This is a genomic window from Bacillus sp. LB7 (assembly GCF_030449715.1).
GTDB lineage: Bacteria > Bacillota > Bacilli > Bacillales > Bacillaceae > Bacillus > Bacillus paralicheniformis.
The window spans coordinates 55152-170494 of record NZ_JASGCA010000001.1 but is presented as its reverse complement, the minus strand read 5'-3'; the positions used below and the strand labels follow the sequence as shown (position 1 = coordinate 170494).

Below are 115343 nucleotides of genomic sequence, written 5' to 3'. Positions count from 1 at the left end.
TCTCATCTTTGCAAGATCTCCTGTGCGATACATTCTTTCACCCGGTAAAAACGGATTTGGCAGGAATTTTTCAGACGTCAGCTCCGGTTTGTTCAAATAGCCTTTTGCGACTCCGTCTCCGCTGATATACAGCTCTCCGGCAATTCCGACCGGCTGCACTTCCTGACGCTCATCCAAAATATAGAGCTGGACATTGGAGGCCGGCTTGCCGATCGGGACAGAAACTTGGCGGTCCCGTCCGGCATCATATTGATAGATCATGCAGCCAACAACCGTTTCGGTCGGACCGTATTCATTGTAGATTTCAATGTTGTGATGAAATCTCTCCGTGATTTCTTTGGCCAGTTCCGTTTTTAAATCTTCCCCGCCGACGATCAGGCGTTTGATGCTTGATCCGCTGGCATCCATGTCTTTGACAAGGCTTAAATGAGACGGGGTTAATTTGACAATCCCGGCTTTTTGGTCTCTGAATACTTTTCGAATCAGCGGTTCTCCGTCCCCGCTATGCTGATACACAATCACCCGATTGCCTGAGATTAATGGCGTAAATATCGATGTCACCGTTAAATCAAAGGCAATGGATGAGTAGAGGGCAAAATCGAGCTGTTCGCCTTGGACATATACACGGTCAGCCCAGGTAATATAGTTGACCAGCCCTCTTTGCCTGATCATGACCCCTTTCGGTTTGCCTGTAGAACCTGACGTGTAGATGATATATGCAAGGCTGTCGGCGTTACCCGCCGGTTCCAGATTGTCAGCCGGATAACTGCTGAAATCTCCGGTTAATTCGACGGCTTCTTGATGAAGTGTGCTCAAGTCCTGCTTGTGATCCGCAAGGATGATGGCCGCGCCGCTGTCTTCAAGCATATACTTGATCCTTTCTTCCGGATAATCGGGATCAATCGGCAAATAGGCTCCTCCGGCTTTCAAAATCCCCATGATTCCGACCACCATTTCCGGTGAGCGTTCTGCCATGATGGCAACAATCGTATCCGCTTTGACCCCTTTGTCCCTGAGGTATCTGGCAAGCTGATTTGATTTTTCATTGAGCTCACGGTATGTCAGTTTGTCATTTCCTGAGACAACCGCAGCAAGCTCAGGGGTTTTTTCGGCTTGTTCCTCAAACAGCTGGTGAATCGTCTGATTCGGATATTCCGCTTTCGTGTCATTCCATTCGTACAACAGCCTGTTTCTTTCAGCTTCCGAAAGGACTGTGATGTCGTTTAATGACTGATCTTCATTTTGGACGACCTGTTCCATCACTTGTTGAAGGTGTCCTTTGATACCTGCGATGATGTGGTCATGATAGATATTTCCGTCATAAGTCAATTTGATGACCAAACGTTCGCCCGGGACTGCCACAATATTAAATCCGTAATTTGTTTGTTCTTCGGCGTGAATTTCTTCAAACACAAAACCAGCACCGCGTTTGCCGCTTGTCTCAAATGCACTCTGATCAACCGCGTAATTTTCGAAAATCAGGATATGATCCAGCAGCTCTCTTTTTAATTCACTGAGCGACTGTACTTCCGACAAATTCGTGTCATGATATGTCCTGCCTTCCAGAGCCTGTTCCTGAACGCTTTTGATGAGTTCCTTAAAGCTTTGGCTTTTTTCCAGTCTAATTCTCGTCGGTACAGTGTTGATGAATAATCCGACCATTTTTTCAATTCCGGCTACTTGTGCATCCCTTCCGGAAATGACTGTACCGAATACGACATCATCCGTTTGATTGTATCTTGCCAAAAGCATTCCCCAAATGCATTGTAAAACAGTATGGAAGGTGACATTGTTACGGCTGGCAAGCTCTGTGATCCGGCCGGTCAATTGTTCCGGGAATTCGATGACGGCCTCTTTTCGCTTATATTTCGCATGTCCGGAAGAACCCGCCAAAACCGAAATCGGCGATTTTTCGGTAAAGCCTGATAAATAGTTTCTCCAGTACGCTTTTGCAGCTTCTTTATTCTGTTGCTCTAGCCACCCGATATAATCGCTGTACGGTCTTGCCTCTTCAAGCTGGTGTTTTTGCCCGGCTTCTTTCATATGATACATGTGGAACAGCTCTCCCATAATGATTCCCCGGGACCAGCCGTCAAGCAGAATATGGTGGTTTGTCCATATGAACGTATAACTGTCATCCTCGGTTCTCATCAGCGCGGCTCTGATCAATGGTTCGCTGTTTAAGCGAAAACCTTTCTCCCGATCTGCTTTGCGATACGCTTGAATCACTTGCTCCCGTTCCGCCGGGCTCTTCTTTCGCAAGTCATGATAGTCAAGATTGATCTTTCTGTCCTTGATGATCACATTCCTTGGTTCATCCGTTATTTCATACTCGATATAGGCCCTTAGAATCTCGTGTCTTTCCATGATGTCATTGAACGTTTCTGCAAACAGACGCTCATCGATCAATCCTTTCATATTGATGGCCATTTGTTCAAAGTACGCCTGTGATTCCTTGTCTTCGAGTGCGTGGAACAGCATGCCCCTTTGCATGTTGGCAAGCGGATAGATTTTTTCGATTTCCATCCCTTTATATTTCAGTTTGATTTCCTCAAGCTGATCTAAGCTGATGCCTTTGTCTCCGTAATCGGACGGCGTTTTTTCCGTCTCTTCTCGTTCCGCGCAGTGGCGAATGACCGCTTTAAGAGCTTCTTTATAGTTTTGAGCAAAAGCTCTGACGACGTCTTCACTGTATGCTCTTGTGTTATAGGTCGTTTGAATGGCCAGTTTTCCCCTGAAGACCACCGCATTGATTTCGAGCGGATGTTCTCTTGTGATGCCCTTTCCGGCTGCTTCTCCCGGCGGGAGATGTGATGAAGAAAATTCTCCGCTGTTGATGTCTTCATCAAGCTGCCCCAGGTAATTGAACAAGATTGGTGATGCTGCGCCTTTAGCGATCTCACTGTCCCGGATGAGATACTTTAAAATTCCGTAGCCGATGCCTTTGTTCGGCACGTTTCGCAAGTGCTCTTTCACCATTTTAATCGTCCTGGACATGTCTGTTTCTTGTCCCAGATCGATGAATACCGGATATTTCGAGGTAAACCATCCGACCGTTCTGCTGATGTCGATGCCATCAGCCACCTGTTCTCTTCCATGCCCCTCCAGCGTGATTCTTAATTGATTTTGCCCGGTCATATCCCTTGCCGCCACCAGAAGCGCTGTGATCAGAATATCGTTGATTTCGGTATGATAAGCTTGGTTTGTTTCTCTTAAAAGCCGCTTCGTCTCCTCTTTTTCGAGTTCCGTGCTGAATGTCCGGCTATCCTCAACTTTGAAGGCTCCGGTATTTTCATTCATATCCAGGAATTCGACGTCCTCAGCTATAGCCTTCAGCCAATACTGTTTTTCACTAAGCAGTTTGGCGGATTTTGCATATTCCGCTATGTGCCGCGCATATGCTTGGTAGGAAGCCGTTTTCGGATAAAATTCGACTTTTTCTCCATTCGCTAGCTGGCTGTACCCGATCGCTAAATCTTCAAATAATATTCTCCAGGAGATCCCGTCGACCACAAGGTGATGGATGATGATCAGCAGGTGATCCCCATTATTCGTTTTGAAGAGCGCCAGTTTGACCAAAGGGCCGGTTTCAATATCGATGCTTTGCTGAAGCTCCGTGGCCAATTGGTACACTTTCTGAGGCTGGTCGTTTTCGCTCGAGCCATCATAGACAAATAGGTCAAACAGCTGTTTGTCCGGTCCCCGGTTGTACTGAATGATCTTTCCGTCTTCTTCTGTAAACACCGTCCTGAGTGCATCGTGATGTTTGATGATTTCTTTGAACACACGTTTGACGATGCTCTCGTCGAATCCGTTTTTCCGATAAAGCATAACCGCATGGTTGTAATGGTTCCTGTCCGTTTTGTTCAACGAGAAATACTCTTGTTGAATCGGGGTCAAGAGAACCTCGCCCTCTACCGTTTCATATGATGCTGATTTGTCAGATTCGGCTTTGACATATCGGCTCAAAGACTTGATTTGCGGATTTGCAAACAGATCTTTCATTTCTAGTGACAGGCCTTCTCTTGATAATCTTGAGATCATTTGCAGCGCTTTGATGGAATCGCCGCCTGCTGCAAAAAAGTGATGAGTGATCCCGATCTTGTCAATGCCAAGTACTTCTTCCCATATTTGAACAAGCTTTTCTTCCGTCCCGTTCCGCGGCGGTTCGTATTCCGTCTCTTTTCCCGGCTGCGGTTCAGGCAATGCAGCCGTATCGATCTTTCCATTGGCTGAAAGCGGCATCTTCTCAATTTGGACAAAAGAAGACGGAATCATATATTCTGGAAGCTCACGCATCAGATACGTCCTGATGTCCTCGAACGGCAATTCGGCGTCTGCTGTGAAATAGGCGCACAGCTGTTTTGCACCTTTATGGTCTTCCCTTGCAACAATAAAGGCTTCCTTGATATCATCATGAGCCAACAGCCTGTTTTTGATTTCTTCCGGTTCTATTCTGTAGCCCCTTACCTTTACTTGGCTGTCCATCCGGCCTGCAAGTTCGATATTTCCATCGCTCACCCTTCTGGCGAGATCTCCAGTTCTGTACATTTTTGTATGCGGTGCAAACGGATTTTCGACGAATTTTTCTTTCGTGATATCCGGTTTGTTTACATAGCCGCCTGTCACTCCGGCTCCTGCGATGCAAAGCTCTCCGTACACACCTTCCGGAAGCAGTTTCATGTTTTCATCCAGCACATACGCATTCGTATTATGAATTGGAGTGCCGATCACCGGATATTCTTTGAAAGAATCGAGGTGTTCCGGGTCGATCACTTTAAAGACTGAGCCGATTGTCGTTTCCGTCGGGCCATAATGATTCATGACTACATGATCCGGATATTGGTTGTAAAATGTCTCAACATCCCTTGTATTGATCATCTCCCCGCCCAAGACGACCAGCCTGAGAGTAGCGCAAGGTTTTTCGGCGGAAAAGCCCGGATCATTGACAAAAATGTTAAACAGAGACGGCGTCAATTTGATATAGGTGATGCCGTTTTCTTTGATATACTTTAAAGCCCGGTGCGCATTTGTATAACATTCTTTTCGTGCGATATGCAGTTCGCTTCCGCTTAACAATGCCGAAAAGATGCTAGTATACCCCAAATCGAACGCATATGAGGACACAAGCATGGCTTTGTCGTTTTCTGTAAGACCCGCTTCCTTCATAAACCATGTTGTATAATTCACCACATTCCCGTGTCTGACAAATACGCCTTTCGGCTTTCCGGTGGAGCCTGAAGTGTATATAATATATGCATTCTGATCGGCTGAACCCGATGCAGACAGGTTTGACGCGGCCTTCGCATCAATCAAACCGTCGGCAACATTGACGATTTCTCCAGCGAACGCGACGTTTTCTTTGACAGAGCCTTTGACAAGCAATATTGCGGCTCTGCTGTCACTTAAAATCTCATTCGTCCGTTTGGCCAATTGCTCCGGCTCGATCGGCACGTAAGCCGCTCCGGCTTTCAGTACCGCCAGCATGGAAATGATCATCTCAAGCGATGGTTCAATCATGATCGCCACAGGCTGATCGGCGTCTGCTCCTTTGTCTCTCAAAAGCCGCGCCAATTGGTTTGCTCTTTCGTTCAGTTCCCTGTACGTCAGCTTTTCATCCGCAAAGACCACCGCTGTTTGCTCCGGCGTTTTGCCAGCCTGCTGCTCAAACAGCCGATGAACCGTTTGATCTTGAGGATAATCAGCTTGTTTTCCTTGATTTTGATTCAAGAGCACGTTCATTTCTTCATCTGACAGCATGTTGACGTCGCTCAACGGCATTTGCGGATCGTTTGCCGCTTCCTTTAAAATATTGATCAAATGGCCCGCCATTCTTTCAATCGTGGTCCGCTTAAACAATTTTGTACTGTAGTTGAAAACACATTGAATGCCTTCATTTGTCTCAGCGGCTGTCAGCGTCAAATCAAATTTTGAGATGTTCACCTCGGTTTGGAGCGGCTGGAATGTCAAGCCGTCGATGTCCGCTTCATCGCCGTCGAAGTTTTGCAGAACAAGCATAGTATCAAACAGCGGGTGTCTGCTCATATCCCGTTTGACATCAAGTTTTTCAACCAGTTCATCAAATGGATAGTCTTGATTTTCATAAGCTTTCAGCGCTGTTTCTTTCACTTCTTTTAAATAGTCGGCAAATGGCATGTCTCCTTTTGGATAGTTCCTCATAGCCAGCGTATTGATAAACAGTCCGATGACATGTTTCAAATCGCTGTGATGCCTTCCCGCAATCGGTGAGCCGACAACGATATCCTCCTGACCCGTATACTTTGCCAAAAGCGTTGTGTACCCCGCCAAAAGCAGCATATACATCGTCGCGCCGTTCTCTTTCGCCAGTTTGTTCAGCATGGCGGACGTTTCGCCGTCTATTTCAAACTGAACGATATCTCCTTCAATCGAACGCTTTTGCGGACGTTTTTCATCCGCCGGCAAATTCAGCACCGGCACTTCACCTTGAAAAACGTTGAGCCAGTAGTCTTCCTGGCGTTTAATCTCATCTTTTTGATAAAAAAGTTTTTGCCATTCTGAAAAGTCTTTGTACTGAATCGTTAACGGCGGCAATGTTTTCCCCTCATACAACTCGGCCAGCTCTTTTGTGAAAATGGCCATGGACACCCCGTCTGAAATGATATGGTGCATATCGAGCATCAGCACATGTTCATCACCATCCGCTTTTAATACTTCCGCTCTTAAAAGCGGCGCTTTTTCCAAAGCAAACGGCTTGATGAACGCTTTGATTTTTTCTTCTAGCCGGTCCTGTCCGAGTCGCCCGTACTTCACTTTAAAATCGACTTCTTTTTCGATTTTCTGTACAGGTTTGCCGTCAACCATCACAAAGGCCGTCCTCAAGGCTTCATGCCTTTCTATCAATTGCCGAAAAGCATCCTCGAACCGGTCGACATGAAAATCTCCTGCAATTTTCATGGCGAAAGGCATGTTGTAAGAGAGGCCGCCTGGTTCGATTTGGTTAAGGATATACAGCCTTCTTTGTGCGGATGACAATGCGTAATACTCTTTCTCTTCCGCTTGTGTGATGGACGCATAAGGGCTTTCTTTCATGGATTCGATAAAATCACCGATGTCTTTGATTGTCGGTGTTTCGAATATTTGTCTTAAAGGGACTTCAATCTTCATTTCTTTATGCAATTTTGCAGTCAATGCCGCAGCTTTTAAGGAATGGCCGCCAAGTTCAAAGAAATTGTGGCTGATTCCGATGTTTTCGATCCCTAAAACGTCCTCCCAGATTGAGACAAGCTTTTCCTCTGTGCGGTTCCTCGGTGCTTCGTACGTCGCTTCACTGATTGTGCCGCTTGGTTCAGGGAGCGCTTTTCTGTCGATTTTGCCGTTTGCCGTAAGCGGCAATTGATCAAGCTTGACAAAGTATGACGGCACCATGTAATCCGGCAGTTCCTTTAACAAGCATTTTCTGACGTCTGCAACGCCGGCCGTTTTGTCCGCGACGATATATGCGCATAGGTATTTTCCGCCGGCTTGATCTTCCCGCGCCATGACTGCCGCCGCGTCAATGCCTTCTATTTTCAGCAATTGGTTTTCAATTTCGCCCAGTTCGATTCTGAATCCGCGGATTTTGACTTGGTGGTCGATTCTTCCTAAATATTCAATTTGACCATCAGGCAAAAATCTTGCGAGATCCCCCGTCCGGTACATGTTTTCTCCTGGAACAAACGGATTTGGAACAAATTTCCCAAGCGTGAGGTCAGGTCTGTTTAAGTATCCGCGGGCAAGGCCTTCCCCGCCGATGTACAGCTCACCGGGCGCGCCGATCGGCACCGGTTTCCGCCGGCTGTCTAAAACATAGCAGGTCAGCGTCGGAATTGGCGACCCGATATTGCTCACACTCGTTTCAATGTCTTGTTTTGTGATTTCTTTATATGTGGCGTGCACGGTCGTCTCAGTAATGCCATACATATTGATCAACTTTGTCTGCGGATACTTTTTGCGCCACTGCTTCAGCATCGAAGGATTCAGGGCTTCTCCCCCAAAAATGACGTAGCGGAGGTTTAAGTGCGCCTCAGAATGTTTACATTCTTCGTTCATCAGCTTAGAAAAAGCTGTCGGCGTCTGGTTAAGCACCGTCACCGATCTGTCCCGCAAAAGCTTCAAGAATGCCCTGCTGTCTTTTGCAGTATATTTAGGCACAATGACAACTTTTCCACCATAAAGCAATGCCCCATACATTTCCCATACTGAGAAATCGAAACAGTACGAATGGAACATTGTCCATACATCATGATCATTGAAATCAAATTTCTGTTTTTCGTTCATCATCAAGCGCACCACGTTCTGGTGCTTAATCATACAGCCTTTCGGTTTGCCCGTCGTTCCCGACGTATAAATGATATACGCAAGGTCGTCCGGACGGTTGATCAGTTTTGGATTCCCCGCATTCTCTGCATTGTCATTGTATAAATCATCCGTGTTTAAGATAAGTCCGGTGAATGATTTCGGGCAGGACGTTTCGGAATCAATTAGCAAAATACCCGTTCCGCTGTCTTCAAGCATATACTTGATTCTTTCTTGCGGGTAATCCGGATCGATCGGAAGGTACGCGCCTCCTGCTTTTAAAATTCCGAGCATAGCAACGATCATACCGGCAGACCGCTCCATCATCACTCCCACAATAGTATCTGGGCGGACGCCTTTTTCCCGCAGGACATGTGCCAGCTGATTGGCTCTGGCATTCAACTCACTGTACGAGAGCTGCTCTTCTTCGAACACAACCGCAATATGCCCAGGCGTCCGTTCCGCCTGTTCTTCAAATAATTGATGGATCGTTTGATTCCTTGGATAATCTGCGTTTGTCCGGTTGAACTCATATAGAAGCGTCTTTCTTTCTTCCTCCGCCAGCATGTCAATCTCAGCGATTTTCCGGTTCTCATTTGCCGTCACTTGCTCAGCGACCCTTTTGATATGACCTTCGATATTGTTGATGATATCCCTGTCATAGCCATTGCCGTCATATGTCAAAACAAGTGTGAGCTCTTCGCCTGGAGTCACCGACATGCTAAAGCTGTAATTGCTTTGTTCCGCAGCGCTGATCTCATTCATCTTAAAGCCTGTCTTCATCTGACTCTCTTCAAAGTCCTGTTCATCAGCTTCATAGTTTTCAAATACGAGAATATGATCGATCAGATCTTTCTTTAAGCTGCTCAATGCCTGGACTTCAGCGAGATTCATATAGTTGTAGCGGTTGCTTTGAATCGCATCTTCCTGAACCTTTTGCAAACATTCGTTAAAACGCGCCTGCTCATTGAATCTGATTCTTGTCGGGATGGTGTTGATAAACAGACCGATCATGTCTTCGATTCCGTCCACGTTTGCTTCCCTGCCCGATACGACCGTTCCAAACACGACATCATCGATCTTATTATATTTCGTAAGCATCAGGCCCCAAATCGTTTGAATCACCGTATGAAGCGTAACGCTGTTTTTGGCAGCGAGCTCCTTCAATTGTTTTGTCAATTGTTTTGACAAATGGATGACCTTCTCCCGGCGGTCATAGCGGCTGCTTTTTTTGCGTTTTGTTAATGTAGGCAGCTGGGCCTGTTCCTCATACCCTTTCAAATATTCGCGCCAATATTGACGGGCCTCTTCCTGATCCTGTCTTTCAAGCCACTTGATATAATCGCTGTACGGCTTCGTCTCCTTTAATGGACTGGCTTTGCCGTTCATCCGGTTTTCATAGATGACAAACAGCTCACGCATGATGATGCCAAGGCACCAGCCATCGAGTAAAATATGGTGATGGCTCCAGACAAGCCGGTACGAGCGCTCCGCCGTTTTCAGCAAATAAACCCTCATCAGTACATCTCTGCTTAAATCAAAGCCTTTTTTTCGATCTTCATTGAGCAATCTTTCAATGAACATTTCCTGTTGCTGTGCGGAGCTTTTCGCGATATTGAAATAGGTGAAATCGATGCTGCGGTTTTCGATGATGATCTGCCTCGGTTCTTCAACGATTTCATATTCATAAGAGGCCCTTAAGATTTCATGCCGTTTCATGATGTCATTAAAGCTTGCCTCAAGAATCGCCGGATCGACATATCCTTCAATATCCATGACCGTCTGCTGAAAATATGCATTTGAGGTATGATCCTCGATGGCATGGAACAGCATACCTTTTTGCATGTTGGCAAGCGGATAGATTTTTTCAATGGCGCTTCTGTATTTTCCTTTGATTTCTTCAAGTTCGGCTAAACTGATATTTGTATCTCCATAATCGGACGGCGTTCTTTCGCTTTCCGTCTGTTGCGTGCAGTGCTTAATGATTTGTTCCAGGCGTTCTTTTAATTGATGATTCAGCTGGCTGATCGTATCTTTTTCGTATTCCATTTGATTAAAGGTTGTATGAATCACCAGCTCATGATTCATCACGATGGCGTTGATTTCGATAGAATGACTTCTCGCAATTTTTCCGCCGATGCTTTCCCCTTCGGAGAAGCTGGAGCCGGAAAATTCGCCGCGGTTCATGTCGGCATCGATCTCACCTAAATAGTTAAATGAAATCCGGGCTTTTTCTTCGTTGATGAAATCCGGGTCTTCAGCCATATACTTTAATAGCCCATAGCCGATTCCTTTATTCGGTATTTTTCTCAACGTTTCTTTGACCATTTTGATCTGTTGGGAGAGGGCTTTTTCTTCTCCTGCATCAAGAAGCACCGGATACATCGTCGTAAACCAGCCGATTGTTCTCGTGATGTCAACGCCTTCTAAAATATCTTCCCTGCCGTGGCCTTCCATCATAACCTTCAGTTTGTTTTCCCCTGTGATGTCCCTTGCTCCGGTCAGTAATGCCGTTAACAAAATATCGTTGATTTCGGTGTTGTAGGCTCTGTTCGTGTTTCGCAAAAGGTCCGCTGTTGCCTCTTTGCCGAGCTTGATGCTCAACGTCGTGCTGTTTTCGTATACATCTTCCTTTAATACGTTCTTTGGCGGAATAAACCGGACACGAGCCTTGGCAATGTTCCGCCAATACTCGGCTTCCTTCGATAATGTTCGGCTGTGGGCATATGCTTTTAACCTGCGGGCGAATTCTTGATAGGAATCCGTTTTGTAGCCAATCTCGAGCGTTTGCCCCTTTAATGCCTGACTGTACAATGTTTCGAAGTCCTCAAACAGAATTCTCCACGATACACCATCAACGACAAGATGATGGATCACAATGAGCAGGTGGTCGCCCTCATCAGCCCGGAAGATGCCGAGATGAACAAGTTTTCCTTTTCTAATCGATGATTGTTTTTGAATGCTTGTCGCCAGCTCATATACCTTTTCCGCTTGACGATCAAGACCTCTTACATCATAAACATCCAGGTCGAACAGATCTTCCCGAAAGCTTCTGTTGTACTGAATGAAGTCCCCGCCTTTTTCTTCATAGATCATCCTTAACGCGTCGTGCTGCTCCATTAATTTATTGAAAGCCTTTTTGACACAGCTTTCGTCAAATCCGCCCTTTCTGAAGAGCACAAATGACTGGTTAAAGTGATCCAGTTCTTCTTTGTTATGAGCAAAATACCATTTTTGGATCGGAGCGAGTTCTGCATGTCCTGTGACGATTGTATTGCCATTTTGCCTCTGTGATTGTTTTTTGACATATTTGGCAAGATCCTTGATTCTCGGATTTGCGAACAAATCCTTCATTTCAAGCTTCAGGCCAAGCCTGGACAGCCTTGAGACAATTTGCAGCGCCTTGATCGAATCTCCTCCTGCTGCAAAGAAGTGATGGCTGATACCGATGTCTCCGGCACCGAGAACATCCCTCCAGATGTCAACGAGCTTAGCTTCTGTGTCATTTCGCGGTGCTTCATATTCCGCTCCTGTTGCGACATGTCTGTCAGGTGCAGGAAGCGCTTTTCGATCGACTTTATCGTTTGCGGTGAGCGGCAGCTTATCAAGTCTGACAAAATAAGCCGGTATCATATAGTGTGGCAGCTCTTTCTCGAGCCATTCACTGAGCTCGGTTGACGTCCAGTCTTCTTTGGAAACGATATAAGCGCACAAATAATCGCTGTTGTCGTCATCTTTCCTGGCTATAACGGCCGCTTCATCGATTTTGTCTAGCTTGAGCAATTGATTCTCAATTTCCCCCAGTTCAATCCGGTATCCGCGAATTTTCACCTGATGGTCTATTCTTCCTAAAAACTCGAGATGTCCATCGGGCAGCCACCTGGCCAGATCACCCGTCCGGTACAATCTTTCCCCTGATTCAAACGGATGTGAAATAAACTTTTCAGCTGTCAGTTCCGGCCGGTTTAAATATCCCCGTGCAAGGCTGATTCCGCCGACGCACAGCTCTCCAACAACGCCTGTCGGCACAGGCTTCTGGTTTTGATCCAATACATATACGTTTGTATTGGCAATCGGACTGCCGATATGAGGACGCCCGGATCCTCCGTAAACCCCCGCCGTTGCACAGACCGTCGTTTCCGTAGGTCCGTAGGCATTGATAAACAGCCGATTTCCGGACCATCTTTTTGCGAGTTCTTCGTTGCAGGCAGAACCCGCGGAAACGATTACTTTGAGGTTTTCCAATCCGGATTCATCCAACACATTCAGTACGGTCGGCGGCAAGGTCGCATGAGTGATTTCATGCTGCCTTAGAAAGCTTGTTAACGGCTGCCCCGGCATCATTTCCTCCTGCCGCCCTAGAACCAAAGCCGCCCCGGATGCCAGCGCCGGAAAGATTTCAAATGCTGACGCATCAAATGATAGTGAAGCAAATTGAATCACTCTGCTCTCCGTGTTTAAATGCATCAATTTGACAACCGCTGAAACGAGATTGCTCAGCCCTTTTTGTTCGATTAAAACGCCCTTCGGTTTTCCTGTGGACCCTGAAGTATAGATGATGTAAGCCAAATCCCCGCTGTGGCTGACAGGCTCCAATCGAGCCGCATCCTGTGCAGCAATTTGTTTGTCGTGAATATCAATGTTGATCATGCCGGCCTCTTTGATAAAGGCCCGTTTTTTGATGAGCGCCTCTTCTGACAGAAGAAACTTTGTTTGACTGTCGCCCAGGATGTATTTGATCCTGTCTTCAGGATATGCCGGATCAAGCGGCAGGTACGCGCCTCCGGCCTTCAAAATTCCCAGAAGGCCGATGATCATCTCGGGAGAGCGGTCCACCATAATGCCGACGGCTGTGTCCGGTTGAACCCCTTTTTCTCTTAAAAACCGGGCCAGCTGATTTGACCTCTCATGCAATTGTCGATATGTCAGCTTTTGATCTTCAAACACGACTGCGGTTTTGTCAGGCGATGTCTCCGCCCGCTCCGCAAACAGCTGACAAATGGTTTTGGCTGTTGGAGCATCCGTTTTTGTATCATTAAACCGATATAACAATGCGTTTTTTTCGTCTTCTGACATGGCCTCTATTTGATCCAGCCGCTTGTCCGTCTGTTTGGAAATGTCTTCTAAAACACGGACGAAATGCGCCGCCATCCTTTCGACCGTTTCTCTTTTAAACAGCTTTGTACAGTATTCCAAATCAAATTCTATCTTCGAGCCTTTTTCGATTGCCGATAACGTGAGGTCAAATTTTGAAATGTGGATGTCGCTTTCAAACGGTTCAAATGTCAGCCCTTCTATTTCAGCATCCGCTGTTTCCAGGTTTTGCAGGACAAACATCGTATCAAACAGCGGATTTCTGCTCATGTCGCGTTCAAGGTCAAGCTGTTCGACAAGATCGTCAAATTGATAATCTTGGTTTTCATACGCCTTCAGCGCCGTCTCTTTTACATCTTGCAAATATTCAGCGAATGTCTTGTCGCCCTTCGGATGATTTCTCATCGCCAGCGTATTGACAAACATCCCGATCACATGTTTTAGCTCGTGATGTTTTCTTCCTTGAATCGGCGTTCCGATAATCACATCTTCCTGCCCGCTATATGTTCGAAGCAAAACCGTATACGCCGCCAGAAGAAGCATATACATGGTGGCTCCGTTGTCTTTGGCGATCCGCTTGAGCTTCTTCGTCAATTCGCTGTCGATTGCAAAACCGAGTCTATCGCCTTCAACACTGTGCATTTGCGGCCTCGGGTAATCCGTCGGCATGTTGAGGACTGGAATCTCGCCTTTGAAAATATTGAGCCAGTACTCTTTTTGCCTTTTCATCTCATCTTTTTGATAAAAATCCCTTTGCCATTCTGAATAGTCTTTATATTGGAGGCTGAGCGGCTCCAGATCTTTTCCGCAGTACAAATCGCAAATTTCTTTTGTCAAAACCCCCATCGATGCGCCGTCTGAAATGATATGGTGCATATCAAACAGAATGATATGTTCCTCGTCATCAACCTTGACCACCTCTGTTCTAAAAAGCGGGGCCTTTTTTAAATCAAACGGTCTGACAAATTGTTTGATGATCTCCTGAATCGATAGAGACTCTATTTCACTGCATTTGATGCTGAAATCTACTTCTTTTTCAATCTTTTGAACAGGCTCTCCATCCGCCATCAAGAAGGACGTTCTAAGCGCTTCATGCCTTTGGATGATGGTTTTCAATGCGTTCTCAAACCTGCGGATATCGAAGCGGCCCTTGACTTTCATAGTAAATGGTATGTTATAGGACAATCCGCTCCCTTCGATATGACCTAGAATGTATAGTCTTTTTTGTGCGGATGAAAGACGATAGTATTCTTTTTCTTCCACTTTTTGAATAGATGAATAGACACTATCTTTTGTCGATCTGATATATTCTCTCAATCCTTTGATTGTCGGCGTATTAAAGATTTGCCCAAGAGGGATTTCCGCTTTCAGCTCCTTTCGGATTCTTGCCGCCATTGCAGCCGCTTTGAGAGAATGTCCCCCCATCTCAAAGAAATGATCGTTGATACCGGCCTTTTCCACCTTTAAAATATCACGCCATATCGCTGCCAGCTTTTCTTCCGTTTCATTTCGCGGCGCTTCATATTCGTTTTCCGCCCCCGCCGTTCTGTCCGGCTCCGGCAGTGCTTTTCTGTCGACTTTCCCGTTTTTGGTGAGCGGCAGCTTGTCCATGTTCACGAAATAGGCGGGGATCATGTATTTCGGAAGCTTTTCACCTAAAAATCCTTTCAGCTCATCAAGGGAAATCTCGCGATTTGCCGTGATATAAGCGCAAATGTACGGGCGGCTCTCTTCGTCTTCCCTGACGGTGACGATCGTCTCATTGATGTCTTCATGCATCTCCAGCCGGCTTTCGATTTCGCCGAGTTCGATCCTGAAACCGCGGATTTTCACCTGGTGGTCGATTCGGCCGATGAATTCGATGTTGCCGTCAGGCAGCCATTTCGCTAAATCACCCGTCTTGTACAGCCTTTCTCCCGAAATGAACGGATGCGGGATGAATTTTTCCGCCGTCAGTTCCTCGCGGTTTAAATATCCTTTGCTTAAACCGTCGCCTGCGATGCACAGCTCTCCGGGAACCCCGATCGGCAGGAGCTTGCCGGCTTCATCCATGATCAAGACCGACGTATTCGCCAGCGGGCTGCCGATCGGAATTGTTTCCGCTTCATCGTCTATCTCGTTGATGAAGTAATACGTCGCATACACCGTGCTTTCCGTCGGGCCGTAAACATGAATCAATTTATCCCGGCCGACATGATTCAACACTTTTCTCACATGCGGTATCGACGCTCTTTCCCCGCCGAAGAGGATTTTCCGCAGCTTGGCAAGACAGCCGATATTGATGTCGGCAAGTGTATTGAACAGCGCCGTCGTAATGAACATCACGCTGACTTGTTCTTTTTTTATCACTTCGGCCAGCTCATGTGTATTCAAGACCGTCTCTTTTTCGATCAGGACGAGTGAGGCTCCGTTTAAGAGCGCTCCGAAGATGTCGAACACCGATCCGTCAAACGAATAGTTGGACAGCTGGAGGATGGCGTCATCTTCTGTGATGTCGATATAATTGGTTCCGCGAACGACCCGTACCGCACTGTAGTGAGGAGTCACAACGCCTTTTGGCATTCCCGTAGATCCTGATGTATAAATGATATAGGCGGGATCGCCGGAATCATTGACTAGGTTGAGCGGTTCTTTACTGAATCCGTCTGCTGCCCCTTTGTCCAGATATAAAATGTCAGCCTCACAATCGATTCCAGCTGCCGCTTTTCCTTGCGTAAGCAGCACCGCGACTTTCGTGTCGCTGAGCATGAAGGCCATTCTGTCTTTCGGCGTTTCAGGGTCAATCGGCAGATACGCACCTCCCGCTTTTAAAATCCCGATGATGCCGATGATCATTTCAAAGGAGCGGTCCGCGATGATCGCCGCAACCGAGCCTGTGCCGATCCCTTTTTCCCTGAGGAGTCTCGCGGTTTGGTTTGCTTTTTCATTCAGCTCTCTGTAGGTCATACGCCGGGTGCCGAACACAAGCGCCGTCTGGTCGGGCGTCTTCATGGCCTGTTCCTCAAAAAGCTCATGAAGCGGCTTGTCTTTCGGGTAATCCGTTTTTGTATCGTTGAATGTGTGTAAAATCCTGTGTTGTTCTTCTTTTGACACAAGGTTGATGTCTCGTAATGTTTGTGTCTCATCTTCCGCCACTTGTTCTGCGACGGTGATGATATGCTTTTCTAATGTTTCGATGATGGTGTTGTCATATACATGTTCATCATAGATGAAGAGCAGTTTTAATTGATCATCAAGAGCCGCGGAAATGCTGAAATGATAATTGGTCTGTTCTTCCCCGCTGACATTCACCATTTCAAAGCCTACATCATTTTTTTCTTCAAACGCTTTTTGGTCAACAGCATAGTTTTCAAAAACCATAACATGGTCGATCAAATCGTTTTTCAACTCGCTTTGCGCTTGAACCTCCGCTAAATTCATGTAATTGTAGCGGCTGCTTTCCAAAGCGTCCGCTTGGGTTTGGCGCAGAACATCTTTAAAAAGCTTATCTTTGTCCAGCCTGATTCTGGTCGGGATGGTGTTGATGAAGACGCCGACCATTGTTTCTATACCTTCCACTTCGTCATCTCTGCCGGAAACAACGGTTCCGAACACCACATCCTCGCTGTTGTTGTATTTCGCCAAAATCACGCCCCAAATGCTTTGCAGCACGGTATTGATCGTCACATGATTCCGGTTGGCCAATTTAATCAGACGATTTGTCAATTCTTTGGAACATTCAATCGTTTTCTCTCTTCTTTTAAAACCCTTCTCAGAAGATATGCGGAGCTTTGGAAGCGAATTTTTTTGATCATAGCCGCTCAAATAGCTCTCCCAATAGCTCTGAGCTTCTTCTTTATCCTGATCCTCCAGCCATTTGATGTAATCGCTGTACGGCCTTGGGTCTTCCAATTGATGATTTTGGCCTTTCCGCTTCATTTCATATATCGTCAACAGCTCATCCAGGATGATGCCAAGGCACCATCCGTCAAGCAATATGTGATGATACGTCCAGACAAATTGATACGAATCATCAGACGTTCTGATGAGACAGGCTCTCATCAACGTATCTTTGGCTAGGTCAAAACCCTTTTGTCTATCTTCTGCCAAATATCTCTCGAAAACGCCGTCTTGATCATGCCGGCCTCGTATATCAAGATAGTCAAACTTCATGTGCCGATCTTTGATAATGACGTGCAGCGGCTCATCCAATCTGTGATGAAATGATGCTCTTAGGATCTCATGCCTTTTCATGACTTCATTTAGGCTTTCTTCAAACATCCGCTCATCCACATCACCTTTTAATTCAATGATGAACTGCTCAAAATATGCGTGTGACGCTTCGTCTTTCATGGCATGAAACAGCATTCCTTTTTGCATGTTTGATAACGGATATATTTTCTCAACTTTTGTTTTCATATCGTCATCTCATCTCCTAGAATTCCTTTTGTTTTCAGATCCACATGGGCCGCCCATTTTTTAAGCAGCAGGTTAACCACTTTTCAGCTCTTTTGTCAGGATTTCTAGCTGTCGACAGATTCATATTCATTTAATAATTCTTCAAGATCTTCCAATGAGAGTTTGTCATAACCGTAGTCAGAGGACGTTTTTTCGGTTTCATGTTTGCCCGTGCAATGGCTGATGACCATTTGCAAACTTTCTTTGAATGCTTGATTCAATTCGCTGATCGTATCTGGAGAATACTCGTATTCGTTAAATGTCGTACTGATCATCAATTGCCGGTCTGCCACGACTGAATCGATTTCAACAGAAGCATCTCTTGCACTTTTTTCTCCGATGCTTTGACCTGCCGAAAGCTTTGACGATGAAAATTGTTCGGTCGTCAGATCATGATCGAGCTCACCAAGATAATTGAATAAGATCGGAGGCTTTTCATCCTTTAAAAGCCCTTCGTCTTTTCTCAAATACTTAAGGATGCCGTATCCAATTCCGTTATTCGGTATTTTCCGCAAAGTTTCTTTCACGATCTTAATCATCACAGACAAGTCTGCCTCATCTTCTAAGTCGATGAATACCGGATACATTGCGGTGAACCAGCCGACCGTTCTCGTGATATCCACATCTTGCAAAATATCATCTCTTCCATGACCTTCCATAAGAATTTTCAGCCTGTTTTCCCCCGTCAGCCGCCTTGAGGCGATCAACAAAGCCGTTAACAGGAGATCATTGATCTGCGTATTGTATGCTTTATGCGCCTCTTTCAGCAGCTGCTCCGTTTCCGTTTGACTAAGGGATGTTCTGAGTGTTCTGCTATTTTCATAGGTATCATGTGCCGCTTGGCGATGTTTAGGGAGGAATGCCATCTTTCCTTTGGATATCTCCCGCCAATATTCTTGTTCTTTCAGGAGCTTTTTGCTGCTTGCGTACTCAGCCAGTTTTTCGGAAAACGTTTTGTACGAATCCGTTTTATAACCGAGCTCTATCGGTTTGCCTTGCAGGGCTTGACCGTATGCCGCTTCAAAATCCTCGAACAATATTCTCCAGGAAACACCGTCTACCAAAAGGTGATGGACCGCAATCAGCAGATGGTCTCCCTCCGTTGTTTTGAACACGCAGAGCTTGATCATTTTGCCCTCGCTGATGGATATGTCTTTTTGAATATTCGTCGCTATCTGATAAGCGGTTTCCTCGAGATTTTTTTCCGTTTTCAAATCATAGACATACAGATCGAAGACGCTGTCTTCCAAGCCGCGGTTATGCTGAATGATGTCACCGTTTTTCTCCCGATAGACCATCCGTAATGCATCATGGTGTTCTGTGAGTTTACGGAAAACCTTTTCGACGATCTTTTCAGCAAAACCGTTTTCCCTATAGAGCATAAATGCTTGATTATAATGGTTTTGCTCCCTTTGATTTGCTTCAAAAAACGACCTTTGCACAGGGGTCAGCGGCACTTGCCCTTGCACGATTTCGCTGGTGCGTGCTTTCGTTTCTTTTTTGACATATTTACTGAGGTGTCTAATGGACGGATTGGTAAACAGATCTTTAACCTGAAGCTTGAGATCGGCTCTTGATAATTTTGAAACGATTTGCAGGGCCTTAATTGAATCTCCCCCGATTTCGAAAAAATTATCGTTGATTCCGATGTTGTCCCTGCCCAGCACTTCCTGCCAAACAGCGGCCAGCTTTTCTTCCGTTTCATTACGCGGGGCTTCATATTCGCTCGCTGCTGTCGCGTCTCCGGCAGGTTCAGGAAGCGCTTTTCGATCGATCTTTCCGTTTGGTGTGAGAGGCATCTTGTTGATTTGAATAAAATAGGACGGGAGCATATAGTCCGGTAAGTGATCGGACAAATATTCCCTCAGTTCATTTGCGTTTATTTTCGCTCGCGCGACAATATAGGCGCACAAGTACTTATGTCCTTTCTTGTCTTCCCGGTCTATAACGACAGCTTCGCTGATGTTTTGATTTCCCAAAAGCTTCGTTTCAATTTCGCCTGTTTCGATTCTGAAACCGCGAATCTTGACTTGGTGATCGATTCTCCCGAGGAATTCGACATTTCCATCAGGCAGCCATCTTGCCAAGTCTCCCGTTTTATACATGTTCCCCCCGGCGGCAAAAAGATTTGGAACAAACCTTTCCTTCGTGAGTTCCGGTTTGTTTAAGTATCCCCTCGCGATCCCTTCACCGCCGATGTACAACTCGCCATAAACGCCGACCGGCTGCGGGTTTAATGAGGGATCCAATATATAAAATGCTGTATTGTCCAGCGGCTTTCCTATCGGCGTATTCGCAATCTCTGGAATCCGATCTAAAGCTTCCTCATAATAGCCGGAATCGACAGAAGCTTCTGTGACGCCATAGCTGTTGATGATTCTCATCCTTTGTCCGAACCGTTCAACGAGCCATTTATAATCTTTGATCGTGCAAGTGTCAGAACCCATGATCAACAGCTTCATGCTTGAAAGATCAAGCTTATGATGATCGATATATTTCATCAAAGGAATGATCAGGCTTGGCGTCGATTCCAACATATGAATGCTGTGTTTTTTGATCATGTCATACAGCAAATTCATTTCCAGTTTGACATCATCCGGGACTATATACATTGTTCCGCCGTTGAGAAGACTACGGCATAAATCACCCGCGAATACATCAAACGACATGCTGGCAAGCTGTAGCAGGTTAACTGAAAATGATGCCAATTCATAGTGCTTTCTCCAAGTATAGTGGGCATGAATGATATTCATGTGCTCGACCATCACGCCTTTTGGGTTTCCCGTCGTACCCGAGGTATAGATGACGTATGCCAAATCACCGGGGGAATTAAGATGCTCCAGATTGCTTCCATCGGGGTCGTAAGCATCGGCCTGATCGATTTGGATGATCTCTCCGGCAAAGCTGATGCTCTTGACAAGCTGGTGCTGTGTCAGCAAAAGGTCGGCTCCGCTGTCCGTGAGAAGATATTGGATACGCTCTTTTGGAAGTCCCGGATCGATTGGCAGGTATGCCCCTCCGGCTTTTAGAATCGCCAATACCCCGGTCACCATCTCCAATGACCGTTCCGTCATGATTCCGACTACAGACTCCCGCTGAACCCCTTTTTGCCGCAATGTTCTGGCCAATTGATTCGCTTTTTCATTTAATTCACGGTATGTCAATATTTGGTCTTCGAAGACCACCGCCGGATGATCCGGTGATTTTCCGGCCTGCTCTTCAAACAGCTCAGAAAAAATCCCTGACGGGTGTTCGGCCTTCGTATCATTAAATTGATACAGCACTGTGTGTCTTTCTTCTTCTGAAAGCATGCTGATGTCGTTTAATGTCTTCTGCGGGCGATCGGAAATATCTCTTAGGATATTCACGAAATGCTGCGCCAGCGTTTCGGCGGTTTCTTTTTTATACAGCCTTGTGCAGAATTCCATATGAAACGTAATGACGCCTGCGGACTCTGCTGCTGCCAGCGACAAATCGAATTTTGAAATCTGAAACTCCAAATCGACGGGTTCAACATGCAATCCCTCTATATCAGGCTCTGCATCATCCAGCGCCTGCATATCAAACATTGTGCCGAATAAGGCATTTCTGCTGATGTCCCGTTCCAAATCTAATTTGTCAACGAGCTCATCGAAAGGATAATCTTGATTTTCATAGGCATTTAACGTATTTTCTTTTACATCTTGCAAATACTCAATGAATGTCCTGCCGCCTTTTGGATGGTTCCTCATCGCAAGGGTGCCTACGAACATCCCGACCGTCTGTTCCAACTCCTCCCGGGTTCGCCCCGCAATCGGTGAACCGACAATGATATCTTCCTGTCCGGTGTATTTCGAAAGGAGTATTGTATACCCGGCCAACAGCAGCATATACATCGTGACTCCGTTTTCTTTCGCTGTTTTTTTGAGCTTATCCGTCAGCTCTCTTTCGATTGCAAATGCGATTCGATCTCCTTCATAGCTTTGCATTTGCGGCCTTGGAAAGTCTGTCGGCATGTTCAGAACAGGGATGTCGTTTTGAAAAACGGATAGCCAGTATTCTTCCTGTTTTTTCAACCGGTCTTTTTGCCAGGACTCTCGCTGCCACTCGGAATAGTCTTTATACTGGATCTTTAACGGTGCAAGTTCCTTTTCTTCATATAAAGCCGCCCATTCTTTCAGCAAGATCCCGATTGACACGCCATCGGAAATGATATGGTGCATATCAAGCAGGAGAATGTGTTCGGCTGCGTTCACCCTCACCAGCTCGGCTCTCAGAAGAGGGGCTTTTTCCAGGTCAAACGGTCTGATAAAGTGATTCATCCGTTCCCGAAGGCTGCAATTGTCGGCTTCACTGTATTTGATTGCAAATGGGACATCCTCGTTGATCTTCTGAACGGGTTCACCATTGATGGTGGTAAAGGATGTTCTTAAGCTCTCATGTCTTTTGATTAGCGTTCTGAAGGCCTTCTCCGCCTTTTCCGTTTGGAGCCCACCTCTTATTTTCATCGCAAAAGGCATATTGTAGGCGGTTTGGCCTTCTTCGATCTGATTGAGGATGTACAGCCTTTTTTGAGCGGAAGAAAGCGGGTAGTATTCTTTCTTTTCCGCTTTTTGAATGTCTGATTGAACTTGTTTTTGTTTTTGTTCGATATAAGCTGCGATGTCTTTAATCGTCGGATGGCTGAAGATTTCCTTTAGTGTCACTTCGACTTTTAATGCCGATTGAATTTTCGCGGCCATTGAAAAAGCTTTTAACGAGTGTCCGCCGATGTCAAAGAAATGGTCGTTAATCCCGATTTTTTCCGCTTGCAAGATATCCTGCCAGATCGATAAAAGTAAGGCTTCCGTTTGATTGCGCGGGGCTTCGTAGCGGGCTTGGGCAAATGCCCTTCGATCAGGCTCCGGCAATACCTTAAGATCAGCCTTTCCATTGATCGTGCGGGGAATTTGATCAAGCTTGATAAAGCATGACGGAATCATGTACTCCGGAAGCTCCTTTGCCAAACGTTCTCGAATCTGCTCCATGTCTGCGTCTTTGTTTTTGCATGTAATGTAGGCGCATAAATATTTGCTGTTTTCCTGATCTTCCTTCGCCACCACGATGGCTTCGTTAATATCACCGTTTTTTAACAGCTTGTGTTCGATTTCTTCCAGTTCGATCCGATAGCCGCGAATTTTGACTTGGTTGTCGATTCTGCCTAAAAATTCGATGTTTCCGTCAGGCAGCCATCTTGCTAAATCGCCTGTTCGATATACTTTCTCGCCTGCTTCGTCCAGCACAAAGGCCGCTTCCGTCAATGTTTCATGATTCAAATATCCCCTTGCGATCCCTTCGCCGCCGATCAGCAGTTCGCCCGGTACTCCAATCGGCTGCGGCCGGCCGTATTGATCTGCAATGTATACTTTATAATTGCTTAAAGGCTTGCCGATAGGAATGCTCGTTTTTTTGCGGTCTGCGCTGCTTAGTTGATAATAGGTAGCGCAAACTGTCGCTTCCGTTGGACCGTAGGAATTGTAAACGTCAGCGCCTTTGATGATATTTTCGACGTACTCGAATTTTAATACGTCGCCCCCACTGATAAATTTTATCTGCGGATGAAAGGTTAAGTGCTGATTTTTATCGATTTCATTTAATAGAAGCGGGGAGCAGCTGACAAGTGTGACACGATGCTTATTGATCGTTTTCACCAGTTCATCAATGTTCAGATCGCTTACTTTTCTGCTGATCACCAAGCGCCCTGAGCGGGATAAAATAGGGTAGACTTCTTCAGAAAATGCATCAAATGAAAAGGATACGACTTGCAGGACTGTATCATGTTCGCTTAAAGGAATCCTTTTCGTAAAAGCATCAACATAGTTGACGACATTGCGGTGAGTCGTCATGACACCTTTCGGCCTGCCTGTAGAGCCCGATGTATAAATCACATATGCTAAATCAGAAGCATTGTTGACATCTGGAGGATTTTCTTTGCCGAAAGATCGGATGTCTTCGATGGTTATCATTTGATGGCCGTCTATTTTCGTCTTTAAGTGCTCCTGGATGACGACCGTATCAGCTCCGCTGTCTTCCAGCATATATTTGACTCTGTCCTCGGGATAATCCGGATCGATCGGCAAATAGGCTCCGCCGGCTTTTAAAATTCCGATAATTCCGATGATCATCTCGAGTGATCGGTCTGTCACGATCGCGACAATTGTATCCGGCTTTACACCCTTCTCTCTTAAAAGCCAGGCCAATTGGTTGGCTTTTTCGTTCAGCTCTCGATATGTCAATTGCTGATCTTCGAATATAACAGCGGGGTGATCGGGTGTTTTTTCAGCCCGCTCTTCAAACAGCCGGCTGAGTGTCTTGTTTTTCGGACAGTCTGTTTTCTCATGATTGAATGTATGTAAGATGATGTCTTTCTCCTCTTCCGACATCATCCTAATCTCGCTTAACGCCAGTTCAGGGTGATGAGCAGCGTCTTTTAAAACATTCAAAAAATGTCCGGCCATTCTTTCAACCGTTTCTTTTTTATACAGATCAGTGCAATATTGGAAATCGAATTTCAGGTTGTCTCCATGCAAAAATACCGTCAGGCTTACATCGAATTTCGCGACATGAAATGGAATATCATACGTTTCAAAATGCCCCCCGCCGGCTTCAGATGCGAAATCATCCGCATGCTGCAGATCAAACATCGTGTCAAACAGCGGGTTTCTGCTCATGTCCTGTGTCAAGCCCAGATGTTCGATCAATGCATCAAATTGATAATCTTGATTTTCATAGGCGTTCAGCGTATTGTTTTTAACCGTTTGGACATATTCGCTAAATGTCATGTTCCCTTTTGGCCGGTTTCTCAGTGCAAGGGTGCCGACAAACATCCCGATTGTCCCGTTTAAATCGGCATGCGGTCTTCCGGCAATCGGCGAGCCGACAATGATATCCTCCTGTCCGGTGTATTTTGACAGCAGAATGGTGTAGCCTGCCAAAAGAAGCATGTACATTGTGACGCCGTTTTTGGCGGCGATCGTCTTCAGTTTTTTTGTGGTGCCCTGATCCAATTCAACAACTGTTCTGTTTCCTTGAAAGCTTCGGATTTTCGGTCTCGGAAAATCGAGCGGCATATTCAATACCGGAATGTCTCCCCGGAAGGTATTGAGCCAATACGCTTCCTGCTTCTTCAACCGGCTCTGCTGCTCGATGTCTCTCTGCCACTCTGAATAATCTTTATACTGAACCGCCGGCGGAGACAATTCTTTGCCTTCACAGCAGGCGGCGAATTCTTTCATTAATATTCCGATAGAGACACCGTCTGAAATGATATGATGCATATCAACCATCATCATATGCTCAGCTTCATCCACTTTTACGATTTCCGCTCTTAAAAGCGGGGCTTTTTCTAATTGAAAAGGTTTGATGAAACGGCTGATTTTCTCCTGAATGCTTTGATCCCCCAACTCGCTGTATTCAAGTCGGAACTCGGCTTCCTGTTCGATTTTCTGCACCGGTTCGCCATCGAGCATAACAAAAGAAGTTCTTAACGATTCATGCCGTTTGATGAGCGCTTTCCATGCCTGTTCAAGTCGGCTGATTTGAACTTCACCGCTTATTTTTACCGCCAGCGGCATGTTATAGGCCGTTTTGCTGTCATCAAGCTGATTTAAAATGAACATCCTTTTTTGTTCCCTTGACAACGGGTAGGTTCCGCTTTTAGACGGCGCCGCTTTCGGAAAGCTTCGCTCAATGTCTGTTTCGCCCGCTTCCAGCGCTGCGATGATGTCTTCTTTATACCGCTTGATTTGCTGTTTTAAGTCAGCTGTCAATAATTCTTGAGGACCGATGATTTTGATTTTTCCCTTGTTATGGTATAAGGTGATATTTTTCTTTTTCAAATCATTTATGAAGTCCATTATGCTCATACTCATCTCACTCCATTCGTCAGACTTGCTGCCAATATCAGAATCGGTTTTTTGCAGAAAATGGGGCAGCTGTACAATCTATCATTTCAAATGATAGATTGTACAGTGCAATTCCATTACACTTCCTCTTCCGCGTACTCCTCACTAACGGCCGATTCGGCTTCAGCGGTTAATACAAAACGCGCTAATGATTTGGCAGTCGGATGTTTAAAGAACGTGCTGATCCTCATATCAATGCCAAACGTTTTGTTAATGGAATGGACAGCTTGCATCGCTTTCAGCGAATTCCCCCCCTTGTCGAAGAAATGGCAGGAAATACCCATCCGCTCTGTTCCGAGTACGTCCTCCAAGATGGAAATGATGCGCTGTTCAACATAGTTTCTTGGCGCTTCGTACTCTGCTTCAGTTACTGCGCTTCCGTCCGGCTCAGGCAGGGCTTTTCTGTCGACTTTCCCGTTTTTGGTGAGCGGCAGCTTGTCCATTTTCACAAAATAGGCGGGGATCATGTAATCCGGAAGCTTTTCACCTAAAAATCCTTTCAGCTCATCAAGGGAAATCTCGCGATTTGCCGTAATATAGGCGCAAATGTACGGGCGGCTCTCTTCGTCTTCCCTGACGATGACGATCGTCTCATTGATGTCTTCATGCAGCTCCAGCCGGCTTTCGATTTCGCCGAGTTCGATCCTGAAGCCGCGGATTTTCACCTGATGGTCGATCCGGCCGATGAATTCGATGTTGCCGTCAGGCAGCCATTTCGCTAAATCGCCCGTCTTGTACAATCTTTCTCCCGGCATAAACGGATGCGGGATGAATTTTTCCGCCGTCAGTTCCTCGCGGTTTAAATATCCTTTGCTTAAACCATCTCCTGCGATGCACAGCTCTCCGGGAACCCCGATCGGCAGGAGCTTGCCGGCTTCATCCATGATCAAGACTGACGTATTCGCCAGCGGGCTGCCGATCGGAATCGTTTCCGCCTCATCGTCTATCTCGTTGATGAAATAATATGTCGCATATACCGTGCTTTCCGTTGGGCCGTAAACATGAATCAATTTATCCCGGCCGACATGATCCAGCACTTTTCTTACATGCGGAATCGACGCTCTTTCCCCGCCGAAGAGGATTTTCCGCAGCTTGGCAAGGGAGCCGATATTGATGTCGGCGAGCGTATTGAACAGCGCCGTCGTAATGAACATCACACTGACTTGTTCTTTTTTTATCACTTCGGCCAGCTCATGTGTATTCAAGACCGTCTCTTTTTCGATCAGGACGAGTGAGGCTCCGTTTAAGAGCGCTCCGAAGATGTCGAACACCGATCCGTCAAACGAATAGTTGGACAGCTGGAGGATGGCGTCATCTTCTGTGATGTCGATATAATTGGTATTTTTAACGACTCTTACCGCACTGTAATGCTGGATGACCACTCCTTTTGGCGTTCCGGTTGAGCCGGACGTGTAGACGATGTACGCTGTATCGCTTGAGCGATTCACACGCGGAAGATTCTCTTCGCTTAGTAAGTGCAACTCGCCCGAACACAAATCAACGGTTTTGATATCAAAAGGTTGAAGAAGCGAATCTGTTGTTACTAACAATGCCGCACCGCTATTTTTCAACATATAATCGATTCTGTCCCTAGGCGTTTCAGGATCGATCGGCAAATACGTGCCTCCCGCTTTTAAAATCCCGATGATGCCGATGATCATTTCAAAGGAGCGGTCCGCGATGAGCGCGGCAATCGAGCCTCTACCGATCCCTTTTTCTCTGAGGAGTCTCGCGGTTTGGTTTGCTTTCTCATTCAGCTCTCTGTAGGTCATGCGCTGAGCACCGAACACAAGAGCCGTATGGTCAGGCGTCTTCATGGCCTGTTCCTCAAAAAGCTCATGAAGCGGCTTGTCTTTCGGGTAATCCGTTTTTGTATCGTTGAATGTGTGTAAAATCCTGTGTTGTTCTTCTTTTGACACAAGGTTGATGTCTCGTAATGTTTGTGTCTCATCTTCCGCCACTTGTTCTGCGACGGTGATGATATGCTTTTCTAATGTTTCGATGATGGTGTTGTCATACACATTTTCGTTAAATGTCAATTTGAGTTTCAGCTGCTCATCTTCTAAAACGCCGGTCAGATTAAAATCATAGTTGGTCCGCTCTTTTCCATGAACACCTTCCAGTTCAAAACCGGTTTCCCCGGATTGGCTTCTGAACAGCTCTTCATCAAACGCATAATTTTGAAAGGCCATGACATGAGTGATCAGCTCTCTTTTCATTTCACTCAGATCCTGAATTTCCGATAAATTCATATAGCTGTATCGATTGCTTTCGATAGACTCGGCTTGTGTTTTCTTTAACACCTCTTTAAAGCTTCTTGCGCCTTCAAAGCTGATCCGGGTCGGTATTGTATGAATAAACAAGCCGACCATCTCTTCGATGCCGTCAACAGGAGCCTCCCGTCCCGAAACGACGGTTCCGAATACAACTTCATCGGTATTGTTGTATTTGGCGAGAATCATGCTCCAAATTCCTTGAAGAACCGTATTGATGGTGACATGATGCGTCTTGGCGATCCGTGCGATTTTTGCTGTCAGTTCTTTTGAAAACGATATGACTTTTTCTTTGCCGCCATATTCTTCTGACGTTGCGCCGCGATTGAACACCGGAAGTTCCGCCCGCGTCTCATATCCTTTCAGATATTCCTTCCAGTATGCCGCAGCTTCTTCTTGATCTTGTTTTTCCAGCCATTTGATATAGTCTCCATATGGCTTTGGCTCTTTTAATTGGCGGGATTCACCTTTCATTATTTTTCCATATAGGCTGAACAGCTCGCTCATAACAATACCCAGACACCAGCCGTCCAGCAGGATGTGGTGATGACTCCAAATCAGCCGATACGATTCATCATTCATTTTGATCAAACAAATCCTCATGAGGGCTTCACTGCTCAGATCAAAGCCTTTTTCTTGATCTTCTTTTAAATATGTTTCTATGAACCTATGCTGGTGAGTCCGATTTTCTCCTGTCAGATCTATTGATGTCAAAGGCGTTTTCCGTTCTCTAGCTATGATTTGTCTCGGTTCGGCTGTGATTTCATATTCAAAAGACGCCCTTAAGATTTCATGCCTTTTCACGATCTCGTGAAAGCTTTCTTCTAAAATGTCCGGATAGACACGTCCTTTTAATTCGATGACCATTTGCTGGAGGTATGCCCCTGATGTCTGATCCATAGCGTTATGAAATAGCATTCCTTTTTGCATGTTGGCCAGCGGATAGATCTTTTCGATTTGAAAAGCGCTGTACTTATCTTTAATTCGCTCCAGCTCTTCAAGACTAAGCGAGACATCGCCATAATCGGAAGGCGTCATGTCCGATCCTTCTTTATCAACGCAATGATCGACGATCTTTTCCAGGTTTTCTTTGAATGATTGATTGAGTTGTTCGATTGTGTTTGTTTGGTATTGGTCCTGGTTGAACGTCGTATAGATTATCAATTCGCCGTTTAAAGAGATCGCATTCATGTCGATGGCGCAGTGTCTTACGATTTTTCCGCCGATACTTTCTCCCGGTGAAAATGGCGACTGGGAAAATACTTTTCTATTCATGTCATTTTTCATTTCTCCAAAATAGTTAAAAGAAAGCGGAGCCTGTGTTTGTATTTTCTGAAGCTCTTCTGTCATGTATTTTAAAACACCGTAGCCGATCCCTTTATTCGGTATTTTTCTCAACGTTTCTTTGACCATTTTGATATTTTGCGATATTTCTTTTTCTTCTCCCAAATCGATAAAGACCGGATAAACCGTCGTAAACCAGCCGATCGTTCTCGTGATGTCAACGCCGTCTAAGATATCCTCCCTGCCGTGCCCTTCCATCATGACCTTCAATTTGTTTTCTCCGGTGATATCCCTGACTGCGGCGATTAATGCCGTCAGCAAAAGATCGTTGATTTCCGTGTTGTAGGCTTTGTTTGCGTTTCGCAAAAGTTTCGCTGTCACGTCTGGGCCGATTCTGATGCTCAAAGTGGTGCTGTGTTCAAACGTGTCTCGCTCAAGCTTTTCAGCAGGAATGAATGGAACATCAGCTGCCAGAGCCTTTTGCCAATACTCCCTTTCCTTTAACAGCCTGCGGCTTTGGGCATACTTCTTCAATTGTCGGGCGAACTCTTGGTATGAATCCGTTTTATATCCGATGTCGAGAGGTTCGCCTTTCAATGCCTGAAGGTACAATGTTTCAAAATCCTCGAACAAAATTCTCCACGATACGCCGTCAACGACAAGATGATGGATCGCAATGAGCAGGTGATCGCCCTCATCAGCCCGGAAGATGCCGAGATGAACGAGTTTTCCTTTTCTAATCGATGATCTTTTTTGAATGCCTGTCGCCAGCTCGAACACCTTTTCCGCTTGATTGTCAAGGCCTCTTACATCATAAACATCCAGGTCGAACAAGTTTTCACGATAGCCTCTGTTGTATTGAATGAAGTCCCCACCTTTTTCTTCATAGATCATCCTTAACGCGTCATGCTGCTCCAGTATTTTATTGAAGGCTGTTCTGACGATGTTTTCGTCATAGCCGTCTTTTCTAAAGAGCATAAATGACTGGTTGAAGTGGTCAAGCTCCTCTTTGTTGTTCGTAAAATATCTCTTTTGGATAGGAAGCAGTTCCGTCTCACCTGTAACGGGTTTGTTATGTTTGCGATGTCTTGTTTCTTCTGTGATCAATCGGCTGAGATCTTTTATTTTCGGATTGGCGAACAGCGCCTTCATCTCAAGTTTCAGGTTCATTTTTGCCAGCCTGGATACGATCTGGAGCGCCTTGATCGAGTCTCCCCCTGCCGCAAAGAAATGGTGGCTGATCCCGATGTCCTCGGCACCGAGAATCTCTCCCCAGACTTGCACGAGTTTTCGTTCGATTTCATTGCGGGGCGGCTCGTACCGAGTTCCTTCTATTGAATTGCCGTCCGCCTCAGGCAGTGCGCTTCTGTCCACTTTACCGCTTGGTGTGCGCGGGAGCCGGTCAAGCTTCACAAAATAGGACGGAATCATATAATCAGGCATTTCCCTTTCAAGAAATTGTCGTACATCAGCTGCAGGCAATTCCTTGTCAGAGGCGATATAGGCGCATAAATAGCTGTTGCCGTTTTGATCCTTTTCGGCGATCACCGCCGCTTCTTTGATTTTCTCATGTGTCAAGAGCTGCTGTTCCACTTCGCCGAGCTCTATGCGATAGCCGCGGATTTTCACTTGATGATCGGCCCGTCCTAAAAACTCAATCTGTCCATCCGGAAGCCACATCGCCAAATCTCCGGTTTTGTACATTTTTTTGCCTGGCTCAAATGGATGGTCGACAAACTTTTCCGCCGTAAGCTCAGGTCTGTTTACATACCCCCTGGCAACCCCTTCACCTGCTATGCATAGTTCTCCGGCAATCCCGACCGGCAGAGGGCGGAGTTCTTTGTCCACAATATAGATGCTTGTATTGAGAAGCGGTCTGCCGATCGGAATGGACGGTGTTTGCGGCACTTTTCCATATTCTATTTTGTATGAAGCAGCATCCACACAGCACTCTGTCGGACCGTATACATTCGTGATATTGCATGACAGATTCGGGAATTTATGAAATAGGCCGCCTATGACATCAGGTGTTAATGCATCTCCGCCGACAATCAATTCCTTCAGATCGAATTCGTGCTCCGATTTGTCCAAATAAGCCAGCATGTTTAAATGAGCAGGCGTCATGTCAGATACATGGATGTTGTTTTGCGAATAGTACTCAATTAAACTCATGGCGTCCCAGGCTGTCTCGCGCGGGACGATGCAAAGTGTATGCCCGAAGAGAAGCGCTGCGAATATTTGTTTGACAGAGGCATCAAATATATAAGGTGCAACCAGTGCTACATTTAAATGGGAATCGAGATGCTGATAAATTCTTTCATTTAATCCATGAACAAGATTGTTCACACTGTGATGCTCGATCATGACGCCTTTCGGTTTTCCAGTGGATCCTGATGTATAGATGACATATGCCAAATGCTGCGGCTTGATGTCATGTTTAAGGTTTTCCACGTGGTCATTTTGCCCGGTTTGCTCAATCCGGATGATGTCTCCGGCATATGCTTCAACCGGGTCCACATTGCCTGCCGCGCATAATACGCTGACATTGCTGTCTTTTAACATGTAGCTTATTCTTTCCTGCGGATACGCCGGATCGATTGGCAGATAGGCGCCGCCAGCTTTCAAAATACCCATCATACCGACGATCATTTCGATTGACCGTTCTGTGAGAATCCCTGCTATCACATCAGGGCCTACTCCTTTTTGACGCAAGGTGAAAGCCAGGCTGTTCGCCCTTTCATTCAGCTCCCTGTAAGAAATCGTTTCATCCCCGAAGGCAACCGCCGGATAATCAGGCGTTTTTTCCGCCTGCTTTTCAAACAGTTCCGGTATCGTCATCTCTTTGCAGAACACACCGTCTGTTCGGTTAAAATCATACAGAACCCGATGTCTTTCATCCTTTGTCAGGACATCTATCTGATTGATGGCAACGTCCGGATGATCCGCCGCTTGTTCCAACAGACTGATCAGGTGTTCAGATAGTCTTTCCATTCTTTCCTTGTTGAATAGCGTCGTTGAATACTCAACTTCCAATCTTAATCCGTCTGCCGCTTCACTCGCAGTCACTGTGATGTCAAACTTGGAAATGCCGCGCTTGATCTCCACCAGCCTGCTTCTCAGCCCTTTTGCTTCAAACGGCTTTACGTCTGTGTTATGGTACACGAGCATCGTATCAAAGAGCGGGTTTCGTGCCATGTCGCGTTTGATGTTTACTTTTTCGACAAGCTCTTCAAACGGATAATCCTGGTTTTCATAAGCTTGAAGCGTGTTTTCTTTTACCTCTTGCAAATAATGTCTGAACGTCTTTTTCCCTTCCGGATGGTTTCTGATCGCCAAGGTATTGACAAACATGCCGATGAGATGTTGAATATCCTCATGATTTCTCCCTGCAGCCGGGGTCCCGACGATGATATCTTCCTGACCTGTATATTTGGAAAGCAGTGCTGTATAACCGGCCAACAGAAGCATGTACATCGTAACGCCGTTTTCTTTCGCCATATGCTGAAGCTTGCGGAATGTTTCACTTTCGATTGCTGCAGTGACGGTGTCACCTTCAGAGCTTTTCGTCAGCGGCCTTTTATGATCTGTCGGGAGATCAAGGACCCGGATATCGCCTTTATACGTCTTCAGCCAGTATGCTTCCTGTCTTTTCAGCTCATCGCTGCGGGCATGGCTATTTTCCCATTCTGCGTAATCTTTATATTGAATATCGAACGGCTCCAGTGATTTCCCTTCATACAGCGCTCCCAGCTCTTGAACGAAGATGTCGGTGGACACGCCATCGGAAATGATATGGTGCATATCGAACATCAGCAAGTGCTCACGTTCATTCACTTTGACGACCTCCGCCCTTAAAAGCGGTGCTTTTTCCAAATGAAACGGCCTGATGAAGCTTTTGATTTTTTCTTCGGCGCTTTCTTTGCCGATGTCACTGTATGCGACTTGAAAATCGATCTCGTTTTCAATCTGCTGCATCACCTCACCGTCGATCATGACAAATGAAGTTCGAAATGATTCATGTCTTTTGATCATGTTTTTTAATGTATTCTCAAATCGGCGGATATCAAAATCGCCTTCGAGCGTCATGGCAAAAGGCATGTTATATGCAACATGACTGCCTGCTTGAGAAAGGATATAGAGCCTTTTTTGCGCTGAAGACAATCGGTAATATGGTTTTTCTTCCGTTTTTCCTATCGATGTAAAAACACTTTCCTTCGCCGCACCGATATATTCCCTCAGCCCTTTAATCGTCGGGGTTTCGAATATTTGTCTTAAAGGCAGCTTGACATTCAGTTCTTTATGAATGGTTGATACTAAAGCGGCGGCTTTAAGCGAATGCCCGCCGGCTTCAAAGAAATGGCTGTTGATCCCGATTTTATTGATTCCTAAAGCCTCTTCCCATATGGAAACAAGTTTTTCTTCCACCTGATCCCGCGGCGCTTCATAGCGGCGATCCATTGCGGCGCTCCGTTCAGGAACCGGAAGGCTTTTCTTATCCACTTTTCCATTCACGGTAAGCGGCAGCCCGTCAAGCTGGACAAAGTGCTGGGGAATCATATAATCCGGAAGGCTTTTCTTTAAAAACGTTCTGATCTTCTCCGGTTCAACTTCCTTTTTAACCGTTACATATGCGCAAAGATACGGGTCATGATCTCCGTCTTCTCTTGCGATGACCGCCGCTTCTTCAATCTTTTCATATTTAAGCAGCCGGTTCTCGATCTCGCCGGGTTCGATCCGATAGCCGCGAATCTTAACCTGCTGGTCAATCCGTCCCAAAAACTGAATGTTTCCATCCGGCAGCATTTTGGCAAGATCACCTGTGCGATACATTCTTTCCCCGGGTACAAACGGATTTTCGATGAATTTTTCCCGAGTCAATTCCGGTCTGTTGACATACCCTCGGGCCAGCCCTTCCCCGGCGATGCAGAGCTCGCCGCTGGCTCCGAGCGGACAAAGCTGCAGGTCTTTGTTCAATATATACACTTTGACGTTATCGATCGGTTTTCCGATTGGAATATTTTGATGCGATTTATCTATTGAAAAACTTGTAGCGACGACTGTATTCTCCGTCGGTCCGTAATTGTTAACGATTTGATAGCTTTTTTCTTTAAAGACGTTTAATTTATCTCCGCCCGTTAACAGCGTTCTTAACGAATGATTGTCAAGCGCTGTAAATTGTTCGCAGACTGGTGTCGGCAAAAAGCTGATCGTAATATGATGATCATGAAAATACCGGTTCAGCTTTTCAATATCCAGCCTTGTCTCCTGATTGAGGACATGAACGGTGGCTCCCGCTGTTATATAAGGGAACAGCTCCCAGACAAAAGCGTCGAAACTGATGCTCGCATAAATCGAGCTGTTGTCGTTTTGTCCGACTTCAAAACAGGATTGATGCCAGCTGCACAAGTTGATCAATGATTGATGTTCGATCATCACGCCTTTTGGCTTTCCCGTTGAACCCGACGTATAGATGACATATGCAAGGTCGCCGCTTTGATTGACATTGTCAATGTCTGACCGATCCTGCCTGGCAATCCTCTCATCATCCATATGAATCAACTCGATCGATTCCGCCGTAAGCTCCTCGGCAAGCGGAACGTCAGAGATGATGACTTTGACTTCACTGTCAAAAGCCATGTATCTCATCCGCTCCAGAGGATACTCAGGATCAATCGGCAAATAGGCGCCGCCTGCTTTCAGCACACCGAGAATCGCTGCGATCATATCGGACGAACGCTCCATCATGATCCCGACGAACGTATCCGGCTTGACACCTTTTTCTCGCAACAGCCTTGCCGCTTGATTTGCTTTTTCATTCAACTGTCGGTACGTCAGTTTTTGATTTTCAAAAACAACTGCAGTGTGATCTGGTATTCGTTTTGCCTGTTCCTCAAACAGCTGGTGGATTGCTTTTCCTTTTGGATATGCCGTCTTTGTATCGTTAAAGGACTCTAAAAGTATCCGTTTTTCTTGACGGGATATCATGTCAATTTGATGTAAAGCAACATCAAGGTTTTCTGAAACTTCCTCTAAAATCCTGAAATAATCTTCCGCTATCTTTTGAATCGTCTCTTCCTTGAAGAGACTTGTCGAATATTCAATATTCAATACGATCTTTTCTTCAAAATCCAACACATTAAAGATCATGTCAAATTTTGCATTGTCCAGTTCAAAGATGATCGGACTCAGCTTGACATCGCCTTTCTGTTTGGTAAACATCCTGGCATCTTCCAGAACAAACATCGTGTCGAACAAAGGATTGCGGTTAGACTCCCGTACACCATTGAGTTTGCGGATCAAATCATCAAACGGATACTCGGAATTGTCAAAGGCCGCTATCGTACGCTCTTTCGTCTGCTGCAAAAATTCTTTAAAACTGTTGGAAGTATCAACCTCGTTCCGCAAAGCAAGTGTATTAACAAAAACGCCGAATACATCTTGCAGATCAGGATGCAGCCTTCCCGCAGCAGCGGTTCCGACAACGATATCTGTTTGATTTGTATATTTATTTAAAAGCACATAATATGCGCTCAGCATCACCGTATAAAGAGTTGTTCCGGTATGTTTCGCCAGCTTCCTTATATGATCTGACAGTTCCCGCTCCATGTCCAAAAACACGCTGCTTCCTTCAAACGTGTCAATATGATGACGTTTATAGTCATAAGGAAAGTCCAGCTTTGACGGTATATCGCGATAAACGTCAAGCCAATAGGCTTCCTGCTTTTTCATCGCGTCTGATTGATTAAATGTATGATTCCATTCCACATAATCTTTATATTGCACATTTACTTCCGGCAATGGCACATTGCTGTAAAGTTCCAATATTTCATTCATCAGGATGCCTTGAGAAACCCCGTCACTGATGATGTGGTGGAAATTTATGACCAGTATATGCCTCATATCTTCGATTTTGATCAGCTTGGCCCTCATAAGAGGCGGCCGGCTTAAATCAAAAGGTTTGATAGATTCTTTACAGTACGTGCTTGTGATCTCCATTAAAGCATGCTGATCTGTAATCGAAGCGTCTAAGCACTCGTATTCCAGGCGGAAGTCGACATTCTCATAAATTTTTTGGATGAGTTCATTGTTTTGGATTTCAAACCCGGTTCGCAACATTTCATGTCTTTGCAAAAATGTCTTCAATGCGTTTTCGAGCTGTATGGCGTTGATCCGGCCTTCGACAAGAAGGGCCATCGGAATATGGTAAGCTCCCCTTTCATTTTCCAGCATCGACAGCATATACATTCTTTGTTGGGCAGGGGATGTCGGATAATACTCTTTTTCGCGAGCCTTTTGAATCGGATGTTCCATATCGCTTTCTTCTCTGTTTTTCAAATAGTGGTCCAAAGCGATGATTGTATCATTTTTAAAGATTTCGCTGATCGGCATCTCAACATTCATTCGTTTGTTGATTTCCGTAATGATGGATATCGCTTTGAGTGAATCTCCGCCGATTTCATAATAGCTGACATCGAGATTGATGCTGTCCAGGCCAAATATATCTTTCCAAATCTCCAGAAGCATGGCTTGTGTTTCATTTTCCGGCAGCATTGATCCGCCTCGTTGACCTTCATCTGCGGTATACTGTTCAGCCAAGTCATGGAGCGTGCGCTTATCGACTTTTCCGTTTACAGTTAACGGGATTTCGTCAATTTGCACGAATTTCGCAGGAATCATATAGTCAGGCAGCGTTTTTTGCAAAAATCCCTTTACATCTAATTGGCTGATCGCGTTCTCGGCTACAACAAAAGCGTATAAGTTTTTGATTCCGTCCGGACTTGTATAATCTATAACCGATGCCTTCGTAATCTCCTGATGGCTTAAGAGCGTATTTTCAATTTCCCCCATTTCCACTCTGTAGCCTCTGATCTTCACCTGGCTGTCTTTTCTTCCGAGAAACTCTACATAACCGTCCTCTTTCAAGACGCCATAGTCACCCGTTTTATAGATGTAACCTAATTCCTGATGCTGGATAAATGAATGATCCGTTTTTTCTTGATCATGAATATACCCGCTTGCTACCCCAGCTCCGCCTATGTACAGCTCTCCTTCGACTCCGACGGGGCATAATTGTTTATTCTGGTTCAATACGTATATTTTTTGATTGGCCAGCGGTTTTCCATAAGGAATGCTTTTCCAGTCTTCCTCTACTTTTTGAATCGGATAGTAGATCGACCAGATGGACCCTTCTGTTGCGCCTCCCAAGCTAATCACTTCTGCGTTTTTAAACGTTTTCTTTATGGTTGCAGGCAACTGAAGCGGTATCCAGTCTCCGCTTAGCAGGACGAGTCTGAGTTGATGATTGAGCTCGCTATCCTTGTATAAATCAGCCGTCATTCCCATAATCGCCGGAACAGAATTCCAAATCGTAATCCGTTCTTTTTCGACTGTCTCTTTCAGACTGAATACATCCCTTTGGTCATCAATGATGACAAGTGAGGCCCCGCTGTTTAAAGCGCCAAACACGTCATACACAGATAAATCAAAGCACAAGGAGGAAATGCCCATTATGTTATCTTGTTCTGTGACATTGAATTTTTCATTGATATCGAGAATGGTATTCGCTGCGGCACCATGCGTAATCTGAACGCCTTTTGGCTTGCCTGTGCTTCCTGACGTAAAGATGACATATGCCATGTCATCCAAATCGACTTTTCGGTCAACCGGCGCTTTTGAGAAGCGCTCGATATGTTCTTTGTCATACACGTCATGGCTGATGAAGAATTTGCAGTTGCTTTTTGATTGGATATACGCCTTTCTTTCTTCCGGATAATCCGGATCGAGAGGGATATAAGCTGCTCCAGTCTTCAATACAGCCAATAAATTGACAATCGTCCCCAGGCTTCTTTTGCCGATGACACCGATATAGTCGCCCTTTTCAACCCCTTTTCCGATGAGAAATCTTGCGACCTGGTTGGATTTTTCGTCAAGCTCCTGATAGGTCATCACCTCATCATGATGCTTGAGGGCCATTCTGTCAGGTCCATCTTTAACCTGGCCGGTAAACAATTCGTGCAAGGGCTCGGTATCGAAAGATTGATCTGTGTCATTATAGGCGCTGATCATTTGGCGGCTTTTTTCATTCATTTGGATGGTTGAAACGTCCTCGCCGGATACGGCTTTCTGGATGACAGCGATATACTGGTCAAACATCGATTCAATTACTTCATGTTCAAAAATTTGCTCCACATAGTCCCATGTAATATAAAGGCCGCCGTTTATTTCATAAACTTGGTTGTCAATATATACTTGCGACGTTCTCGTGCTAAAGAAATGAATGTTGTCAAAATCGACAAGACTGTCAAATGAATCGTCGGGATTTTCACTCAGCACGCTTGTGAATACGATCGGCATAACCGCTTTTTTATTCATGCCATTCTTTTTGGCGATGTTTCTGATCACATCAACCCCGTCATAATGTCTGTGTTCCAGTGCTTCCAAAAGCGTGTCCTGAACATTTAAAGCAAATCTCCAGAAAGAGGTCATGTTTTCTTCGGCATGGATATCCAGCAACATTAAAGAGGTAAAATCTCCGATCATGTTCTTGACATCCGGATGAAACGGGATTCTGTTAAATACGGTTAAATTAATAGCAAAATGATTTTGCCGGCTCCAATAAGCTAATATATAGGCATATGCAGCACAAAGGACGGAAGTCGGCGTGAGATGATGATGCCGGGCTTTCTTTTTTAATTCATTCCATGTATGTCCATCCAAAAACGTTGAAAACTTCTTGAACGAAGGTTTCGCTACATGGGCTGGATCAGATTTAAGAGGCAGCTCAGGCGCACTTGGAAAATGATCCAGTTTATCCAGCCAATATTGTTGATCTTTTTGATATCTGCTTGTTTGCTTAAAATCGATTGAGGCCAAAACATAATCTCTGAAGCTGTATTCTAGTGAAGGCAGTTTGAGGCCGGGGTTTTCATATAGTTGTTTAAACTCTCTGATTAATCGTTTCATACTGCTGTCATCACAAATGAGCGGGTCCACATTGAGGAAAAAATATTTTTTCTCTCCAGGCAACATAAACGTTTTGAGTTCAAACAAAGGCCATACACTTGGATCAATGATTTTTGATGTCATCTTCTCCCGCTGTTCTAAAATTCTGGCGTTGATTTCTTCTTCTGTGAAACCTCTTAAATCCTGAGTTTCGATCGTATAACGTTGTGTTGCTTCGAGAATTTTTTGCGTTCCGTTTTCAAATACGATCGTGCGGAGAATCGGATGCCTGTCAATCAGTTTTTGCAGTGTCAGCTGAAATCGATTCAAATCGACATCAGCTTCAAATTCGACAGTTAAATTCGTAGCGACTCCGCCGATTTCGAACGTCTCATCCCTGCCAACCAAATAAGCCAGCTGAATGCCTGTAAGCGGGAATGTTTCATGGATATTTTCCGGATCGGCAGCCCTTGTCACGAAGCCGTCTCCCTTGTCTTCTTGTTGATTAGCTTCGATAAAAGCGCTCAATTCCTTTATGGTCGCAAGCTTAAATAGCTGATGCAGCGGAATTTCAACATTCATTTTTTCCTTTATTTTTGCGATGAGCTCCATCGCATGCAATGAATGTCCGCCCATTTGTGCAAAATGATCATGAATGCCTGCTTTTTCAATATGCAAAACATCGCACCAAATGGCAGCTAATTTTTCTTCCGTTTCATTTTGCGGCGCTTCATATTCGCTTTCCGCCCCCGCCGTTCTGTCCGGCTCCGGCAGTGCTTTTCTGTCGACTTTCCCGTTTTTGGTGAGCGGCAGCTTGTCCAATTTGACAAAATATGCGGGAATCATGTATTTCGGAAGCTTTTCACCTAAAAATCCTTTCAGCTCATCAAGGGAAATCTCGCGATTCGCCGTGATATAGGCGCAAATGTACGGGCGGCTTTCTTCGTCTTCCCTGACGATGACGATCGTCTCATTGATGTCTTCATGCATCTCCAGCCGGCTTTCGATTTCGCCAAGTTCGATCCTGAAACCGCGGATTTTCACCTGGTGGTCGATTCGGCCGATGAATTCGATGTTGCCGTCAGGCAGCCATTTCGCTAAATCGCCCGTCTTGTACAGCCTTTCTCCCGGAATGAACGGATGCGGGATGAATTTTTCCGCCGTCAGTTCCTCCTGGTTTAAATATCCTTTGCTTAAACCGTCGCCTGCGATGCACAGCTCTCCGGGAACCCCAATCGGAAGGAGCTTGCCGGCTTCGTCCATGATCAAAACCGACGTATTCGCCAGCGGGCTGCCAATCGGGATTGTTTCCGCTTCATCGTCTATCTCGTTAATGAAGTAATACGTCGCATACACCGTGCTTTCCGTCGGGCCGTAAACATGAATCAATTTATCCCGGCCGACATGATTCAGCACTTTTCTCACATGCGGAATCGACGCTCTTTCCCCGCCGAAAAGGATTTTTCGCAAATTCGACAGACAGTCGACATGAATGTCGGCAATCATGTTGAACAATGCCGTCGTAATGAACATCACGCTGACCTTCTCCTTATTGATAGCGCTTCCAAGTCTATTGATGTTCAATAACGCTTCCTTCTCAATCAGGACCAGCGACGCTCCGTTTAATAAGGCACCGAAGATGTCGAACACCGATCCGTCAAACGAATAATTGGACAGTTGGAGGATCACGTCGTCTTCTGTGATATCGATATAATTGGTATTTTGAACGACCCTTATGACACTGTAGTGCGGGGTGACGACGCCTTTTGGCGTTCCTGTAGAACCTGATGTGTAGATGATATAGGCGGTATCGCCGGAATCATTGACAGAACTGAGTGGTTCTTTACTGAATCCGTCTGAAGCCTCTTTGTCCAGCTGAACGATGTCGGCCTCACAATCGATTCCGTCTGCCGCTTTTCCTTGCGTTAGCAGCACCGCGGCTTTCGTGTCGCTGAGCATGAAGGCCATTCTGTCTTTCGGCGTTTCAGGGTCAATCGGCAGATACGCACCTCCCGCTTTTAAAATCCCGATGATGCCGATGATCATTTCAAAGGAGCGGTCCGCGATGATCGCGGCAATCGAGCCTTTGCCGATCCCTTTTTCCCTGAGAAGTCTCGCGGTTTGGTTTGCTTTCTCATTCAGCTCTCTGTAGGTCATGCGCTGAGCACCGAACACAAGAGCCGTATGGTCAGGCGTCTTCATGGCCTGTTCTTCAAAAAGCTCATGAAGCGTCTTGTTTTTTGGATAATCGGTTTTTGTGTTGTTAAAATGTAGGATCAGTTCTTTTTCATTCTCTGTCATTTTGTGAAATACCCCATTTTCTAATGAATGTTTAGCAACCATATAAAAATTCTCCTTTTTGATAAAATATTCACCATAATATTGGTCTGTAGTTGCTCTTTTACCGATTTTTTATTGAACCTCCGTCTTGTGAAAACAGATTATCAAAAATAATCATTATTTTCCATGGGAATATTGTTTAATAATGGTTAATTTTTTATGAATTGGATATTTTATATTTTACATTGTTTAAACATGTATTTATGAGACAAGATAAACACCAGCTAGATCAAAAGACCTAAAAAACACTGTTCCGATTATAAGGAATAAGAGATTAGACCCGGTCTTGAATCTCGCCGAAATCGTAGGTTAAAACGTCCGGCTGGCTGTCAGTGAATGATTGATGATGTCGGTGATCTTTTCAACGTGATGGTGCAAAAAGAAATGATTCCCGTCAAAGTAATAGGCTGTAAAGTTTCCTGAAGTATGATGTTTCCAATCGGATACATCTTCCTTGGTCATGGCGTCTTCTTTTCCGTTGAGAACGGTGATGTCGCAATCTATTTTGCTGTTTCTTTTTTGATAGATATAGTTTTCTACCATTTTGAAGTCGCTTTTGAGAATGGGGATAAACAATTCAAATAGCTCTTCATGATTGATGAGCTCCTCAGGTGTTCCCCCGAGCTCGACAATTTTTTTCTTAAAAATAGGATTGGGCAAAGTATGGAGTTTTTCTTTCTTTCTGATCCTGTTTGGCGCTTTATAGCCTGAGAAAAAAATGTGAACCGGTTTTTCAGCTCCCGCCCCGCTCATTTGATAGTAAAGTTCATATGCCAAAAGGCTTCCCATACTGTGCCCGAAAAGAGCGTAGTCGTCACCTTTTCGTTCAGCTTGAACCTGCTCAAAAATGTCATGAACCGCTTCTTCAAGGCTTTCGTAACAAGGCTCATTGAAACGCCGACCCCTTCCCTTCAGCTGAATCGGACAAATCTCAATGTCGGGCTGCATATGGCCTTTCCAGGAATAAAATGCGGATTCGGATCCGCCGGCGTAAGGCAGGCAAAATAATTTCATTTCTATCATTCCCTTTCGTTGCAGATATTTTTGGTGAATAAGCCGTTAATCGACAGATACGTCAGCCGTCCGGTTCAGTGCTAAAAACTTCGGAAGGATGATCATGTAGAAAACGCCAACAGCAATCAGGCTTCCCCCGACTAGCCAATACAGGCTTTCAAGCGCGATCCATGCCGGGTAAAGCCACGCAATAAACAGAAGGGTTAGCGACTGTGAGAGCATCATAAGCGGGTGAACCCACCCCTGCACCCTTCCCATCATTTTCGGATTGACGATGTTTGGTATCCATCCTCCGATGGCAACGTTGATGCTTGGAAGCGAAACCGCGATAAAGCAGGAGCAGGCCATATACAGCCACAAACTTTTAACCAGGGAGCCGGAAATCGTGGCACATCCGCAAACAATCAGCGCCAGGATCAAAAGTTGATAAAGCTTCAATTTTTGAGAAAGCAAAGATGCGGCGATGCTTCCCGCCAAAAACCCCGCACCGAAAACAATGCCGAGTACAATCGACATCTCTTCATAGTTTCCAGGTGCAAGCTTGTATTTTAGTATAAACACCTGCATGACCGAGAGCCCCCCATTGACAACTCCGAAAAGGACGAATCCGGACACGAGGGCAAGCAGCAATTTATGGTTGAGAATATAAGTGAAACCAAGTGTGAAATCTTTCCATATACCAGCGATATTCAACTGTCTAATGGAATGTTTTCCATTTGGCATGCGGACGGCATCGGAGATCCGGCAGGCTTGAATCAAAAGCCCGCTCAGTGCGAAGCTGGCTGCATCAACCATAACAGCTCCTTCAACTCCAAGCGTCCAATAACAAAATACGCCAAGCCCGTTTCCGAACAGCATAAATAAGCTGGCTACCATTTGATTCAATCCGACGGCCAGAGAATATTCGTTTTCAGATAATATTCCTTGAATAAGAGAAGTTTGGGCAGGGGTGAAAAAACTTTTAACGGCGTTTCTTAAAAAAAGAACGGCAAATGTAAACGGCATCCATTCAAGATAGAGAGACAGCAGTAATACAATGGATAGTCCCATACAAATCCAGTCGCAGTTTTTGGCGATTTTCTGCCGGTCAAACTTATCTGCGAAAACACCGACGAGAAAAAATACAGCCAATGTAGGCAATGACAGCATCAGCTCGGTCATTGTGGCATATGCAGGCTGATTGGAAAAACGGTCTAGCAGGTAAAACAAGAGGGCAGTGAGTCCGATGATCCCTCCCATTTGTGAGGTAAAGGATGCGAAGAACAGCAGCGCATAATTTTTATTTTGAAAAATAGAAAACATTTTTTTCATAGGCGCCTCCTAATTTGAATTGAGACAGACGGCTCATTCGTTATTCTAAAAAAATAACATCATTCTAATTTTCCGTCTCTTATCACGTTGATTCTCATTTTTAAAACTACACTTCTATCATTTAAAGTGTCGCAGATTGAATTTCCCAATATAAAATCGCTGCTTCTCATAACGATTGCAGCCGTCTTTTTAACCCCCCGTTTCTTCTTTCAGATAGTATTCTCTAGTAAAGTGGAAGGGAAATCCCCGATCCCTCCCCTTCAAATTTACAAAGAAGTAAATTTATGAAAAGTAATTCTAAGGTTATAGATTCGTCCTATTTCAACAATATCCTCTATCTTATATTCAATTTTTTAGAAAATGTCCTTTTCAAAAAGCAATTACTATATCAAGAAAATAAAAAACACTTCCGACATGGAAGCCGAAAGACTCAGCATACCGGAAGCTGTTTAGATGTTCATTTTTTTATGAAATTGTTATCCAGCACTTCGATCACCGAAGAAGTCGTTTTTGAACGGTCTTTTGTTTGCTGTACCAGTTTGATGATGTCTCGGTATGCCTGCTGCGCTCCGAGCACCAGCAAAGGAACCCCGATCGGATCGATTTTCAGCCTCCTTGAAAATAAACCGCCGAATGTCATCGCAATAGGCACAGTCGGAGACGTGTTCGAAAAAATGACTTTTTCCTGCAGTTTTCCGTTTTTTTCAAACAGCTCGAAAACGCCAAGCATGGCTGGAATAACCGCTTTTGATGACCCTCGGCCGATCGTGTACACCTGGTGGCCTTCTTCATCAAGACCGTGAAAAATTAATTTTCCCATTTCCTTCGGACTTAATTGATTAAAACAGTCGGTACTTAAAATTTCATTTTTCGTCGGTTTTCTGCTGAATGGGAGCTTTTTCAGATGATAAGCGGCGGCAAGCGCAGATGAATGAGTACCGCCGTAACAGTTGTATATATAGATCAACATACTCACCCTCTTAAATGTCTTTAGTTTTAATGTGACCCAAATAGACAATCTTATTTATACCGTGTTTCCAAAACTTCTTTAACAGCTGAGACATACGCTTGGAACGTCTCATTTTTAGAACTTGCCCGCGTCCACAGGCCGAACTCCGAAAAAAAAGCCTCTCGTTGAGGCGTGCTGATTTCCAATTGAATGCTTTGACCTGTTTTGCATTGATTATTGATATTTTCGGGATTTCCCCCTGCAAGCCGGTGGCTTGAGCTGACCAGCTCCGCTGAAAAACCTTTGGTCTGCAGCGCTCTGACAATCGCTTTCGCCCCTCCGGTATCCGTTCCCCCCACAAGCGTATGTTCAACGATGTCATGATATCCATGAAAAGCCAGCGTATAGTTGTGCTCATTGACCGCTTTGACGGCCTGCGGTTCATCAAAATTGTTGCTTGTGATGTGAAGATCCCAGTTTTGCGAGGGTTTGATTCCTTCGAATAAGTAAGTGGAATAATCGGCGCTGAAGGCGCGGACAAGTTCACTGACACCTCCTTCGATTCCTCCGCCGTGCGGCGAAAGAATCAATAGTTCGGTGCCCATGTCTGTATATTCGATTTGATAATCTTCTCCTTCTGTTTCATGTTCGGCAAGCTCGGCAAAATTGGCGTATTTGTCTGCGGATGAAGCGACGCTTTGCAGCGGAAATTGAAAGATGACCGTTAAGCAAATTCCCGTGACTAACCAGATGATGCAACGATTTTTCATCAATGGGTTCCATTCTTCCTGCACCGTTAAGAAACTCCTTTTATCGTGTATTTTGTTGCGAATATCACGTGATATCATGTTTCGGCCGGGATGAGAGAATTTCAATAAATGGTAAAATATTACTTCTTTTCGTCACCCAGTTGCCATTTTATATAAGAAGAACAGCATAACGAAAGCGACCTTTACCTTATTTTTCATCAGCGGCCGGCACGTGTTCCCGGAAGCACGGAATCTTTCGGCATACAGTATTTTTATATCGATTGCCTCAGACGGGACAGGTGCCTTCAGATCAAGCAAAGCCTATAGAAGGAAGCACAGGTTCGGTGCAGCGGTTTGAAGAGGGACAAAGTCTCCCTGTCTTTATATGATATTTTGAGCCTCTCTGACAGGAAATTCTCTAAAAAAATGCAAATAAAAAAGAAACGGACGATTCCGTTCCTTTCTTCGAGAGACGATCATTTTTTATAGAAAGCGCTCCGGCCTGCTCGTTCAACCAGGGAAGGGAAGAGCTGGTAGAGTTTGCTGACGCCGTTCATCCAGCCTGGAAGATTGATTTCGCGCTTGTTCGTCATCATTGCCGAGACGACTTTCTTAGCAACCTGATCCGGATCAAGCATCCATCTCTCGACGTTTTTGACATAATCCCCTTTTTTATCGGCCGTCTTGAAAAAGTCGGTTTGAATCGGTCCAGGATTGACCGTTGTCACGTTGACCCCTGTCTCGGCAAGCTCCATTCTCAAGCTGTTTGAATACCCGAGCACCGCATGCTTTGTTGCCGCATAAAGGCTTGACTTGGGCGTCGCTAACTTGCCCGCTTGTGAGGCGATGTTGATAATATGGCCTTTGTCTTGCCTGATCATATGCGGGAGTGCCATTTTCGTGCAGGCGATCAGACCGAATACGTTGACCTCAAACATCGCTTTCATATCTTCAAGGGAAGCGTCAAGCGCATTTTCGAAAATACCGAATCCCGCGTTATTGACAAGAATATCAACCGGACCGGCCTCTTGGAACGCCGCTTCAATGTCATCCGTCCGGCTGACGTCCAATGCGATGATGCGGCATTTTGCACCGGTTTCATCGGCGATGTTTTGCTTCAAAGCCATGAGACGGTCTCTTCTGCGCGCAGCCAGAATGATCTCGGCTCCTTCCTTGGCGGCATGGTATGCGATCCGTTCGCCAAGCCCTCCTGAAGCCCCTGTAATCATCACGTTTTGCTCTTTCAATTTTTGCTGCATGTTCGTCACCTACTTTGCATAATAGTAATCGATTCCATCGGCCGTTTCTGCTCCGATCCTCCCTTGGGATTCCAAATCGTCAAGCTGTCCAATCGTTTCTGACATCGTTAAGAACAACTCTTTTTCATAGACTGCAGGGAACAGTTTTTGACATATCTGATAAGGTGAATGCGGTTTTTCAGTAAGGATGCGGTACACCTCTTCGGCTCTGTTTCGCTGCTTTTCCAGCCTTTTGGCGACAAGCTCATTCACTTTTGTGATGTCCTCCCCGTGGCCGGGATAAATAATGTTGAGCGGAAGCTCCCGGAGCCTGCCGAGCGATTTCAAATAGTCCAGCAGCGGAGTCGGGCGTTTTTTCCCTTTTTGCGGCACTTCCAGAAGCGGATTTGAAGAAGACGGCTTTAACAGCAAGTCTCCCCCTAGCATGCTTCCAAGCTCTTCATGATAAAGGACAATATGTGAAGCGGCGTGTCCGGGCGTCTCAAGAACCCGCCACCCTTCAAGCCCGTCAATTTGCGCGCCTTCTGAAACGGTCTCTGTCAATGTCCGATGACACGAAAACCGGTACGACGCTTTTACTGTAAGGCCCGGTGGCTTCATATCGCCGGGAACGCCGAATCGCTGAAACAGGTATGTAAAAAAGGCCTTTTGTTTTTCAATAAAATCGGGATTTTGGCTGATATACGGTTCATTGAACGGATGGCCGATGATGTTGATCCCTGCGGGGAATTCGTCCAGCAGTCCGGCGTGATCAGCGTGATGATGGGTCAGAACGACCTGGTCGATATCGTTTAATGACAGTCCCTGGCCGGCCAGCTCTTTCTTCAAAACGGCAGCCGCCTCCTTTGTGTTGGGCCCGGCATCGATCAGAGTGAGCGCCTCGCCTCTGACCAAATAAATGTTGACGTCTCCGACTGCAAACGGAGTCGGCAATGATATAGGAATGATGCTTGCGTCTTTCATCTTTTGATTCTCCTCATCCTGCGAATTGATGTTGATCATATTTTACCTTTTTCTCCCGCGCATGTCATTTTTGCTTCAAATGCCTGTTGACATTTCATCATTCCTCATAGCATAATGAACAACAAATATATGCAGGTAAATGAACGAAGACGCAATGAAGAGGAATAGTAAACGAGCAATGGCGAAAGAGAGTGAAATCCACGGCTGAAAGATTTCACAGCCCGCTTGCCTGTTGAACCTGCCCTCAGAGCGCTTAGGCAAACCTAAACGTATCCCGCGTTACGGGGCAAGAGCTGAGCATGTATATGCTAATGAAGGTGGTACCGCGAAACCTTTTCGTCCTTTGTGAAGACGGAAAGGTTTTTTTATTTTTTTAGAAGGAGGAATTCATAATGAAACGAATGGGATTTATCGGAGCCGGTTCGATGGCTGAAGCGATGATTAAGGGGCTTGTCAAAAGCGGTGCGATGGAGCCGGAAGCGATATTCGTTACGAATCAGTCGAATACGGCCAGACTTCGTGAATTAAGCGAGACATACGGGGTATGCGGAGAAGCCGATACGGCAAAAGTCGCCGCCCGTTCGGATACACTCGTTTTGGCAATGAAGCCGAAGGACGCGGCGGACGGAATGGCCGCACTCCGCCCCTATTTGCGAAAAGATCAGCTGCTGATTTCAGTCCTTGCAGGCATTCCGATTCACACGATCCAGCACTATGCCGGGCTTGAGCTGCCAGTTGTAAGGGCCATGCCGAATACATCGGCCGCCATTCAAAAATCAGCCACAGCCTTTGCGGCAAGCCCGCTCGTGACGAAAGAGCAGATGCGGGAAGCGGCTGACCTCTTTGCGACAGTCGGAAGCGTTGCAATCGTTGAGGAATCTGCCCTTGATGCGGTGACAGCCGTAGCCGGAAGCGGGCCCGCTTTTGTTTATCGATTTGTCGAAGCCCTGCAGGCGTCGGCTGCGGAATTGGGGCTTCCTGAAGAAACGGCGAAACAGCTGATTATCGATATGATGTCAGGTGCGGCTCAAATGCTTGAAACCGGCAGGAATCCTTCTGTCATGAGAAAAGAGATCACAAGCGCCGGAGGCACAACGGAAGCAGGCCTTCGGGTGCTTGACGGCCATCAGTTTGAACAGATTGTCATATCCTGTGTCAAAGAAGCGGCGAATCGTTCTGCGGAAATCAGGGATATGTTCGCGGCCAAAATTTAAAAAACCGGGAGACAGCGTTTCGCTTGTTCCCGGTTTTTCCCCAAGCGGTCCCGTCCGTATATTTAGAGAAGCTTGTGTATCGCCAGCCGGAGAATATCGGGCAGCTTTCCGAATGAAAACGGCACATGGAGGCGTTCAGTCCATTTATGAGGGTCTTTCCCGGCCGGCCCGATATTGATGACCGGCACAAACAGTGCGTTTTCTCGTCCTTTAGGCAGTGAATAGCCGTTTTGAAACAGCGGCATATTGGATGTGAACGCATCGACAGACTGCTTTTGCAGCTGAAGGTAGCTTAAATCGGACAGGCCGGGAAAATATTGGACTTCTGTAAATTCAATACAGTACCTGTCGGACGCATACTGCTTCACTTCTTTCATCACCTTGCGGATCAAAGGATCGTCCTTTGAAGAAACAGCCGGATAAAACGGCGGACTGTAAAACAGAACGATCATCGGAGCATCTTCTTTACAGAGTGAAGCCAATTCAGAGACGATTTTCGTTGAAAAATCGCGGTCTCCAAGCTCGCCCCTGTTGGCAAATGCAAAGTTAAGTATGCTTTCCGCCTCGGGCTTCCCGGCCTTTTCCTTTGCTTTGTTCCACAGCTCCTCAAACGTCAGCACGGAAACGGTCGGGTTCATTGGCGTGAATGCTTCAAACCGCTGATATTCGGCCGTTTTACGCTCAATATTTGTTTGAATATTGGCGGCCGCTTCCTTGGCTGTGTCGAGCAGCATGTGATGGAGCTCGGCGGCGGAACGTTGCATCATCAGCACATTAAAGAGCGACACCGCTGCGTGAGGAGTCTGAACCGAGTACGCCTCCTTCAAATCTTTTTGCATCAGATTGGCCGGGGGAGGCGTCACCTCTCCGTCCGCTTCTTCGCAATAGTCGACGTTTAATTCGAGCAGCCTGTTGATTTCGGACACCATTAAATTCGCATTCACCCCTGCAAACGGCTCGCCGACATGCGTCTCAACCCCTTTGCAGAAAAATCCGGCAAGCGCTTTGCCGATGCTGCCTGAATAGACGTACTGCTTCTGATCTCCCGGATGTTTTTCAAACATCGGCTCACAATTTAAGCACGATGTATAATGAAGGCCAAATTCCTCTTCCAAAGCTTTCAGTGCGGGTACTGCTTCAAGCATCCCCTGTGAATTGACTTCTTCGTCCGGAACCGTAATTAATAGAAGGTTTCCGTCAAATTCTCCGTTCATCGCCCGTTCCAGCATCGAAAATTGAACAGCAAGGCCCGCCTTCATGTCCATGCTTCCCCTTCCAAACAGCCATTCACCGCTTTCCAAGTCTCTTCTGACCCGTTCGGGCAAAAGTTCTTTTTTATCATTTAATACATCCATGAGTTCCGGGACTTTACATGCCATATGTTTGAATTCTCCGTAGTCTGCCGTATCGACCACGTCAAAATGGCTCAAGAGGAGCACCGTATTTGATTTTTCTTCCTTTTTAACGAGGGCGGTTAGAAAATAACGCCCGTCTTCCATCGGGTGAAGCTTTAAATATTCAGGATTCTTTTGAAAGTACGAACGGTCCTTTAATATATCATGCATATACTTCGCAAGCGCCACTTCTCCGGCCGTGCATGAGATGCTTTCGTATTGAACTAGAGAAATGAGCAGCTGTTTCAGTTCTTCCACTGTCTGCCACTTCATAAAGCAACCCCCCTCTTTCGCTGTTTTCCGCAGGTGTATGCGATATCGTATTTAGTAAAAAATAGAATGTGAACAACTTTATTGTACTGAACATTCTTATATATGGAAATGACTTGAGCAGTTTATATGACGAGGATGGACAGAATTGGTATAATCGAGGCGAAAACTTACGGGAGGCGAAAAAATTTGAGTAATCGAAAACTGTTCACACCATGGAGTTTAAAAGGAGTTACACTAAAAAACCGGATTGTCATGTCGCCGATGTGCATGTATTCCTCCCATGAAAAGGATGGAAAAGTGCAGCCGTTCCACATGACCCATTACATCTCCCGCGCCGTCGGACAAGTCGGACTGATCATGGTAGAAGCTACCGCCGTCACCCCAGAGGGAAGAATTTCCGATCAGGATCTCGGGATATGGGATGACGCGCATATTGACGGACTTGCCGCATTAACGTCACAAATCAAGCCGTACGGCAGCAAAACGGCGATTCAGCTGGCGCACGCCGGAAGAAAAGCCGAGGTCGAAGGCACAATCTACGGGCCTTCAGCTCTTCCTTTCGACGAAAATTCGCGAATACCTGTTGAAATGACAAAAGAAGACATAAAAGAAACCGTTCAGGCTTTCAAAAAAGGAGCTGAACGCGCGAAAGCCGCCGGCTTTGACATCATTGAGATTCATGGAGCCCACGGATATTTGATCAACGAATTTTTATCACCGCTTTCCAACAAACGTGAGGATGAATACGGAGGATCACCGGAAAACCGCTACAGGCTGCTTCGCGAAGTCATCGACGCTGTAAAAGAAGTCTGGGACGGACCATTGTTCGTACGCGTTTCAGCTTCAGACTACAAAACAAAAGGCCTTGATGTCGCCGATTATGTCGGTTTCGCCAAATGGATGAAAGAACAGGGCGTTGATTTGATCGATGTCAGCTCCGGTGCCGTCGTACCTGCCGACATTAACGTCTTCCCGGGCTACCAAGTCGGCTTCGCCGATACAATTCGCGCCCAAGCCGAAATCCAGACAGGTGCAGTCGGGTTGATCACAAGCGGCCTTCAAGCTGAGGAAATCCTCCAAAATGGACGCGCAGATCTCATTTTCGTTGCGCGAGAGCTGCTGAGAGATCCATACTGGCCGAAAACCGCTGCCAAACAGCTGAACACAAAAATTGAAGGACCTGTTCAGTACGACAGAGCCTGGTAAGTTGCTGATATCCCGCCTCAAGGCGGGATATTTCTTTTTTTCAAACTCGTGAGAAACGAACATCCTTGTTCGTGCGTCTTTCCTAATAGAACACCATATACAGAGAGAGGATGACCTCTATGACCATAACGGAAAGAATATATACAGTTGAAGGATGCATGTTTTACACAAAGCAGAGAAAAGGAAAAAAGAACGCAACCATTATTTTTGAAGCGGGCTACGGTTCTTCTTCAAAAACTTGGCAGCCCATTTTACCCGATATAGACGAAGATCTCGGCTTGTTTGCATACGATCGTGCAGGCCTTGGCAACAGCGGGCAGGCAAGCAGCAAAAGAACAGCGGATCAGATGGTGAAGGAACTGAAAGCGCTGCTTGCAGCAGCAGGCGTCAAACCGCCCTACCTGTTTGTCGCCCATTCGTTCGGCGCCGTCATTGCAAGGTTGTTTGCAAGCCGGTACAGCGATGAAGTCATCGGCATGGTGCTGCTTGATCCCGCTTGTGAAGATCAGGAGGAAAAAGTGCTACCACTTCTTCCGGAAGCATTAAAAGAAGACTACAGCAAACAGTTTTCGATCGAAGGGTCCCATGAGGACTTTCAACATAGCCTGGACATTCTAAAGCAGGAAAAGAAACACCTCGGTTCGGTCCCTTTGCTCGTCCTTTCGGCGGGAAAAAGAACGGAGGCGGCGAAACAAGCTCATCACGAGTGGCTGAAGCTTCACAGCAGACTGCTGTCTCTTTCCCATCAAAGCGGCTGGATTCAAGCGAAAAACAGCTCGCACTTAATCCATCATGATGAGCCCCACATCGTCCAGCTTGCGATCTATGATGTGTGGTATGCCGCACAACAGCAAACATACGCTTATCAAGCCGCCAATTAAATCAAAAACCAGCAGACATTCTGCTGGTTTTTGGTTATTTTGTTTCACGGTGAATCGTGTGTCTTTTCAGACGCGGAGAATATTTTTTCAATTCCAGGCGATCCGGATTTGTACGTTTGTTTTTTGTCGTAATATAATTGCGGTCCCCTGTTTCAGTACACGCCAATGTAATTTTGACTCTCATGTTGTCCTCCTTATCAAAACGTAATGATTACGCTTTATTATACATCATTTTAGAACCGTGTCAACAAAAAAAGCTTCCCGTCCCGCATTGTCGGAACAAAGAAGCTTCGAATGCCAATTAAGTTCTTTTAATCTCATGCTCATAAAAATCAAAAGCTGCCACGGTATCAGGAAAGATCGCTTTCGCTTCATTGACCAGTTCAAGCACGTTTTCCCCCTGGTATCTTGCACTGATATGGGTTAAAATCAGTTCTTTTGCGCTGGCCTCCCGCGCTGTTTCCGCCGCTTGTTCTGAAGTGCTGTGATAATAGTCTCCGGCAAGCTCCCTGTCACCTTTCGCAAATGTTGCTTCATGGATGAGGACATCGGCTTTTTCGGCAAGCTTCTTCACATTCTCGCATGGTCTCGTATCTCCGGAAAAAGCGACAATCCGCCCTTTTTTCGGCGGTCCGATAAAGTCTGCACCGCGAATCTTCCGGCCGTCTTCCAATGTGACCGTCTCCCCGTTTTTCAGCTTTTGATAAACAGGGCCAGGCGAGACTCCGGTCTCTTTCAGCGCTTCGGCGTCAAGTGCGCCTGGAACATCTTTTTCCTGCACGCGGTATCCAAAAGCGGGGATGCCGTGAGATACGCTTCTCGCCGTCACGATAAACTGGTCATCTTCAAAGACTGTCCCTTCTTCAATCTCCTTAATCACAAGCGGGTATGTGACATTCGTCCCCGATACGTCAAGCGCCGTTTCAAGAAACGTTTTGATTCCTTGCGGTCCGTACACGGTCAGCGGACCTTCCCCTCCCTGGAAAGAGCGGCTGCTGACAAGACCCGGAAGCCCGTATACATGATCGCCGTGAAGATGGGTAATAAAAATCTTTTCAATTTTTCTGGGCTTGATCGATGTATGTAAAATTTGATGCTGTGTGGCCTCCCCGCAGTCAAACAGCCAAACAGACCGCCTTTCTTCTAAAAGCTTCAATGCAACGGATGTGACATTCCTCGTTTTTGCTGGGATGCCTGCTCCCGTTCCTAAAAATAATAACTCCAATATCCTTTCCTCCTGCTAAAAACTTCATCTATCACAAGCATACAGGAAGTCTGACAAAAAAGAAACGCCGGCTTCACGCCAGGCAATGCAACTAAATACCCTGCCCGTTTTCAGTAAACTTTTCATACGATTCGATCTCAAATGTTTGCTTTAAGGGATTATTAGCTTTAAAATGAAGAAAATAAACTTAGCTTCGAATAAAGTGAGGTACGTTTAATTGAAAAAAGATCAAATGGAACCAAAAGCAGTTATCGTAATATTTGGCGCAACAGGGGATTTGGCAAAACGAAAACTATATCCTTCTATCCACAGGCTCTACGAAAACGGACAAATCGGGAATGAATTCGCGGTTGTCGGAGTCGGCAGACGCCCTTGGACAAATGAAGACTTTCGCAGTACCGTACAGCAATCGGTTTCGAAGTTTCCATTAAACGAAAAGGATGTGGATGAGTTTACATCTCACTTCTACTATCATCCTTTTGATGTTACAAATTCCGGCTCATACCGGGAATTGAACGAACTTTTAGAGAAGCTGGAAAGTACATATGATATTCCGAATAACCGGATGTTTTACTTGGCGATGGCTCCTGAATTCTTCGGAACGATTGCAAAGTTCCTAAAATCAGAGGGTGTCACTTCAACAACAGGCTGGTCAAGGCTCGTTATCGAGAAGCCTTTCGGGCATGATCTGCCGAGCGCAAAAGCCTTGAATCAGGAAATCCGTGAAGCCTTTACAGAAGATCAAATCTATCGGATTGACCACTATCTAGGAAAGCAAATGGTACAGAACATCGAAGTCATCCGCTTTGCCAACGCGATTTTTGAGCCGCTTTGGACAAACAGATACATCTCGAACATTCAAATCACGTCAAGTGAAGATTTGGGTGTGGAAGACAGAGCGAGATATTATGAAAAATCTGGTGCGCTTCGAGACATGGTTCAAAACCACATTCTTCAAATGGTGGCGCTGCTTGCGATGGAACCGCCGATCAAGCTGAACACGGAAGAGATCCGCAGCGAAAAAGTGAAGGTGCTCCGAGCTCTTCGTCCGATTCGAAAAGACGAAGTCGATCAATTTTTTGTGCGCGGCCAGTATGACGCGGGCGTCGTTGACGAAAAACAGGTTCCGGCTTATCGCGATGAGCAAAATGTAGCAAAAGAGTCGAATACGGAAACGTTCGTTGCCGGCAAACTGCTGATCGACAACTTCAGATGGGCCGGTGTGCCGTTCTACATCCGGACAGGCAAACGGATGCAGAAAAAATCGACGCAGATTGTCGTCCAATTTAAAGACATTCCGATGAATCTTTATTACGGAAACGGCAACACGATGCATCCTAACCTGCTGGTGATCCATATTCAGCCGGATGAAGGCATCACCCTTCATCTAAACGCAAGGAAGCTTGGAGGCGGCACTTTTGCCCAGCCGATCAAGCTCGACTACTGCCATAACTGCGGGGACGGCATCAACACTCCTGAAGCTTATGAAAAGCTGATTTTGGATTGTTTGCACGGAGACGCGACAAACTTTGCCCACTGGGATGAAGTTGCGCTTTCCTGGAGTTTTGTTGATGCGATTTCTCAAAACTGGGAGGAAAACAAAACCCTTTCCCCTAACTATGAGGCGGGCTCTATGGGGCCGAAAGCTTCTGATGACCTGCTCGCAAAAGACGGCTTTCATTGGTGGCCGCTTTAATAAAAAACAGCCTTCGCATTGAAGGCTGTTTTTTATTTATGCTTTTAAGGCCTGCATTTCTTCCGGATGGCTTTTGTCCCGCTTCCACATCAGCTGAAGGACGAACAGCAGAAGGAATATGCCGAGACCGATTATGTCGGAATAGCCCTCCGGATAAATCAGCAGGAGACCGCTCGCAGCCGCCAGTATTCTTTCAAACCAGAACACTTTTCTCATCCAGAATCCGATCATGCCCGCACCGATGGCTATCATTCCGGACAATGCGGTAAAGATCACCCAGAGAATTTCATACCAATGCGCGTCAATCATGAGTAGCTCCGGAGACAGGACGAATATATACGGGATGATAAAAGCGGCAATCGCAAGCTTTGCTGAATTGATCCCCGTTCTGATCGGCTCTCCTCCCGCAACACCGGCGGCGGCAAATGCTGCCAACGCAACGGGCGGCGTAATGTCAGCTACGATACCGAAATAAAACACGAACAAGTGGGCCGACAGATCAGGAACATTCAGCAAAATCAAGGCTGGTGCGGCAATCGTCGACGTAATCACATAGTTTGCCGTCGTCGGCGACCCCATTCCGAGAACGAGAGCGGCAATCATTGTCAAAAAGAGCGAAGGCAGCAATGCGCCTCCTGCCAAATCGAGCAGACCGTTTGCAAGTTTAAGGCCGAGGCCCGTCTTTGTGACGACTCCGACGATGATGCCGGCGGCAGCCGTTGCCGCCGCAACGGAAAGCGCCATTCTCGCTCCTTCCGCGAGAGCCAGCACAATCCCTTTAAGGCCCATTCGCGTTTCCCTGTTGAACAAACCGACCAGAATCGCCAGAACGATCGAATACAAAGCGGCATGCATGACCGTAATACCCGACATTAACAAAACGACAACCGAAACGATCGGAAGCAGCAAATAAATCTTTTTGAATACTTCCTTGCGGTTCGGCATTTCTTCTTTCGTTAAACCGCGCAAGCCGAGGCGCTTCGCTTCAAAGTGCGTCATAATCCAGATGCCCGTAAAGTACAAAACAGCCGGGATCATCGCGGCTTTCGCGATATCCCAGTACGTAATGCCTCCGCCGATGAACTCAACCATTAAAAAGGCGGCGGCTCCCATGATCGGAGGCATCAGCTGTCCGCCGGTAGATGCGGAAGCTTCGACTGCACCGGCAAATTCTTTTTTATAGCCCAGTTTTTTCATCATCGGAATCGTAAACGATCCGGAAGTGACGACATTGGCAACAGAGCTTCCGCTGATCGTTCCCTGAAGCGCGCTTGAAAAAATCGCGACTTTTGCCGGTCCGCCCGTGCTTCGTCCGGCGATCGCCACAGCAAGATCATTAAAATACTGTCCCACACCTGTCCTGACAAGAAATGAACCGAAAAGGATGAACAGGAAGATGAATGTCGAGGACACAGCAAGCGGCGTGCCCAAAATTCCTTCCGTCGTAAAATACATCGTCTGAACGAGCCTTTCCAGCGTCAGGCCGTTGTGAGACAAAAAGCCCGGCAGATACGAGCCGTAAAGGCCGTACAAAAGAAACAGGGCAGCGATGATCGTAATCGGCAGTCCGACAGCACGTCTCGTCGCTTCCAATACGAGCAGGACGGCCAACAGCCCGACATAAAAATCAGTTTCCGTGATCAATCCGATCCCGCCTACAATCGTTTCATAATTGGCGACCCAATAAGCGCCGACACCCGCTCCTAATACGGCTAAGATTGCGTCATACCAGGCGACTTTGAATTTGCCGGTCTTCCGTAAACCTTTTGTCGCCGGAAACAATAAAAAAATCAGACCGAGCGCAAACCCTAAATGAACCGACCTTTGAATTTGAGCCGGAAAAACGCCAAAAATGGCTGTGTATAATTGAAACAAAGAAAAAGCGAGCAGGCCGGCAAATGCAATAATCCCCGTCAACCCTTTGAGCTTTCTCGTGCCCGCTTCAGGATCGTATTTCTCCAGCAGTTTCTGCTGATCTTTTTCCGAAAGCTGCTCAGTCATTGATCTTCACTCCCCTCAGTTGTTGCAAGACATTTAGTTTTCGGACACTCATCCTTGTCCATGTGCCGGGGCTGATGTACCGCTTTAACTCATGTTCAGCGCCTGAATACTTGATCCTGTGATTCGCCCTCACCCTTCCGATCCGCATATCAATGAACGGAAAGGTCCTCTTCATGTCCGAAATGGTGTAGACACCGTTATTGATGACGAGCCTTTCACCTTGCTCCGCGTTTGCGGGCATTCCGACGGCCGGATCATGATAGGTCAGAGCGGTCTGCCGAATCATTCCTTTTTCCCACACATACGATTCGATCACTTCTGTCCGATGGATGGAATGCGTATAAATCACATCAAAGCTTTTCTTCTTTTGGAGGGGAAGAAAAGCGATGATCTCGCCGCTGTCCTCTTTCTCGAACACGACAGCGGTCTGATAAGGAATCAGGCATGCCGCTGCAAAAGCGGCAATGATCAGCGCCGGCACAAGCCGTTTTACCATTTTAAATTTCCCCATTTTTCCAAATCCCCTGCCGAATAGAAAAACGATAGACCGATGTTTCATTGCAACGGTCTATCGATTGTCCGGACTTGTTCATTGTTTATCTGCCTGCGGCTTTACGATTTTTCTATCCCTTTTTCTTTGAAATATTTAGCCGCTCCCGGATGAATTTCAATATCGCCCAATCCTTCAAGCGCGGTTTCAGGCTTGATAAACTCGCCTTTGGCATGATTGATTTTATCGGCTTCAAACAGCGCTTTCGTCATTTTATAGACGGTGTCCTCATCCATCTTGTCGGATGCGACGAGCATCGCTTTGACAGCGACCGTGTTCACATCGCTGCCGATGCCGTAGGTGCCTTTTTTGATCGTATCCTCCGCATAGAACGGATACTTTTCCATCAGCTTTTCCTGCTTGTCTTTTTCAATATTTAAAATTTTGATTTTATTTTGCGCAGAAAGCCCTTCGACAGCGCCGGTAGGCGTTCCAGCCGTGATAAAGGCGGCATCGATCGCGCCTGACTGAATGCCGTCGGTCGACTCTTCAAAAGACAAGTTTTGCGGTTTGATGTCGTCAAAAGACATCCCGTGAACCTCCAAAATCTGCTTGGCATTAATATTGACCCCTGCACCCGCAGCGCCCACGGAAACCGTTTTGCCTTTTAAATCTTCAATCGAATTGATTCCGCTTTTTTCCGTTGTCACAATCTGTACAGTTTCAGGATACAGGGCGGCAATCGCCTTGATTCCGTCAATTTTTTCTTTAAACATTTCTTTGCCTTCTATGGCATAAGTGGCAATGTCCGTCTGAGAAAAAGCGACCTCAGCTTCCCCTTTTTGCAGAGTTGCCATGTTTTCAGCAGAAGCCCCTGTAGTCTGCGTCGTAAATTTGTCTCCTGTTGCATCCTCCCAAAGGTTTGCAAATTGACCGCCGAGCGGATAATATGTACCGCCGGTTCCCCCTGTCAGCAGACTGTAGCTTTCTGATCCTTTTGACGCAGATCCGCCGTTCTTATTTCCTGATGCATTGCCGCTTCCGCACGCTGCCAATCCCATGACAAGCGTCAGCAGCAGTACAATCCATGAAAAGCTTTTCCACTTTTTCATTCATTCTCCCCCTTTGCTTGTTGGACAAATAACAATCCTATCGTACCACGAAAAATGTATTAGTTGTCAATATATTGTTTTATTTCTAATTATTTAGTTAATTTTATGAGCAGCTGGTTCTGAATATGCGTACGGCCCCGGAAATTCCCGTCCGCTAAAGCGATGGTAGCCCACGATCCCCTCGGAGGACAAGCATGCCGGAAGATTGCATGACAAAACAAAAAACCCGCGGTTATGCAGGTTTTTCATTTCCGAACATGGACGCTGGAAAACACAAACTTGTCGTAGCGATGCCTTGCAAAAGAATATTCAAACGGTTCCCCTGTATTTAAAAAAGCGACCTGTTCAACTTCAAGAACCGGATCGTCAGGGGCACATTCCAAGTGCTCTCGGTCGAGCGCATTCGACTTATCCGCCCTGATCTTCCGGTGCGAGCCGGCGATTGTCAGTTTCAGCGTCTCGGTGATGTGCCGGTAAACGGAGCCGTGAAGGACGTCTTCATTTAATTCAGAGATGACATTCGAAGGCATGTACGTTTCTTCAATGACATACGGTTCGCCTTCAACCTTTCTGAGCCTGATGATATGATACACCGGAACGGTCTTTTCGATTGACAATTGCTTAGCCACTTCATCTGAAGGGAATTCAACATCAAATTGAATGATGCGGCTTTCGATTTGTTTATTGGCGAGAAGCTTGGTCAGCCCGAGGTTTTCGCGGTCTGTCACACTGACGGGAAGCTGCTGAATCGATGATTTTACAATGAAGGTGCCGTGTCCGCGCTTGCGGTACAGCATGCCTTCTGACACGAGAATATCGAGGGCTCTTTTCATCGTCATTCTGCTGCAGGAAAATTCTTTGGCGAGAGAAAGCTCATCAGGTATGGGCTGATCAATCGGATAGTATTCTTCCTGAATCCGCCTCCTCATTTCGTTTGAAATATATTCGTATTTTCTCATGTTTTAACCACCATTACTAAGGATTCTGTATGCTTGTAACACCTTCCTTATCATTATATCGGTTTTGAAGCGGAAATAAAAAGATGGCCAAGCAGACCATCTTTTAGACCGAGTCCTTTTTAAAAACCGTTGTTCTCGGCAAGTTTCTTAAACCAGTATCCGCTTTTTTTAATCGTTCGTTCGCCGTTTTGGTCAAGGTTGACAGATACAAATCCGTAGCGGTTTTTATAGGCGTTTGTCCATGACCAGTTGTCCATGAATGTCCAAAGGTGATAGCCTTTGACATTCGCTCCTTCCTGAATCGCTCTGTGCACCCATTTTAAGTGTTCTTCGATAAACGCAATTCGGTAGTCATCGCGGATTATGCCGTCTTCGCCGCGGAAACGCTCTTCTCCTTCAACACCCATTCCGTTCTCAGAAATAAAGCATTCAATATTTCCATAGTTTTCTTTGACATTCATTAAAATATCATAGATTCCTTTTTCGTATATTTCCCAGCCGCGGTGGCGGTTCATTTTTCGTCCGGGCATTTCATAATGGTCAAAAAAATGCTCCGGCATAAAAGGCGCGTCCGGATGAGGCATGTGCTCCTTCGCTTTCACCCGTCTCGGCTGATAATAATTGATGCCGAGCAGATCGACAGTGTGATTTTTGATCAGCTCCAAGTCTCCTTCTTCCATGACAGGCAAATAGCCTTTTTCTTTTAAAATATCTGTTAAAAGCTGCGGAAACTCACCCTTGACGGCAGGATCAAGAAACGACCGGTTAAAGAAAGCGTCGGCTATTTCAGAAGCTCTCACATCTGCCGGGTGCCGGCTTCGCGGATAGGATGGCGTTAAATTTAAAATGATGCCGATTTTGCCATCGCCTCCGAGTCTGCGGTAGGCTTCAACCGCCTTTGCGTTTGAAAGAATTTCATGGTATGCGACCTGGACGGCCTTTTCAAAGTCGATAATGTTCGGATAGTGAAAATCGTATAAATAGCCGCCTTCAGCGGGAACGATCGGCTCATTGTGGGTAAACCATTTTTTCACGCGATCCCCGTACAGCCGAAAGCAAGTTTCCGCGTATGAAACAAAGTGATCGACGACTTGCCTGTTTTCCCACCCGCCGATATGCTGGAGCGCAAGCGGCATATCAAAATGATAAAGGTTGACAAAAGGCTCGATCCCAGCCGCCAGCAGCTCATCGATGACTTGGTTATAAAAGGAAGCTCCTTCCTCGTTCAGCCTGCCTTTTCCTTCAGGAAACAGACGGGCCCACGAAATGGAGAAACGAAAAGAGTTGTGGCCGAGCTCCTTCATCAGCTGAATATCATCTCTGTAAGTCTCGTAAAAACGCGAAGTCTTCTCAGGGCCTACTCCGTCAAAAAATCGGGATGGCTCTTTTTCGTACCAGTGATCCCAAATGTTCTTTCCTTTGCCTCCTTCAGCCGCCGCTCCTTCAGTCTGGGTCGCGGACGCCGCCGACCCCCACCAGAAGCCTTTTGGAAAACGGTATTGAATTTGTTCTAGCTGCAGTTCTGTTTTTGACATGTCATCAATCTCCTTTTAAAGTCCTAGCGTTGTCTGATCTTGTTCCGCTGCATTGATTTCCTGCTCTTTTTTCATATTCATCCGGTCGATGAATGTCAAAAACGGGAACCAGATCATAAAGACAACGGCTAAATTCACAATCTGAAGAATGCCGCCGGCAAGCGAATTGGTCGCCATCATTCCGCTGATAAAAATCGGCACAGTCCAAGGAATCGTGACCCCGGTCGGCGGCGGCACAAGCCCGGACGCCATCGCGAAATACGTAATCAAAGTGACGATCATTGGCGAGATCACCCACGGAATAAAAATGAGCGGGTTCATGACGATCGGCAGACCGAAAATGATCGGTTCATTTACGTTGAAAATCCCCGGCGCCGCTCCGAGTTTTGCGACCTGCTTCATCTGCTTGCTCTTCATAAACAGCAGGATGGCAATAATCACGGCCAATGTCATGCCGGTTCCGCCCATTCCGACGGTGTACACTTCCATAAACTGCTTATTGATAATATGCGGAACTTCCCCTGTTGAGGTATAGCTATTCAAATTTTCGATCGAAAGCGTATTCCAGATCGGATCCATTACAGAGTTGATGATAATTTGCCCGTGGAGTCCGAAAAACCAGAGCAGCTGAGTAAAAAATATAGCAATCAAGGTCGGAATGATACCGCTTCCAAGGCCGACAAGCGGAGCCTGTACCAGGTTGTAAATTAAATCGTGCATATTCGTATTGAACGCTTGGGTTACAAGGATATTGATGACCAAGTAGACGGACAAGGTCATCACCGCAGGAATCAGCGCGGCAAAAGATTTTGCTACAGCAGGCGGAACGCCGGCGGGCATTTTGATCGTATAGTTTTTCTGGACAAAAAATCTGAAAATCTCCGCGGATGTAAAGGCGGTAATCATTCCGAGGAACATCCCTTTCGCACCGAGCCTGTCAATCGGGATGACGTCCGGAATCACTTCCCCGCCTTCGCCGTTTAATACAAACGGCGTCAGCAGAAGGAACGATGCCAAAGCGACGACTCCTCCAAAAACCGCTTCGACTTCATAAGTTTTGGACAAATAATACCCGATCCCGAACACGACGAAAACGGACATAATGCTGATCGTTGCGCTCGGCGCTATGCTTAAAGCCGACTGGAACGTTTCAAGCGCCGATTTGCTCATCATTTTATTGAGAAACGGCAAATTGGTTAAAACGACAATGATCGATCCGAAAATGGTGAGCGGAAAAGCCAGCATAAACGCATCCCTCAGCACGCCTAAATACCGGTTGTTATTCAGCTTCCCGGCAATCGGCACCAAGAGGTTGCTCAATTTTTCAAACATGGTCTCTTATCCCCCTTCGATTTTGCCATGCAGTGCGAATCATAGATTTTTCTCTTTGAACAATTCCAATAATTCGGACACAAGTTCCTTCATCGTCAGCGTCGACATCAAATGATCCTCCGCATGCAAGAGCAGCAAAGAGAACTCACTTTTTCCCCCGCCCGCTTCTTTTTGGATCATTTGAAAATGAATATCATGGGACTGCTGCAAATCGTCTTCAGCCAGGTGCAGCAGCTCCTCTGCTTTCTGAACGCTGCCGGCACGGTATGCCCTGATAGACTGAATGACTTTGCTGCGGGCGTTTCCGCTGTGAAGAATGAGCTGAAAGCAAATTTGTTCGCCTGTTAATTCATCAAGTTTTAATTTTTCCATCATCATCAATCTCCGATCAAGCTGAGCGCCTGTTCATAAGCTTTCTTTCCGTCTGCCATTCCGTAAGCCATCATATCAATCACATCAACCTTAGTACCGTACTGTTCTGCTTCCTTCTGCAGCTCGCCTTTTAAAAAGCTCATTTGCGGGCCGATGAGAACGACGTTTGCCTCTGCCATCTCTTTTTTCGCCTGGTCCTGTCCGACCGCCCAAATTTTTGCCTCGTCACCGATTGAATGCGCGTATTCCTCCATCTTGGTGACAAGGAGACTTGTCGACATACCCGAACTGCATGCAAGTAAAATCTTCTTCATCGTCATCTCCTCCTTTATTAAAACGCTTTCACACAACTATTATTATATCTTTTTATTTTTAAATGTCTAGACATTTAAAAATAAATGCATGTATTTATTTTGAATAATAAAAACCCCCTCTTCTTTCAAGAGGGGGGTTCAAACAAATTATCGGGCGTATTTTTTGAACAGCTGAACGGCTTCTTTAGGCACGTAGAAGGATCCATTGCTTTCAACAATCACGCTGTCTAATTCATATTCCTTTCCGTTGATTTTGATGAGGTTTTTGTTCACCGGCATTTCGGCTTTCGCTTTTTTGCGCGATGCGACAAGAACTGGATTAGCCGGATCTTTCTGATCGATCGTTACGCTGGCTCCGGCTTTTTTAAATGCCTGTTTTGCTTCGATAAATAATTCGTTTGTTAATTTGTCTAAGTTGAAGCCCATTGCTTTTGCCATCGTTTTGGCGATGTCGGTGTTATCGACGAGCCCCTGCGGCTTTTCGGGACCGTACGAATACAGGAAGACGTCTTCACCCGTATGACCGCCTGTTGTGAATCCGATATTGGCTCGGTTGCTGAGCAGCTTGGTGAATAATGAAGCCGCTTCTTTTTTGTTTTTCACGCTTTTCAGCTGTTCCTTCTCTGCCGGCGTTAAATTGTCAAGTCCGTAAAGCTTTGCCGCTTCTTCGATATTCGATAAGTCGTCTTTTAATTTGCCTGTAGCGCCTTCCACCGTCATTTTAGCCTTTTTCAGCGGATCGATATAAGCTGATACCGGCGTTGTGTCATAGCCTTTCGTCGTGTTGCTGTTGCCGATGGAGATGCCGCTGTTGCCGTGGTCGGAGACGGCAATAACCATTGTATGTTTGTCTTTTTTAGCGAATTCAAGCGCTTCTTTCACCGCGTTATCAAATGCCAATACATCGCTGATCATGCCTATCGGATCGTTTTGATGCGCTGCCCAGTCAGGCTTGCTTCCTTCCACGAATAAAAAGAAACCGTCCTTGTCTTTAGAAAGCGTCTGAATCGATTTTTTCGTCATCTCTGCAATCGTCGGCTGCTCTGGATGTGTTGCGCGGCGGTCCATGTCATACGCGAGATCGCGCTGTGAGAATGCGCCCCAAATTTTTTTCGATCTTGACTTGAGGAGCTGATCTTTCGTTTCTACGAAATCGTACTTTTTGTCTTTGAGCACTTTGACAAGATCTTCACCGTCTTTGCGGCTTTTATCATTTGTACCCGGTTGTAGCGATTCTTTTCCTCCGCCAAGGACAACGTCCATGTTTTGATAAACCTGCTGTTCACCGAGCACTTCAAAATTATTGCGGTCCTTATGATGGCCGGAATATCCGGCAGGCGTGGCATGCTGAATTTCAGAGGTTGCAATGATGCCGGTTGCTTTTCCCTTCTGTTTTGCGCCTTCCAGCACGTTAGCCACAGGCCGGTATTGATCTTTTTTACCGACCTTCTCGACACCTGGTGTATTCACCTTTGAAGGCAGCACTCCGATATAGGCAGAATTTGATTTTCGTCCCGTTGCCATTGCAGTTGCTGCAGGTGCAGAATCAGTGATCGCCGATTCTGCCGAATGCGTCCGGACACCGCCGCTGACAAGCTGGTCCATTGCGAGCGGTTCGCCTTTATACCAGCGTGCCAACGTTGTTGCAGAAGAGCTTGTTCCATCCATGACCATCATGATGACGTTTTTGACTTTCGGTTCTTCCTTTTTTTTCGCTGTTTCCATTGCCGCACTGCCTGTTCCCGCCGATCCTAAAGCGACTGCGCCTGCCAGTGTAATGCCGACGATTCTGTTGCGTAAGAAACCCATTCTTATTGTACTCCCTCCATAACCGCTTTTTGTTGACAAACCTACACTATCATTGCTATGTAAACAGCACTTTTGCTTTCTATTAATCTTATGTGAATTTTTTGGGGCTTATGATGAAAAGAAGGCATCCCGCCTTCTTTTCATCCTTTTCCCGCTTGGAATCCCGGGTATTTCGTCATCCCGCCATCCACATACAGCGTCAGGCCCGTCACATAGCTCGCTTCTTCGGATGCAAGCCAGGCTGCGCAAGCTGCAACTTCCTCCGGCTTTCCGATATACCCGATCGGAATCAATTCAACAACACCTTTTTTCAATTCGGGATCAGCGAATTTTTCGGCATTAATCGGCGTATCGATCGCACCAGGTCCGATCGCGTTTACCCGAATTCCTTTTGGGGCATATTCAAGGGCAAGAGTTTCTGTCAGCAGTTTTGCCCCGCCCTTACTTGCCGCATAATGGACAAAATGCGGCCACGGGATTTGCTGATGGACGCTCGACATATTGATGACCGAGCCTTTAATATGGTGGTCGAGCATATAGGCGATCGCTTCCCGGCATCCTAAAAACATCCCCGTCAAATTGGTTGATATGACGCGATTCCAGTCTTCCAGAGACAAATCCTCGGAAGGTACTTCATTTTCCACCCCGGCGTTGTTCACCATCACATCAACGGAACCGAATGAATCAACAGCCTGACTGATCAGCGCTTTTACATCGTCTTCTTTTGAGACATCCCCTTGAACAGCAATCGCGCGCGCTCCGCTGCTTTCTATTTTCTTCACCGTCTCTTCGGGATTTTCTTCTTCCTTGAAGTAATTGATCACTACATTGGCTTTTTCAGTACCGAAGCGAAGTGCCATCGCTTTTCCAAGACCTGTACCCGCCCCTGTGATTACGACCGTTTTTCCCTCTAAACTAGGATACATGGGTTGATTCCTCCTTTTGAAACTCTCTTTTGAGTAGGTTTCCACAGAACCGCTTAAACATGCATCCTTCTGAAAGCAAAAAAACCGCAAGCTTTTCAGCTTGCGGTTTTACATCTTATTTCATCCACTCAGTGTGGAAAATGCCTTCTTTATCTGTACGCTCATACGTATGGGCGCCAAAGTAGTCGCGCTGCGCCTGAATCAGGTTGGCCGGCAATGTAGCAGTGCGATAGCTGTCAAAATAAGCGAGAGCGCTTGAGAAGCAAGGTACAGGAATTCCTTGTTCAACCGCAAGGGAAATCGTTTTGCGGAGAGCTCCCTGATAGCCTTCAACGATATTTTTGAAGTACGGGTCAAGAAGCAGGTTGTCAAGCCCCGGATCGCGGTCATACGCTTCTTTGATTTTTTGCAGGAACGCCGCGCGGATGATGCATCCTCCGCGGAAGATCATCGCGATATCGCCGTATTTCAAATCCCATCCGTATTCTTCTGATGCGGCTTTCATTTGAGCGAAGCCTTGTGCGTAAGAACAGATTTTGCTCATGAAGAGCGCTTTTCTGACCGCTTCGATCAGCTCTTCTTTGTTCTCGGCGGCCGGTTTCGCTTCAGGACCTGTCAAAAGCTTGCTCGCTTTAACGCGCTCTTCTTTCATGGAAGAGATGAAGCGGGCGAAAACAGATTCCGTAATGATCGGAAGCGGAACGCCCAGGTCAAGAGCGCTTTGGCTCGTCCATTTCCCTGTGCCTTTTTGACCTGCTTTATCGAGGATGACATCAACAAGCGGCTTGCCCGTTTCCTCGTCTTTTTTCGTGAAAATATCAGCCGTGATTTCGATCAGATAGCTGTCAAGCTCTCCTTTATTCCACTCGGAGAAGACTTCGTGAAGCTCATCTGAAGACAGACCGACAATGTGTTTCAAAATAAAGTAGGATTCTGAGATCAGCTGCATGTCGCCGTATTCGATGCCGTTATGAACCATTTTTACATAATGGCCGGCGCCGTCAGGACCGATGTATGTCGTACACGGTTCGCCGTCCACTTTTGCAGAAATGGCTTCAAGAATCGGCTTGACAAGCTCATGGGCTTCTTTTTGTCCGCCTGGCATGATAGAAGGACCTTTCAAAGCGCCTTCCTCACCGCCGGAAACACCGGTGCCGATGAAGTGAATGCCGCTTTCGGCCAGCTCCCTGTTTCTTCTCTGCGTATCTTTATAATATGTATTTCCGCCGTCAATCAAAATGTCGCCTTTTTCAAGATGAGGCAGGAGCGATTGAATCGTTGCGTCTGTCGGTGTTCCAGCTTTGACCATCAACAGAATTTTGCGCGGTTTTTCAAGAGATTGAACGAACTCTTCAATGCTGTATGTACCGACAACGTTTTTGCCTTCGGCTTCTTTCAGAAACTCTTCTGTTTTCTCGCTTGATCTGTTGTAAACAGAAACCGTAAACCCGCGGCTTTCAATGTTTAAAGCCAAGTTTTTTCCCATTACTGCTAAACCAACTACACCTATTTGTTGTTTTGCCATGTCTAACGTCCCTTCTAAAGCGTTTAGCATTTTAGTTTAATTTTTATTTAAATTGAAATTACCACACTTTGACCTACATTTTCAAGCTATTGATCTTGTCTCTCGTCCTGGAAAAAATCTTTGTTAAAGCTTGTTCCGCTCGTCTTGCTTTCTTTTTTCACGATCCTGATCCCTCTTTTGATGAGGTCTGTTCCATATTTTTCATTCAATTCGGCCATCACTTTTTGGATCGGCTCATCTTTGGCATCCTCATGAAACGAAAATAAATCAAGCTGTTTGACGGCTTCCTTCCGATTGACGAGGTCTGTTCCCGTCACGCCTAAAAGTCTGACAGGGCTTCCGTGCCAATGCTGCCTGAAAAGGGCTTTCGCTTCCTTCGCAATGTCTTCTCTTGAATCGGTCGGATTCTGAAGGGTCTTGCTTCTTGTTATGTTCGTCCAATCCGCAAAGCGGATCATGATGAAAACTTTTGCTGCCATGACCTCTTTTCGCTTCAGCCTGTCGCTTACTGAGACGGAAAGCTTGTCAATCAGGCCGCACAATTCCTTCTCATCTGTGCTGTCATACGGGAGAGTCGAAGAATTGCCGACGCTTTTGAATTCGTATATCCTGTCGGGATTCACCTCTCCTGCGTCGATGCCGTTTGCCCTTCTTTTTAAACGGGGGCCGTTGATACCAAGGAGGCGCTTTAAGGCATACTCATCTGCAGCAGCCAAATCGCCGATTTTTTCGATATCAAGCGTCTTGAGCTTTTCGGCGGTTTTCCGGCCGACTCCGTACATCTCGCTGATGTCCATGGGCCAAAGAATCCGGGGCACTTCGCGCTTTCTCAATATCGTAATGCCGAGCGGTTTTTTCATATCCGAAGCCATTTTGGCCAGGAATTTATTCGGAGCGATCCCGATGCTTGACGGAAGGAGCAGTTCTTCTTGAAGGCGCTCTTGAATTTCCTTCGCTGTTTCATATGCTCGATTTCTGTATGGCGTGTCCGTTAAATCCATGTACCCTTCATCAATGGAAACAGGCTCAACAAGGTCCGTATACTCCCTGAGCACTTGAAACATTTCTCTTGAAGAGCTTCTGTAGCGGTCGAAATTCGGCGGCTTGACGATCAGCTCAGGGCAGAGCCGCTTCGCTTCCCAAAGCGGCATAGGCGGTTTTACCCCGCGTGCTCTCGCCTCGTAGCTACACGTGACGACGATGCCTTTCCGCTCCTTTGCATTTCCCGCGATAGCGAGCGGCCTGCCTTTCAGCGAAGGGTCATACGCCATTTCAACAGACGCGTAAAAGCTGTTCATATCGATATGAAAGATGACTCTCCCCTTTTGTTTATCAGCAGACAAAACGGCTCCCTCCTGGTACTCTGATTAGACATCCCGGCTTTCATATAGTAAGATGTTAAATGAAACGGAAGTGATAATAGATGATTCTTGAATCTTTCAACGATGCTTTTTTACTGTTTGAGTTTTTCACAATCGTCCTTCCCGCACTGACGGCGATCGGTATCGCCCTCATCCTCAAGGACTGCAGTACGGGCGACAGCTGGAAAACGAAACGGTTTGAAGAATATCATGCAATACAGTTTGTTTCCGCAATCGATTTTCTTATCATCCTATATCATCGCATTACGGTATGGATAAGTAAAGTCATTCGCATGAAAGCTTCATCGAACGACGATGAAGACCACCGTTCCCTTCTTCTTTCAATTTAAACGGGAAAAGGCGTCCGGCAGACGGGCCCTTTTATTCAGAAGGAGGAGAACGTGTTGAACACGAAATTAAAACAATTATTTGCGACTGCAATGTTTTTGATCATGACCATGTTTATAGGTGAACAAGCTTCGGCAGCCACCGGCAGTACCGGAGGAAGCGACAACTTCTTCCAACATTATGTCGTGGGGCCTTTTTCAGAGCTGATTAAAGGAATCGCCGGATTTTTCCACGGAAACTACGGACTGTCGATTATTTTTGTGACAATCATCGTCCGGGTTCTCGTCTTTCCGCTGTTTGCCAACCAGTATAAAAAACAGCGGGCCATGCAGGAAAAAATGGCGCTTGTCAAACCTGAGCTGGATGCGATTCAAAGCAAGCTAAAAAAGACGAAAGATCCTGTGAAGCAGAGGGAAATTCAGCAGGAGATGATGCAGCTTTACCAAAAGCACAACATCAATCCGCTGGCGATGGGCTGCCTGCCGATGCTGATTCAGTTTCCGATTCTGATCGGTTTTTATTATGCGATCCGCTCGACGCCCGAAATTGCTTCACACTCTTTTCTCTGGTTTAACCTCGGGCATTCTGATATTATCGTATCTTTATGCGCCGGGTTCATGTATTTTATCCAGTTCTATGTGTCTCAAAAGCTGAACGCACAGAACGCACAATCAAATCCGGCGGCTCAGCAGTCCGCCAAAATCATGGGCTTCTTTTTCCCTGTGATGATGACGATCTTTTCGATCAACGTCCCTGCGGCCCTGCCGCTGTACTGGCTGACAAGCGGACTGCTTCTGACGATTCAATCCGTCGTTCTTCATCAAGTTTACCAAAAAAACAAAAAAGCCATTCAGCCTGCTGAATCGGCTACGAAATAAAAGAGCTTGCGCCTTAAAGGCGCAAGCTTTTTTGTGTTTCCCTTCCATCTTCTCGATCGTGACGCTGATGAGAGGCCAGTTCGTTCGAGAACGCCGCCAAAACTGGCGGGATGGAGCTGAAACGGTGATTTCCCCTGTAAAAACCCGATTTTATGACGGGTTTGCTACTTCCTCAATAATGGCAACGACCATCTCTGCAGTTTTGACAAGTTCCTCAATCGGCATTTTTTCGTTTTTCGTATGGATCTGTTCATATCCGACTGCAAGGTTGACAGTCGGAATGCCGTGGCCTGCGATGACGTTCGCATCGCTTCCTCCGCCGCTCGTCAATAGCTCGTACGGACGGCCGATTTTCCCGGCGGCTTTTTTGGCGATTTCAACGACGAGATCCCCGTCTTTGTATTTAAAGCCCGGGTACATGACTTCGATTTCCACCTCGGCTCTGCCCCCCATTTCAGCGGCTGCTGCTTCAAACGCCTGTTTCATTTTTTCGGTCTGTTTTTCCATTTTTTCCGGAACAAGCGAACGGGCTTCAGCGAGAACGTCGACCTGATCGCAGACGATATTGGTTTGCGTTCCGCCCTCAAAGCGGCCGATATTAGCCGTCGTCTCCTCGTCAATGCGGCCAAGCGGCATTTTGGCAATCGCTTTTGAAGCGATCGTGATCGCGGAGACTCCTTTTTCCGGCTCTACTCCGGCATGAGCCGTTTTTCCGTAGACAGTTGCTCTAATTTTTGCCTGTGTCGGCGCTGCTACGATAATATTGCCGACCTTCCCGTCGGAATCAAGCGCATATCCATAATCGGCTTTTATCAGTGAACGGTCTAAAGCTTTCGCTCCGACAAGCCCCGACTCTTCACCGACCGTAATGATGAACTGGATTGTTCCGTGCGGAATGTTTTTTTCTTTCAGCACTTTTACGGCTTCAAGCATCGCTGCAAGGCCTGTTTTGTCATCAGCTCCCAAAATCGTTGTGCCGTCTGTTTTGACATATCCGTCTTCAATGACCGGCTTCACGCCTTTTCCGGGTACGACCGTATCCATGTGGGATGTAAAGTAAATCGTGTCCGCCTCTTTCGTTCCCGGAAGCGTGCACACGAGGTTTCCCGCTCCGTGCCCCGTTTTTTGCGCTGTGTCATCCTCCACGACATCCATTCCAAGCGCCGCAAATTTTTCTTTCAGCACCTTGCAGATGTCAGCTTCGTGTTTTGTCTCGGAATCAATTTGCACAAGTTCTAAAAACTCTTCTAACAGACGTTTTTCATTCATGCTAGTTTCCCCTCCATTTTTTAAAGCGGTATATTTCCATGCTTTTTGTCCGGCCGGATTTCTTTTTTGCTCTTCAGCATGTCAAACGTTTGGATCAGCTTCTTCCGCGTCTCTTTAGGATCGATGATATCGTCTACCATGCCGTATCTTGCAGCGGTAAAAGGGCTTGAAGCCTGCATGCATTTCCGGATTTTTTCCTCCCGGGCGGCCTGCGGGTCTTCTGACCGTTCGATTTCCTTCGCGAACAGCACATCCGCAGCTTCTCCGGCGCCCATCACTGCAATTTCTGCATTCGGCCATGCAAACACGGCATCCGCTCCAAGCGCCTTGCTGTTTAAAGCGACATATGCTCCGCCGTATGCTTTTCTTAAAATGACCGTCACCTTGCAGACGGCGGCTTCCGCATACGCGTAAAGGATTTTGGCGCCGTGCCTGATCACCCCGCCGTGCTCTTCGCGTATTCCCGGAAGAAAGCCCGGGCAATCCACCAAAGTCAAAATCGGGATCTGAAAGGAATCGCAAAAACGGATAAACCGGGCGATTTTGTCAGCCGCATCCATGCTGAGACTTCCTGCTAAATATTTCGGCTGGTTGGCCACGATCGCCGCCGTTTCCCCCGCTATCCTTGCAAAACCGATCACCGCGTTTTTGGCAAAGTGGCGCTGCACTTCAAAAAATGTTCCGCTGTCTGCGATTTCCGCGATGATCTGTTTGACGTCATACGGCCGCTGACCGTCTTCAGGCAGGATCGTCATTAAAGCAGGCCTTATATCATGATCTTTCGCCTTTATCGCCTTGGCTGGGGGCTTTTCTTCGTGATTTTGGGGGATGTAGGACAAGAGCTTGCGCACCTCACTAAGGACGGCCTCATCGGAATCCCCGGAAAAATGGGCATTCCCGCTGATTGAATTATGTATATAGGCGCCCCCCAATTCTCCGGAGCTGACAGCTTCGCCTGTCGCCGTTTTGATGACTTTCGGACCGGTGATGAACATCTGTCCGGTTTTTTCGTTCATGAAAACGAAGTCGGTCAAAGCTGGAGAATAAACCGCGCCGCCCGCACAAGGGCCGAGTATGACAGAGATTTGCGGAATGATGCCTGAGCAAAGGACATTTCGGTAAAAAATATGACCGTATCCATCTAATGATAGCACACCCTCTTGAATTCTCGCACCACCTGAGTCGTTCAGACCGATAAAAGGGGCCTTATTTTTGAGGGCAAGATCCATGACGGCCGCTATTTTTTTGGCGTGCATTTCTCCGAGCGCTCCACCGGTGACGGTAAAATCCTGGGAAAACAGATAAACGGGCCGCCCGTCGATTTTTCCGAATCCCGTGACAACCCCGTCGCCTAACGGGGCGCCGGACTGCCGGCTTCTGGCAAAGGCATTCAGTTCAGTGAATGTTCCCTCATCAAGCAGAAGATCTATTCTCTCTCTGGCGGTAAGCTTGCCTTTTTGCTTCTGCCTGTCGATCCGTTCCTGCCCGCCCCCAAGCAAAGCTTGTTGGCGGCTGTTGTTTAAATCGTCAACTCTTTCAAACATATTCATCACGTTCTGCCCCTTCTCTATTTGATTCTTACACGAAACTTGTCCGATGAAAAAAAGCAGTATAAAATAATGGGAGATTAAAAAACAGAGGTGAAAAGCTTGTCTCGAAAATTCATCAAATTCATGGTTATTTTAATGATCGGCGTCATGGTGCTGACGACTCTGCTTACCGGACTCAGCATGATTTTTTAATACAAATCATGAAAGCAGGCGGCTCTTTTTGCGGAGAAACGCCTGCTTTTTTTCAAGCCCGGACTTCCGCAAGAATAGAAAAAACCGCACGGGTTTCCCCCTGTTTCATTAGATTGACCAATGAAGGAGAAACTCATGCGGTTATGCCGGAGATTTAATTCCTTTAAAGTAGCTCTTAATCACAAGATACTGTTCCATTTCGCCGAGAAAATTGAAAAGAGCGGCGCGCGCTTCAAATTCTTCGCGCGTCGTCGGCAGCTCCATCTCATCAATTTCCTCTCTCATTTTCACGAGCCGCTTCAAAAACTTATGAGCCGTATTGCCGGGATGGATGGCTCCTCTTAAATCATGAAGAAACGCTGCGATCATATGCCCCTGTTCAACCGTCATCGAAATCGACGTGATTTTCGGCAGCACCCTTTCGATAATTTCAAACTGCTTTTCTCTCATTTTAAAGTAGTGATAATAGAGGTTTTCGTGCCTGAGAAAATGGTTTTCCACATCGCGGTATGCCAGGGTCTTCGCTTCATTGATCAAACGGTGCGTTTCAGGAATCTCTTTTCCCGTCCAATCCTGTTCCCCGGTCAGCAAATAGCGTTCGATTTCTGCAAAAATCTTGGCAAAGTTATCTTCGATTTTCTGCTGATACTGTTTGAGCTCTTTATCGAGGCTCGGCATGTACAAATTCATCAGCAGGGCAACGCCGATTCCCGTGATGATGATGAGGCATTCGTTCCAAATGAGAGAAAGGGTGATCCCTTCTGACATATAAAGGTGAAGGATGATGACCGAACTTGTGACGATTCCTTCTTTTATTTTCAGAAGAACGGTTGTCGGAATAAAGAACAGCAGCATCAGACCGATGACAGCCGGATGATAGCCGATCAGTTCAAAAAACGCGTATGAAAAAACGATCGCAAGAATGCATGCCGCAAACCGGGCCCATGATGCCTGAAGGGACCGCTTTTTCGTCACTTGAATACAGAGGATCGTGATGATCCCTGTCGACACAAAATTATGGAGGCCGAGCAGCTGTGCGATATAGATGGCCAATGCTGTTCCAAGCGCTGTTTTTAATGTGCGATAACCTATTTTAAACATCGTTAACCCCAATCTTTTCTGCTAGTCTTAGTGAATAAAAAAGAAGAAGATCAGCATCTTCTTCAGCTTATTTTATAGTATTTTCTCTAAAAAGTCTTGAGCTCTTTTCGATTTTGGAGAAGAAAAAAACGCTTTAGGATCATCGTCTTCGACAATGGTTCCTTCATCCATGAAAAGCACCCTGTCGGCGACTTCTTTGGCAAAGCCCATTTCGTGCGTCACGATCACCATCGTCATCCCGGTTTTCGCCAAATCCTGCATCACCTGGAGCACTTCTTTGACCATCTCCGGATCAAGGGCCGAAGTCGGCTCATCAAACAGCATGATGTCCGGACTCATCGCCAGCGCCCTCGCAATCGCGACGCGCTGCTTTTGCCCTCCTGATAAACGGTTCGGATAATCATCTTTTTTATCGATAAGCCCCACTTTCTCAAGCAGTTCTTCCGCTTTTTTCGCTGCCGCCTGTTTGCTTTCTTTTTTGACATGGACAGGTGCATACGTAATATTTTCAAGAACCGTTTTATGCGGGAACAAATGAAAATGCTGAAAGACCATGCCGATGTTCTCTCTGATTTTCAGCACATTTGTTTTCGGGCTTGTAATCTCTTGATCCTGAATGAAAATGCTGCCTTCCGTCGGCTTTTCAAGCAGGTTTAAGCAACGCAGAAACGTTGATTTGCCTGAGCCTGACGGGCCGATGACAGCGGCTACTTCGCCTTTTTCAAAGGAAACGGAAATATGTTTAAGCACCTCGTGCTTTCCGAAAGATTTTGAGAGATTGCGAACATTAATCATTGACATTCAGCTTCCTTTCAATCGCTTTGCCGACAAACGTCAGTATCAAAACGAGCACATAGTAGATGAGACCCGCAAACAGCATCGGCTCAAGCGGGCTGTAGATCGCCGCTCCCGCCTGATAGCTTCGTCTCATAATATCGCCGAGTCCGATGACGGTGACAACAGCCGATTCCTTTGTCAGTGTAATCGATTCGTTGATCAGCGCCGGCATGATATTTTTAAAGGCCTGCGGCAGCAAGAGATCCTTCATCATCTTTGCATACGGGACGCCCAGCGCCATCGCCGCTTCTTTTTGCCCTTTGTCGATCGCATTGATTCCGGCTCTGATGATTTCTGACACATAAGCGGCGGAATTTAAGCCGAATGCGATGACAGCCGCCCAGTAAGCATCAATATCGAAGCCCAGCACCTGAGGCAGCCCGTAATAGACGATCATCAGCTGCAGAACGAGCGGTGTTCCCCGGAATATGGAAGTGTAAAAATCGGCAATCCATGCCAGGGGCTTAATCGAACTGATTTTTAAAAGCGTAATCACAACCCCCAGCAAAAATCCAAGCACGGCCGCAGCCGCGACCACTTTTAAGGTAACGCCCAAGCCTTCCAAAATGAAAGGCATCTCGGGTATTGTAGTTGAAAAATCAAGAAAATTCATGTGACTCTCCCTCTCCCGCCTCATCATCAAAGAGGCGCACATCGCTTTAGAAAAAAAAGTTCAACAAAGAGTTGAACTTTTCACGCTTACTTTTTCGTTTCTCCGCCGAACCATTTTTCTTTCAGCTTTTCAAGTTCTCCGCTTTTCTCCATTTCTTCAAGCGCTTTGTTGAACTTCTCGGTCAAATCGCTTCCCTTTTTGAAGGCGATCGCGGAGCCGGCTTTTTCATCCGGTTCTTTCGGCAGATTGTAGCCAACCAGTTCTTCATTTTTATCAATATATTTTTCAGCAACGATATCCTCTATGATTGCTGCGTCGAAGCGGCCCGCTTTGATTTCTTCGGTTAAATCCGAAATGCGGTTGCGGTTTTCAACTTTTAAATTGTAATCCGGCGTAAGCTCCTTCGCTTTTTCTTCCTGGATGGAGCCAAGCTGTACGCCGACCGTTTTTCCTTTCAAATCGTCAAGCGATTTGATGCCGCTTGATTTTTTTGTAACGATCATGTTGTGAGCCGTATAATAGACGTTTGAAAAATCGACCTGCTTTTTGCGTTTAGGTGTCGGCGTCATTCCTGAAAGCACGATGTCGACTTTGTTTGTTTTAAGAGCGGTCACCAGTCCGTTGAAGTCCATGTCTTTCACTTCGATTTCATGGCCCGTTTTTTTAGCCAGTGCATTTGCCAGATCAACATCAAAACCGACAATTTTATCTCCGTCTTTCGATTCAAAAGGCGGGTAATCGGCTGAAGTTCCCATCACCAATGTTTTTTTATCAGCAGAACCGCTGCTCGTCCCGCAAGCAGTCAATGCAAATGTGAGACATGCTGTCACTACCAGTAACATCCATTTTTTCATGTTGTGTATCCCCCTGAACCATTTTGAATATTTATTCGTTGATATGTATTTTAAACATTTTCTAGGCCAGATGCAATACCATTTTGAAAAATAACTGAAAAACCTTCAAATAAGCCTTTAAATACCAATTAAAAACCTTCGTTTTTATCTTTCTGATTGCATATAAAAAGAATTTTTATACACAAAAAAAGCCTGCCATATGTTTTGGCAGGCGGTATTTCCTTTCCCTTATACTTCTTCACAGTATTCTTCAAACAATCCTTGAAGCTTAGTGATGACAGCCATCGGCTCATAGCCTTCAATTTCATGGCGTTCGACCATTTTTAAAATTTTCCCGTCTTTTAAAAGAGCGAATGACGGAGAAGAAGGCGGATATCCTTCAAAATATTCCCTTGCTCGAGCCGTCGCTTCTTTGTCTTGTCCGGCAAAAACGGTGACGAGATGATCCGGGCGCTTATCGTAATGAACCGCATGATGTGCGGCAGGTCTTGCAATTCCCCCTGCACAGCCGCAGACGGAGTTGACCATCACAAGTGTAGTGCCTTTTTTCGTGAGCGCTTCATCGACCTCTTCAGGCGTTTTTAGTTCGGTGTAGCCGGCAGCCGTTATTTCCTGTCTGGCTTGGCGCACGACATCGTTCATAAACAGATTAAAATCCATGTTCACTTTAAGATCTCTCCTTTTTAGCCGCTTTCAGCATGATGCTAAAGGCGCTGTTTGCTCATCTGTTCTAATGATACTTTGAAACCGTCCGGACCGCAAATCAGGCGATTCGTGTTTCTTCAGGTTTATGGCGCGGGCAGCCCGGGGAAAAATAAGTAAAGACCCTATCAAATAAAGGAGCACCTTTATGAACCGAAAGAAAGCAATGCTGATTTACAACGGAAATGCAGGACAAAAAAATGTTGAAAAAACACTCGGTGCTGCCGTACCTGTTCTTTCACAGGCTATAGACGAACTCATCGTGATACCGACGAGAAAAAAACATGATGCATTCGAATTTTGCCGGGAGATCGGGGAGGATATCGGGCAATTGTTTATATTAGGCGGTGACGGAACGGTGCACGAATGCATTAACGGCATCAGCCAGCTTCAAACGAAGCCAGATATCGGCATCCTCCCGGGCGGCACATGCAACGACTTTTCGAGGGCGCTCGGCATCCCCCAGAACATTGAAAAAGCGGCGGAAGCGCTCGTCAATGGACAGCCTGTCCCGGTCGATGTTTTAAAAGCAAATGATCATTATTGTCTCAACTTTTGGGGCATCGGTTTGATCACGGAAGCTTCCAGCCATATCAATCAAACGGAAAAAGCACTGCTCGGGAGAATCAGTTATTTTACAAGCGCACTGCGGACTATCTCCAATCTTGAGCCTTTCTCTTTCCGCCTGTCGATCGACGGAGAAGAGTTTACTGACGAAGCGGTCATGGTTGTCGTGCTGAACGGACCATTTATCGGAACGAACAAGATCCCCCTTCCGCAGCTGAGCATTAACGACGGAAAAGCGGACATCCTCGTCTGCCGGAATACGAATCTGGCTGCATTGAAAGAGCTTTTTGCAATGGATGATCCCGAATGGGATTCCTTTGAAGGCGAGCTCTCCTATTATCAGGGGCAAACCGTTCAAGTTGAAACCGCCCTTCCAATGGAAGCCGATACAGACGGCGAAATCTGCACAAAAACGCCGGCTTCAATCGAGGTGCTAAACGGGCATCTCCGCATGCTCGCGCCGTTAGAAAAAGAAAAAAGCTGACCCTTAACGGGCCAGCTCTTCTTTTTTAATAAATGGAAGTATGATCATCGATTTGTTCCAAAATCTCTTTCACACGGGCAAGGAATCTGCCGCAAACGAGGCCGTCAAGCACTCTGTGGTCGAGGGATAAGCACAGGTTCACCATATCTCTTACCGCGATCATGCCATGCTCCATGACGACGGGACGCTTGACGATCGATTCAACCTGCAGGATGGCCGCCTGCGGATGGTTGATGATCCCCATTGATTGAACCGATCCAAACGAACCGGTATTGTTGACCGTGAACGTACCTCCGCTCATATCCCCGCTCGTCAGCTTGCCGCTTCTGACCTTATGAGCCAGTTCGGAGATTTCTCTCGCGATGCCTTTAATCGTTTTTTCATCAGCATGCTTGATGACAGGTACGTAAAGCGCATCGTCAGTCGCTACGGCAATTGAGATGTTGATGTCTTTTTTCTGAATGATTTTATCCCCGGCCCACATGCTGTTCATTTGCGGGAATTCCTTCAGCGCCTGTGCGACCGCTTTGACAAAGAACGCGAAAAAGGTCAGGCTGAAGCCCTCTTTCTTCTTAAATTCGTCCTTTATTTTGTTGCGGTAGCTCACAAGACTTGTGACATCCACTTCCACCATTGTCCAGGCATGAGGGATTTCATGCTTGCTTCTGACCAAGTTGCTCGCAATCGCATGACGGATTCCGGTCACAGGAATCTCGACGTCTCCAGCCGCACTTTGAAGCGGTGCAGCTTGAGGGGCGGCTGGCGCCTGTTTTTGGGCGGGCTCACTCGCTCGCGCGGCATCTGTATCCGGCTGTTTTTCCGGCGCCGCATCAGCTTGAGGAACAGCTCCGGAAGCAATGATGCGCTGGATGTCTTTTCTTGTGATCCGTCCGCCGGCACCTGTACCTTCCACCTGCTCCAAATCGATGTTGTGCTCTCCGGCAAGTCTCAGCACCGCCGGGGAATAACGTTTTTTCTGAGATGTATCTTTCTCCTCCGGTTTGGCCGGCTCCGCTTCCGCTTGATCCGGCTTGGAGACAGCCTCAGCCTCCGGTTTCGCTTCTTCGTTTGTTTCGACTTTGCAGATGACGTCTCCGACTTGCAGAGTTTCGCCTTCCTTCCCGACAAGCTCGGTAATCGTTCCCGTGAACGATGAAGGGACTTCAGCATTGACCTTATCCGTCATCACTTCAGCAATCGGATCGTATTTGTTGACGTGATCTCCGACGCTGACGAGCCATTTGCTGATGGTTCCCTCCGTCACGCTCTCGCCGAGCTGCGGCATTGTCATTTGTTCCACTGCCATACGATATGTCCTCCTTCGCTATATTAAAACTCAGCCAATTCTCTCATCGCTGCTTCCGCTTTATCCGGATTGACCATAAAGAATTTTTCCATTGTAGGAGCATACGGCATTGCCGGGACGTCAGGGCCCGCCAACCGCTTAATCGGCGCATCCAAATCGAACAGGCAATGTTCTGAAATGATCGCGGCTACTTCACTCATAATGCTGCCTTCCTTCGTATCTTCGGTCATCAGAAGCACTTTGCCCGTTTTGGAAGCCGCTTCAATAATCGCTTCCTGATCGAGCGGATATACTGTTCTTAAATCAAGGATATGTGCGGATATCCCGTCTTTGGCAAGCCGCTCGGCAGCCTGAAGGGCAAAATGGACGCACAATCCGTATGTGATGACGGTAATGTCTTCGCCTTCCCGCTTCACATCCGCCTTTCCGATCGGCAGCACATAGTCGTCACTCGGCACTTCGCCCTTGATCAGCCGGTACGCACGTTTATGTTCGAAGAACAGGACAGGGTCATCATCGCGGATGGCCGCTTTCAAAAGCCCTTTGACATCATAAGGCGTCGAAGGCATGACGATTTTCAGCCCGGGCTGGTTGGCAAACACGGCTTCAACCGACTGTGAATGGTACAGCGCGCCGTGCACGCCTCCGCCGTAAGGTGCGCGGATGACGATCGGACAGTTCCAGTCATTGTTGGAGCGGTAGCGGATTTTTGCCGCTTCCGAAATAATCTGGTTGACAGCCGGCATAATAAAATCTGCAAACTGCATTTCGGCGACCGGTCTCATCCCGTACATGGCAGCCCCGATTCCGACGCCGGCAATTGCGGATTCCGCCAAAGGCGTGTCCATTACCCGCTCTTCGCCGAACTGGTCGTAAAGACCGGCTGTTGCCTTGAACACACCGCCTTTTTTGCCGACATCCTCCCCTAAAACAAAGACGCGGGAATCCTTTTCCATTTCTTCTTTCATAGCCAAAGTGACAGCATCTATATATGACATAACTGGCATTGTTCTTCCCCCTTACTCCGCATAAACATGCCGCAGCGCATCTTCCGGATCTGCATAAGGTGCATGTTCAGCATAATCTGTTGCTTCATTGACGATGGTTGTGATCTCATCCGACATTTGCTTCTCAGACTGGTCGTCCAGAAGCCCTGTTTCTTTTAAGTAATGCGTGAATTTGTTAAGCGGATCATTTTTCTTCGCCTCCGCCACCTCTTCGCGCTCTCTGTAGCTTCGATCGTCATCATCGCTGGAGTGCGGGGTCAGCCGGTATGATATCGTTTCGATTAGTGTCGGACCTTCGCCTCTTCCGGCACGTTCCCTTGCTTCTTTAACCGCTTTGTAGACTTCAAGCGGATCATTTCCGTCAACGGTCACGCCAGGCATGCCGTAACCAACGGCGCGGTCGGAAATGTTTTCACAAGCCACCTGCTTTTCGTAAGGAACCGAGATGGCGTATTTATTGTTTTCACACATGAAAATGACGGGAAGCTTATGCACGGCCGCAAAGTTCGCCCCTTCATGGAAGTCCCCCTGGTTTGAAGAGCCTTCGCCGAACGTCACAAAAGTCGCGACGTCTTTCTTGTCAAGCCTTCCGGCAAGCGCTACACCAACCGCGTGCGGAACTTGCGTTGTCACCGGCGAAGAGCCCGTGACGATCCGGTTTTTCTTTTGACCGAAATGGCTCGGCATCTGCTTTCCTCCCGAATTCGGATCCTCGGCTTTTGCAAACGCCGACAGCATTAAATCTTTTGCCGTCATTCCAAAAGCAAGCACAACGCCCATATCTCTGTAATACGGAAGCACATAATCGTTCTCACGGTCTAAAGCGAATGCCGCTCCGACCTGGGCGGCTTCCTGTCCTTGACAAGAGATGACAAAAGGAATTTTGCCTGAACGGTTTAAGAGCCACATCCGCTCATCGAGTTTTCTGGCTAAAAGCATGGTTTTGTACATGTCGATTGCTTGTTCATCTGTTAATCCAACTGCTTCATGACGGTTATTGCCCATTTTTTTCACTCCTTCATGCTTTCTAAAAATGAATCGCCTTTCCATCTACGGCAAGGGCGGCTTCTCCGATCGCCTCCGACAGCGTCGGATGCGGATGGATCGTTTGTCCGACTTCCCACGGAGTAGCGTCAAGCACCTTTGCCAGGCCGGCTTCAGATATCATGTCTGTCACATGCGGGCCGATCATGTGAACGCCCAAAATATCATCTGATTCGCGATCGGCGACGATTTTGACAAAGCCGTCCGTCTCACCGTACACGAGCGCTTTGCCAATCGCCTGAAACGGAAATTTGCCTACTTTGACGCTCTTGCCCTGCGCCTTCGCCTCATCCTCTGTCAAGCCGACCGATGCGGCTTCAGGACTTGAATAAATGCATTTTGAGACAAGCGAATAATCGATGGCGTGCGGGTTCTCGCCAGCAATATGCTCAACGGCCGTAATCCCTTCGTGGGAAGCAACATGTGCAAGCTGAAGGCCGCCGATCACATCCCCGATCGCATAGATGTGGGATTCTTTTGTCTGGTACATGCTGTTTGTCACGATTAAGCCGTTTTCCACTTGGATATCTGTGTTTTCCAGACCGATCCCTTCAACATTTGCCTGCCTTCCAACCGATACGAGCATTTTCTCAGCGGAATAGGTCTGTTTTTCTCCGTCTTTTTCAGCTTGAATGCTGACCGTATCGCCTTTCACCAATGTGTCGGGCAGCACTTTCGCTCCCGTGATGATGGTGATGCCTTTTTTCACCAGCTGCGTCTGCATTTCGTTAGAAATATCGGCATCTTCCGTCGGCAAAATCCGGTCTGCATACTCAATGACGGTCACGTCAACACCGAAATCGCACAACATGGAAGCCCACTCGATTCCGATGACACCTCCTCCGACAATCAGCATGGAAGCCGGAAGCTGCTCAAGTTCAAGCGCTTCGTCGGATGACAGCACGTTTTCCCCGTCAGGCTCAAGCCCCGGCAGCGACCTGGGCCTTGAGCCTGTGGCGATGATGACGTTTTTCGGTATGAGCATCTCATTCTCATCCCCATTCGCCATCTCAACGGAAACCGTCCCCGGCATCGGGGAAAAAATCGACGGCCCGAGAATCCGTCCGATTCCTTCGTAAACATCGATCTTTCCTTTTTTCATCAAGTGTTTGACACCGTTGTGCAGCTGGTCAATTATTTTTTGTTTTCTGCTTTGAACTTGAGAAAACCGCAGGCCGACTTCAGAAATGACCACTCCAAATTCGTCCGCCTTTTTTGCTGTCCTGTAAACTTCCGCACTTCTAAGGAGCGCCTTCGACGGGATGCAGCCTTTATGAAGGCACGTGCCGCCGAGTTTCCGCTTTTCAACGACGGCTGTTTTCAACCCCAGCTGCGAAGCTCTGATGGCAGCCACATAGCCGCCGGTGCCCCCTCCAAGAATCACGAGATCGTATTCAGTTGCCATGACTTTCCCTCCTCTGGTTCGGATACTGTTTCGCCTCTTCTTCGCCGTTCAATACTCGAAATGCACCTTCAGCCAATGCTTGAAGCTCATTTTCTCCCGGAAAGACGACGACATCCGAAATCCAGTCTATGTACTGTCTGATCGAGGTAACAAACGATTTTCCGTACGCCAGTCCGCCTGTCAAAATAATGACATCCACTTCGCCTTTTAAGACGGCGCTGGCCGCCCCGATTTCTTTGGCGATTTGATAAGCCATCGCTTCATAGACGAGCGCAGCCTTTTGATCGCCTTCCTTGATCATTTTCTCAACTTTTACCGCATCCATCGTGCCGAGATAGCCGGCGAGGCCTCCGCCGCCGACAAGCATTTTCATCAGCTCGCCTTTCGTATATTCGCCGGAAAAGGCCATTTCGATCAGATCACCCGCAGGAATGGTTCCGGCCCGCTCCGGACTGAGCGGACCTTCTCCGTGGAGGCCGTTGTTGACATCGATCACCCGTCCGTGGCAATGGACGCCGGTCGTAATGCCGCCTCCCATGTGGGTGATGATCATTTTCATATCTTCATACCGCTTTCCAAACTGCCAGGCCGCTTTCCTCGCGACAGCTTTTTGGTTGAGCGCGTGAAAAATACTGCGCCTTTCGATGGCCGGCGTGCCGGAAATCTTTGCGACAGGGGCCATTTCATCCACAACAACGGGGTCGACGATAAAAGCGGGAATATTTAATCCGTCGGCAATCTCCCTGGCGATGATGCCCCCGAGATTTGATGCATGCTGCCCCGCATAGCCGTTTTTCAAATCGACGATCATCGCATCATTGACTTCGTAAGTGCCGCCTTCAATCGGTCTGAGCAGCCCTCCCCGGGCGCAAACGGCATCCAATTTAGAAATGTTGATTCCCTGTTCATGCAGGGTTTCGAGTATCGCCTGTTTTCTGAACGAATATTGATCAATAATGGTTTGATATTGCTGTAACTCAGTCTCGTCATGACGGATTGATTTTTCGAAAATCGAACGGTCATCATGAAAAACGCCGATCTTTGTAGATGTTGATCCCGGATTGATGACGAGAATACGTTTTTCCTGTACCTGCATTGATATAAAACCTCCAATAGCGAATAGGGGTTATGATCTTAACGTCTGCTTAAGATGTGATGGCCGTTTTGCAAAAATTGACTTCTCGATTGGCGCATGCGCTCAATACGTTCTTCCGCCAAGCGGTCAGCGGCCAAGTATGTCGGAATGCGGTCGCGATTTGAAATTTCAAGGACGCGTTCAATGTTTCCGTAGATGCCTTCGACTTTTTTCAGGGCACGCTCCGAATTATATCCGTAAAGCTCGTCAGCGACATTGATAACACCACCGGCATTGATGACATAGTCCGGGGCATAAACGATGCCCCTGTCGTGGATTTGATCCCCGTGGCGGGTTTCTTTCAGCTGGTTGTTAGCTGCCCCGGCAATCACTTTGGCTTTCAGCTGCGGAATCGTATCATCATTGATTGTCGCTCCGAGGGCACATGGCGCATATATATCGCACTCCTGTGAATAAATATCATCCGGATCGACGGCCCGGGCGCCGAATTCGGCGACTGCGCGTTCGACCGCTTCTTTATTGATGTCAGTCACGATCAGTTTCGCGCCTTCTTCGTGGAGATGGCGGCACAGATTGTAGGCCACGTTTCCGACGCCTTGGACGGCAACGGTTTTTCCTTCAAGCGAATCTGTCCCGAAGGCCGCTTTTGCCGCCGCCTTCATCCCTTTATATACCCCGTAAGCCGTTACCGGAGAAGGATTGCCTGATGAACCGAAAGCGGGCGAAATGCCTGTAACAAAATCTGTTTCGTCATGAATGATGTCCATATCTTCAACGGTTGTACCGACGTCTTCCGCGGTGATGTATCTTCCGTTCAGCCCTTGAATGTAACGGCCGAAAGCGCGGAACATTTCTTCGTTTTTATCTTTGCGCGGATCGCCGATAATAACGGTTTTGCCTCCCCCGAGGTTCAGTCCGGCCGCCGCGTTTTTATAGGTCATTCCCCGCGCAAGGCGCAGCGCATCTTCAATTGCGGCTTCTTCACTTTCGTATGTCCACATTCTCGTGCCGCCGAGAGCCGGCCCGAGCGTTGTATCATGAATCGCGATGATCGCTTTTAATCCGGACTGTTTATCTTGGCAAAATACCAATTGCTCATAGTCATACTGTTCCATATATCGAAATAGTTCCATTTTTTATTCCTCCTCTTGTCGTGCTTCAGACGTACACAGAGCCAAAGCAATCGAATACAGCTTGTTTTCTGCGGAATCGGCCCTGCTTGTCAAGGCGATGGGCGCTTTTGCTCCTGCCAAAATAGCTCCCACTTTCGCACCCGCAAAATGAATCAATGATTTGTAAAGGACATTGCCTGTTTCAATTGAAGGAACAAGCAGGATGTCGGCCTCTCCCGCTACGATTCCGGAAATGTTTTTATGCCGGGCGGCAAGCGGTGAGATCGCATTATCCAATGCGAGAGGCCCGTCAACAATGCAGTTTTTGATTTGGCCCCGATGATTCATCTGCGTCAAGGCGGCTGCATTCAATGTCGCTTCCATTGCGGGATTCACCGTTTCCACCGCGGCGAGACAAGCGACTTTCGGCATTTGCACGCCGACCGCTCTCGCCACGCCGACTGCGTTTTCTAAAATCTGTTTCAGCCCATCGAGCTTGGGGCTGATATTCATTGCCGCATCTGTTACATAAATCAGCCTCTCAAACCCGCTGACTTCAAAAGCTGCTACATGTGACAGAACGTGCGAGGAACGGAGCCCGTACTCTTTATTCAAAACGGCTTTTAATAGCACGGCTGTCGGGACATTCCCCTTCATGAGAACATCAGCATTTCCGCTTTTGACAGCTTGAACGGCAATTCTCGCCGAATCCGCCGGCGATTCCGAATGAATGATATCCACGTGCCGTTTTGAAATGTTCTGTTCTGTCATCATATGCCTGATCTTTTCTCTGTGCCCAATCAGCAAGAACCGGGCAAATTGCTTGTCGACCGCAAGTTTAACTGCTTGCAGCACTTCGTCATCTTCTGCATGTGCGACGGCGACCGTTTTATTGTCAAGCTCCGCCGCTTTTTGCAATAATTGTTTCAGCTTCATAGTACCCACCTTTCTTAGCAAACATCCGCCCACTATATCATGCAAGTTTCGTGCCAGTATAAAAAAAGCGGTTCGGTACTGTGATCCTGTTTACAGTTTGCATGATTTTGCACTCGTTTTGCAATTTATTGCATGCTATCTTTTGCAAGATTGTATTTATCCATTTTGTAATAGAGATTGCGAATACTGATTCCAAGCGCTTTTGCCGTTTTCGTTCTGTTGTATTGATGCTTTTCAAGCGTTTCTTTAATGACATGCGCTTCAAACCGTTCAACTGCATCAGACAGCTTTTCATCTTCCACCTCAGGGAAAGCTGCACCGGCTTCCGCCTTTTTTTTCGGACGGTCTGCTTCAGGCAGGTGTTCAAGATCAATCCATTCCATTTGCGGTTTTAAAAAGATCATCGCCCGCTCGAGGACATTTTCAAGCTCTCTGACATTCCCCGGCCACTTCCGTGCTTTTAACGATTTGAGCGCGTTTTTCGTAAGCCCCTTTACATTGCGTCCGTATTCTTGGTTTATTTTTCCAACCAAATGCCTGCTCAAGGCATCGATATCCTCTTTCCGCTGCCTGAGCGGCGGAATCGATATCGGATAGCGATTGATCCGGTAGTACAAGTCTTCGCGAAACCTGCCCTCAGCGAGCGCTTTTTCAATATTGACGTTTGTCGCTGCGATGACCCGGACGTTTACAGAGATCGGTTTGGTCCCGCCGACTCTGACAATTTCTTTTTCCTGAAGAACGCGGAGGAGCTTCGCTTGTGTGTTTTGCGTGAGCTCTCCGATTTCATCCAAGAAAATGCTGCCGTTGTTCGCCTCTTCAAAAAATCCTTTTTTCCCGCCGCGGCGCGCGCCTGAAAAAGCGCCTTCTTCATAGCCGAACAGCTCTGATTCAAGCAGTGATTCCGAAATGGCCGCACAATTGACGCGGACAAACTTATTATACTTTCGGTCACTTTCGTTATGTATGGCATGGGCAAAAAGCTCTTTCCCCGTTCCTGATTCGCCTCTCAGCAAAATCGTCGCAGGCGTCTTCGCCCCCAATTTCGCCTGTTCCAGCGCGACGAGCATCTGCTCGCTTGAACCGATGATGTCGGCAAATGTATATTTCGCCTCAAGTGTGCGGATAATCTGGCGCGCTCTGTTCAGCTCGTTTGTGAGCGATTGAATTTCAGATACATCGTGAATGACGCCGACGCTCCCTTTTAAAATGCCGTCGACGATAATCGGCGCGACATTGACGATCACTTCTTTTTTATTAGGGCCGACTTTCATTCTGACCCCTCTGACAGGGCGCCTCGTTTCAAGCACTTTCAAATGCATGCTTTCCCCTTCGGATATGTCGGTATTGGCCGGCTTCCCGATCACCTGGTCTTTTGTCAGGCCCGTCATCTTCGTATACGCCCTGTTGATCATCATCCCGTTTCCGTTTTCATCAACGACCGATATCGCTTCATCCGAAGATTGAATGATCGCTTCAAGCATCGTTCTGACTTCCTTCAGGTTGGTCACCTCTTCAGCCAGCTCGACCGCATCGGTAATGTCCTTAAATATGCTGAGCGCCCCGAGCAGCGTCCCTCCGTCATCGATAATCGGAATTCTGGTCGTGACGATCTGCCTGTTCGGATGGAGAAATTGCTTTTGATGATACTCAGGCTCTCTCGTATTGAGAATGCGCGGCAGCTTCGTCGTCGGGATCACGCTTTGAATATGCTGGCCGATCGCTTCGCTGCGCTTTGTTCCGGTCATCACTTCCGCCATTTTGTTAAACAAAATGATCTCTTCGTTAATGTCGATAAAAATCATGCCGTCATTCATAGAGTTGAAAATACGGTCGTGTTTATACGTCTGCTCTTTTAACATTTGGATGAGCTGCTGCTTTTCGTTCATCAGCTGAGAGATGATATAAGCGAGCGATCCCGGCACCACGATCGTACTGTCGTGCTTTTTTCGCATCAGCTGCTTTAATACGCCGGCGTCTCCGGTCGTTTCAATGATGATATCAATCTGTTCTGTGATGTATGGCGTCCAATCGAGCGCCGTTTCGATATCGTTTTTTTGCGCGATGAAAAGCCCGGGCGCTTCCGGATTTTTATCGATGACCGCCTCGATATGCATCGTCTTTGTTTTCAACAGCACATCCAAGAGAGCGGTCCCCCCTTTTCCAGCACCAACGATCAGTACTTTTTGCATCATCCCTTTACCCCTTTGTATGAAAAATTTTGCACACCTTCACGTTCACTTGCAACAATTTGCACAACATCTATGTTATCATGTTTTCCTTTCTTGACAAACTTTTTTTTCAAATAGACAATAAAGGTAAATCATTGGTAAGGGGATTCGTGTATGGGGAGAATGATCGCACTGCTCGTTTTGCTGATACCGGGAGGCCTGGCTGCTCTCGGAATTAAATTGATGCGCGACACTGTTTTCGGCGTTTTGATCAGCCCGTTTCAGATCCTTTGGCTTCAGGGGCTGGCGGGGCTTATATGCTTCGCAGGCGGCCTTTATTTATTAGGCGGATTTATTCTATACAGAGACAGAAAGCGCAATCAAGTAAGCCCCCGTTTCAGAAAAAAGCAGAGCGGCCGCGAGGTGTGATCTCTGCGAACGGAAAGCAAAAAGCCGCAGATACTGTCTGCGGCTTTCAGATTGTTGACAAAATCCCAAAACGGCTTTTAGTTTTGGGATTTTGTCATCCTTTCAGCATGTCACATCTCGGCTTTTATTTTTAACGCTTTTTCGGGAAAATCGGTGAAAAAACCGTCAATTCCTTCAGCAATCAGCTTTTTCATCTCCTCTTCACGGTTGATGGTGAACGGCCTGACCGCTTTTTGTTTCAAATGGGCGTTTTTGATCATGTCAGCCGACATTGAACGGCGGTACGGATGAAATCCTGCAGCCGGAATCATTTCAATGTACTCCTCTGGCTTGTAGATGACATCCATGTAAAGCGCGGCCAACTCGATACTCGGATTCAGTCTGCTGCATAACGCAAGGCTTTCATGATTGAATGATGAAAGAATGATCCGGTCTTGAAGGCCGTACGCTTCAATCATCGACATCACCTTTTCTTCCATTCCTTCATAACGGATAATGCTGTTTTTCAGTTCCACATTGAGAAGAAATTTAGCATCTGCCGCCCACTCAAACACTTCTTCAAGGGTCGGCACCGGGACAGAGCCGGTTTTTTCGGAAAAACGGTGGCTTGCGTCTCCGCGCTTGATCTCCTCATATGTAAGATCCTTCACATATCCTTTCAGCGAAGTCGTCCTGTCAAGCTTTTCATCATGTATCACAACAAGACGTCCGTCTTTTGCCATTTGTACATCCAATTCGATGCCGTCTGCACCGATGGCCGCCGCGTGCTTAAACGCCGCCATTGTATTTTCGGGAAAAGTGCCGGAAGCTCCTCGGTGTGCAAATATTTTCGTCATCTCTGGTTCACCTCTACAAGAATTGCAAGTTTATATCCCATTATGAAGGTCTTACTGTTTTCTTTCCACACATAAGGCCTTTTTTAACATAAACATAACACAAGAACCCCGGTTATATACCGGGGCCCCTTCTGTTATTCGTAATAAGCTGCAACAGCGTCAGCAATCGCGTCTGCCGCTTTTTCCTGATATTCCGGACTTTCGAGTTTATCTGCATCAGTTTTGTTCGTGATAAAGCCGAGTTCCACTAAAACACTCGGCATTTGAGAATTTTTGATGACATAAAACCCTGATTCTTTTACACCTCTGTCCCGAGTGCCAAGCGCATCCGGAAGGCGTTCTTGAATGTTAGACGCCAGCCGTTCGCTGTCAGCGGCTTGATACGCAGAATCGAAGTATGTTTCTGTACCGGACGCTTCCGGAACGGCTGAGTTTGCATGAATGCTGATCAGCAAGTCTGAAGCGTTCTTGCTCGCTTTGGCCACCCGATCTTCCAGCGTCAAAAACGTATCATCCGTTCTTGAGGCGATTGTGGCGGCTCCTTCTTCCTTCAGTTTTTCATCAACCAGCTTTGCCACTTCAAGGTTGACATCTTTCTCAAGCAGCCCGTTTCCGACCGCGCCGCTGTCTTCGTCCCCGTGACCTGCGTCAACATATATCGTCTTCCCGGAAAGCGGCTCAGCCGCAAAAGCAGCTGGAAAAACCGCAATAAACGAAAACAGCAGCAAAACAAAACTCCTCATTAACAGTTTCACGATTTGTTCCTCCTACAATCCCTTTTTGCAAACGGTCATTCTTTCTTTTTCATTTCTTCAAGCTGTAATGTTCCGTCCTCTGCTTTCGTGTACTCCACTTTTACCTTTGTTCCATCCTTGATCCCTTTATATTTGTCCCGTTTTTCGGGAGGGACCTGAAACGTCGTTTCTTTGCCGTCAATATTGACGGCGACGGTATGCTGATCCGCCAAACCGACAAAGGTGCCTTCTTTCACAAACGTTTCCCCGCCTGTTCCTTGTCGGCTCTCATCGCCGTTTTGCCCATCATGTTGCGTTGTGCCGCAGCCTGCCAATAGCAGCATAGCGAACAAAACAAGGATGACTCCTTTTTTCATGTCGACCACCTCGCCCGCTGAATTTTTTACACCCCGTACCTTATCTTTAATACCCGGCGGCTGTAAAGCAGGCCGCTGCAGCAGATATTCTCCCAATTTACCCGTCCAACGCCCCAACGATTTCCGAATTGTTAGAAGCCACCCGCTCAAAAACGCCTGTGAAAAACGGTCTACTCAAGGCGGAAAATGGTTGTCATCTGGAAGAAATCAGATCTATTTCATCATTTTTATTTTTTTGTATAAAAAAACGTCTTTTTTCATAAGAAAAAAGACGTTTCATGCGGCTTTCGCTTTATATGATTCAGTCTATGCCGCCAACGCACCGGGCGTGAGACAAACTTTGAAAAAAATAGACGGATACACCGAAAGCTGACTGCGTGCTATGTAGTTTTTGTCAGAACTTGCAGGAATGCAAGTACAAAAATTCTTTTATTTCAAACATTTTTTAAAGCCCGGCTGCTTTATAGTCCTTCATAGCGGATGATTTAGTAGCGCTGCTCCTTTCGCAGTTCTCATGTTTATATTTGCTGCTGCACAGCCTGCTTCCAGTCCCTTGTTGACGGCGCCTCTTTAATCTTTTTGGCAGGGACACCGGCTATTGTAATGTTTTCCTCAGTGAAAGATTTGTTGACTACGGCGTTTGCGCCAATCGAAATGCCGTCGGCAATGTGAATGCTGCCAAAGAGCTTTGCTCCCGGACCGATCCAGACATTGTCTCCGATTGTTGGAACATCGTGGTGAGCGTGATTTTGCCCGATGTTAACCCCTTGATGAATGTCACAGTTTGCACCTATTTTTGCATTGCTGTTTACGATGAGCAATCCGTAATGGTTGATCCTCAACCCAGGACCGAAAACATTCACCGGGATGTCAAATCCGAGCTTCAATCCTCTCTTTTTATGCAGATACCGGTAAACATGCTTGAACACTTTGGAGTTGGCATTTGAGTAATATTCATGTTTGCGCAAGGCTATCTGATACTTCCAAATATCATCGCCAAACCATTTAGGCCTTTTCCGACTTGAGATTCCTAACGCTTTCTTGTCTTGTTCGAGATAATAGCGAAGATCTGTTTTCGTAAAGATCATCATACCACCTGCTTATTTCATACTTTTAAGTCGAGATTGGCTTTTCGAAGGGTTTTACATTCTCCGTCATCTATTTCCTACATGAAATTACTAAAAAGAAAACAAAAAAGGGGGAGCCCCTTTAGTTCATTCTTCGTAAAAACCAACCCAAGCGTTAAAAACATTACTGTAAAATTTCCCTTTGAAATAACGTGTTCCATCGCGATCAGAAAATTTGTTACTGAAAACTCCAGAAGAAGATTTTACACATTTTGATGATTTGTTGCTTTTGAATGAGCTTGTCACTTGGACAATTGATGTATTGAGCAGTCGGATGTGCAATCACCTCAGATGAATGCGATGCAGCAAATACCGGCGCTGCTGAAATAAGTAAACCAACACCCAGAGTCGCACCAGTTAATAATTTATTGACTTTCATTTTAAAACAACTTCTTTTCCATTTATTTCATTTCAATTTCATCTTATAACATGCAGGCATGTCTAAAAAGTGCACAAATTACAATATTTCGGCATTTTTTGATAAGCTGTTAGGCTGATTTTACACAATACACACCGTGCTGAAACACAAACAGTACATTTAAGAGCAAAAAAACGGCCTCGTTTATAAAAACGAGACCTTCAAATACTGTATGAACCCCTTCGGATCGCAGCACAATTCATCGCAATAAGGGCGAAAAATTCATCGGAATGACGATAAGCTATTCGTTAGAAACAGGTCGACAATTCAACGGTTAAATATTCGTCAAAACTGCGCCATGTCAACGTTTAAGAAGCCTTATGCTCCAGTCTCAGCTTGTCTGCGACCATCGCGATGAACTCACTATTGGTCGGCTTTGCTTTTGACATGCTGACTGTGTAGCCGAAAAGTGACGAAATCGAGTCGATGTTGCCTCTGCTCCATGCGACTTCGATGGCGTGGCGAATTGCCCGTTCGACGCGGCTTGCCGTCGTGTTGAATTTTTTGGCGATATCCGGATAAAGCACTTTTGTAATGCTTCCGAGCAGTTCAATGTCGTTATACACCATGGAGATGGCTTCCCTTAAGTATAAATAGCCTTTTATATGAGCGGGCACACCGATCTCGTGGATGATGGTCGTGATGCTGGCGTCCAGGTTTTTCTTCGGCGATTCCGGCTGCGGCCGAAGCACACTGCTTTGAGAAGACGGGGCGCGGTGTGTCAATTGAGACCCGTTTCCGCTGACCTGGCGGATATGGCCGACTAAGTTCTCCATGTCAAAAGGCTTCAAAATAAAATACGACGCTCCCAAATCTACAGCTTTTTTCGTCACGTCTTCCTGGCCGAACGCTGTCAGCATGATGACATTCGGCTGCTTTTTAAGCTGCGATTCCCTCAGCCTTTCAAGAACGGCCAATCCGTCGAGATGAGGCATGATAATATCCAGCACAAGCACATCGGGCTCCTTGTCTTTAAACAACGAAAGGCATTCCTGTCCGTTGTATGCGACACCAAGCACTTCCATGTCGCTTTGCCCCTCGATATATTCGCTTAATAGGCCGACAAGCTCCCTGTTATCATCAGCAACACATACTTTAATTTTCTCCACGTTTCTTCCTCCCCAATGTGTATGTTGATAAATTTCATCATTCTTTTTCTAATATGTTTAATTCGACAGCACCACTTTATTCCCTTTTTTAAAAAATGGTTTTTCCAATAATAGTGGTATATCTCGCTTTTTCTCCGTTTTTTTCTGATTTTCTCGATTTTTCGACTCGAAATGCGACTTGACAAACCGGGGAACGTGAATTTGTCGGAAAATCTTTTCTTCTTTCATTTTAACGCACAACGCGCAAGAAAAAAAGACGAAATCAAAAACTGCCGGAGGAATCCGGCAGTCAGCTTGCTTTTTCTTTTTTATAAATATCGATTCCCGCTTCAGACAGCATCCATTCAATATGCACGCCGTATCCGCTCGTCGGATCATTGACGAAAACGTGAGTTACGGCGCCAATGATCTTTCCGTTTTGGATGATCGGGCTTCCGCTCATCCCTTGAACGATGCCTCCTGTTTTGCTCAACAGCCTCGGGTCGGTGATTTTCAGCACCATGCCTTTTGTGGCCGGAAACTTCTGAGGTGTCGTACTGACGACCTGAATATCGAATTTCTCGACTTTGTCGTTTTCGATAACCGTTAAAATTTGGGCAGGGCCTTCTTTTACTTCATCTGAAAATGCAATCGGAATGGCTTTGTCAGCGATGCGGTTTTTGATTGACTCGTGAAGCGTCCCGAAGATCCCGAATGGACTGTTTCTGTTGATATCACCGATCACTTTTCGTTCTGATGCGAAACGGGCCAGTTTCTCTCCGGGATTTCCGCCTGTTCCTTTTTCAATAGAGGTGACGGTCGATTTCACGATTTGCCCTTTTTCAACAACGATCGGTTTTTTCGTATCCATGTCTGAAATGACGTGACCAAGCGCTCCGTATTTTTTCGATTTCGGCTCGAAAAAAGTCATTGTGCCGATTCCTGCGGCAGAGTCCCTGATATATAAGCCGATTCTGTATTTATCTTCAGCCTGGTCTTTTTTCGGAATGAGCTTCGTTTTGATTTCTTGTTTATCTCTTTTAATCGACAGATGTAAGGTTTCTCCTGTTTTCCCGGCCTTTTGAATAAAAGGGGTAATGTCATTCATTTTTTCAATTTTCGTGCCGTTGATTTCGGTGATAATGTCGCCTACCGCGATTCCGGCTGCTTCACCGGGCGATTTTTTGCCTTCAGAGGTATTGATTTGATGAAAACCTACGACCAATACGCCAACGGAGTGAAGCTTTACACCAATTGACTGCCCGCCGGGGACCACTTTCAAATCAGGCAGGACATTTACTTTCGTTTTTTTAACTGGGAATCCGGCAAAATCATAGACGAGTTCTGCCTTTCCATTCTTTTCACCTTTTATTTCCACTTCGCTTTGATGTTCTTTCAGTGTGAATGCTTCCGATGATCCATCTTTCGGAGCACTGACGGATAAACTCGTTTCAACCGCACGGGTACCCGTCTCAAAAATGTTCAAGTTTTTTGGGATTACAATGTATTCTTTCACCGGTTTGTAAAATCCTACACTTATTAAAGAAACAAGGAGAATCATACCCACAACTTTTCTGATTTTTTCAACATCCACCTTTTCACTCTCCTCGCACCTAACCCACACCATATAAAATTTCTTTCGCTACATTCATTACTTTTGCCTTTCGGACAGCGATTTATAACTGCGGACGGAAGAAAATCATTGGATAAAATGATAAGAATGAGTTTGTATAAGAAAATGCCGACAAAAAATAAGCTGTTCAAGATGAACAGCTTATCCGGTAGTTTTAACAAGCTTAGCTTGGTTCAAAAGTTCTTTCGCATGGCGCTTCGTCAGATCCGTTACTTCAACTCCGGCGATCATCCGGCCGATTTCCGCTATTTTTTCCTGTTTTGACAACGGTGTGACGCTTGTCGTCGTTCTCCCGTCTTTCGACTGTTTCGTAATCAAAAGGTGGGTGTCAGCCATCGCGGCCACCTGCGGCAAGTGGGTAATGCATAAAACTTGAGAGCCAATCGAGACGCGGTGTATTTTTTCGGCAATCGCCTGCGCGACCCTGCCGCTTACACCCGTATCCACTTCATCGAAAATGATCGAGGTGACATCCTGCTGAGCAGAGAAAATGCTTTTCATCGCCAGCATGATTCTTGACAGCTCTCCTCCAGATGCAACCTTTGACAAAGATTTGAGCGGTTCTCCCGTGTTTGTTGAGATTAGGAAATGGACGGTGTCAATGCCGTGCTTTGTGAGCTGAACCGGCATACCGTTGACGACGGGTGCATCATCATCCCGTTCCGCTTTTTTCACCTGGAATTCCGTATCGAATGTCGATTTTTCCATATACAGATCTTTCAGTTCCTGCTGAATCTGTTTGGCCAGTTTTTTTGCCCATTTTTTTCTGATTTCGGACACATTGGCGGCTTCAATCGCCACATCCTTGCCGATTGATTCGAGTCGGGATTTTAAAGCCTGCAAGTGGCTGTCCCGGTTTTCGATCCGGTCGATCTCTTCCTCTATCTTAGCCGAATAAGCTTGGATATCTTCGACAGTAGCGCCGTATTTGCGTTTCAGCTGTTTGATTTCGTTTAATCGCAATTCGATATAATCGAGGCGCTCGGGGTCGTATTCGAGTTCATCCAGCATATTTCTGATTTGAAAAGTTGAATCTTCGAGAATGTAGTAAGCGTTGGCCACCGATTCAGATACTTTATTGAGCCTTTCATTGATGCCTGAGACGTTTTCAAGCTCGCTTGAAGCCATGCCGACCCAGTCAAGCCCTGCCTGCTCGTTGCGAAGCGCATTATAGGCATTTTGCAGAGCTTCGTATATTTTTTCGAAATTAGCGATTTGACGGCGCTCTTCCTGAAGAAGTTCGTCCTCTTTCGGCTCAAGGTTTGCAGATTCGATTTCATCAAGCTGGAACTGTATTAAATCGAGTCTGTGAGCCATTTCCTGCTCGCTTTCAGAAAGCTCTTTCACCTTTTTCATGACGTCCATGTAGCGGCTGTAAACTTCCTGATACGCTTTTAAAGCATGCTCGATTTCTTCTCCCGCAAACCTGTCAAGAAGCTGAAGATGGTGCTCGTCCTCCATCAGCAGCTGATTGTCGTGCTGCCCGTGAATGTCAAGCAGCAGTCTGCCGACTTCCCGCAAAGCGGCAATGGTGACAAGTTTTCCATTGACGCGGCAGATGCTCTTGCCGTTTGCGTTAATATCTCTCCTCATGACGATCATGTCATCCGAGGCTTCAATCCCCAGTTCTGTGCACAAATCAAAAACCGGATGGCCGCTGTCAAGGATGAATAGCCCTTCCAATTCGGCTCTTTTCTCGCCATATCTGACATATTCGGACGAGCCGCGGCCTCCGACAAGCAAAGAGACGGCGTCGATGATGATCGATTTTCCGGCCCCGGTTTCACCGGTCAGAACCGTCATCCCTTTTTCAAAAGAAACGGTTAATTCTTCGATAATGGCAAAGTTTTTGATCGATAATTCAGCTAACAAGCTTTCATGACACCTCTTTTCAGGCCTTCGTTTATAAAAGCTCCAATATTTTCTTCTGTACGATTTTGGTTTCATCATGCGTCCGGCAGATGATCAAAATGGTATCATCTCCGCAGATCGTTCCCATGATTTCTTCCCAATCCAAATTGTCCATCAGCGCCCCGATCGCCTGCGCGTTGCCGGGCATTGTTTTTAAAACGATCAGATGGCTGGCTGAGTCGATTTTGACAAATGCGTCCATCAATGATCTTTTTAGTTTGGAAAGAGGATTAAAGCGCTGATCAGCAGGCAGACTGTATTTGTAGGAACCGTTGTTTGTCGGCACCTTGACCAAATGAAGCTCTTTAATGTCCCGCGAGACGGTGGCCTGCGTCACATTATAACCGTCTTTCTTTAAAATATCGACAAGCTCATCCTGCGTTTCAATTTCATTGGCGGTGATAATCTCCCTGATTTTAATATGCCTTTGACCTTTGTTCATTTCACACCTCGTTTTATACACAAATTGTGTATGTTTATACATTTATGTTAAATGATTTTGTCGGAAAAGTACATGTTTGCAGTAAAAAAGGAATAATAGCCCGCTATTATTCCTTTTTGCGTGCCGGCCACCCTCGCATTCGCCGTACGGCTCTCAAGGGTTTTTAATCACGCTGATCCGTTTTTTTCGCTTTTAATGTCTTGTGAGCCTCTTCGACAATTTGATTGATCGTTTCTTCTGCTATCGGCGTGCCGGGCTGCGCCTCTCCGTCCCAATGCAAATGGAGAAGGAATTCGATGTTGCCGTCGCCGCCGGTAATCGGCGAAAACGAGGCGTTTCGGCAGTCGTATCCTTCCCGAGCTGCAAACCGGCTGATGTCATCAAGCACAGCTTGATGGACGAGGGGATCGCGGACGATCCCTTTTTTCCCGACGGATTCCCGCCCTGCTTCAAACTGCGGTTTGACGAGAGCGATACAGTCGCTTCCCGGCACTAAAATGTTTTTCAGCACAGGCAGGATGATTTTCAGCGAGATAAAAGAGACATCGATCGTCGCGAATTCCGGCAGTCCTTCCGTAAAATCGGCTGGTGTGCAATACCGGAAATTGGTGCGTTCCATCACCACAACCCGCTCATCCTGCCTCAGCTTCCAGGCGAGCTGATTATACCCGACATCAACGGCGTATGAGCGGAGAGCGCCGTTTTGCAGCGCGCAGTCTGTGAAGCCGCCGGTGGAAGAGCCGATGTCAATCATCAGCTTGCCTTGAACGGAAAGCTGAAACTCTTTTAATGCTTTTTCAAGTTTTAATCCGCCTCTTGAGACGTATTTTAACGGGTTTCCTTTAACGGTCAGCGGAATCGTGCGGTCGACCTTTTCGCCCGGCTTGTCCAGTCTGTTTTCATTCGTATAGACGATGCCGGCCATGATGGCTCTTTTCGCTTTTTCCCGCGTTTCCATTAACCCTCTTTCTACTAATAAAACGTCGAGCCGTTCTTTTTTTCCTGTCATGATCCAATTCCTTTATGAGTCTTTACGGGCGTCAAGAGTCTTATTCGTCTGATGACGTCTTCTTTTGTCATTCCGATCTCTTCCAGAAGCTTGGCGACGCTGCCATGTTCAATAAATTGATCAGGTATCCCCATTCTGTCAATGATCGGGCTGTAAGACTGATGTTCATGGGCATACTCAAGGATCGAGCTGCCGAATCCGCCTTGAAGCACAGCCTCTTCGATCGTTAAAATCGGAAGCCCTTCGTTCAGGATTTCCATCAGCATGTTTTCGTCAAGCGGCTTGATAAAACGGGCGTTAACCACTCTGACCGAACGCCCTTCTTTCTGCAGCTCCTCCGCGGCAGCAAGCGCCATCGGAATGGTGGTGCCGAATGTTAAAATGACCGCGTCTGTCCCTGGTTTCAGCACTTCCCACGTTCCGATCGGGATCGTTTTCAATTCTTTATCCATTTTGACGCCGAGTCCGTTTCCGCGCGGAAAGCGCATGGCAATCGGGCCGTCGTCGTATTTGACAGCCGTGTTGACCATGTGCTGGCCTTCGTTTTCGTCTTTCGGCATCATGAGAACCAAATTCGGAATATGCCGTAAAAAAGCAATGTCAAACACGCCCTGGTGTGTTTCCCCGTCAGCGCCGACAAGGCCCGCCCTGTCAATGCCGATAAATACATTTAAATTTTGCCGGCAAATATCATGGACAACCTGGTCATAAGCGCGCTGAAGAAATGTCGAATAAATCGCCAGAAACGGCTTCATATCCTGAGTCGCGAGACCAGCCGCCATCGTTGCCGCATGCTGTTCCGCAATGCCGACATCAAACATGCGCTCCGGAAACTCGCTCGCAAACCCTTCAAGTTTTGAACCGACAGGCATGGCCGGAGTAATAGCCACAATCCGTTCATCCTCGCGGGCAAGCTTCCTGACCGTTTCGCTTACGAGCGCGCTCCATGATGGCGCAGCGGCTTTCGGCTTAACAAAATCACCGGTATCGATTTTATATGGGCCGGTTCCGTGCCATGTGCCGGTTTTATCGGTTTCCGCAGGCTTATAGCCTTTTCCTTTTTTCGTAATCACGTGGAGGAGTACCGGGCCTTTCGTCTTTTTCGCATACTGCAAATTTTCAAAGAGTTCATCATAGGAATGACCGTCTACAGGCCCTAAATACGTAAATCCGAGCTCTTCAAAGAACATCCCGGATACCAGCAGGTATTTAAGGCTGTCTTTGATCCGCTCGGCTGTAGCGGCAAGCTTCCCGCCAACAGCAGGAATCCGCTTGAACAAATACTCAAGCTCATCTTTGACCCATTGGTATTTTCCGGCTGTGCGCAGCCTTCCGAGCATGGAATGAATCGCTCCGACGTTTGGAGCAATGCTCATTTCGTTATCATTCAAAATGACAATCATGTCTTTTTGCTCATGGCCGATATGATTAAGCGCTTCAAGAGCCATGCCGCCGGTCAGTGCACCATCTCCGATGATCGGGATGATATATTCGTTTGTCCCTTTCAAGTCTCTCGCAGCCGCCATCCCCATCGCACCGGAGAGAGAAGTCGAACTGTGGCCCGTTTCCCAGACATCATGTTCGCTTTCATTCCGCTTTGGAAAACCGCACAGTCCTTTATGCTGACGCAGCGTGGCGAAGTCCTTTCCGCGGCCGGTCAAAAGTTTATGGACATACGATTGATGCCCCACATCCCACAAAAACTTATCTTTCGGGCTGTTAAATTCTTTATGCAATGCAATGGTAAGCTCAACAACGCCGAGATTCGGACCAATGTGCCCTCCGGATTCAGAAAGCGTTTCAATTAAAAAACGGCGAATTTCAGCGCTTAAATCTTCCAGTTCTTGATTTGAAAGGTTCTTCAAAAATGCAGGGTCCTTTATCGATAACAGATCCAATCGGATCAACTCACTTTCAGCATGATTTCTGCAAGTATGCGCCTTGCTTCATTTTAAGTTTCAGCTTGAATTATTATATGACGAATTCATCCCCATGCGCAAACTTGCATATGCGGACGCTTCGTTTGAAAAAACAGCCGCTAACACAACGTGATAACGGCGCGGCGTTTTAGAGTTCAACTCTTTACATTTTATCATAATAAGCCTTTGATGCTCAAATGGAAGCCCTGTAAATCAATGATCCCTTGCGGCAATCATATCGCAGAACTCGTACATAAGCTCTTTTTCAAGCGAAAGCTCTGAAATCAGCCGTTTTGCTTTTTCAATATGTTCATCAAGCTTTTGACTGGCGCCCTCAAGCGAAAGGAGCGACGGATAGGTCGATTTTCCGTTTGTCTCGTCAGATCCGATCCGTTTGCCGATTTTATCCTCTGAGCCTTCAAGGTCGAGAATGTCATCTCTGATCTGGAAGCCGATGCCGATATGATGGCTAAATTCGCGGAGCTTTTCGATCTCCTTTTCAGATGCATCTGCTAGAATCGCCCCCGCGATGACGCTGAAGCTGAGGAGTTTAGCCGTTTTTCCTTCGTGAATCCGCTGCAGTTCATCAAGAGAGACAGACTTTGATTCCGCTTCCATATCTAAAATCTGACCGCCGACCATGCCTTCAGCCCCCGCTGCCGATATCAGCTCATTCACCAGTCTGATGCGTTTTTCAGCGGATACATCAGAAGGCATATTGGAAGTGATCATTTTGAAGCTTTCGGTTAATAAGGCGTCTCCGGCGAGAATGGCCGTCGCCTCCCCGTAAATTTTGTGGTTTGTCGGCTTTCCCCTTCTGAGGTCATCGTCATCCATACAAGGGAGATCGTCATGGATTAATGAATACGTATGGATCATTTCAACCGCGCACCCGACCGGAATTCCGGCTTCTTCGTCTTTTCCGTACGCATGAAGAAGCGCAAGAACCAAAATCGGTCTCAGCCGTTTCCCTCCGGCTTCCAATGAGTACAGCATCGATTCCTTGAGGATGGACGGTGCTCGCAGGTCTTTAATATACATCGGAAGGCGTTCTTCGATTACTGTTTTTCTCGAATTTAAAAATCCGTCAAGTTTACCGGTCACCTTTTTCCTCCTCCCGAACACTGAAAGGAGCTAATTCCCCATTTTCCCGCAAAATGTAGTCCATTTGCTTTTCGACATTTTGCAGTTTTTCGTGGCACATTTTCGAAAGCGCCATCCCTTCCTGGAAATAATCGATCGCCTTTTCCAAAGGCACATCTCCTTCTTCAAGCTTTGATACGATCTGTTCCAGACCTTTCATCGCCTCTTCAAATGTCAGGTTCTCCCGGTTTGTTTTGTTTTCTTCAGCCATTTGTTTCGCCTCTCTTTTGCAGTACCTCACAGGTCAATGTCCCGTCGTTTAATGTGACGCGGATCTCGTCTTTTTCATCAACCTGTTCAATACTTTTAATCAATTCGTTTTCTTTATATGTCAAACTGTACCCTCTTTCCATCACTTGGAGAGGGCTTAATGCATTCAGTTTACCAAGAACCGTTTGAAACTGCGAGTGAATCTGCTTCAGCTGCACATCCATATTCCGCTTCAGCCGGACTGTTTGCTCTTCATGCCTCTTTCTTGCTTGTTTAAGCTGCTCCTCGGGATGAAGCATCTCCAGCTTGTATGTCTGTTCGTTCAGTTTTTGTTTTTTGCGTTCAACGGTCATCGCCAGCTGTTTTTGGAAACGGTCGAATATCAGGTCGAATTCCTGTTCCTTTTGGGCATACAGCCGTTTCGGGTAGCGGAAGGCATAAGAGGACTGAAGGGTTTTCACCCGCTCCTGCCGCTTTCTTAAATCCTGCTGCATCGCTTTTGCAATTCTCGCTTCGAGCGTTTTCAGACGCTCCCGCAAATCAAGCATATTAGGGACGGCCAGTTCGGCCGCTCCTGTCGGGGTCGCCGCGCGCAAATCCGCGACAAAATCGCTGATTGTAAAATCCGTTTCATGCCCGACGGCGGAAATGATCGGAATGCCGGAAGAAAAAATGGCCCTGGCGACAGCCTCTTCATTAAATGCCCACAGCTCTTCGATCGATCCTCCTCCGCGTCCGACGATTAATACATCGCATAACTCTCTGCGGTTAGCCTCTTTAATGCTGCTGACGATGGACTCGCCCGCGTTTACTCCTTGAACGAGCGTTGGAAAGACGATCACTTTTACAAGGGGGTATCTTCTTTTAATGGTGGTGATCACATCGCGTACAGCCGCTCCGGTTGGAGACGTGACAACACCGACGACGGATGGGAACGCGGGGATGGGTTTCTTATGTTTTTCATCAAACAAGCCTTCTTGCGATAGCTTTTTCTTAAGTTCCTCATACGCGAGATGAAGCGCACCTATGCCGTCAGGCTGTATTTCTTTTGCATAGAGCTGATAGTTGCCGCTCGGTTCATATACCGATATGCCGCCTCTCACCAATACTTTCATCCCGTTTTCAGGGGTAAAGGCGAGATTTCTGTTTTGTCTGGCGAACATGACGGATTGAATGCGGGCGTTATCATCTTTCAGTGTAAAATAAATATGGCCTCTGCTATGTATTTTAACATTTGACAGCTCGCCCTTGATCCAAATATCTTCAAGATGGGGGTCCACGTCAAATTTGCGCTTAATATATTTTGTCAAAGCCGTGACCGTGACAAATGAAATTTCACTCATGGCACAGTCTCCTTTCTAAGAAGGCACAAGCACGTTCATCCGCCGGCGCGAGACCAGGCGGATGAACGGCTGCACATTAAAGTTAAATTGTACGCTTCGCTGATTTAACCGTGTTATGGGCCAGCATTGTAATCGTCATCGGACCGACACCGCCCGGTACGGGTGTAATATAGGAAGCCTTTTCCTTCGCTTCTTCAAAATCGACATCACCGACGAGCTTTCCGTTGTCAAGGCGGTTAACGCCGACATCAATGACAACGGCTCCCTCTTTCATTTGATCCGCTTTGATGAAATTCGCCTTACCGACAGCGACAATCAGAATGTCGGCTTTTTTTGTGTGAGCCGTAATGTCGGCCGTTCTTGAATGGCAGTACGTAACGGTTGCGTTTTCGTTTAAGAGCAGCTGCCCTACCGGCTTTCCGACGATATTGCTTCGCCCGACGACAACAACCTCTTTTCCCGACAGATCAATCTCGGTTTTCTTTAAAAGCTCCACGATGCCCGCAGGCGTGCAAGGCAGAAATGTATCTTCGCCAAGCAGCATCTTTCCTACGTTTAATGGATGAAAACCGTCAACATCTTTGTCAGGGGATATTCTTTCAATCACCGCTTGTTCGGAAATATGATCCGGAAGAGGCAGCTGGACAAGAATTCCGTGAAAGTCGTTATTTTGGTTGTACTGGTCAATCACTTCAAGAAGCTCCTGTTCGGAGAAGCTTGCATCGAAATGATCCAGCTGAAAACGAATCCCCATGGCTTCAGCTGCTTTTTTCTTTCCCCGTACATATGAAAGAGACGCCGGATCATCACCAATTAAAATAACGGCCAGTCCCGGGGTCACTCCTTGTTTTTTCAGCTCTTCAACTTCCTTGGCCAGCTGCCCGCGCTTTTCCTTTGCTGTTTCTTTCCCGTCGATGATGGTTGCTGTCATTTGCTCTCCTCCTAGATTATTCAAGATCGGATTTAATGTTAGAAAGAACACCGTTTACAAACTTCGCCGACTTGTCATCTCCAAATTGCTTCGCCAGTTCAATCGCTTCATTCATAGAGACGTTGACAGGTATGTCTTCTAAAAAGATCATTTCGTAGGCGGACAAACGCAAAATCGCGCGGTCGACATTCGCCAGCCTGTCAAGCTTCCAATTGACGAGATGCCGTTTGATCATCTCATCGATTTTCTCTTTGTTCTCTAAGACCCCGTAAACAAGCTGCTCGAAAAAAGCGTCGCTTTCCTGCCCGTCCAAGGCGTGCTGCATCGCTTCATTCGGATCTGTATCACTGACATCAATCTGGAATAGTGACTGCAAAGCCTTTTCTCTTGCTGTTCTTCTTTTCATTCTTTCTTTTTCTCCTTTAACCCTCTTTGCTGCTTGCCGTTTAAGCCACAAAGAGATCATATCATATTTTTAGTCTTTCCGCATGCAAAAATCGCGGTTTTATCGTCAATAACCGAATGATAAGAAACAATCATTTATTATCATTCGTTTTTCGAACTTCTTTGCAAACTTTCCGGTTCCTCTTATTTTTGGTCGATAACAGCGGAAAGATGCTTTGAAACATCATTTTTTAAAACGGAACATGAAAAAACCAAAGGGCCGTCATTCCCCTTGGTTCTTCCACTTCACCGCACTACATCTCTTGATCGACTTCCACCTCGTGCGTTTTTGAATCGAATTGAATGCCAACGATGTGAATATTGATTTCATTAATCGAAAGAGCTGTCATATTGAGAAGCGTCTGGCGGATATTATCCTGAACGGCATTTGCAACTTTAGGAATCGAAACGCCAAACATCATCACGCAATAAACATCAATGATAATTCCGTCATCTGACAAATCAACTTTGACGCCTTTGCCGTGATTCTTTTTTCCAAACCGTTCCACGACACCTGTCGCAAAATTGCCGCGCATTTCAGCTACGCCTTCAACTTCGGAAGCTGCGATTCCGGCAATGACTTCGATGACTTCCGGAGCGATTTCCACTTTTCCTAAATGATTGTCTTCATGGCTCATTTCCAATAAGCTGTTGTCGTCTTTCAATATGTTCACCTCCGTTAAAATTACGACCCCATTACATCATATATTTCTAAAAACTTCGTATTAAATTCTCCGCTTACGAATGTTTCGTGCTCGAGCAGTTTCAGATGGAACGGTATCGTCGTATGAACGCCTTCGATGACGAATTCGCTCAACGCTCTTTTCATTCTTGATACAGCTTCTTCCCTCGTCTTCCCGTATGTGATGACTTTTGCAATCATGCTGTCGTAATAAGGGGGAATCGAGTATCCCGGATAAGCCGCAGAGTCCACTCTGACGCCGAGCCCGCCCGGAGGCAGATACATCTCGATTTTTCCCGGAGAAGGCATGAAGTTTTTCTCAGGGTTTTCCGCATTAATCCGGCATTCGATGGCCCAACCGTTAAAAGTGACTTCATCTTGGGTGAGGGTTAATTTTTCGCCTGACGCCACTCTGATCTGCTCTTTAATCAAATCAACGCCCGTCACCATCTCTGTCACCGGATGCTCAACCTGAATGCGCGTGTTCATTTCCATAAAGTAGAACTTCTGCTCGCGGTAATCGTAGATAAATTCAACTGTTCCCGCGCCCGTGTACTTCACGGCTTCTGCCGCTTTGACGGCCGCCTGACCCATTTGCTCCCTGATTCCTTCATCAAGAGCAGGTGAAGGGGTTTCTTCAAGCAGCTTTTGGAGCCTTCTTTGGATTGAGCAGTCGCGTTCACCCAAGTGAATCGTATTTCCGTGTGTGTCCGCAAGCACTTGGATCTCGACGTGTCTGAAGTCTTCAATGTACTTTTCAATGTACACACCCGGGTTGCCAAAAGCGGTGGCCGCTTCCTGCTGAGTGATTTTAATGCCGTTGATCAGTTCTTCTTCCGTACGAGCGACCCTGATTCCTTTTCCGCCGCCCCCGGCAGTTGCCTTTATAATGACAGGATACCCTATATCGCGCGCCAATGAAACCGCATCTTCAATATCTTCAATAATTCCTTTGGAACCCGGTACGATCGGAACGCCAGCCTGCTGCATCGTTTCCCTGGCAACATCCTTTGTCCCCATCTTAGAGATCGCGTCTGCTGTCGGGCCGACGAAGGTTACGTTTACCTCTTCGCAAAGCTCGGCAAAATCGGCGTTTTCCGCCAGGAAGCCGTAGCCCGGGTGAATCGCATCAGCGCCGGTCATTTTGGCGACGCTGACGATGTTCGTGATATTCAAGTAGCTGTCTTTTGAAAGCTTAGGTCCGATGCAAAATGCTTCATCAGCCATCTGAACATGGAGCGCCTCTCTGTCGGCCTCGGAAAAGACGGCTACCGTATCGATCCCCAGTTCTTTACAAGCTCTGATAATTCTGACAGCAATTTCTCCCCTGTTCGCAATTAATAGCTTTTTGATCATCTTATTGCTCCTTACTCTGCTTTTACTAAAAATAAAGGTTGTCCGTATTCAACCAGCTGGCCGTTTTCAACCAATACTTCAACGATCTCGCCTTTCACTTCGGCTTCGATCTCATTAAAGAGCTTCATCGCTTCCACAATGCAGACGACAGAGGATTCTGTTACCTTCGAACCGACTGTTACGTAAGGGTCGGCTTCAGGCGAAGAAGACGCATAAAACGTTCCGACCATCGGAGAGGTGATTTTGTGGAGGTTTCCGCCATCTTTTGCGGCTTCTTCTGCTGCAGGCGCATCCTGAACTGGCGCTTGCTTCGCCGGCGCTTCCGGAGCCGGTGTTTGAACAGGCGCTGCGGCCACTTGCTGGATGGTTTGCACGGTTCCGCTTTGTTTTTTCAGTTCAACCTTCGATCCTTCGTTTTCGTATGTAAATTCATTTATCGAAGATTCATCAATTAATTTTATCAACTGTCTGATTTCATCAATGTTTAACATGCTATCGCACTCCTAATGAAAAAGATTTTACGCATTTATCAGTTAGTACTAAAAGTACATACTATATTCATCTTACAGGAGAGGAATGCCGAATTCAACTACAATCATGAGCGCCCTGCATCAACAGGGGCCTCAGACATAAAAAAATCCCGCTTTTTGCAAGCGGGACATGTTTAATCTGCTGGCTCGAACGTCACAGCCACATCGTTTAAGTTTTTCACTTCTTTTGCGACGATGTCGATGATATCGGTGGCAGCGGCCTTCGAGTGCTCCTTCGCCTTCACCGTAATATTGACTTTATCGCCGTCTGCATTGACCAAGGCGTCTTTATAGCCTTTTGTTTTGATCAGGGTTTCAAGCGTCTTTTCCGTTCCTTCAGCTTCGCTGAGCTCTGTCATCTTGTCGTAAGCTTCGCTTTTTTCTTTTGCCGTCGCTTTATCGCTTCTGACGATTTCGGTTAATTCCTCCCTCTCCCTGCTGCGCTGATCGTCCATTTCCATGCGGTATGTCGTGAATAAATCTTCATCACCGGATGATTCTTTTGTTACGACTTCTCCGTTCTGTTCACTCGCAGACGTTTCTTTATCTTTTGCGTCTTTCCCTTCAGTTTTGTCTTTAGCAGGCGCTGTATCTTCTTTGCCATCCTTAGCAGGCTCTTCTTTCATCGGTTTTTCTTTTTCAGCGGCGACTTGTTCTTTGTCATCCACCGTGACGACATTTTCTCCTTCAGGCGACATAATGTAGTAGACACTCAGCACAACGACGAGACTTAACATGGTTAAAAGCCAAACCGTTTGTTTTTTCAGCATCATTTATGAATCCTCCTTCATTTTTTTAGGGGCAACAGCGACGCGGTGGCTCGGAACATCAAGAACCCTTGTCACTGCTTCAATGATGGTCTTTTTTATTTGAACGTTGTCGACTCCTTGAGCGACAACGAGAACACCCCTGATATCGGGCTTTTTCGTCTGAACGACGACAGGCGTCTCTTTATCTCCGTTTTTGATGATGACAATTTCTTCGTCGGAAGACATTTCAGACACCGTTCGCTTGCCTCCTTGTTTATCTGTCTCATTCGTTGAAGTCTCCTGGGTTTTTTTATTTTTCTCGAATATTTTCAATGAGGTTGCGTCAACATTGACGACGATTGATACGTCTTCAACGCCGATGATCGTTTCCAATATGTCTTTGAGCTGATTCTCATATTCCTGTTCGTAATCTTGGATCGAGTCCTTCGGTTTGTCATCTGAAGCGGGTTTGAACACTTCTTTTTCACCCTCACCGCTCTGTCCGGCGCTTTCAGACGAAGCCTTTTGTGAAGCCGCCGGCTGATCTGCCGCTCGTTCTTGAGAAGGTTCGGAAGAGAAGATTTGACTGACGAGCATGAAGGAAACGCCGAGAACAAAAAGCAGCAGAAAGTAGTGATATTTCGTCAGCTTTTTCCCGTTTTTCTCGTCTTTTGGCAGCAGGTGGCTGATCAGCTTTTCGATCCAGGTTCTTTTATTCATTGCCGCTTCGTTCTCCCCCTTCAATATGAACTGTAATCTTGTCGGGGCTTATTTCCCATATGCCTGCAAGCTGTTCTCTGACTTCCCCCGTCTCTTTCTTTTCTCTTTCTCGCAGTGGCTGGTAGCCGCGATCCGTATTGATTTCGACAGGAGCGACGGCTTGGACCGTTTTTTCGGATGCCGGTTCCATGAATACCGAGACTTCCGCATGCTTACTGAGGTCTTTCTCTGTTTCCAGCTGGCTGTCAGAAGAGACCGTGACTCGGTCAATCTTGTATTTGTCGCTTGTAAACCTTCCCTCTGCTCTCTTTTTCAATTGAACAGCCATCTGTTCTAAGATATATGCTTGTTGTGAGGCTTGTATTTCTTTTTTTTCTGAATTCAGCTGATTTTTTATTTCGTTTGACTGAACTTGTCCGTTTTTTGTAAGCCTCTCAAAGATGACATCCGGATCGGTCCTGAATAAAGAGAAAATCGGATTCAGTATCACCACGATCAAGAGCAGGCTGATCACCATTTTCGCGTATTTTTGCATGCTCGAATTCGGCAGAAGCATATCGATGACGATCGCCATCAGAATAAATAGAATAATGTTCGTGAGCCACTCTGTCAGAAATTCCATCTCATCCCTCCCTACTTCATCATCATCGTCAGATTCCCCGCTGTAATGATCACGGTTAAGCTTAAAAAAAACATCAGCGAAACGATGGCCATGGCCGCGAAAATATAGATGACGCTTTTGCTGATGACGTCCAGGCAGCTGATCACCGGACCGCCTCCGAGAGGCTGGAGAACGGCTGCGGCAATTTTATATATGAGCGCGAGGGAGAGGATTTTGATCGCGGGAAAGGCTGCGATGCAAATCAAGATCGCCACGCCGAGTATCCCGACGGTATTTTTCAGCAGGAGAGACGCGCTGATCACCGTGTCCGTCGCTTCGGTAAACATGCGGCCCAATACGGGGATGAAGTTTCCGGTGATGAATTTGGCCGTCCGCAAAGTAATGCCGTCCGTCACTGCGGCTGAGGCGCCCTGAACCGAGATGACACCGAGGAACACGGTTAAAAATGCAGCCAGCGTGCCGATCGCCGCATTTCTGAGGAGCTGGGCCAGCTGTGTGACTTTATACTGGTCCGTCATCGTACTGACAATGCTTAAAATCGCTGATAAAAACAAAAGCGGCAGCACGATATATTGGATAAACAAGCCGCTCGTGTTCATGAGAAAGAGAATGACCGGATGAAAAAATGCGGCTGAGGCGGCTCCTCCCGAAGTCGCCATCAGCGCTAGAAGCAGAGGTACGAGCGACAGGATAAAGCTTGTCATCGTCTGGATCGCTTCATTCGCATATGTGACGGCAACCCGAAAGCTGTTGAGCGCAAGAATGATCAGCACCATATAGACAATTGCATACGCCACTTTGCTGACGGTGCTTTGCTGAAATGCGTTTTGCAAAAGCTGAAGCAGCACGCAGAAGATGGTCAACAGGATCAGCGTCCCGAGCAGTTTCCCGTTAGCCAGCACTTCATGAAACAAGTAAGAGAACAGCGCTTTGCCCCATTCCTCAGGCGAAAAGTGCTTTTCACCTTTGACAAATTCAAGCAGGCTTCCTTTTTGACTTTCGGGAAGGTGTCCCCCATACTCAGTCAAAATGTTGTTCCAGAACTCCCCGACCCGGTCGAGCTCCAAACCTTCAGCCTGCTCTCTGGCCATCGCTTCAGCCGATTCTTCCGCGGCGGGTTCCCCAGCCGGCTCCACTTCTTTTGGCGAAGCTTGTACATCACGCGCTCCAAAGCATACGATTCCGATGATCAAGAGCCAGAACAGAAAACGCTTCACTCAGGGAAATCCTCCTTTCTGACTAAGACATGGAAGGGATGAGTCCGATGATCGTTTCGATAATGACGGTTAAAATAGGCACAGCCATGACTAAGATGAGGATTTTGCCTGCCAGTTCTATTTTTGAAGCAATCGCACCCTGTCCGGCATCCTTCGTCAGCTGGGCGCCAAACTCCGCTATATAAGCAATCCCGATAATTTTCAAAATCGTTTCGACATACATCATGTTGATGTTGGCATTGGCAGCTATTTTTTCAATCATTCGAATGATTTCGTAGACTTGATCGACTAAGAATAAAAAAATCGTGCATCCGGCAAAAACGACAATCATAAAAGCAAACGTCGGTTTTTGCTCTTTCACAATCAAGCTGAGGAAGGTGGCGATCATTCCCAATCCTACGATTTGAACGATTTCAATGAGTGAGCCCCCCTATCCTTGAAATAGAAAGACAGCTTTTATCTTTTGGAACAGATCATCGACAACAGTAGCCACCATGAACAATATATAAATGAATCCTAAAAGCGTGACCCATTGGGCATATTCCTTCTTCCCCATTTGATCCAGTATGGTGTGAAGAAAAGCGACGACGATCCCGACGCCGGCAATTTGAAAAATAATATTTACGTCTACTCCCATTTCGTGTATGCTCCCCTCTTCATTACATCAATAGAAGAATCAGCAGCAGTCCCGACAAGAATCCAAGGCTCTTCACCATTTTTTCATTTTTCGCCTGGGCGAGATTTGCTTCAGCTTCCTCTGTCTCTAAATGGGTTAACGCCAGTTTGATATGTTTTTGCTGAGAAATCAGATCATGACGGCCAAGCGTTTCGCCGAATTGCCGTAAAATCTCGTATTCTTTCTTTTTGAGAGCCGTTTCGGGCCATACTTTCTCCAAGCTGTCTTCCCATGCCGTCCCCGCTGAAGCGCTGCCTTTTTCCAGCTGTTCTGCAAATGTCTGAAACAAAGAAGCTATCGGTCCGGAAACCTGGTGTGCGATCTGCTTTGATGCCTGAAGGAGCGGTGTGTGCCCGTACATGATTTCAGCCTCTAAAGACTGCAAAGCGGCCAGCAGCTGGCGGATTTGCTTCGGTCTATCCCTGAAAGGCTTCGCCATTTCAAAACCTGTCCATGTGGCTGCTGCCAAAATAAGCACGGCACCTAAAAGCTTCAGCATGATAACATCCTCTTCGCCGCGCCGAGCGGCTCTCCGTTCCCGTTTAAGATGCGGCTCAGGCTGCCGGGACCGTTCTTTCTGGAAAGTTCCACGATTCTCTCAAATACCCGGTGCTCCTGAAGCATTTTCAATGATGGACGCCTGGCCATATCGGCATATGTGCAGCCGTGAGCCGAAACGATGACAGACACCCCCGCATGGACCGCTTCCAAGAGCGCTTCTGCATCTTCCATTCTTCCGATCTCATCGGCGATCATGACCTCCGGACTCATCGATCTGATCATCATCATCAGGCCTTCCGCTTTTGGACAGGCGTCAAGGATGTCTGCCCTGTCGCCGAGTCGATATTGCGGGATGCCGTTTACACAACCTGCGATTTCAGACCTTTCGTCAACGATTCCCACTTTTTTGGCAGGCGCGTTGCCGCTTCCTGAACTGATCAGCCTGGCGAGATCTCTGAGCAGTGTTGTTTTTCCGGTTTGCGGCGGACCGATGATCAGCGTGTTCAGCCACGAGTTTTGAAATAAATGAGGGACATACGGTTCGGAAATGCCGATTTTTTCTTTGGCAATGCGGATATTAAATGATGATATTTCTCTGATTCCTTTGACTGCTCCGTTTTCGACGACAACCCGGCCGGCAAGCCCCACGCGGTGTCCGCCTCTGATCGTGACATATCCTTTTTTCAATTCCTCTTCCAGTGTATACATGCTGTAATTTCCCAGCCTGTTTAAAAGAAGCGCCGAGTCTTCAGGTGTCGCCGCATAAGGGAGAAAGCGCGGCTTTCCTTTGTTCACCAGTTCGAGCGGACGACTTGTCCGAATCCGAATTTCTTCTATCTGATTGATTTCATGGTCGCCAAGACCGCTGAGCGCGCGTTTGATCGTATCGGGGAGAATCTCTGTGATGTGATGCAAAAACACTCCCTCCTCTTTTTGCTTGTCTTCTATAAAAATGTATGATCAAAGGAAGACATTATGACAAGTCGGTCTCTCTTATCATGTGTCACTATTTATAGATCCCCGCGATGATCAACACCACTCCCATAAAGATCAAAATCAGCTTTGCGTAAGAAAGCTGCCCTGCAATCTGATAGATGCCGATTGTCATTGTAATAATAAAGATGAGCGGCCCGACCATCGCAAGCACGCTGTTGACCGCCACGGCTTTTCTGACGTCATTTGTCAAAAGCATCACAACAGCCGCCGTCAGTTCGATCAAAGATGATACCACCCTTAACGCCGCCATTGTCAAAACCGTCGGATTGACTTGTCCAAAGAAAAGCTTCATGATCTTAAACCTCCAGTAACACTTCCTCTTTTTTTACAATCTATGCTCTCCATTGAAAAAGTAGTCTTCCGATTTTTCTATTTGGCCTGTGAGAGGTAAAAGATTTCAGACAGCAAAAAAAGAGCCGGCTTCATTGAAGCCGGCTCTTTCCCGCTGTTACTCTTATGCTCTTGATACGTAAGATCCGTCAGAAGTATTGACAACAAGCGTATCTCCTTCGTTTACGAAGAACGGCACGTTGACAACAAGGCCTGTTTCTGTTTTTGCCGGTTTTGTTCCGCCTGAGGCTGTGTCGCCTTTGATGCCCGGTTCTGTTTCAACAACTTTCAGTTCGACCGTATTCGGAAGTTCGATTCCGATCGTCTCTGTCTGATACATCATGATGTGGACAGACATATTTTCAAGCAGAAATTTGAGCTCGTGTTCGATTTGCTTCTCGTTCAGCTCAAGCTGCTCGTAAGATGTCGTATCCATAAAAACGTGCTGGTCGCCGTTGGCATACAAGTACTGCATCGTTTTCGTTTCAATTTGGGCGCGCGCCACTTTTTCACCTGCGCGGAATGTTTTTTCCTGAATCGCGCCTGTACGAAGATTTCTCAGTTTGGAGCGGACAAATGCCGCACCTTTTCCCGGCTTAACGTGCTGGAAATCAACAACGCGCCAGATGCCTCCGTCTACTTCAATCGTTAATCCTGTACGAAAATCGTTTACTGAAATCATGATTATCCTCCTATTGCTCCAATCAAACGGATTATAAAATAATTAATTCTTTCGCGGAATGGGTAAGGGATTCATTTCCTTCCTCTGTCAGGACAATATCATCTTCTATCCTGACCCCGCCTTTGCCCGGTATGTAAATTCCCGGTTCAACCGTTACAACCATGCCTTGTTCAAGCATCTGGTCCGAACGTGCTGAAAGCGCCGGACTTTCATGAACTTCCATGCCGAGGCCGTGGCCTGTTGAATGGCCGAAATACTCGCCGTAGCCTTGTGAAGATATGTAGTCCCTTGTATAAGCGTCAGCCTGTTTCCCGGTGATTCCCGGCTTGATGCTGCGCATGCCGATAGCCTGCGCCTCAAACACGGTTTGATAAATGCGTTTCAGCTCATCATCCGGCTCTCCTACCGCGACCGTACGCGTTATGTCCGAGCAGTAACCTTTATAGTAAGCCCCGAAGTCCAATGTCACAAGGTCGCCTTTCTCAATCGCTTTGCCGCTTGCCACTCCGTGCGGCAGACTTGAGCGTACGCCTGATGCCACGATCATATCGAAGGACGAATGATCCGCTCCCTGGCTCCGCATGTAAAACTCGAGCTCATTGGCGACTTCAATTTCGGTGATGCCGGGCTTTATGACCGTCAGAATATGGCTGAATGCATCATCTGCAATCTTTGCAGCTTCCTTTAATATCTTAATCTCTTCACTAGACTTAATCAAGCGCAACTTTTCCACAGATTGAGAAACAGGAACGAGTTCAGCTGCGCCAAGCTGCTCTTTGTAGGCGGCATACGTTCCGTATGTCATTTTATCCTGTTCAAAACCGATTTTGTTTATCCCCATCTCTTTGATCACTTCGGCGGCCTTTTGAACGATTCCGCCGGCATGCTGAACAATGTCAAAGCCTTTGATTTGATCTTTCGCCTGTTCTGTATAGCGGAAATCTGTAATAAAGACTGCTTTGTCGCCGGAGATGACCGCCAGTCCTGAAGATCCGGTAAATCCGGTGATGTACCGCAGATTAACGCTGCTCGTCACCAAAATCCCGTCAATGCCCAAACCGCCGAAAAGCTCTCTCAATTTGTTTAGTTTCATTGTCCACTAGTCCCCCTATTTGTTATTTGCGTTCATAAAATAACAGATGGCCAGCTTATAACCTTCAAAGCCGAGTCCCGTGATCTGGCCTCTTGCAACCGGAGCGATGACCGAGCGGTGCCGGAACTCTTCCCTCGCATGAGGGTTTGAAAGATGGACCTCAATCACCGGTATGCTGATTGCAGCAACCGCATCGCGGATGGCATAGCTGTAATGGGAGAAAGCCCCCGGATTCAAGACGATTC

80 protein-coding genes (2 of these 80 cut by a window edge) are annotated in these 115343 nt (G+C 46.7%); 9 read left to right on the top strand and 71 right to left on the bottom strand.

The features are described 5' to 3' along the window. The 9 genes from QMZ64_RS00730 to QMZ64_RS00690 all read right to left on the bottom strand — a co-directional run. Positions 1-17808, bottom strand: partial view of a non-ribosomal peptide synthetase gene (locus QMZ64_RS00730; RefSeq protein WP_301441083.1) — the 5' portion only. Its footprint begins 1299 nt before the window's first position; only the first 17808 of its 19107 coding nucleotides appear in the window; its start codon is at positions 17806-17808; its stop codon lies beyond the left edge, outside the window. Positions 17809-17912: 104 nt separating this feature from the next. After that, positions 17913-25730 (bottom strand): bacitracin non-ribosomal peptide synthetase BacB, encoded by a 7818-nt coding sequence (gene bacB, locus QMZ64_RS00725; RefSeq protein WP_265626418.1) that lies wholly within the window; start codon positions 25728-25730, stop codon positions 17913-17915. 116 nt (positions 25731-25846) lie between these two features. Further along, positions 25847-41611, bottom strand: a complete 15765-nt coding sequence (bacA, locus tag QMZ64_RS00720) for a bacitracin non-ribosomal peptide synthetase BacA (RefSeq protein ID WP_301441082.1) — start codon at positions 41609-41611, stop codon at positions 25847-25849. A 306-nt stretch (positions 41612-41917) separates the two neighbouring features. Then, a complete protein-coding gene (locus tag QMZ64_RS00715; protein WP_265626417.1) occupies positions 41918-42622 on the bottom strand; it encodes a thioesterase II family protein in 705 nt (234 codons plus the stop codon). 45 nt (positions 42623-42667) lie between these two features. Further along, complete coding sequence (locus QMZ64_RS00710) at positions 42668-43933, bottom strand: MFS transporter (protein WP_265626416.1); 1266 nt, start codon at positions 43931-43933, stop codon at positions 42668-42670. A 457-nt stretch (positions 43934-44390) separates the two neighbouring features. Continuing rightward, positions 44391-44900 carry a DUF3189 family protein gene (locus QMZ64_RS00705; RefSeq protein ID WP_243943438.1) on the bottom strand — a complete coding sequence of 170 codons (510 nt, stop codon included), beginning with the start codon at positions 44898-44900 and terminating at the stop codon, positions 44391-44393. 53 nt (positions 44901-44953) lie between these two features. Further along, complete coding sequence (locus tag QMZ64_RS00700; RefSeq protein WP_243943265.1) at positions 44954-45676, bottom strand: poly-gamma-glutamate hydrolase family protein; 723 nt, start codon at positions 45674-45676, stop codon at positions 44954-44956. Positions 45677-46107: 431 nt separating this feature from the next. Continuing rightward, on the bottom strand, positions 46108-46890 hold the full coding sequence (locus QMZ64_RS00695) for an SDR family NAD(P)-dependent oxidoreductase (protein ID WP_243943264.1): 783 nt from the start codon (positions 46888-46890) through the stop codon (positions 46108-46110). A gap of 9 nt (positions 46891-46899) precedes the next feature. Then, complete coding sequence (locus QMZ64_RS00690; protein WP_240909025.1) at positions 46900-47853, bottom strand: MBL fold metallo-hydrolase; 954 nt, start codon at positions 47851-47853, stop codon at positions 46900-46902. A 392-nt stretch (positions 47854-48245) separates the two neighbouring features. On the opposite strand from QMZ64_RS00690, the gene proC reads away from it, so the two are divergent. After that, a complete protein-coding gene (gene proC / locus QMZ64_RS00685) occupies positions 48246-49067 on the top strand; it encodes a pyrroline-5-carboxylate reductase (protein ID WP_265626415.1) in 822 nt (273 codons plus the stop codon). 62 nt (positions 49068-49129) lie between these two features. Here the strand turns inward: proC and QMZ64_RS00680 are convergent, their stop codons facing one another. Next, complete coding sequence (locus QMZ64_RS00680; RefSeq protein ID WP_301441081.1) at positions 49130-50734, bottom strand: M20/M25/M40 family metallo-hydrolase; 1605 nt, start codon at positions 50732-50734, stop codon at positions 49130-49132. A gap of 135 nt (positions 50735-50869) precedes the next feature. Between QMZ64_RS00680 and namA the strand changes: the two genes are divergently transcribed. Both namA and QMZ64_RS00670 read left to right on the top strand, forming a co-directional pair. After that, the gene (gene namA, locus QMZ64_RS00675; protein ID WP_116758571.1) at positions 50870-51940 is read left to right on the top strand and encodes an NADPH dehydrogenase NamA; all 1071 of its coding nucleotides are present in this window, start codon (positions 50870-50872) and stop codon (positions 51938-51940) included. A 119-nt stretch (positions 51941-52059) separates the two neighbouring features. Further along, the gene (locus QMZ64_RS00670) at positions 52060-52821 is read left to right on the top strand and encodes an alpha/beta fold hydrolase (RefSeq protein WP_265626411.1); all 762 of its coding nucleotides are present in this window, start codon (positions 52060-52062) and stop codon (positions 52819-52821) included. A gap of 34 nt (positions 52822-52855) precedes the next feature. Here the strand turns inward: QMZ64_RS00670 and rpmG are convergent, their stop codons facing one another. Then, positions 52856-53005, bottom strand: coding sequence for a 50S ribosomal protein L33 (gene rpmG / locus QMZ64_RS00665; protein WP_003183271.1), 150 nt, complete (start codon positions 53003-53005; stop codon positions 52856-52858). 117 nt (positions 53006-53122) lie between these two features. Beyond that, positions 53123-54046, bottom strand: a complete 924-nt coding sequence (gene rnz / locus QMZ64_RS00660) for a ribonuclease Z (protein WP_265626409.1) — start codon at positions 54044-54046, stop codon at positions 53123-53125. A 232-nt stretch (positions 54047-54278) separates the two neighbouring features. On the opposite strand from rnz, the gene zwf reads away from it, so the two are divergent. Further along, complete coding sequence (zwf, locus tag QMZ64_RS00655; protein WP_165428686.1) at positions 54279-55742, top strand: glucose-6-phosphate dehydrogenase; 1464 nt, start codon at positions 54279-54281, stop codon at positions 55740-55742. A gap of 36 nt (positions 55743-55778) precedes the next feature. On the opposite strand, the gene QMZ64_RS00650 is transcribed toward zwf, so the two are convergent. The 12 genes from QMZ64_RS00650 to QMZ64_RS00595 all read right to left on the bottom strand — a co-directional run bounded on the left by QMZ64_RS00650 (position 55779) and on the right by QMZ64_RS00595 (position 69460). After that, positions 55779-57743: a TRAP transporter permease gene (locus tag QMZ64_RS00650; protein WP_243943252.1), complete on the bottom strand. Its 1965-nt coding sequence runs from the start codon at positions 57741-57743 to the stop codon at positions 55779-55781. Beyond that, entirely contained in the window at positions 57736-58254 is a 519-nt protein-coding gene (locus tag QMZ64_RS00645; protein WP_265626407.1) for a DUF1850 domain-containing protein, read from the bottom strand. Before QMZ64_RS00645 ends, QMZ64_RS00650 begins: the two co-directional genes overlap by 8 nt. Positions 58255-58355: 101 nt before the next feature. Beyond that, on the bottom strand, positions 58356-59345 hold the full coding sequence (locus QMZ64_RS00640; protein ID WP_243943248.1) for a TAXI family TRAP transporter solute-binding subunit: 990 nt from the start codon (positions 59343-59345) through the stop codon (positions 58356-58358). A 245-nt stretch (positions 59346-59590) separates the two neighbouring features. Beyond that, positions 59591-60304 (bottom strand): GntR family transcriptional regulator, encoded by a 714-nt coding sequence (locus QMZ64_RS00635; protein ID WP_065643271.1) that lies wholly within the window; start codon positions 60302-60304, stop codon positions 59591-59593. A 119-nt stretch (positions 60305-60423) separates the two neighbouring features. After that, entirely contained in the window at positions 60424-61839 is a 1416-nt protein-coding gene (locus QMZ64_RS00630) for a glycoside hydrolase family 1 protein (RefSeq protein ID WP_265626404.1), read from the bottom strand. A 15-nt stretch (positions 61840-61854) separates the two neighbouring features. Further along, the gene (gene celB / locus QMZ64_RS00625) at positions 61855-63171 is read right to left on the bottom strand and encodes a PTS cellobiose transporter subunit IIC (RefSeq protein WP_265626403.1); all 1317 of its coding nucleotides are present in this window, start codon (positions 63169-63171) and stop codon (positions 61855-61857) included. Positions 63172-63210: 39 nt separating this feature from the next. Continuing rightward, positions 63211-63543 (bottom strand): PTS lactose/cellobiose transporter subunit IIA, encoded by a 333-nt coding sequence (locus QMZ64_RS00620; RefSeq protein ID WP_265626402.1) that lies wholly within the window; start codon positions 63541-63543, stop codon positions 63211-63213. A 5-nt stretch (positions 63544-63548) separates the two neighbouring features. Further along, positions 63549-63857, bottom strand: coding sequence for a PTS sugar transporter subunit IIB (locus tag QMZ64_RS00615; protein WP_020452099.1), 309 nt, complete (start codon positions 63855-63857; stop codon positions 63549-63551). 147 nt (positions 63858-64004) lie between these two features. After that, positions 64005-65666, bottom strand: coding sequence for an alkaline phosphatase (locus QMZ64_RS00610; protein ID WP_265626401.1), 1662 nt, complete (start codon positions 65664-65666; stop codon positions 64005-64007). Positions 65667-65806: 140 nt separating this feature from the next. Continuing rightward, positions 65807-66592 (bottom strand): glucose 1-dehydrogenase, encoded by a 786-nt coding sequence (locus tag QMZ64_RS00605; protein WP_265626400.1) that lies wholly within the window; start codon positions 66590-66592, stop codon positions 65807-65809. A gap of 115 nt (positions 66593-66707) precedes the next feature. Then, entirely contained in the window at positions 66708-68117 is a 1410-nt protein-coding gene (gene gndA / locus QMZ64_RS00600; RefSeq protein ID WP_020452102.1) for an NADP-dependent phosphogluconate dehydrogenase, read from the bottom strand. 86 nt (positions 68118-68203) lie between these two features. Then, complete coding sequence (locus QMZ64_RS00595; protein WP_279600106.1) at positions 68204-69460, bottom strand: DNA polymerase IV; 1257 nt, start codon at positions 69458-69460, stop codon at positions 68204-68206. A gap of 80 nt (positions 69461-69540) precedes the next feature. On the opposite strand from QMZ64_RS00595, the gene QMZ64_RS00590 reads away from it, so the two are divergent. Further along, positions 69541-69828 (top strand): hypothetical protein, encoded by a 288-nt coding sequence (locus QMZ64_RS00590; protein WP_020452104.1) that lies wholly within the window; start codon positions 69541-69543, stop codon positions 69826-69828. 51 nt (positions 69829-69879) lie between these two features. Next, positions 69880-70704: a membrane protein insertase YidC gene (locus tag QMZ64_RS00585; RefSeq protein ID WP_243943237.1), complete on the top strand. Its 825-nt coding sequence runs from the start codon at positions 69880-69882 to the stop codon at positions 70702-70704. A 150-nt stretch (positions 70705-70854) separates the two neighbouring features. Here the strand turns inward: QMZ64_RS00585 and QMZ64_RS00580 are convergent, their stop codons facing one another. Then, positions 70855-71973 (bottom strand): tripeptidase T, encoded by a 1119-nt coding sequence (locus tag QMZ64_RS00580; RefSeq protein ID WP_243943235.1) that lies wholly within the window; start codon positions 71971-71973, stop codon positions 70855-70857. 20 nt (positions 71974-71993) lie between these two features. Then, a complete protein-coding gene (locus tag QMZ64_RS00575; protein ID WP_265626396.1) occupies positions 71994-73523 on the bottom strand; it encodes an acyl-CoA carboxylase subunit beta in 1530 nt (509 codons plus the stop codon). A gap of 99 nt (positions 73524-73622) precedes the next feature. Between QMZ64_RS00575 and prli42 the strand changes: the two genes are divergently transcribed. Continuing rightward, positions 73623-73715, top strand: coding sequence for a stressosome-associated protein Prli42 (gene prli42 / locus QMZ64_RS00570; RefSeq protein WP_023855150.1), 93 nt, complete (start codon positions 73623-73625; stop codon positions 73713-73715). A 141-nt stretch (positions 73716-73856) separates the two neighbouring features. Here the strand turns inward: prli42 and QMZ64_RS00565 are convergent, their stop codons facing one another. The 5 genes from QMZ64_RS00565 to QMZ64_RS00545 form a co-directional block, all read right to left on the bottom strand. Next, the gene (locus QMZ64_RS00565; RefSeq protein WP_265626393.1) at positions 73857-74816 is read right to left on the bottom strand and encodes an aromatic acid exporter family protein; all 960 of its coding nucleotides are present in this window, start codon (positions 74814-74816) and stop codon (positions 73857-73859) included. Between the two features lie 72 nt (positions 74817-74888). Further along, positions 74889-75611, bottom strand: coding sequence for an arginine ABC transporter ATP-binding protein ArtM (gene artM / locus QMZ64_RS00560; protein ID WP_265626391.1), 723 nt, complete (start codon positions 75609-75611; stop codon positions 74889-74891). After that, on the bottom strand, positions 75604-76266 hold the full coding sequence (gene artQ, locus QMZ64_RS00555; protein ID WP_243943232.1) for an arginine ABC transporter permease ArtQ: 663 nt from the start codon (positions 76264-76266) through the stop codon (positions 75604-75606). Before artQ ends, artM begins: the two co-directional genes overlap by 8 nt. 86 nt (positions 76267-76352) lie before the next feature. Beyond that, positions 76353-77120, bottom strand: coding sequence for an arginine ABC transporter substrate-binding protein ArtP (gene artP / locus QMZ64_RS00550; RefSeq protein ID WP_243943230.1), 768 nt, complete (start codon positions 77118-77120; stop codon positions 76353-76355). Positions 77121-77348: 228 nt separating this feature from the next. After that, complete coding sequence (locus QMZ64_RS00545; protein WP_003183325.1) at positions 77349-77786, bottom strand: BrxA/BrxB family bacilliredoxin; 438 nt, start codon at positions 77784-77786, stop codon at positions 77349-77351. Between the two features lie 184 nt (positions 77787-77970). Here QMZ64_RS00545 and QMZ64_RS00540 point away from each other — a divergent pair, with 184 nt between their 5' ends. After that, positions 77971-78873 (top strand): YegS/Rv2252/BmrU family lipid kinase, encoded by a 903-nt coding sequence (locus QMZ64_RS00540; RefSeq protein WP_265626389.1) that lies wholly within the window; start codon positions 77971-77973, stop codon positions 78871-78873. 25 nt (positions 78874-78898) lie between these two features. Here QMZ64_RS00540 and QMZ64_RS00535 read toward each other — a convergent pair whose 3' ends face one another. From QMZ64_RS00535 to QMZ64_RS00500, 8 genes are all read right to left on the bottom strand, one after another. Further along, positions 78899-80179: a dihydrolipoamide acetyltransferase family protein gene (locus tag QMZ64_RS00535; protein ID WP_301441080.1), complete on the bottom strand. Its 1281-nt coding sequence runs from the start codon at positions 80177-80179 to the stop codon at positions 78899-78901. 23 nt (positions 80180-80202) lie between these two features. Beyond that, complete coding sequence (locus QMZ64_RS00530) at positions 80203-81186, bottom strand: alpha-ketoacid dehydrogenase subunit beta (RefSeq protein WP_048350552.1); 984 nt, start codon at positions 81184-81186, stop codon at positions 80203-80205. Between the two features lie 12 nt (positions 81187-81198). Continuing rightward, positions 81199-82191, bottom strand: coding sequence for a thiamine pyrophosphate-dependent dehydrogenase E1 component subunit alpha (locus QMZ64_RS00525; RefSeq protein WP_265626385.1), 993 nt, complete (start codon positions 82189-82191; stop codon positions 81199-81201). 22 nt (positions 82192-82213) lie between these two features. Further along, complete coding sequence (gene lpdA / locus QMZ64_RS00520; protein WP_301441079.1) at positions 82214-83635, bottom strand: dihydrolipoyl dehydrogenase; 1422 nt, start codon at positions 83633-83635, stop codon at positions 82214-82216. Continuing rightward, complete coding sequence (gene buk, locus QMZ64_RS00515) at positions 83625-84731, bottom strand: butyrate kinase (RefSeq protein ID WP_265626382.1); 1107 nt, start codon at positions 84729-84731, stop codon at positions 83625-83627. Before buk ends, lpdA begins: the two co-directional genes overlap by 11 nt. A gap of 38 nt (positions 84732-84769) precedes the next feature. Then, entirely contained in the window at positions 84770-85864 is a 1095-nt protein-coding gene (gene bcd / locus QMZ64_RS00510) for a branched-chain amino acid dehydrogenase (protein WP_265626380.1), read from the bottom strand. A gap of 3 nt (positions 85865-85867) precedes the next feature. Beyond that, positions 85868-86779 (bottom strand): phosphate butyryltransferase, encoded by a 912-nt coding sequence (yqiS, locus tag QMZ64_RS00505; RefSeq protein WP_165427527.1) that lies wholly within the window; start codon positions 86777-86779, stop codon positions 85868-85870. A 125-nt stretch (positions 86780-86904) separates the two neighbouring features. After that, complete coding sequence (locus QMZ64_RS00500) at positions 86905-88971, bottom strand: sigma-54 interaction domain-containing protein (protein WP_265627786.1); 2067 nt, start codon at positions 88969-88971, stop codon at positions 86905-86907. A 153-nt stretch (positions 88972-89124) separates the two neighbouring features. Between QMZ64_RS00500 and QMZ64_RS00495 the strand changes: the two genes are divergently transcribed. After that, complete coding sequence (locus QMZ64_RS00495) at positions 89125-89379, top strand: DUF2627 domain-containing protein (RefSeq protein WP_152847012.1); 255 nt, start codon at positions 89125-89127, stop codon at positions 89377-89379. Positions 89380-89489: 110 nt separating this feature from the next. Here the strand turns inward: QMZ64_RS00495 and QMZ64_RS00490 are convergent, their stop codons facing one another. From QMZ64_RS00490 to aroQ, 32 genes are all read right to left on the bottom strand, one after another. Then, positions 89490-90215: a glycerophosphodiester phosphodiesterase gene (locus tag QMZ64_RS00490; RefSeq protein ID WP_243943204.1), complete on the bottom strand. Its 726-nt coding sequence runs from the start codon at positions 90213-90215 to the stop codon at positions 89490-89492. 134 nt (positions 90216-90349) lie between these two features. Continuing rightward, positions 90350-90970 carry an N-acetylmuramoyl-L-alanine amidase family protein gene (locus tag QMZ64_RS00485; protein WP_265626378.1) on the bottom strand — a complete coding sequence of 207 codons (621 nt, stop codon included), beginning with the start codon at positions 90968-90970 and terminating at the stop codon, positions 90350-90352. Between the two features lie 35 nt (positions 90971-91005). Further along, positions 91006-91326, bottom strand: a complete 321-nt coding sequence (locus tag QMZ64_RS00480; RefSeq protein ID WP_265626377.1) for a hypothetical protein — start codon at positions 91324-91326, stop codon at positions 91006-91008. Positions 91327-91844: 518 nt separating this feature from the next. Continuing rightward, positions 91845-92414, bottom strand: a complete 570-nt coding sequence (locus tag QMZ64_RS00475) for a serine O-acetyltransferase (RefSeq protein ID WP_265626375.1) — start codon at positions 92412-92414, stop codon at positions 91845-91847. A gap of 126 nt (positions 92415-92540) precedes the next feature. Further along, a complete protein-coding gene (locus QMZ64_RS00470) occupies positions 92541-92699 on the bottom strand; it encodes an LCI fold-containing protein (protein WP_301441118.1) in 159 nt (52 codons plus the stop codon). After that, entirely contained in the window at positions 92632-92832 is a 201-nt protein-coding gene (locus QMZ64_RS00465; protein WP_265627931.1) for a hypothetical protein, read from the bottom strand. The genes QMZ64_RS00470 and QMZ64_RS00465 overlap by 68 nt, the downstream gene beginning before the upstream one ends. A gap of 347 nt (positions 92833-93179) precedes the next feature. Then, positions 93180-93980: a sporulation transcription factor Spo0A gene (spo0A, locus tag QMZ64_RS00460; RefSeq protein ID WP_003183361.1), complete on the bottom strand. Its 801-nt coding sequence runs from the start codon at positions 93978-93980 to the stop codon at positions 93180-93182. Positions 93981-94269: 289 nt separating this feature from the next. Then, positions 94270-95586: a SpoIVB peptidase gene (gene spoIVB, locus QMZ64_RS00455; RefSeq protein ID WP_301441077.1), complete on the bottom strand. Its 1317-nt coding sequence runs from the start codon at positions 95584-95586 to the stop codon at positions 94270-94272. Between the two features lie 147 nt (positions 95587-95733). Beyond that, on the bottom strand, positions 95734-97464 hold the full coding sequence (recN, locus tag QMZ64_RS00450; protein WP_301441076.1) for a DNA repair protein RecN: 1731 nt from the start codon (positions 97462-97464) through the stop codon (positions 95734-95736). Between the two features lie 31 nt (positions 97465-97495). Next, the gene (gene ahrC / locus QMZ64_RS00445; RefSeq protein ID WP_243943192.1) at positions 97496-97945 is read right to left on the bottom strand and encodes a transcriptional regulator AhrC/ArgR; all 450 of its coding nucleotides are present in this window, start codon (positions 97943-97945) and stop codon (positions 97496-97498) included. 163 nt (positions 97946-98108) lie between these two features. Continuing rightward, on the bottom strand, positions 98109-98954 hold the full coding sequence (locus QMZ64_RS00440; protein WP_165427533.1) for a TlyA family RNA methyltransferase: 846 nt from the start codon (positions 98952-98954) through the stop codon (positions 98109-98111). After that, positions 98951-100852 (bottom strand): 1-deoxy-D-xylulose-5-phosphate synthase, encoded by a 1902-nt coding sequence (gene dxs, locus QMZ64_RS00435; RefSeq protein ID WP_301441075.1) that lies wholly within the window; start codon positions 100850-100852, stop codon positions 98951-98953. The genes QMZ64_RS00440 and dxs overlap by 4 nt, the downstream gene beginning before the upstream one ends. Before the next feature lie 234 nt (positions 100853-101086). Then, positions 101087-101977 carry a polyprenyl synthetase family protein gene (locus QMZ64_RS00430; RefSeq protein ID WP_301441074.1) on the bottom strand — a complete coding sequence of 297 codons (891 nt, stop codon included), beginning with the start codon at positions 101975-101977 and terminating at the stop codon, positions 101087-101089. After that, positions 101967-102227 carry an exodeoxyribonuclease VII small subunit gene (locus tag QMZ64_RS00425; protein ID WP_043927838.1) on the bottom strand — a complete coding sequence of 87 codons (261 nt, stop codon included), beginning with the start codon at positions 102225-102227 and terminating at the stop codon, positions 101967-101969. The genes QMZ64_RS00430 and QMZ64_RS00425 overlap by 11 nt, the downstream gene beginning before the upstream one ends. Beyond that, positions 102220-103569 (bottom strand): exodeoxyribonuclease VII large subunit, encoded by a 1350-nt coding sequence (gene xseA, locus QMZ64_RS00420; protein ID WP_243943183.1) that lies wholly within the window; start codon positions 103567-103569, stop codon positions 102220-102222. Before xseA ends, QMZ64_RS00425 begins: the two co-directional genes overlap by 8 nt. Positions 103570-103651: 82 nt before the next feature. Then, on the bottom strand, positions 103652-104500 hold the full coding sequence (gene folD / locus QMZ64_RS00415; protein ID WP_020452135.1) for a bifunctional methylenetetrahydrofolate dehydrogenase/methenyltetrahydrofolate cyclohydrolase FolD: 849 nt from the start codon (positions 104498-104500) through the stop codon (positions 103652-103654). Between the two features lie 16 nt (positions 104501-104516). Then, complete coding sequence (gene nusB / locus QMZ64_RS00410; protein ID WP_165427536.1) at positions 104517-104906, bottom strand: transcription antitermination factor NusB; 390 nt, start codon at positions 104904-104906, stop codon at positions 104517-104519. Positions 104907-105198: 292 nt separating this feature from the next. After that, positions 105199-105582 carry an Asp23/Gls24 family envelope stress response protein gene (locus tag QMZ64_RS00405; RefSeq protein WP_031304734.1) on the bottom strand — a complete coding sequence of 128 codons (384 nt, stop codon included), beginning with the start codon at positions 105580-105582 and terminating at the stop codon, positions 105199-105201. Positions 105583-105629: 47 nt separating this feature from the next. Continuing rightward, positions 105630-106982 (bottom strand): acetyl-CoA carboxylase biotin carboxylase subunit, encoded by a 1353-nt coding sequence (gene accC / locus QMZ64_RS00400; protein ID WP_079289194.1) that lies wholly within the window; start codon positions 106980-106982, stop codon positions 105630-105632. Between the two features lie 11 nt (positions 106983-106993). Next, positions 106994-107473 (bottom strand): acetyl-CoA carboxylase biotin carboxyl carrier protein, encoded by a 480-nt coding sequence (gene accB / locus QMZ64_RS00395; protein WP_075752405.1) that lies wholly within the window; start codon positions 107471-107473, stop codon positions 106994-106996. Positions 107474-107646: 173 nt separating this feature from the next. Next, entirely contained in the window at positions 107647-108285 is a 639-nt protein-coding gene (locus tag QMZ64_RS00390) for a SpoIIIAH-like family protein (RefSeq protein WP_075752403.1), read from the bottom strand. Further along, on the bottom strand, positions 108286-108981 hold the full coding sequence (gene spoIIIAG, locus QMZ64_RS00385; RefSeq protein ID WP_301441073.1) for a stage III sporulation protein AG: 696 nt from the start codon (positions 108979-108981) through the stop codon (positions 108286-108288). Beyond that, positions 108974-109603 carry a stage III sporulation protein AF gene (spoIIIAF, locus tag QMZ64_RS00380; protein WP_301441072.1) on the bottom strand — a complete coding sequence of 210 codons (630 nt, stop codon included), beginning with the start codon at positions 109601-109603 and terminating at the stop codon, positions 108974-108976. Before spoIIIAF ends, spoIIIAG begins: the two co-directional genes overlap by 8 nt. An 11-nt stretch (positions 109604-109614) precedes the next feature. Beyond that, positions 109615-110820 (bottom strand): stage III sporulation protein AE, encoded by a 1206-nt coding sequence (spoIIIAE, locus tag QMZ64_RS00375; RefSeq protein WP_301441071.1) that lies wholly within the window; start codon positions 110818-110820, stop codon positions 109615-109617. A gap of 22 nt (positions 110821-110842) precedes the next feature. Then, positions 110843-111238, bottom strand: coding sequence for a stage III sporulation protein AD (gene spoIIIAD, locus QMZ64_RS00370; protein WP_256164082.1), 396 nt, complete (start codon positions 111236-111238; stop codon positions 110843-110845). A 12-nt stretch (positions 111239-111250) separates the two neighbouring features. Continuing rightward, complete coding sequence (gene spoIIIAC / locus QMZ64_RS00365) at positions 111251-111457, bottom strand: stage III sporulation protein AC (protein WP_003183409.1); 207 nt, start codon at positions 111455-111457, stop codon at positions 111251-111253. A gap of 22 nt (positions 111458-111479) precedes the next feature. Then, on the bottom strand, positions 111480-111995 hold the full coding sequence (gene spoIIIAB, locus QMZ64_RS00360; protein WP_075752397.1) for a stage III sporulation protein SpoIIIAB: 516 nt from the start codon (positions 111993-111995) through the stop codon (positions 111480-111482). Next, on the bottom strand, positions 111989-112912 hold the full coding sequence (gene spoIIIAA / locus QMZ64_RS00355) for a stage III sporulation protein AA (RefSeq protein WP_301441070.1): 924 nt from the start codon (positions 112910-112912) through the stop codon (positions 111989-111991). Before spoIIIAA ends, spoIIIAB begins: the two co-directional genes overlap by 7 nt. Positions 112913-113003: 91 nt before the next feature. Then, positions 113004-113285, bottom strand: a complete 282-nt coding sequence (locus tag QMZ64_RS00350; protein ID WP_003183412.1) for a YqhV family protein — start codon at positions 113283-113285, stop codon at positions 113004-113006. 162 nt (positions 113286-113447) lie between these two features. Next, entirely contained in the window at positions 113448-114005 is a 558-nt protein-coding gene (efp, locus tag QMZ64_RS00345) for an elongation factor P (RefSeq protein ID WP_020452147.1), read from the bottom strand. A gap of 31 nt (positions 114006-114036) precedes the next feature. Then, positions 114037-115098 carry a M24 family metallopeptidase gene (locus QMZ64_RS00340; protein ID WP_301441069.1) on the bottom strand — a complete coding sequence of 354 codons (1062 nt, stop codon included), beginning with the start codon at positions 115096-115098 and terminating at the stop codon, positions 114037-114039. 15 nt (positions 115099-115113) lie between these two features. Continuing rightward, a protein-coding gene (gene aroQ / locus QMZ64_RS00335; RefSeq protein WP_020452149.1) for a type II 3-dehydroquinate dehydratase crosses the window boundary here: on the bottom strand, positions 115114-115343 show its 3' portion. 208 nt of this gene lie beyond the right edge of the window; 230 of the gene's 438 nt are visible here — the last part of the coding sequence; the start codon falls outside the window, past its right edge — the gene reads right to left on this strand; its stop codon occupies positions 115114-115116.

Coding starts and splice junctions, on each gene's coding strand:
- bacB (WP_265626418.1), bottom strand. CDS start 25,730: ATGAGCATAATGGACTTCATAAATGATTTGAAAAAGAAAAATATCACC.
- bacA (WP_301441082.1), bottom strand. CDS start 41,611: ATGGTTGCTAAACATTCATTAGAAAATGGGGTATTTCACAAAATGACA.
- QMZ64_RS00715 (WP_265626417.1), bottom strand. CDS start 42,622: ATGAAATTATTTTGCCTGCCTTACGCCGGCGGATCCGAATCCGCATTT.
- QMZ64_RS00710 (WP_265626416.1), bottom strand. CDS start 43,933: ATGAAAAAAATGTTTTCTATTTTTCAAAATAAAAATTATGCGCTGCTG.
- QMZ64_RS00695 (WP_243943264.1), bottom strand. CDS start 46,890: ATGCAGCAAAAATTGAAAGAGCAAAACGTGATGATTACAGGGGCTTCA.
- QMZ64_RS00690 (WP_240909025.1), bottom strand. CDS start 47,853: ATGAAAGACGCAAGCATCATTCCTATATCATTGCCGACTCCGTTTGCA.
- proC (WP_265626415.1), top strand. CDS start 48,246: ATGAAACGAATGGGATTTATCGGAGCCGGTTCGATGGCTGAAGCGATG.
- QMZ64_RS00680 (WP_301441081.1), bottom strand. CDS start 50,734: ATGAAGTGGCAGACAGTGGAAGAACTGAAACAGCTGCTCATTTCTCTA.
- namA (WP_116758571.1), top strand. CDS start 50,870: ATGGACAGAATTGGTATAATCGAGGCGAAAACTTACGGGAGGCGAAAA.
- QMZ64_RS00670 (WP_265626411.1), top strand. CDS start 52,060: ATGACCATAACGGAAAGAATATATACAGTTGAAGGATGCATGTTTTAC.
- rpmG (WP_003183271.1), bottom strand. CDS start 53,005: ATGAGAGTCAAAATTACATTGGCGTGTACTGAAACAGGGGACCGCAAT.
- zwf (WP_165428686.1), top strand. CDS start 54,279: ATGGAACCAAAAGCAGTTATCGTAATATTTGGCGCAACAGGGGATTTG.
- QMZ64_RS00650 (WP_243943252.1), bottom strand. CDS start 57,743: ATGACTGAGCAGCTTTCGGAAAAAGATCAGCAGAAACTGCTGGAGAAA.
- QMZ64_RS00645 (WP_265626407.1), bottom strand. CDS start 58,254: ATGGGGAAATTTAAAATGGTAAAACGGCTTGTGCCGGCGCTGATCATT.
- QMZ64_RS00640 (WP_243943248.1), bottom strand. CDS start 59,345: ATGAAAAAGTGGAAAAGCTTTTCATGGATTGTACTGCTGCTGACGCTT.
- QMZ64_RS00635 (WP_065643271.1), bottom strand. CDS start 60,304: ATGAGAAAATACGAATATATTTCAAACGAAATGAGGAGGCGGATTCAG.
- QMZ64_RS00630 (WP_265626404.1), bottom strand. CDS start 61,839: ATGTCAAAAACAGAACTGCAGCTAGAACAAATTCAATACCGTTTTCCA.
- celB (WP_265626403.1), bottom strand. CDS start 63,171: ATGTTTGAAAAATTGAGCAACCTCTTGGTGCCGATTGCCGGGAAGCTG.
- QMZ64_RS00620 (WP_265626402.1), bottom strand. CDS start 63,543: ATGGAAAAATTAAAACTTGATGAATTAACAGGCGAACAAATTTGCTTT.
- QMZ64_RS00615 (WP_020452099.1), bottom strand. CDS start 63,857: ATGAAGAAGATTTTACTTGCATGCAGTTCGGGTATGTCGACAAGTCTC.
- QMZ64_RS00610 (WP_265626401.1), bottom strand. CDS start 65,666: ATGGGTTTCTTACGCAACAGAATCGTCGGCATTACACTGGCAGGCGCA.
- QMZ64_RS00605 (WP_265626400.1), bottom strand. CDS start 66,592: ATGTATCCTAGTTTAGAGGGAAAAACGGTCGTAATCACAGGGGCGGGT.
- gndA (WP_020452102.1), bottom strand. CDS start 68,117: ATGGCAAAACAACAAATAGGTGTAGTTGGTTTAGCAGTAATGGGAAAA.
- QMZ64_RS00590 (WP_020452104.1), top strand. CDS start 69,541: ATGATTCTTGAATCTTTCAACGATGCTTTTTTACTGTTTGAGTTTTTC.
- QMZ64_RS00580 (WP_243943235.1), bottom strand. CDS start 71,973: ATGAATGAAAAACGTCTGTTAGAAGAGTTTTTAGAACTTGTGCAAATT.
- QMZ64_RS00575 (WP_265626396.1), bottom strand. CDS start 73,523: ATGAATATGTTTGAAAGAGTTGACGATTTAAACAACAGCCGCCAACAA.
- QMZ64_RS00565 (WP_265626393.1), bottom strand. CDS start 74,816: ATGTTTAAAATAGGTTATCGCACATTAAAAACAGCGCTTGGAACAGCA.
- artM (WP_265626391.1), bottom strand. CDS start 75,611: ATGATTAATGTTCGCAATCTCTCAAAATCTTTCGGAAAGCACGAGGTG.
- artQ (WP_243943232.1), bottom strand. CDS start 76,266: ATGAATTTTCTTGATTTTTCAACTACAATACCCGAGATGCCTTTCATT.
- artP (WP_243943230.1), bottom strand. CDS start 77,120: ATGAAAAAATGGATGTTACTGGTAGTGACAGCATGTCTCACATTTGCA.
- QMZ64_RS00540 (WP_265626389.1), top strand. CDS start 77,971: ATGAACCGAAAGAAAGCAATGCTGATTTACAACGGAAATGCAGGACAA.
- QMZ64_RS00535 (WP_301441080.1), bottom strand. CDS start 80,179: ATGGCAGTGGAACAAATGACAATGCCGCAGCTCGGCGAGAGCGTGACG.
- QMZ64_RS00530 (WP_048350552.1), bottom strand. CDS start 81,186: ATGCCAGTTATGTCATATATAGATGCTGTCACTTTGGCTATGAAAGAA.
- QMZ64_RS00525 (WP_265626385.1), bottom strand. CDS start 82,191: ATGGGCAATAACCGTCATGAAGCAGTTGGATTAACAGATGAACAAGCA.
- lpdA (WP_301441079.1), bottom strand. CDS start 83,635: ATGGCAACTGAATACGATCTCGTGATTCTTGGAGGGGGCACCGGCGGC.
- buk (WP_265626382.1), bottom strand. CDS start 84,731: ATGCAGGTACAGGAAAAACGTATTCTCGTCATCAATCCGGGATCAACA.
- bcd (WP_265626380.1), bottom strand. CDS start 85,864: ATGGAACTATTTCGATATATGGAACAGTATGACTATGAGCAATTGGTA.
- yqiS (WP_165427527.1), bottom strand. CDS start 86,779: ATGAAGCTGAAACAATTATTGCAAAAAGCGGCGGAGCTTGACAATAAA.
- QMZ64_RS00500 (WP_265627786.1), bottom strand. CDS start 88,971: ATGCAAAAAGTACTGATCGTTGGTGCTGGAAAAGGGGGGACCGCTCTC.
- QMZ64_RS00495 (WP_152847012.1), top strand. CDS start 89,125: ATGGGGAGAATGATCGCACTGCTCGTTTTGCTGATACCGGGAGGCCTG.
- QMZ64_RS00490 (WP_243943204.1), bottom strand. CDS start 90,215: ATGACGAAAATATTTGCACACCGAGGAGCTTCCGGCACTTTTCCCGAA.
- QMZ64_RS00480 (WP_265626377.1), bottom strand. CDS start 91,326: ATGAAAAAAGGAGTCATCCTTGTTTTGTTCGCTATGCTGCTATTGGCA.
- QMZ64_RS00475 (WP_265626375.1), bottom strand. CDS start 92,414: ATGATCTTTACGAAAACAGATCTTCGCTATTATCTCGAACAAGACAAG.
- QMZ64_RS00465 (WP_265627931.1), bottom strand. CDS start 92,832: ATGAAAGTCAATAAATTATTAACTGGTGCGACTCTGGGTGTTGGTTTA.
- spoIVB (WP_301441077.1), bottom strand. CDS start 95,586: ATGGTGTGGGTTAGGTGCGAGGAGAGTGAAAAGGTGGATGTTGAAAAA.
- ahrC (WP_243943192.1), bottom strand. CDS start 97,945: ATGAACAAAGGTCAAAGGCATATTAAAATCAGGGAGATTATCACCGCC.
- QMZ64_RS00440 (WP_165427533.1), bottom strand. CDS start 98,954: ATGACAGGAAAAAAAGAACGGCTCGACGTTTTATTAGTAGAAAGAGGG.
- QMZ64_RS00425 (WP_043927838.1), bottom strand. CDS start 102,227: ATGGCTGAAGAAAACAAAACAAACCGGGAGAACCTGACATTTGAAGAG.
- xseA (WP_243943183.1), bottom strand. CDS start 103,569: ATGAGTGAAATTTCATTTGTCACGGTCACGGCTTTGACAAAATATATT.
- folD (WP_020452135.1), bottom strand. CDS start 104,500: ATGACAGCAACCATCATCGACGGGAAAGAAACAGCAAAGGAAAAGCGC.
- nusB (WP_165427536.1), bottom strand. CDS start 104,906: ATGAAAAGAAGAACAGCAAGAGAAAAGGCTTTGCAGTCACTATTCCAG.
- QMZ64_RS00405 (WP_031304734.1), bottom strand. CDS start 105,582: ATGAGCCATGAAGACAATCATTTAGGAAAAGTGGAAATCGCTCCGGAA.
- accC (WP_079289194.1), bottom strand. CDS start 106,982: ATGATCAAAAAGCTATTAATTGCGAACAGGGGAGAAATTGCTGTCAGA.
- accB (WP_075752405.1), bottom strand. CDS start 107,473: ATGTTAAACATTGATGAAATCAGACAGTTGATAAAATTAATTGATGAA.
- QMZ64_RS00390 (WP_075752403.1), bottom strand. CDS start 108,285: ATGATGCTGAAAAAACAAACGGTTTGGCTTTTAACCATGTTAAGTCTC.
- spoIIIAG (WP_301441073.1), bottom strand. CDS start 108,981: ATGAATAAAAGAACCTGGATCGAAAAGCTGATCAGCCACCTGCTGCCA.
- spoIIIAF (WP_301441072.1), bottom strand. CDS start 109,603: ATGGAATTTCTGACAGAGTGGCTCACGAACATTATTCTATTTATTCTG.
- spoIIIAC (WP_003183409.1), bottom strand. CDS start 111,457: ATGGGAGTAGACGTAAATATTATTTTTCAAATTGCCGGCGTCGGGATC.
- spoIIIAB (WP_075752397.1), bottom strand. CDS start 111,995: ATGCTGAAGCTTTTAGGTGCCGTGCTTATTTTGGCAGCAGCCACATGG.
- QMZ64_RS00350 (WP_003183412.1), bottom strand. CDS start 113,285: ATGAAGCTTTTCTTTGGACAAGTCAATCCGACGGTTTTGACAATGGCG.
- efp (WP_020452147.1), bottom strand. CDS start 114,005: ATGATTTCAGTAAACGATTTTCGTACAGGATTAACGATTGAAGTAGAC.
- QMZ64_RS00340 (WP_301441069.1), bottom strand. CDS start 115,098: ATGAAACTAAACAAATTGAGAGAGCTTTTCGGCGGTTTGGGCATTGAC.